This is a genomic window from Endozoicomonas sp. G2_1, assembly GCF_017744155.1.
Lineage (GTDB): Bacteria > Pseudomonadota > Gammaproteobacteria > Enterobacterales > Alteromonadaceae > JAGHQT01.
Genome location: NZ_JAGHQT010000004.1, coordinates 57672 through 173014 on the forward strand (window position 1 = coordinate 57672; position 115343 = coordinate 173014).

General features: G+C 43.0%; 96 protein-coding genes and 2 riboswitches (2 of these 98 cut by a window edge). Of the genes, 48 read left to right on the forward strand and 48 right to left on the reverse strand.

Annotated elements, in window-relative coordinates:
- From secD to J7384_RS07065, 9 genes are all read left to right on the forward strand, one after another.
- A protein-coding gene (gene secD / locus J7384_RS07025; RefSeq protein WP_209112464.1) for a protein translocase subunit SecD crosses the window boundary here: on the forward strand, positions 1 to 369 show its 3' end. It extends 1479 nt beyond the left edge of the window; 369 of the gene's 1848 nt are visible here — the last part of the coding sequence; the start codon falls outside the window, past its left edge; the stop codon is at positions 367 to 369.
- A 12-nt stretch (positions 370 to 381) separates the two neighbouring features.
- Positions 382 to 1329, forward strand: coding sequence for a protein translocase subunit SecF (secF, locus tag J7384_RS07030; RefSeq protein WP_209112466.1), 948 nt, complete (start codon positions 382 to 384; stop codon positions 1327 to 1329).
- A 401-nt stretch (positions 1330 to 1730) separates the two neighbouring features.
- Entirely contained in the window at positions 1731 to 4724 is a 2994-nt protein-coding gene (locus tag J7384_RS19655) for a YdbH domain-containing protein (RefSeq protein ID WP_209112468.1), read from the forward strand.
- A gap of 38 nt (positions 4725 to 4762) precedes the next feature.
- Positions 4763 to 4945 (forward strand): YnbE family lipoprotein, encoded by a 183-nt coding sequence (locus tag J7384_RS07040; RefSeq protein WP_209112469.1) that lies wholly within the window; start codon positions 4763 to 4765, stop codon positions 4943 to 4945.
- A 21-nt stretch (positions 4946 to 4966) separates the two neighbouring features.
- The gene (locus J7384_RS07045; protein WP_247741675.1) at positions 4967 to 5314 is read left to right on the forward strand and encodes a YdbL family protein; all 348 of its coding nucleotides are present in this window, start codon (positions 4967 to 4969) and stop codon (positions 5312 to 5314) included.
- A 480-nt stretch (positions 5315 to 5794) separates the two neighbouring features.
- Entirely contained in the window at positions 5795 to 12961 is a 7167-nt protein-coding gene (locus J7384_RS07050; protein ID WP_209112471.1) for a LamG-like jellyroll fold domain-containing protein, read from the forward strand.
- Between the two features lie 316 nt (positions 12962 to 13277).
- Positions 13278 to 14009 carry a PEP-CTERM sorting domain-containing protein gene (locus J7384_RS07055; RefSeq protein ID WP_209112473.1) on the forward strand — a complete coding sequence of 244 codons (732 nt, stop codon included), beginning with the start codon at positions 13278 to 13280 and terminating at the stop codon, positions 14007 to 14009.
- Between the two features lie 72 nt (positions 14010 to 14081).
- Positions 14082 to 14741 (forward strand): PEP-CTERM sorting domain-containing protein, encoded by a 660-nt coding sequence (locus J7384_RS07060; protein ID WP_209112475.1) that lies wholly within the window; start codon positions 14082 to 14084, stop codon positions 14739 to 14741.
- A gap of 197 nt (positions 14742 to 14938) precedes the next feature.
- Entirely contained in the window at positions 14939 to 16627 is a 1689-nt protein-coding gene (locus tag J7384_RS07065; RefSeq protein ID WP_209112477.1) for a sulfatase-like hydrolase/transferase, read from the forward strand.
- Positions 16628 to 16721: 94 nt separating this feature from the next.
- Here the strand turns inward: J7384_RS07065 and J7384_RS07070 are convergent, their stop codons facing one another.
- Together J7384_RS07070 and J7384_RS07075 are read right to left on the reverse strand one after the other, a co-directional pair.
- Positions 16722 to 18128 (reverse strand): YHYH protein, encoded by a 1407-nt coding sequence (locus tag J7384_RS07070; protein WP_209112479.1) that lies wholly within the window; start codon positions 18126 to 18128, stop codon positions 16722 to 16724.
- A gap of 103 nt (positions 18129 to 18231) precedes the next feature.
- Positions 18232 to 20358 carry an ATP-binding protein gene (locus J7384_RS07075; RefSeq protein ID WP_209112481.1) on the reverse strand — a complete coding sequence of 709 codons (2127 nt, stop codon included), beginning with the start codon at positions 20356 to 20358 and terminating at the stop codon, positions 18232 to 18234.
- 185 nt (positions 20359 to 20543) lie between these two features.
- On the opposite strand from J7384_RS07075, the gene azu reads away from it, so the two are divergent.
- The 4 genes from azu (at position 20544) to minE (ending at position 23032) form a co-directional block, all read left to right on the forward strand.
- Positions 20544 to 20981, forward strand: coding sequence for an azurin (gene azu, locus J7384_RS07080; RefSeq protein WP_209112483.1), 438 nt, complete (start codon positions 20544 to 20546; stop codon positions 20979 to 20981).
- Between the two features lie 224 nt (positions 20982 to 21205).
- A complete protein-coding gene (minC, locus tag J7384_RS07085; protein WP_209112485.1) occupies positions 21206 to 21949 on the forward strand; it encodes a septum site-determining protein MinC in 744 nt (247 codons plus the stop codon).
- A 12-nt stretch (positions 21950 to 21961) separates the two neighbouring features.
- Positions 21962 to 22768, forward strand: coding sequence for a septum site-determining protein MinD (gene minD / locus J7384_RS07090; RefSeq protein WP_209112487.1), 807 nt, complete (start codon positions 21962 to 21964; stop codon positions 22766 to 22768).
- Between the two features lie 3 nt (positions 22769 to 22771).
- The gene (gene minE, locus J7384_RS07095; protein WP_209112489.1) at positions 22772 to 23032 is read left to right on the forward strand and encodes a cell division topological specificity factor MinE; all 261 of its coding nucleotides are present in this window, start codon (positions 22772 to 22774) and stop codon (positions 23030 to 23032) included.
- Positions 23033 to 23120: 88 nt separating this feature from the next.
- Here the strand turns inward: minE and J7384_RS07100 are convergent, their stop codons facing one another.
- A complete protein-coding gene (locus J7384_RS07100; RefSeq protein ID WP_209112491.1) occupies positions 23121 to 23492 on the reverse strand; it encodes a nuclear transport factor 2 family protein in 372 nt (123 codons plus the stop codon).
- Positions 23493 to 23636: 144 nt separating this feature from the next.
- Here J7384_RS07100 and J7384_RS07105 point away from each other — a divergent pair, with 144 nt between their 5' ends.
- A complete protein-coding gene (locus J7384_RS07105) occupies positions 23637 to 24524 on the forward strand; it encodes a LysR family transcriptional regulator (RefSeq protein ID WP_247741676.1) in 888 nt (295 codons plus the stop codon).
- Between the two features lie 29 nt (positions 24525 to 24553).
- Here the strand turns inward: J7384_RS07105 and J7384_RS07110 are convergent, their stop codons facing one another.
- Positions 24554 to 25051, reverse strand: coding sequence for a hemerythrin domain-containing protein (locus J7384_RS07110; protein WP_209112493.1), 498 nt, complete (start codon positions 25049 to 25051; stop codon positions 24554 to 24556).
- Positions 25052 to 25171: 120 nt separating this feature from the next.
- On the opposite strand from J7384_RS07110, the gene modA reads away from it, so the two are divergent.
- From modA to J7384_RS07125, 3 genes are read left to right on the forward strand one after another with little or no spacing between them, the layout of a single operon-like run.
- Positions 25172 to 25969 carry a molybdate ABC transporter substrate-binding protein gene (gene modA / locus J7384_RS07115; protein WP_209112495.1) on the forward strand — a complete coding sequence of 266 codons (798 nt, stop codon included), beginning with the start codon at positions 25172 to 25174 and terminating at the stop codon, positions 25967 to 25969.
- A gap of 39 nt (positions 25970 to 26008) precedes the next feature.
- Complete coding sequence (modB, locus tag J7384_RS07120) at positions 26009 to 26689, forward strand: molybdate ABC transporter permease subunit (RefSeq protein ID WP_209112497.1); 681 nt, start codon at positions 26009 to 26011, stop codon at positions 26687 to 26689.
- Complete coding sequence (locus tag J7384_RS07125) at positions 26689 to 27852, forward strand: ATP-binding cassette domain-containing protein (RefSeq protein WP_209112499.1); 1164 nt, start codon at positions 26689 to 26691, stop codon at positions 27850 to 27852. Before modB ends, J7384_RS07125 begins: the two co-directional genes overlap by 1 nt.
- A gap of 29 nt (positions 27853 to 27881) precedes the next feature.
- Here the strand turns inward: J7384_RS07125 and moeA are convergent, their stop codons facing one another.
- The 3 genes from moeA to J7384_RS07140 are packed head-to-tail and all read right to left on the reverse strand — an operon-like array spanning position 27882 to position 30879.
- Positions 27882 to 29135 carry a molybdopterin molybdotransferase MoeA gene (gene moeA / locus J7384_RS07130; RefSeq protein ID WP_209112501.1) on the reverse strand — a complete coding sequence of 418 codons (1254 nt, stop codon included), beginning with the start codon at positions 29133 to 29135 and terminating at the stop codon, positions 27882 to 27884.
- Positions 29136 to 29165: 30 nt separating this feature from the next.
- A complete protein-coding gene (locus tag J7384_RS07135) occupies positions 29166 to 30116 on the reverse strand; it encodes an amidohydrolase family protein (RefSeq protein WP_209112503.1) in 951 nt (316 codons plus the stop codon).
- The gene (locus J7384_RS07140; RefSeq protein ID WP_209112505.1) at positions 30094 to 30879 is read right to left on the reverse strand and encodes an SDR family oxidoreductase; all 786 of its coding nucleotides are present in this window, start codon (positions 30877 to 30879) and stop codon (positions 30094 to 30096) included. Before J7384_RS07140 ends, J7384_RS07135 begins: the two co-directional genes overlap by 23 nt.
- Before the next feature lie 162 nt (positions 30880 to 31041).
- Between J7384_RS07140 and J7384_RS07145 the strand changes: the two genes are divergently transcribed.
- From J7384_RS07145 to J7384_RS07170, 6 genes are all read left to right on the forward strand, one after another.
- Positions 31042 to 32052: an META domain-containing protein gene (locus J7384_RS07145; protein ID WP_209112507.1), complete on the forward strand. Its 1011-nt coding sequence runs from the start codon at positions 31042 to 31044 to the stop codon at positions 32050 to 32052.
- A 114-nt stretch (positions 32053 to 32166) separates the two neighbouring features.
- Positions 32167 to 34968, forward strand: coding sequence for an Ig-like domain-containing protein (locus tag J7384_RS07150; RefSeq protein WP_209112509.1), 2802 nt, complete (start codon positions 32167 to 32169; stop codon positions 34966 to 34968).
- 12 nt (positions 34969 to 34980) lie between these two features.
- Positions 34981 to 37713: a TonB-dependent receptor plug domain-containing protein gene (locus J7384_RS07155; RefSeq protein WP_209112511.1), complete on the forward strand. Its 2733-nt coding sequence runs from the start codon at positions 34981 to 34983 to the stop codon at positions 37711 to 37713.
- Between the two features lie 35 nt (positions 37714 to 37748).
- Entirely contained in the window at positions 37749 to 37988 is a 240-nt protein-coding gene (locus J7384_RS07160) for a hypothetical protein (protein WP_209112513.1), read from the forward strand.
- 137 nt (positions 37989 to 38125) lie between these two features.
- The gene (locus J7384_RS07165; RefSeq protein ID WP_209112514.1) at positions 38126 to 39274 is read left to right on the forward strand and encodes a cytochrome c peroxidase; all 1149 of its coding nucleotides are present in this window, start codon (positions 38126 to 38128) and stop codon (positions 39272 to 39274) included.
- A 69-nt stretch (positions 39275 to 39343) separates the two neighbouring features.
- On the forward strand, positions 39344 to 39766 hold the full coding sequence (locus J7384_RS07170) for a DUF3010 family protein (RefSeq protein ID WP_209112516.1): 423 nt from the start codon (positions 39344 to 39346) through the stop codon (positions 39764 to 39766).
- Between the two features lie 86 nt (positions 39767 to 39852).
- On the opposite strand, the gene J7384_RS07175 is transcribed toward J7384_RS07170, so the two are convergent.
- Entirely contained in the window at positions 39853 to 41397 is a 1545-nt protein-coding gene (locus J7384_RS07175; protein WP_209112518.1) for a PAS domain-containing methyl-accepting chemotaxis protein, read from the reverse strand.
- Between the two features lie 275 nt (positions 41398 to 41672).
- Between J7384_RS07175 and J7384_RS07180 the strand changes: the two genes are divergently transcribed.
- Together J7384_RS07180 and J7384_RS07185 are read left to right on the forward strand one after the other, a co-directional pair.
- On the forward strand, positions 41673 to 42347 hold the full coding sequence (locus J7384_RS07180) for a helix-turn-helix transcriptional regulator (RefSeq protein WP_209112520.1): 675 nt from the start codon (positions 41673 to 41675) through the stop codon (positions 42345 to 42347).
- Positions 42348 to 42433: 86 nt separating this feature from the next.
- Positions 42434 to 43591: a tetratricopeptide repeat protein gene (locus tag J7384_RS07185; RefSeq protein WP_209112522.1), complete on the forward strand. Its 1158-nt coding sequence runs from the start codon at positions 42434 to 42436 to the stop codon at positions 43589 to 43591.
- Positions 43592 to 43623: 32 nt separating this feature from the next.
- Here J7384_RS07185 and J7384_RS07190 read toward each other — a convergent pair whose 3' ends face one another.
- The 3 genes from J7384_RS07190 to rpsT form a co-directional block, all read right to left on the reverse strand.
- Entirely contained in the window at positions 43624 to 45225 is a 1602-nt protein-coding gene (locus tag J7384_RS07190; RefSeq protein ID WP_209112525.1) for a choline dehydrogenase, read from the reverse strand.
- A 328-nt stretch (positions 45226 to 45553) separates the two neighbouring features.
- Positions 45554 to 47203, reverse strand: coding sequence for a Zn-dependent hydrolase (locus J7384_RS07195; RefSeq protein WP_209112527.1), 1650 nt, complete (start codon positions 47201 to 47203; stop codon positions 45554 to 45556).
- A gap of 201 nt (positions 47204 to 47404) precedes the next feature.
- Complete coding sequence (gene rpsT / locus J7384_RS07200) at positions 47405 to 47665, reverse strand: 30S ribosomal protein S20 (RefSeq protein WP_209112529.1); 261 nt, start codon at positions 47663 to 47665, stop codon at positions 47405 to 47407.
- A gap of 270 nt (positions 47666 to 47935) precedes the next feature.
- Here rpsT and murJ point away from each other — a divergent pair, with 270 nt between their 5' ends.
- The 12 genes from murJ to J7384_RS07260 all read left to right on the forward strand — a co-directional run bounded on the left by murJ (position 47936) and on the right by J7384_RS07260 (position 62270).
- Positions 47936 to 49516 carry a murein biosynthesis integral membrane protein MurJ gene (gene murJ / locus J7384_RS07205; protein WP_247741677.1) on the forward strand — a complete coding sequence of 527 codons (1581 nt, stop codon included), beginning with the start codon at positions 47936 to 47938 and terminating at the stop codon, positions 49514 to 49516.
- Positions 49517 to 49652: 136 nt separating this feature from the next.
- Positions 49653 to 50618: a bifunctional riboflavin kinase/FAD synthetase gene (ribF, locus tag J7384_RS07210; protein ID WP_209112531.1), complete on the forward strand. Its 966-nt coding sequence runs from the start codon at positions 49653 to 49655 to the stop codon at positions 50616 to 50618.
- A gap of 33 nt (positions 50619 to 50651) precedes the next feature.
- On the forward strand, positions 50652 to 53498 hold the full coding sequence (ileS, locus tag J7384_RS07215; RefSeq protein ID WP_209112533.1) for an isoleucine--tRNA ligase: 2847 nt from the start codon (positions 50652 to 50654) through the stop codon (positions 53496 to 53498).
- A gap of 146 nt (positions 53499 to 53644) precedes the next feature.
- Entirely contained in the window at positions 53645 to 54166 is a 522-nt protein-coding gene (gene lspA, locus J7384_RS07220) for a signal peptidase II (protein ID WP_209112535.1), read from the forward strand.
- 17 nt (positions 54167 to 54183) lie between these two features.
- A complete protein-coding gene (fkpB, locus tag J7384_RS07225) occupies positions 54184 to 54627 on the forward strand; it encodes an FKBP-type peptidyl-prolyl cis-trans isomerase (RefSeq protein ID WP_209112537.1) in 444 nt (147 codons plus the stop codon).
- A 10-nt stretch (positions 54628 to 54637) separates the two neighbouring features.
- On the forward strand, positions 54638 to 55567 hold the full coding sequence (ispH, locus tag J7384_RS07230) for a 4-hydroxy-3-methylbut-2-enyl diphosphate reductase (protein WP_209112538.1): 930 nt from the start codon (positions 54638 to 54640) through the stop codon (positions 55565 to 55567).
- Positions 55568 to 55872: 305 nt separating this feature from the next.
- Positions 55873 to 56415, forward strand: a complete 543-nt coding sequence (gene pilV, locus J7384_RS07235) for a type IV pilus modification protein PilV (RefSeq protein ID WP_209112540.1) — start codon at positions 55873 to 55875, stop codon at positions 56413 to 56415.
- Between the two features lies 1 nt (position 56416).
- The gene (locus tag J7384_RS07240; RefSeq protein WP_209112542.1) at positions 56417 to 57424 is read left to right on the forward strand and encodes a PilW family protein; all 1008 of its coding nucleotides are present in this window, start codon (positions 56417 to 56419) and stop codon (positions 57422 to 57424) included.
- On the forward strand, positions 57415 to 57939 hold the full coding sequence (locus J7384_RS07245) for a PilX N-terminal domain-containing pilus assembly protein (RefSeq protein WP_209112544.1): 525 nt from the start codon (positions 57415 to 57417) through the stop codon (positions 57937 to 57939). The genes J7384_RS07240 and J7384_RS07245 overlap by 10 nt, the downstream gene beginning before the upstream one ends.
- Before the next feature lie 33 nt (positions 57940 to 57972).
- Positions 57973 to 61536 carry a PilC/PilY family type IV pilus protein gene (locus tag J7384_RS07250; protein ID WP_209112546.1) on the forward strand — a complete coding sequence of 1188 codons (3564 nt, stop codon included), beginning with the start codon at positions 57973 to 57975 and terminating at the stop codon, positions 61534 to 61536.
- The gene (locus tag J7384_RS07255) at positions 61536 to 61937 is read left to right on the forward strand and encodes a type IV pilin protein (RefSeq protein WP_209112548.1); all 402 of its coding nucleotides are present in this window, start codon (positions 61536 to 61538) and stop codon (positions 61935 to 61937) included. Before J7384_RS07250 ends, J7384_RS07255 begins: the two co-directional genes overlap by 1 nt.
- A 27-nt stretch (positions 61938 to 61964) precedes the next feature.
- On the forward strand, positions 61965 to 62270 hold the full coding sequence (locus J7384_RS07260; RefSeq protein ID WP_209112550.1) for a TapY2 family type IVa secretion system protein: 306 nt from the start codon (positions 61965 to 61967) through the stop codon (positions 62268 to 62270).
- Positions 62271 to 62274: 4 nt separating this feature from the next.
- On the opposite strand, the gene J7384_RS19315 is transcribed toward J7384_RS07260, so the two are convergent.
- From J7384_RS19315 to nadE, 3 genes are all read right to left on the reverse strand, one after another.
- Positions 62275 to 62874 (reverse strand): GspH/FimT family pseudopilin, encoded by a 600-nt coding sequence (locus tag J7384_RS19315; protein WP_280636327.1) that lies wholly within the window; start codon positions 62872 to 62874, stop codon positions 62275 to 62277.
- A gap of 88 nt (positions 62875 to 62962) precedes the next feature.
- Positions 62963 to 63553: a GspH/FimT family pseudopilin gene (locus J7384_RS07270; RefSeq protein ID WP_209112552.1), complete on the reverse strand. Its 591-nt coding sequence runs from the start codon at positions 63551 to 63553 to the stop codon at positions 62963 to 62965.
- A 123-nt stretch (positions 63554 to 63676) separates the two neighbouring features.
- Positions 63677 to 64507 carry an ammonia-dependent NAD(+) synthetase gene (gene nadE / locus J7384_RS07275; RefSeq protein WP_247741678.1) on the reverse strand — a complete coding sequence of 277 codons (831 nt, stop codon included), beginning with the start codon at positions 64505 to 64507 and terminating at the stop codon, positions 63677 to 63679.
- Between the two features lie 176 nt (positions 64508 to 64683).
- Here nadE and glnB point away from each other — a divergent pair, with 176 nt between their 5' ends.
- Entirely contained in the window at positions 64684 to 65022 is a 339-nt protein-coding gene (gene glnB, locus J7384_RS07280; protein ID WP_209112554.1) for a nitrogen regulatory protein P-II, read from the forward strand.
- 85 nt (positions 65023 to 65107) lie between these two features.
- Here the strand turns inward: glnB and J7384_RS07285 are convergent, their stop codons facing one another.
- Entirely contained in the window at positions 65108 to 65869 is a 762-nt protein-coding gene (locus J7384_RS07285; protein WP_209112555.1) for an outer membrane protein assembly factor BamD, read from the reverse strand.
- A gap of 157 nt (positions 65870 to 66026) precedes the next feature.
- Between J7384_RS07285 and rluD the strand changes: the two genes are divergently transcribed.
- From rluD to clpB, 3 genes are all read left to right on the forward strand, one after another.
- Entirely contained in the window at positions 66027 to 67001 is a 975-nt protein-coding gene (gene rluD, locus J7384_RS07290) for a 23S rRNA pseudouridine(1911/1915/1917) synthase RluD (RefSeq protein ID WP_209112557.1), read from the forward strand.
- Positions 67002 to 67056: 55 nt separating this feature from the next.
- A complete protein-coding gene (gene pgeF, locus J7384_RS07295) occupies positions 67057 to 67917 on the forward strand; it encodes a peptidoglycan editing factor PgeF (RefSeq protein ID WP_209112559.1) in 861 nt (286 codons plus the stop codon).
- Between the two features lie 217 nt (positions 67918 to 68134).
- Positions 68135 to 70705 carry an ATP-dependent chaperone ClpB gene (gene clpB, locus J7384_RS07300; RefSeq protein ID WP_209112561.1) on the forward strand — a complete coding sequence of 857 codons (2571 nt, stop codon included), beginning with the start codon at positions 68135 to 68137 and terminating at the stop codon, positions 70703 to 70705.
- Positions 70706 to 70725: 20 nt separating this feature from the next.
- On the opposite strand, the gene J7384_RS07305 is transcribed toward clpB, so the two are convergent.
- The 10 genes from J7384_RS07305 to radA form a co-directional block, all read right to left on the reverse strand.
- Positions 70726 to 71352, reverse strand: a complete 627-nt coding sequence (locus J7384_RS07305) for an ABC-type transport auxiliary lipoprotein family protein (RefSeq protein ID WP_209112563.1) — start codon at positions 71350 to 71352, stop codon at positions 70726 to 70728.
- A gap of 10 nt (positions 71353 to 71362) precedes the next feature.
- Positions 71363 to 73036: an intermembrane transport protein PqiB gene (pqiB, locus tag J7384_RS07310; RefSeq protein ID WP_209112565.1), complete on the reverse strand. Its 1674-nt coding sequence runs from the start codon at positions 73034 to 73036 to the stop codon at positions 71363 to 71365.
- A gap of 13 nt (positions 73037 to 73049) precedes the next feature.
- Entirely contained in the window at positions 73050 to 74183 is a 1134-nt protein-coding gene (locus J7384_RS07315) for a paraquat-inducible protein A (protein ID WP_209112567.1), read from the reverse strand.
- A gap of 59 nt (positions 74184 to 74242) precedes the next feature.
- Positions 74243 to 74665: a hypothetical protein gene (locus tag J7384_RS07320; protein WP_209112569.1), complete on the reverse strand. Its 423-nt coding sequence runs from the start codon at positions 74663 to 74665 to the stop codon at positions 74243 to 74245.
- Positions 74637 to 74855: a hypothetical protein gene (locus J7384_RS07325; RefSeq protein WP_209112570.1), complete on the reverse strand. Its 219-nt coding sequence runs from the start codon at positions 74853 to 74855 to the stop codon at positions 74637 to 74639. Before J7384_RS07325 ends, J7384_RS07320 begins: the two co-directional genes overlap by 29 nt.
- A 16-nt stretch (positions 74856 to 74871) precedes the next feature.
- Complete coding sequence (locus tag J7384_RS07330; protein WP_209112573.1) at positions 74872 to 75114, reverse strand: hypothetical protein; 243 nt, start codon at positions 75112 to 75114, stop codon at positions 74872 to 74874.
- A gap of 592 nt (positions 75115 to 75706) precedes the next feature.
- Entirely contained in the window at positions 75707 to 76615 is a 909-nt protein-coding gene (locus J7384_RS07335) for a homocysteine S-methyltransferase family protein (RefSeq protein WP_209112574.1), read from the reverse strand.
- An 87-nt stretch (positions 76616 to 76702) separates the two neighbouring features.
- On the reverse strand, positions 76703 to 77116 hold the full coding sequence (arfB, locus tag J7384_RS07340; protein WP_209112576.1) for an alternative ribosome rescue aminoacyl-tRNA hydrolase ArfB: 414 nt from the start codon (positions 77114 to 77116) through the stop codon (positions 76703 to 76705).
- A gap of 98 nt (positions 77117 to 77214) precedes the next feature.
- Positions 77215 to 79446, reverse strand: a complete 2232-nt coding sequence (locus J7384_RS07345) for a S9 family peptidase (protein WP_209112578.1) — start codon at positions 79444 to 79446, stop codon at positions 77215 to 77217.
- A 315-nt stretch (positions 79447 to 79761) separates the two neighbouring features.
- Positions 79762 to 81123, reverse strand: a complete 1362-nt coding sequence (gene radA / locus J7384_RS07350; RefSeq protein WP_209112580.1) for a DNA repair protein RadA — start codon at positions 81121 to 81123, stop codon at positions 79762 to 79764.
- Positions 81124 to 81423: 300 nt separating this feature from the next.
- Between radA and J7384_RS07355 the strand changes: the two genes are divergently transcribed.
- Positions 81424 to 83928, forward strand: a complete 2505-nt coding sequence (locus J7384_RS07355) for a PilZ domain-containing protein (RefSeq protein ID WP_209112581.1) — start codon at positions 81424 to 81426, stop codon at positions 83926 to 83928.
- A 96-nt stretch (positions 83929 to 84024) separates the two neighbouring features.
- On the opposite strand, the gene serB is transcribed toward J7384_RS07355, so the two are convergent.
- Complete coding sequence (gene serB, locus J7384_RS19540) at positions 84025 to 85098, reverse strand: phosphoserine phosphatase SerB (RefSeq protein WP_348523852.1); 1074 nt, start codon at positions 85096 to 85098, stop codon at positions 84025 to 84027.
- A 215-nt stretch (positions 85099 to 85313) separates the two neighbouring features.
- On the opposite strand from serB, the gene J7384_RS07365 reads away from it, so the two are divergent.
- Positions 85314 to 85958: an AhpA/YtjB family protein gene (locus J7384_RS07365; protein ID WP_209112583.1), complete on the forward strand. Its 645-nt coding sequence runs from the start codon at positions 85314 to 85316 to the stop codon at positions 85956 to 85958.
- Between the two features lie 16 nt (positions 85959 to 85974).
- On the opposite strand, the gene J7384_RS07370 is transcribed toward J7384_RS07365, so the two are convergent.
- The 5 genes from J7384_RS07370 to J7384_RS07390 all read right to left on the reverse strand — a co-directional run bounded on the left by J7384_RS07370 (position 85975) and on the right by J7384_RS07390 (position 92225).
- Positions 85975 to 86790: a TatD family hydrolase gene (locus J7384_RS07370; protein WP_209112585.1), complete on the reverse strand. Its 816-nt coding sequence runs from the start codon at positions 86788 to 86790 to the stop codon at positions 85975 to 85977.
- A 115-nt stretch (positions 86791 to 86905) separates the two neighbouring features.
- Positions 86906 to 88654, reverse strand: coding sequence for an arginine--tRNA ligase (argS, locus tag J7384_RS07375; protein ID WP_209112587.1), 1749 nt, complete (start codon positions 88652 to 88654; stop codon positions 86906 to 86908).
- A gap of 182 nt (positions 88655 to 88836) precedes the next feature.
- Positions 88837 to 90417 (reverse strand): peptide chain release factor 3, encoded by a 1581-nt coding sequence (gene prfC / locus J7384_RS07380; RefSeq protein WP_209112589.1) that lies wholly within the window; start codon positions 90415 to 90417, stop codon positions 88837 to 88839.
- 436 nt (positions 90418 to 90853) lie between these two features.
- Positions 90854 to 91330: a hypothetical protein gene (locus J7384_RS07385; protein ID WP_209112591.1), complete on the reverse strand. Its 477-nt coding sequence runs from the start codon at positions 91328 to 91330 to the stop codon at positions 90854 to 90856.
- A 73-nt stretch (positions 91331 to 91403) separates the two neighbouring features.
- The gene (locus tag J7384_RS07390; protein WP_209112593.1) at positions 91404 to 92225 is read right to left on the reverse strand and encodes a DUF1194 domain-containing protein; all 822 of its coding nucleotides are present in this window, start codon (positions 92223 to 92225) and stop codon (positions 91404 to 91406) included.
- A 256-nt stretch (positions 92226 to 92481) separates the two neighbouring features.
- Between J7384_RS07390 and J7384_RS07395 the strand changes: the two genes are divergently transcribed.
- Entirely contained in the window at positions 92482 to 93429 is a 948-nt protein-coding gene (locus tag J7384_RS07395) for a hypothetical protein (protein WP_209112595.1), read from the forward strand.
- A gap of 32 nt (positions 93430 to 93461) precedes the next feature.
- On the opposite strand, the gene J7384_RS07400 is transcribed toward J7384_RS07395, so the two are convergent.
- A complete protein-coding gene (locus tag J7384_RS07400; RefSeq protein WP_209112597.1) occupies positions 93462 to 94976 on the reverse strand; it encodes an ATP-binding protein in 1515 nt (504 codons plus the stop codon).
- Entirely contained in the window at positions 94952 to 95491 is a 540-nt protein-coding gene (locus tag J7384_RS07405) for a heme NO-binding domain-containing protein (protein WP_209112599.1), read from the reverse strand. The genes J7384_RS07400 and J7384_RS07405 overlap by 25 nt, the downstream gene beginning before the upstream one ends.
- Before the next feature lie 87 nt (positions 95492 to 95578).
- Between J7384_RS07405 and J7384_RS07410 the strand changes: the two genes are divergently transcribed.
- Together J7384_RS07410 and J7384_RS07415 are read left to right on the forward strand one after the other, a co-directional pair.
- Complete coding sequence (locus tag J7384_RS07410) at positions 95579 to 96883, forward strand: HD domain-containing phosphohydrolase (RefSeq protein ID WP_209112600.1); 1305 nt, start codon at positions 95579 to 95581, stop codon at positions 96881 to 96883.
- Between the two features lie 21 nt (positions 96884 to 96904).
- Entirely contained in the window at positions 96905 to 98308 is a 1404-nt protein-coding gene (locus J7384_RS07415; RefSeq protein ID WP_209112602.1) for a sigma-54 dependent transcriptional regulator, read from the forward strand.
- A gap of 66 nt (positions 98309 to 98374) precedes the next feature.
- Here J7384_RS07415 and J7384_RS07420 read toward each other — a convergent pair whose 3' ends face one another.
- The 6 genes from J7384_RS07420 to J7384_RS07445 all read right to left on the reverse strand — a co-directional run bounded on the left by J7384_RS07420 (position 98375) and on the right by J7384_RS07445 (position 101991).
- Entirely contained in the window at positions 98375 to 98812 is a 438-nt protein-coding gene (locus tag J7384_RS07420) for a DoxX family protein (RefSeq protein ID WP_209112604.1), read from the reverse strand.
- Positions 98813 to 98896: 84 nt separating this feature from the next.
- Positions 98897 to 99814: a putative DNA-binding domain-containing protein gene (locus tag J7384_RS07425; RefSeq protein WP_209112606.1), complete on the reverse strand. Its 918-nt coding sequence runs from the start codon at positions 99812 to 99814 to the stop codon at positions 98897 to 98899.
- Position 99815: 1 nt separating this feature from the next.
- The gene (locus tag J7384_RS07430; RefSeq protein ID WP_209112608.1) at positions 99816 to 100703 is read right to left on the reverse strand and encodes a DUF692 domain-containing protein; all 888 of its coding nucleotides are present in this window, start codon (positions 100701 to 100703) and stop codon (positions 99816 to 99818) included.
- A 47-nt stretch (positions 100704 to 100750) separates the two neighbouring features.
- Positions 100751 to 101041, reverse strand: a complete 291-nt coding sequence (locus J7384_RS07435) for a DUF2282 domain-containing protein (protein ID WP_247741679.1) — start codon at positions 101039 to 101041, stop codon at positions 100751 to 100753.
- A gap of 88 nt (positions 101042 to 101129) precedes the next feature.
- Positions 101130 to 101447, reverse strand: a complete 318-nt coding sequence (gene trxA / locus J7384_RS07440; RefSeq protein ID WP_209112610.1) for a thioredoxin — start codon at positions 101445 to 101447, stop codon at positions 101130 to 101132.
- 76 nt (positions 101448 to 101523) lie between these two features.
- The gene (locus J7384_RS07445) at positions 101524 to 101991 is read right to left on the reverse strand and encodes a YHS domain-containing (seleno)protein (RefSeq protein ID WP_209112612.1); all 468 of its coding nucleotides are present in this window, start codon (positions 101989 to 101991) and stop codon (positions 101524 to 101526) included.
- A gap of 122 nt (positions 101992 to 102113) precedes the next feature.
- On the opposite strand from J7384_RS07445, the gene J7384_RS07450 reads away from it, so the two are divergent.
- A complete protein-coding gene (locus tag J7384_RS07450; RefSeq protein WP_209112614.1) occupies positions 102114 to 102944 on the forward strand; it encodes an AraC family transcriptional regulator in 831 nt (276 codons plus the stop codon).
- Between the two features lie 81 nt (positions 102945 to 103025).
- On the opposite strand, the gene ahpF is transcribed toward J7384_RS07450, so the two are convergent.
- The 9 genes from ahpF to J7384_RS07495 form a co-directional block, all read right to left on the reverse strand.
- Complete coding sequence (gene ahpF / locus J7384_RS07455) at positions 103026 to 104618, reverse strand: alkyl hydroperoxide reductase subunit F (RefSeq protein WP_209112615.1); 1593 nt, start codon at positions 104616 to 104618, stop codon at positions 103026 to 103028.
- Positions 104619 to 104826: 208 nt separating this feature from the next.
- A complete protein-coding gene (gene ahpC, locus J7384_RS07460; protein ID WP_209112617.1) occupies positions 104827 to 105396 on the reverse strand; it encodes an alkyl hydroperoxide reductase subunit C in 570 nt (189 codons plus the stop codon).
- A gap of 210 nt (positions 105397 to 105606) precedes the next feature.
- Positions 105607 to 106245 carry a hemolysin III family protein gene (locus J7384_RS07465; protein WP_209112619.1) on the reverse strand — a complete coding sequence of 213 codons (639 nt, stop codon included), beginning with the start codon at positions 106243 to 106245 and terminating at the stop codon, positions 105607 to 105609.
- A 230-nt stretch (positions 106246 to 106475) separates the two neighbouring features.
- Positions 106476 to 108290 (reverse strand): TonB-dependent receptor, encoded by a 1815-nt coding sequence (locus J7384_RS07470; protein WP_209112621.1) that lies wholly within the window; start codon positions 108288 to 108290, stop codon positions 106476 to 106478.
- A gap of 35 nt (positions 108291 to 108325) precedes the next feature.
- A riboswitch (cobalamin riboswitch) is annotated at positions 108326 to 108502 on the reverse strand.
- 59 nt (positions 108503 to 108561) lie between these two features.
- The gene (locus J7384_RS07475; RefSeq protein ID WP_209112622.1) at positions 108562 to 109446 is read right to left on the reverse strand and encodes a cobalamin-binding protein; all 885 of its coding nucleotides are present in this window, start codon (positions 109444 to 109446) and stop codon (positions 108562 to 108564) included.
- Between the two features lie 39 nt (positions 109447 to 109485).
- Positions 109486 to 110094 (reverse strand): cob(I)yrinic acid a,c-diamide adenosyltransferase, encoded by a 609-nt coding sequence (cobO, locus tag J7384_RS07480; protein ID WP_209112624.1) that lies wholly within the window; start codon positions 110092 to 110094, stop codon positions 109486 to 109488.
- A 19-nt stretch (positions 110095 to 110113) separates the two neighbouring features.
- On the reverse strand, positions 110114 to 111112 hold the full coding sequence (locus tag J7384_RS07485; protein WP_209112626.1) for an iron ABC transporter permease: 999 nt from the start codon (positions 111110 to 111112) through the stop codon (positions 110114 to 110116).
- On the reverse strand, positions 111099 to 111914 hold the full coding sequence (locus J7384_RS07490; protein WP_209112628.1) for an ABC transporter ATP-binding protein: 816 nt from the start codon (positions 111912 to 111914) through the stop codon (positions 111099 to 111101). The genes J7384_RS07485 and J7384_RS07490 overlap by 14 nt, the downstream gene beginning before the upstream one ends.
- Positions 111915 to 112132: 218 nt before the next feature.
- Positions 112133 to 112361, reverse strand: a riboswitch (cobalamin riboswitch).
- A gap of 397 nt (positions 112362 to 112758) precedes the next feature.
- Positions 112759 to 114264 (reverse strand): methyl-accepting chemotaxis protein, encoded by a 1506-nt coding sequence (locus J7384_RS07495; RefSeq protein ID WP_209112629.1) that lies wholly within the window; start codon positions 114262 to 114264, stop codon positions 112759 to 112761.
- A gap of 571 nt (positions 114265 to 114835) precedes the next feature.
- Between J7384_RS07495 and J7384_RS07500 the strand changes: the two genes are divergently transcribed.
- On the forward strand, positions 114836 to 115343 hold the 5' end (the start) of the coding sequence (locus J7384_RS07500) for a 3-deoxy-7-phosphoheptulonate synthase (RefSeq protein ID WP_209112631.1). 590 nt of this gene lie beyond the right edge of the window; the window shows 508 of its 1098 coding nt (coding positions 1-508); the start codon lies at positions 114836 to 114838; the stop codon falls past the right edge of the window.

Below are 115343 nucleotides of genomic sequence, written 5' to 3' on the forward strand. Positions count from 1 at the left end.
ATGTCATTAATTCCAGGGGCAACGTTAACCTTGCCGGGTATGGCGGGTATCGTATTAACCGTTGGTATGGCAGTAGATGCTAACGTGCTAATTTTTGAACGTATTCGCGAAGAATTGCGCAGTGGTAAAACAGTACAGCAATCAATTCATCACGGTTACGATTCAGCATTCTCAACTATTTTAGATGCCAATATTACTACTTTGATTGCGGCGTTAATTTTATTTGCTGTAGGTACTGGCCCAATTAAAGGTTTTGCCGTGACCCTATCTATCGGTATTGTCACCTCAATGTTTACCTCTATTGTTGGTACACGTGCGATTGTTAATGCAGTTTGGGGCGGTAAACGCCTTGATAAACTTCCAATATAGGTGATTGTCACTATGCAAATTTTAAAATTAAAAGAAACAGTCACTTTTATGGGCTACCGCAAGGTTGCCATGGTGTTTAGTATCTTGTTGATGCTAGCGTCAGTTGCCTCACTTGCGATTAACAAACTCAATTTTGGTTTAGACTTTACCGGTGGTGTTAAGGTTGAAGTTGGCTTTGAACAAGCGGCTGATTTAACTAAGGTGAGAGCGGTACTAGATAGCAACGGCTACGACGATGCTATTGTTCAACTATTTGGTACGAGTCGCGACGTTGTTATTCGCTTAGCACAGCGTCCAGACGTAAAAGCTGAGTTATTGGGTAACAATATTGTTGATGCCCTCAAAGACGGTATGGGCGTAAGCGTTGATATGCGTCGTATCGAGTTTGTTGGTGCTAGTGTTGGTGAAGAGCTGACCGAGCAGGGCGGCTTAGCGATGTTAACGGCGCTCATTTGTATCTTGGTATACGTTGCTTTTCGCTTTGAATGGCGTTTCGCGCTTGGTTCTGTATTCGCGTTATTCCACGACGTTTTGCTAACCCTAGGTTTGTTCTCTGTATTGGGATTAGAGTTCGACCTAACGGTTTTAGCGGCGGTACTAGCGGTAATCGGTTACTCGCTTAACGATACTATCGTGGTTTCTGACCGTATTCGTGAGAACTTCCGCAAAGTTCGCGAAGGTGGTCCGGAAGAAATCATCAATATCTCGTTAACGCAAACCTTAAGCCGTACCTTTATTACCTCAATTACTACTTTGTTAGTATTGTTGGCCTTGTTTTTTAAAGGTGGTGCTCTAATTCACGGTTTCGCAACAGCCTTGCTATTTGGTGTTTTTATCGGTACTTACTCATCAATTTACGTGGCTAGCTCAATTGCCTTAGCCTTGGGTATTTCGAAAGAAGATTTGATCCCAGAAGTGATTGAAAAAGAAGGTGCTGACCAAGAGCAAATGATGCCATAGACTATTGGTGTGAAGTTATTTGGTTACAAAAGGCTAGCGTTTTCGCTGGCCTTTTTCTTTATGGCCTTGTTATACCCAAGCTACCTCAAGATGTTTGTTCAGTTGGAATTAAAAGCGATTTAGGTAAGGCATTGATTGCAAAGAATGGTTATTCCCTTGTTAAAATCAATAACGCCGTATAAATCGCTTTTAAACCAACCCACTTTTTGTTTATAGATAGGGCGCTTCACAGGAACTTACTCTCAGCGTTGCAGCTAATTGAAAGGGAATGACCATTCCTGCTAGCTGCGCCTTGATATTAAGTCCCTGTGAAAGCGCTGAACTGTGTATTTTGAGGTAGTTTGGGTATATGATTATGCGGGTAATGGTTTCAAGCAATTAACGCTAAGGAAGTTAAGCGAGTGGCAATAGTCATTAAACGCGTAATCTATATGTTGGCTGCTGGGCTCTTGATAATGCTAGCAGTCGCACTAACTGTTTATGGTTTTAAGGAGAGGTTAGCGGTTTATCTTGTTAACCAGCAGCTCAGCGAGTTTAGTCAAGCCAACAATAGTGCTCAAAATGACTCGACAAAGTTGTCACTAGACTGCCTTAGTTTTGATATCAAGCTGTTTAAAGAATCGAATAATAACGCTGCCAAACCCAATCAGACCAGTCTTGAGATCGCGCGAATTTGTTTAACACTCAACAATGCAAGCGTTACGCTAAACAATATTGAACTGGTCTGGCAGCACAGTGATTTTTCATTAAACAAATTCGGTGATAAGCAATACTGGCTTGCCAACCTTAAACGTTTGACGGTAGAGCAGATTCAGGTAATTGGTACGCTGGTTACTGATGCTAATAGCCAACAGTCACATGTTCCGTGGACATACCAGCAATTTATTGAAAGCATAGAAACATCGGTAGCTGACATACACAGCCATGTTGAGCAACTTTCACAATTGACATTAGTCGATGTAAAGCAGGTGCGCTTTCAACCTCAACGAGATCTCGCTAAAGTCGTTTATTTGGCGGAGGTTAAATACGCTAAACAGCCGTTATCAAATAGCTCAGGGCATTCTATTAGTTCAGGACTGTCTACTAGCTCAGGGCTGTCTATTGGATCAGGGCTGCTAACAGTGAGTGTTAGTCGAGCGCACACCGAGCAAAGTGAGTTACTCTCAACTAAAATTGTGCTGTCACCAGATTTTTTAGCGGGTGACTTTACCTTGAATTTAGCCGAGCTAAAAACGGCTACAACTTCCTTGTTTCAGCAGTCTCATTGGCAACAGCTGGCTAACAACGCTGACTTAAACGGTACGTTTAGTGGTCATTTTAGCTGGCCCTTACTAAGTCAAAAGCTAAGTATTACTGACTTAACCACTAGGCTCGATTTACAAAATACTAAGCTTGAACTCGCGCCAGCGTTTTTTACTGAATTAGCTAAGTTGATGACATTTGATGCTAGTTCGATATCTGAGTTCTCCAAGACAGAATTAGCGCAAGCGTTTAGCTTGTCGGCAGATATCAGCTTAAAAGCTGTTTTGGCGGAGGATGGCGTTAGCATTGGTTTTGGCACAGGTGATTTTGTTGAGGGCAATTTTACCAATCAGATCAGGCTTGATCTGCCAGCCAGTTGGCGACAACAAAAGCCAGAATCGTCAGAGCTATTAGACCCGTCACAACCAACAGAAAAAACAAGCCTTCAAGATCTTGTCGTTTTTACTGAGGCTAACCAGATCACAAACCTATCCTTAGCATTGAACCAGGATGGTAAAATTACTTGGCAGCCAAATAGCATTATTGGCACCTTTGATACGTTTGAATTAGCCGATGTTCAGTTAGCGTTAGGGCAACAAAGCGAAAGTGTCAAAGCTAGTAGCCAAGTGCTTAGCGCCAATGTTACTGAGCTCAGCTATCAAGCCCAAACGGCTAATGCGAACAGTCAGCTTAACAGCAAGTTGACAATCAACGGTGCGGTTGTTGTGCCTAAGCTGTTAGAGCTGAGCCAAGCGCCAATTGAATTCAATTTAGTGAGCCAGTTAGCGCTAACCGAAGAGTTATTGACCTTAGATTTTAGCGAGGGCAGTAAACTAGCGCTGTTATCGCTATCTGTTCCAGAGTTGGCGACAGTACAAAGCGTCGAGCAAGCTGTTGAGGGGCAAGTTACGTTAAACTTGTCGGCACTGGCGAGTTCAACCGATTATCTTCCGGAATTAAATCTTAAACTGTTAACGTCAATAAGCGATGTTCAAATCAGCGCTAAAGCTAGTGAGAGCAAAGCATCTGATATTGGTGTTAATTTGGCTAATGCGCGGCTAGAAAGCTCTGTTAAAGTTGATTTAAACCAAGCGCTTGATGTTCAGGCTCAGTTCAGTTTAGCTGAGTTAGACTTAGCACAAGTTGAGATAACCGGTGACTATTTAACGCCAAGTTTTGTTGTTCAGCAGTCGTCGATAGCCTTGGTTGATTTGCTAGATAAGTTAAGTTTGTCATTGCCCGAGGAAGTAACGCCTGACTTGGTTGAAGGACAGTTGTCATATTACTTAACTGGTCAGGTAAAAAGCTGGCAACAATTATTGGATAGTGACATGAATGGTCATTTTGCTATTGAGCAGCTGACCGGGCGAGTGAAAAAGTACTGGTTGGAAGGCTTAGATTACCAACAAGGTTTTAGTTGGCACAATCAAGTGTTGCGAAGCGATACTTATGTCAATAAAAGCACCAATAAAACTGCCAATCAAAACGGCCTATTGTCGATTGATTTAGTTGATGTTGGTGTTGAACTAAAAGCGTTATCACTACAGCCTGACGTTGTCTTTATGTTCCAACAGCAGCGCTGGCAAGGTAAGCTGTCGGTTATTACCGGACAGGCATTTAATGGCGAATTTAGCATTGATGAGCTTGAATGGCCAATAGCACAAGAACAAACCTTAGCCCTGAGTTTTGACGGCTTTGATTTAAGTGAACTAATAGCGCTAGAAAACCAACAAGGGATTAATGTTACTGGCCAAGTATCTGGCCAAGTACCGCTTTATGTTGCCGAAAAAGAGGGCAAGCTTGAGTTAAGTATTAGCGATGGCAATTTATTCAATATTACCAATGGTTTGATCCAAATTAAGGACAATCCGGCGGTAGAGCAATTTAAATTGAATTATCAACAATTGGCGATAGCCTTTGAGGCGCTTGAAAATTTGCACTACAACCAGCTCTCGGCACAAGTTAATATGGACAGCCAGGGGCAAATGTTATTGGCAACTTCAATAAAGGGGCGAAATCCTGATCTCGATAATGAGGTCAATTTGAACTTAAATTTAGATTACGACTTACTGGGTTTACTTGAGTCGTTGCAGATTCCAGAGCAATTGGAACAGCGTATTAGCGATAGGCTGAGCAATGCCAAAGTTAATTAAGATTATTTCTTAAGATTATGTAATACAAAGGAAACGTTATGAAAAAAGTAATAATAGCAATGAGTTGTTTACTGCTATTTGCCGGCTGCTCTCACAAAATTGAAGTAGCAGCTAAAGAGCCTATTACCATCAATTTAAACTTGAAGATTGATCATGAAATTCGAGTGAAAGTTGATAAAGAGCTCGACGACATATTTAGCGAAGACAGCGATATTTTTTAACATTTAGGGTGAAAGGAACAAATGATGTTAAGTCTAATGAAAAAGTTATCAGTACAAGTATCAGCAATTATTACCGTGTTTCTGCTAGCGTTACCGGCCTATGCCGTATCGTTGCAAGATGCTAAGCAGAAAGGTTTGGTCGGTGAACAAACTAACGGTTATTTAGGTGCAGTGGTTAAACGCGCGGACGTTAGCACTTTAGTCGCTGATGTTAATGGCAAGCGCAAGCAAGCGTATGCAAGGTTAGCAAAAAAGAACAAACTCACTTTAGAGCAGGTTGCCAAACTGGCTGGTGAAAAAGCGATTAAAAAGACCCGCTCAGGTCACTTTATTCAAGATGGCAGTGGTAATTGGGTCAAGAAAAAATAATTTATCGACCAACTTGTTTAAGTCATAAATGGCTTATCTTGCCGAGTAAAAAAGCCAGCATTGCTGGCTTTTTCAATTAAATCAAACGCTTGTTTGAATTATCCGGCTACTCTATTTATGCTCAAACATCGTAAACTTATTTGATATCTATCCGTTTTTTATTCTTTCATTTAACCTCGTTTTCGATGTTAAAGCGTCTTGGCACAGTGCTCTGCTAACTTGAGTGACAAGGTAAAGTAGGCGTTATCAAGCCAAAACAAATTTTGATTCGCTGCCGCTCAATTATTCAATAAAATAAAGATTTTCCTTCCCTCAAAAACATAATTTATTGCTCGCTTTTACTATTTTAATAGTTTTATTTCCATATAAGTCAATGAAATAAAATAGTTTTTGTTTGCTTTTTGCGTCCTCACATTTGACTCACAATTGGTTGTTAGTATAACTCCGCAGGATGTATTACCGATGTGTGGAGAGTAAAATATGAACAAGAAAACTATCTTGAGCAGTATGATACTGGCCTCTGGTCTTGTACCGTATGTTGCGCTGGCGGAATCCTCCGTACCAGCACAAGTTTTCAACGTAGACGAAAACTCAAAAGTCAACACGACCATTGGCACCATTAGTTTCCTTGATGGTGTATCAGATAAAACCGTGCGTTTAGAAGTAGGTACCACTGAGATTAAAAACTGGGTAACAAACGGTGAATCGTTTGAGCCTACCACGTTTAGATCTAGTTTTAGCCAAGCGCCTATTGTCTTTGGTCAAATCCAGTCGAATAGTGATTATGCGGTTGACTATGAAGTCAGTACCTATTCGTATTCTGGTGTCACTAGCAAAAACCATAGCAACTTGTTAATGCGTTATCGCATCAACAATGTTAGCGCAACAGGTTTTGACGCGGTGCTTGAGTCTGAACTAGACAAAAAGGGCACCAGTGTTATTCAAAGCTTTCTCAGCACAGGCGAAGGTGAAACTTTAGGTTGGATCGCCTTTGCTGAACCGATTTCTGGGCTGTGGAATGACAAGCCGGTTGAGGTTTCAAGTACCGGCACATCGGTCACACATCAACCATACGGCCATGGCTTTAGAGCGCCAATCACTGACACTCCGAGCATTTTAACTTCTTTATCGTCGTACAATGGTAGTTCACAAAGTGGTGTCGCGATTGATGAGCTATCAGAGAAAAAAGTAAAAGTTCATATTGATAACCTTGATGATGACGCTCATACCGCCGAAAACGTCAACATCTTTGCATTGCAAGGGTCAGGTTTATTGTTTACTGAGAGTATGGCAGTTGTCGGTGAAACCGGGGTTATCACTGTCGCTGACGGTGGTAAAGATACGCCATTCTCTATTACTTTTTCAAAATCCTATAACAATCCGGTTGTGTTCGTTCAGGCAGTTGGTATCGACAAAACCGTCTATGATGCCGCGGTGCGTTTAAACTTTGTTGCCCCTATGATGCTTCAAGGTTATCTGCATTCAGATAACGAAAGCGTGGTGCCAAACCGATTTGGCGAATTTGAACTTCATTACCAAGTTTTTGAAGCTGGTCGTTGGGATATCCCACTTGAGCATTACCGTTATGAAATTGTTGCGGGTAACGATGCCGGTGTCTTTGCTATTGATGCGCAAAAAGGCGACATTAAAGTCGCAGACCAAACCCAATTAGACTTTGAACTTGGCAACAATCAATACGCGTTAACCGTTCGCGTGACCGATGGTGCAGGCAATCAGTACGATATGCCAGTAACCATTAACGTCAACGACATTAACGACTCACTAAACAACAACGCACAGTCGATTGACGGCTTAGCCGCAGACGATTGGGCTGGTTGGGCAGTTGCCCAAGCAGGTGATGTTAACGGAGACGGTTTTGACGATATCATTGTCGGTGCGCCTAAAGCTGATGTTTTCAATAATGACGGATCTTATAATCTGCAAGATAATGGTGCAGCTTATGTTTTATTCAGCGATGCAAGCGGCACTTTCCCAACTTTAGATATGGTCAGAAGTGGTACCCGAGGTTTCGGTATCATGGGGGCAGCATCTGGCGATAACGCAGGTTTTGCCGTTGCTGGTGGTGTTGATATTAACGGTGACGGTCTATCAGATGTCGTGGTTGGCGCACCATATGCTGGCACCAATGGTAAAAACTCAGGTTCAACCTATGTTGTATTTGGTAAAGCTGGCACTAACTATGTTCCATTGTCTGATATGAATGCTGGCGGGAGCGATTACGGTTTTGCTATCCACGGCGCCTACACTGACGATTTAGCTGGTGGCTCATTAGTGGTGGGTGATGTTAACGGTGACGGCCTTGGCGATATTGTTATCGGTGAAACCGTCACGCGTTTCTTAGCTGGCACCGGGACATTTTTGTTAAGAGATCTACTAGAAGACGCATCTCCAGATCCAAACCTTGCCTATGTGGTTTACGGTAAAACCAATACTGATATGGTGCAGTTAGCCAATGTCGCCACCGACTACAACGAACAAGGTTTTGCGGTTACTCGCCCAAACAGAAAACTATTCAGCGATTGGAACTACGGTGCGCAAGTTTTACCAACCGGTGATTTTAACAGCGATGGTTTAATTGACTTTATCGTTAGCCAAGGCTTATATGTTGATCTCTCTGGCACTAGCTATGTTGTTCACGGTCGCATTGGTGGTGAACAGGTTAAATACAACAATATTAAGTCAAATGGCAATGGTATTAAGGTCATCCCAGAAAGCAGCGGCAATTATGGTTTTGATTTTGGCAAAGCAACATTAAACGCATTGCCATCGTTCACGACTTCTCATGTCGGTGACGTAAACGCCGATGGCGTTGACGATATCGCCTTATTACTGACTGATACAGGTTGTTGTTCGGCAATTGATCATCCTCGCGCCTATATCTTGTTTGGCGGTGTCGATGTTGCCGATGAAATTAACTTAGCCGACATTGCCGATGGCAACGGCGGTTTTGTTATCCACAACGATGCTTCAAATATCGATCACAGTGATTTGCAAGTTATCTTAGGTTCAATCGGCGGTGCCGGTGACTTAAACGGTGACGGCTTTGATGACATCATCATTGGCGACCCGTTTGCCGAAGACAATAAAGGCCGGGTTTATGCTGTTTATGGCCGTGAAGGTACAGATCCCGTTTACCTAAGCGAAATCATTGAAACCAGCCAAGGTTTTTATTCTGAAGGTAATGGCGGCGAGCAGTTAGGCCAGTTTATTGCCAGTGCTGGTGACATCAACGGCGACGGTATTAAAGATATTCAATTTGGTACGCCTTCTTCAAATAAAAACAACCAAAATAACACAGGTGCCGTTTACGTATTAAACGGCGACGGTAACTTAGTGACCCTTTGGGGTACAGCTGGAGACGATACCATTACCGGCACAGCGGCGGCCGATAACATTGCCACTGGTACCGGTAACGATACCATTCGCACCAATGGTGGCACTGACGCGGTTTATGCGGGCCCTGGTCAAGACACCATTTACATTTCTGATAATACTTTCACTCGTATCGACGGTGGCGGTAATACCGATACTTTAATCTTTGACGGTTCTGGTATTAACCTAAACCTCGCTGCGGCAGCTTCTCGAGTGCGCAATGTTGAAGTATTTGATATTCGCGGTTCTGGAGCCAACTCAATTACCCTTAACAAGAGTGTCAGTGGAAATTCAAACTTACGTATTTTAGGTGACGATGATGACTATATTGGCGCCGCCAACAACCAGTGGCTTGATTCAGGTACCACTCAAGTTATCGACAACGTAACTTACAGTGTGTTTACCGCAGGTTCTGCCACTATGCTAGTGCAAAGTGGTGTCACCATTACCGTTAACAACGCGCCAACCATTGAAGATCAAGTATTCTCGGTCAGTGAATCGGCAGACAGTGGCACCGCAATTGGCACGATCACAGCCGATGCTAACGATGTTGGCGACTTTGTTACCTTCCAAATTTTAAGTGGTAACACTGACGGTGATTTAGTATTAGACCCGCAAACCGGCGTCTTGACTATTAACCCTGAAATTTCTCGCTTAGACTTTGAAAATACCGCTAGTTACTCACTAGAAGTGATTGTTTACGACCAATACAACACCACTGATGTCGCACAAATTACGGTTGACGTGTTAGACATGGACGCCATGACCATCAGCTTAGCAGGTGATGTAAGTGGTGAAGGCAGCTACTGGGGTGAAAATACGGTACTTGAGTTACTGGGGATGAGTTCACCTGATTGGGCGTCAACTGAAACTAAACACACTTGGAATGTGCCAGAAGAAAATCTACCGGATGATCCTGCGATTATCAGAATTGAATCACACGGTAAAATCCACTACGTCGGTGGACTTGATTTATTTGGTGGTTGGGTTGAAGCCGACATTCCTCTTGCGATGGATTTGCGATTCCCAGATGAAATTGCAGCAGGTCAGCCGGTTAATTTAACGGCTCAGTTTACCGTTGGCGAAAACGCAAACTTCAAGGCATCTTCTCCTGGCGTACAAGTATCAGCTGAGTTAATTTTTGAAGATTATTTAATCAAATATGAATCAGCGCTGTTTGAAAAATTAAACGGTCAAACCAAAATTGATTACGCTTCTTATGAAAAAGTCGTGGGTTCAGAATCCTTGGGTGTTTATGGTGACAACTGTGCCAATGCATTGAACCGTGCTGATTGTTACAAGTTGGACGATGGTGTAGAAGTTTACGATTTAGTTCGTGAATTATCTGATGAGAAAATCACTTCATTAATTGATAATAACTTTTACGAGTTATCAGTGGTCACGGCTGAACAGCACGCTAGAGGTGTAAGTGACAACATTACTCATGGTACCAGCACAGTTGATGGCGTTGAAATTATTGATGCTGTTTACGCTCATAAAGGCGCTGTTGATGGTATTGAAATCATCAGTACTGATGTTTCAGACCCAACCGCGACGACAATTTCGTTTATTCCAGCGAACATGTCGAATGAAAAGATCTCAACAGTTATCAAAAATTTAACCCGGGACTCGTTAGCTGAGTTACCAACCAATGCTAGAAAGGCGATTGAAAGGGCGATTAACTTAGACGTGGACAAGTTGCGTTTCTTAGCTGGTCACGACTTAACTGACTGGGTTTCTGAAGAGATCTACTGGGGTAAAAACTGGACTAAGTGGCATGCACAAGCAGGCATGGAGTCAATGGAAGGAACATCTGAGCAATGCATTGAAGGTTATTTTGCACCCGCTGGTGAAGATTTATATCGTCGTTACAAATACAGTACGCTTGATACCTTCTTAAGTGCAGCGCTTGATCTGCATCAAGACTTTGAGTTGAACGTCGAGTCAACCGCGATCTTAGTGTTAGAAGATGGCACCGAGATTTATTTTGACCCAGAACAAGACATTACCTTTACACCTGAACTTGCCCATGACGTTAACAACGACGGCATGATTGACGCGACCTTAACCGTAAATGCTGCCTCGAATTTTGTTAACAAGAGTAAGATGAATGCATTCTTTAGACTGCCATTTAAATTGCTTGAGTTTGAATACAACGTGCAAGAAGCCGTTTGTACGGCAAGCAATATCTACACTATGGGTAACCAAGGTTTGATGTTTGAAAAAGGTTCTTATGGACCATTATTAGACAGCATGAAAGAGATCAAGTTTGACACCACAGACTTTGGCGGACCAACGGAAATAACTATCGCGCAAAACTCGTTTACGACAGCGTTATCATTTGATTTATGTAGTAACAGTGCCGCCTGTGGTGAACCAGTATTGTCGTATGGTAACAATGCTCCCGTTGCATCTAATGTCACGGTAGCTGGCGAGTTTATTGGTAAATCTACAGTCTCTGCGTCATACACTTATACTGACCACGAAGGCGATATTGAAGAATCAACCCGTTACCAGTGGTATCGTTCTGCGACAGGTAGCAATGACGATGCTCAGGTCATTGATGGTGAGTCCTACCAATCACACACTTTATCTATTGAAGATATTGATAACTATGTTGCTTTCTGTGTGACACCTCACGACGGCAGCGATTTCGGTAGTCCTGAGTGCAGCCAATGGACATTTGTTGAAAGCCCATTCAGCCAAGATTTGTCTATTATGAGTGGTTTTGGTCAAGCTATTCGTTTGAATGGTACCGATCAGAATATGCTACAGTCGTTCAGTTCACGGTTCGATCCGAGCAACTCATTTACTATCGAAGCGTGGGTCAAAGTCAATAGCCTTAAAACAGATGAAAACGCTAATGTCTTAGTGTTTAGAAATGCTGATGGCTCAAGTAAAGCAGCAATTAGACTATTCCCTAGTGGTGGTCTACGCATTAAAGCGACAGATACAACGTTTAAAACAGATGAAACCATTACCTTAGGTAAGTGGCAGCACTACGCAGTAAGTTACGACAGCGTGACGGGGCAACTTTCATTTTATTTAGACGGCGAGTTGCTAATCTCTGAAACTGATACGGTGACAGCTGGCGACCTGACTTTTGTTTGGGCATCGAGCAACGACGGCACTAATAAAATGTTAGATGCGAACATTGACGAAATTCGCGTGTGGGATTATGCAAAATCGCAAGAGGCTATTGTTGGTAATCGAGCACTAGGCGCATCGTTAAGCGATTCAAATTTAGTCTCTTACTATAACTTTGACAATATGGTTGACGGTGAAGTAGAAGATTTAACAGGCGAAAGCACAATGACCTTAGTCAATGCGCCAGAGCTTGAAAAGCATAACGCTTATTTGACCTTTGATGGTAATACTGATTATGTAAACATTCCTGATGCTAGCGATGGTTCAATTGATTTTGCTGGTGAGAATTTTACCATTCAAGCTTGGATCTATTTAGCACCGGGTTCTAACGGTAGCAAACGTATGATTGCGGCTAAAAAGATTGGTAGTGCAGCAGGCTATAAAGGCTGGACTTTCAGCATTAACGGCTCTAACAGATTGGAGTATCAACACGATGCCGCCAATGATGGTAAGAAAACGTTCAGTGCAGGTACGTTCAAGACGGGTCGTTGGTATCATGTTGCGGTTGTTGCTAATTGGGGCAACAAAGTTAGGCTGTATGTCAATGGCGCTGAAGTTGGTTCAGGTAGCGGTTTAGGTAACAAACGCAATTTGAGCAACCATGTACCTATGCGTATCGGTGCTTACAGTGTCGACCAGTATGCTGGCTCAACTTATTTTGGAGGATATATAGATGATGTTGCGGTATGGACACGTGCATTGAGCGAAGATGAACTTAACGCTTGTAAAGACGAGATGGTACTGGGCTGTGAACAAGATCTATTGTTGTATTACGACTTCGAACAAGAAACTCGTAAAAACAAGGCGATGGATAAACACCATGGCTCCATCTATGGCGCAGCAACGGTAGATAACGGTATTAACTTATCGTTTACCGCAGGCCATAACGAAACCTTTGTCGGGGCGTTGCCTGCGGGTGACGGCATTGAGTTTACTGTGACGAGTATGCCTAGCCACGGTGATTTAGTGTTTAGCCCATACACCGGTGAGTTCACATACACACCAGATGGTGATACAGCAGTAATGTCTGATTCATTCACTTACATTGTCTACACCGCAGACGATGGTCATAGCGTTGAACAGGTCGTTACCATTAACCGACAGTAGTCGTTACTATTCAATAGTAAAAATTAGTCCTTGTATTAAGGCCAGTCAGTTACGCTGACTGGCCTTCTTATTTTCGTGCAAACATTCAGCATCATTTAGTTTGAAAAATAAGCGATATGGGGACTAATGTCGTCTAAAGTGTCACGAAAATTTACAAGTCAAGCCTGAAATAAGGAGAAATTGTGAAGTCGCTTCCAACCGCACGATTTTTGAAAATTGATTAGATAAACTACAACAAAAGGTCAAATAAACGCTTAAGCCAAAAGCATCATTTGATTGTTTAGTTTTATATGTTTACTTTGTGAGGAAGTTTGAGATGTCTCTGAAAAAGTTATTGTTTACCTTGTTATTACTGCCCAGTTTAGGCGCTAATGCCACATTAATTAGTAATATTGATAACTTTAACAATCGCACGTTTCTTAGTGGCTTAGGTCACGACGGTTATGTCGTTAACGGTCCTCTGGATCCGGCTCCTGGCCTGCAGTTTGTTGATGCAACTGAAACTTATGGCCAAACCTTTACTGTTGGTAATGACTCAATATTGGACAGTTTTAGCTTTTTCTTAGCTAATAATCAAAATGACGTTTTTATTGATTTTGCTGTTTATCTAATGGCTTGGGACGGTGATAAGGCTGAGGGGCCTGTGCTATTTGAATCGTCGCCGCTTTCAACCGCGAACGTTGCTGGCGCACGACAATTTGATTTGTTTTCTGTAATGACTAACTCGTTAGCGCTTGAAACTGGCCGTGAATATGTTGCTTTTTTAAGTACGTCGGCGTTCTTTGATCCTAATGTCAGTGAAGATACTGCTCCAAGAAGTGTATCGGTCGGTGGTGTCAATGGCAATTCTTACACGGAAGGTCGTGCTGTCTTTATTAATAACGATGGTGATTTCGCTTCGTTAACCTCACAAACCTGGAATGGGTTTAGTAATGATTTTGCCTTTTCACTTGAATTCAGTCCCACGGAAGTACCTGAGCCTTCTGCACTTGCCTTGTTTGGCCTAGCACTAGCGGGTATGGCCATTCGCCGCAGAAAAACCAAATAAACCTCCCTTTTATTAGTGCACTCCTGTTGGCGCACTAATGTTTTGCGTTTCGATAGAAACGGAGTATTCACTATGCGTATGATAAAAACCTTATTACTTGCATTCACAACATTCACTTTAAATGCGTATGCTGGGCTAATAGTAAACACTTCTGAATTCATTGATGATACTAACTTAACTCACTTCAATGGCTTTGAGTTGAGTACAAAGCAATTTAGAAACGGTAAGAATTTTTATGTTGAAGATGGCATTCAAGTGCGCCAAATTTTAGGTGATGGCGGTAAAGACATAAATTTGGGGTTAATTAGCCTTGAAGGTAATCGGACATGGGCACCTAATGGTGGCGACAACGGTTATACAGAAATTAGCTTAGCAAACGGTGCTGGATTTATTGATCTGGAGTTTCTTTTTGTAGCGCCTAATCTCAACAATCAAGTACTGTTTTACAACTTGTTCAACGACGGTGAAATGGTCTTGGCAGGGACACTGGATATTGGTAAGCGTGAGAGCGGAGTTTTAGGCTTTGAGGGTGGTGGCTTTGACCAAGTGTTGCTGCGCTCAGGTGGTAGAAACGCAACATTTTTTGACGGTTCCGTTAATGCACTAACCATTGACAGTATTCAAGTTGCGGGTATTGAGCCAGTAACAACATCCGTACCAGAGCCTTCAGCATTTGTGTTGTTTGTGTTGGCATTAGCGGGTATCTCGATACGACGCCGAAAGCTGACGTAGCACTTTTTTAGTGGCAAATAAGGATAAATTGTGGAGATTAAGTCAGTAGCGCGACTTGAGCTTAAGAACTGAGTAAAGTGCAAATACTTATCAGTGATAAAGTGTTGCTTTGCGTTAACCCTATGTTAGCCAGTGACGAAGCACTTTAAGCATTGATCTCGAGTAATTGTCATCGGTAAATGGTTAAGAGGGGCGTTATGACAAATTCAAACAAGTACTCATCTAAAAGTGATTATCGTCAGGCGATGATTGCACTTGTATCGTCGACATTGTTACTGCTAACAGCATGCGGTGGTGGCGGTAATACAACAAGTTCAGTAGCACCAGCACCGTCAGTCCAACCGATAAATACACCCATCAACAGTGCACCAACAGGCACGGTTAGCATTACCGGGCAGGCTGTGGTTGGCCAAACACTTGGCTTGGAGCAAAATTTAGCAGATGCCAACGGCTTGGGCGCTTTTTCGTACCAGTGGCGACGTTTAGTCAATAACAGCCATCAAATGATTTTTGGCGCAACCAATGCCACTTATCAGGTTACCAGCGATGATGTTGGTGTGAGCTTATCGGTGCAAATCAGTTATACCGATAGCGATAATTTTTCTGAAGCGGTCAGCAGTGGTGAAAGTGCAGTTGTTGTTGCAGCGCAGCCAAATAATGGCTCTGCGGGTAAGCCTAATATTTTGCTGATTATTGCTGATGATCAGGGCGTTGATGCCTCAGCACAATACAGTTTTTCTAATGACTTACCGGTAACGCCTCATATTGATGCGTTAGCTGATCAGGGCATTGTTTTTGACAATGTTTGGGCAACGCCAGCTTGTACCACAACCCGTGGCACTATTATTACCGGACAACACGGCATAAACAGCGGTGTTGATTTTGTACCAGCCGTGCTAGACAGCAGCAAAAACACCTTACAACGACAAATCAAAAGTATTGATGCCGATTATCAAACCGCGGTCATTGGCAAGTGGCACTTAGGTGGTGCTAACCCAGATTTAAACCATCCTACCGACAGTGGAGTCGACTATTATGCCGGCACTATTACCGGAACCCTTGATGATTATTATCAATGGCAGTTGACTGAAATGGGACAAACCAGCCAGCGCAGTGATTATCACACTACGGGGATTACCGATATCGCGATAGATTGGCTAGCTGAGCAAAATAGCCAAGAAAACCCGTGGTTTTTATGGTTAGCTTATGTCGCCCCGCATTCACCGTTTCACTTACCGCCGGCAGGGTTACACACTCGCAGCCATTTAAGTGGTAGCGCCAGCGATATTCAAGCGAACAGACGAGAGTATTACCTTGCTGCGATTGAAGCTATGGATACCGAGATAGGGCGCTTGCTCAATTCATTACCTGAAAGTGAACGAGACAATACCTTGATTGTTTATATTGGTGATAACGGCACGCCAGCAGGCGTCATCGACACCCGCGTATTTACCGGCAGTCACAGTAAAAATTCATTGTATGAAGGTGGCGTAAGAGTGCCTATGGTGGCGTCTGGCTTTGGTGTTGAGCGCAGCGGCGAAAGAGAAGCTGCTTTGGTTAACAGTACCGATATTTACGCCACCATTAGCCAAATGGTTGGCGGTAGCAATAGCCAATTAAGCAATAGCTATAGTTTTCAGCACTTGTTATCGCAGCAAGGTCAGGCGCTGCGAGCATTTAATTATACTGAGTTTATTCGCGATGGCGCCACGGGTTGGACGGTGAGAAATGACGATTATAAATTGCTTGCTTTAGACGGTCAGCCGCAAGCATTATATCAAGTTAGCCAAGATATTAATGAAACTCAAGATTTAGTTGACGACACGAGCTTGTCTGGCGTTTTAGCTGAGTTGAACGCAGAAGGAAGACGTATTCGCAATCAGTGATCTTGATCGCATGTTAACGGTTAGCTGAATAGCTTTTAGTGACTGAATAACCACTGTTAAATAGGCGGCCTAGGCCGCCTATTTCGTTTGATGATTAATGACTATGTTCAGCACCACCGTGACTATGGCTTCGGCGCGCTTGTTCAACTTTGTTTGAAAATGAACTGTCGATACTGCCTTTAAAACATCCTACTGCCCACGGGAATTGATCAGTAATGTAATAGCCGTATTGGCCGTCTACGGTCATACCGTTGCATTCGTCGAGATCGCCTGAATTAGCAACATATTCATAGTCGCCGCGAAATTGACCGTCGTAATTGTTAGAGGCAACCACACCAACGCCGCCCACTGGTGTTGTATAGCCGGTAACATCTTGGCGAGGACCGCCATTGTTTCTCAGAGCATAGCTCGACCTAGCTTTGCGAATATCGCCGGTTGTTGGGTCGGCGATACACGAACCGTAAATAGGAAAGCCGTCAGCAGCAAAGCCAATCACACCAGAAGGGCTGCTGCCACAGGTTGATTCAAACAAGGCGTTGGGGTTGCCGTGGTAGTGGTAGCGCCCGCCGGCTTGAGTGTGAGCGTTGTGGGTATCGGTGCCAAACGTGTTCAGCGGTGACATAGGGTCGTAACGCCATGGGTTATCAATTTGGTTGTTACCACACCCTATTTTTTCTCGCCCCAGTGGATCACTGCCAACGGCGTAGCAAGCCGCTGCCAATATGTCGATGGTTACGCCGTTGAGCAAGACACCTTCGGTGGTTGGTAAACTCAGGTTAGTGACCGATGCAGCAAAGCTTGGCGACTTTGGAAATTGATAGTCGAGCACTTGAGTAGCAACATCATTGGCAAAAGCGGCAGAGTTGTCGTTAAAGTCGTGATTGGGAATTTCATTTGATGCCACTAAACACTTGGTGGCATTGCTAGTGACGCTGATATCGCCGGAAAAATCGACGGCGCGTTTAATGTCAGTCACATTTGAAACATAACTGCCGAGGTAATCTTCACAATTACCAGAGCGATTAGTGAAAATTCTATCGGTGATATCGTTACTGGTTGTTACGGCGGCTGCTGTAACGGTGATCGTTGCTGCCGGTGAATTTGCAGTGCCGTCGTTAACCACTAACGAAACCGTATAATTACCGGCAACATCTGGTGTAAAAGAGGCTGAATCTGCTTGTGCGGTTAATCCCGCTTGGCTACCACCGGGCTGAGTGGTTAACGCCCACTGGTAAGTGAGCGAGTCACCATCGGCATCTGATGATTGGGCACCTGAAAGCGTCACTTGTTGACCAACATTAACCGATTGATTAGTACCAGCATTGGCAACAGGCGCCGTATTAGGGGCTGGCGTAGGTGTTGGTGCAGGAGCTGGCGACGGCGTTGGCGCAGGTGCAGGTGTTGTCGTGCTGCTATCGGTATTGCTCGATGTCTCACTACCACCGCCACATGCGGTAAGTAAGCACAATGATAGTGCAGATAAGGTGAATAACTTTTTCATCAATATTTCTCCGTTTTATCTTCTCGATTTTTTACTCGTCAAAATATGTAATCACATTGTTGCATGGCTAGCTCTTGTTACCTTTGTTAGTAATATTGGGAAGTTAGGCGCTAAGTGGCAGATGAATAGTTATTTTGATGCCGCCAAGCCTGCTGCGCTCAGCAATAATATTACCCTTGTGGGCTTGCACTAAATTTTGACAAATTGATAAGCCTAAACCGCTACCACCGAGCTTGCGACTCCGTGATTTGTCGGTGCGATATAGTCGGTCAAACACTTTGGCTAGCTGTTGCTCTGACAAACTTGGCGCTGAGTCTTCAATCACCAGTTCTAATGTGTCGGTTGTTATTGATACTTGAAAGTGAATAAGGCCAGGGGAATCTGTATAACGACAGGCATTAGAAAATAAGTTAACTAATACTTGTCTGATACGGGCGGGATCGAAATTAGCACGGGTATCTGTGCTTAGTAACAGGCTGGTTTCTACCACTAAATTGTGCTTACTTGCCAGTGCGGTTAAATCGGCGGCGCGAGATTCAAAAAACGGCAACAGTTCAACTGTTTCAACATTGAGTTCTAGTTCCCCTTGATCGTTTTGTGCCAAAAGAGATATGTCGTTAATCAAGTGGTTAAAGCTGTCGATGCGCTCGTGCAAGAGCTGGTAAACCGCTTTGGGATCGTCGGCAATGTCGTATTCGAGTTCTTCCATTTTTAGCTTGAATACCGTTAACGGGGTTCTCAGTTCATGGGAGATATCGGCAAAAAATTGTTTTTTATCGTTTAGTAGCTGCTGGCTCATGTTATTTTGGCGGGTCAAATTTCGGTTTCGTTGGATAAACAGCAACAAGGCCGAGATAAATAAAACAATAGCGACGACAAAGATAAACAGCCGCTGTCGGTTTTGTTTTTGTTCTAATAGCAGTGTGTTTTGTTGTAATAAACTCTGCTCTTTTAACTGTTGAACTTCTTGCTCCTTTTGGCTGACTTTATAGAGCTGGGCATACTGCGCCAACAATGAGCTTTTGTTTTCTTCAGTTTGTTTTTTATAAAGTGTGAGAGACTCCTGTAGGATTGAATTTGCTTCTTCTAACTTGCCGAGTTCTGATTTGATTTTAATCGCTAAATCAAGCGATTCTTGTAAGCTGTAATAGCGGGATTCAAAGACGTTGTTATTAATAATTATATCAATGTTGTTTTCGGCCTGTTGCCACAGTTTTTGTTCGGCTTGGTATAAGGCGCGAATGTAATAGAGGTTATCTTTTAAGTTATTGGTTAAATTCGGTGTGACTAGTGTCTCGATTTTAGCCATCAACTCATCTTGTAAACCACGGTTTTTGAGCTCAATAGCTAAACCGATTTGTCCGTAATAATTTACTAGTAACTTGCCGTGATAGTTGTGTTTGATAGCTACTTGTTCTGATGTTCTGAAATGTTCTAGCGATTTAGCATACTGCCCCATTTTATTGTATAACCGAGCTAAACTGATATGGGCCTCTAGAAAACTGATTGGATAAGAGGCTTGGTCAATTTCTGCAAGGCCAAGTAAGTAGTTAGCTTCTGATTGTTGATAATCTTCTAAATGATAAAAAACTCGGCCGATATTCATCAATATATTGGCGTAATTACCTCGATTTGGGCTTTTTTCAGTTAATGGTAAGGCTTTTTGAAAACTGTCAAAGGCTGCCTTGAGGTCGCCTAATTTGAAATAATTAGTACCAATATTGTTATAGACGCTACCCAAGGCTAGGGTATTACCTACTTTTTGATATGCAGTGGCTAAGTCTTGATAACTATTGAGCGCCAGTACTAATTTATCCTGCAAGCCATAAGCGTGCGCTTTGTTAAACAAGTTAAGGGTTAGCGCTCGCTCGTTGCCAGCCTGTTTTGCCGCCTTAATTCCTCGAACGGTAAGTTTTTCTGCGGTTATTAGATCTCGACGGTCAAGGTAAACTCGGGTTAAAAACCCGATCAACTGTGCTTCTTGGTCTGGTGCGTCGTTATTGTCATGAAGCTTCAATGCTTGTTGACCATAATCGGCTGCCAGTTCCGAGTTATTGCGCCACGTTGCTTTCACTATTTCCGTATATATCGGTAGTTTTTCACTATCAGTTTCTACTGTTGCTAATTGTGCAAGCAGTTCGTCAAGGCTTGGTTGTTTATCTGCCGAAACGGCATTAAAGGCTATGGAAAAATTAATAAAAAGAGCCAGAAAAAAAGCGAAGTAGCGCATAGATATAACCGTTTAAACAAAGAGGCTTTTACACGTTACCGCAATATTGTGAGGAAATTGTGAGCATTCACATTAACGAATAGTTTTTTTAAATTCAGGCGCTTTCACTAAAACTTTAAATTGCATCGATACTTGAATTGAATGATAATGGTTATCATTCAATTTGATTTTTATGTGAGGAAAGTATGAAGAAAATTATCGCGCTTTGTGCACTACTAGCGTCAGGTCAAGCTCTGGCAAACAACTGTGAGTTAACTGTTGAAGCGACAGACACTATGCAATTCAACGCGAAAGAGCTGACTGTGCCAGCGAGCTGTAAAGAAGTTAAGCTAACGCTTAAGCATGTCGGCACCTTGCCGGTAAATGTGATGGGACATAACTGGGTGCTCACCAAAACCGCTGATGTTAGCGGTGTCGCCAATGCAGGTATTGCTCAAGGCTTAGACAAAAACTACTTACCTGCCAATGACGATCGTATTTTAGCGGCGACTAAAGTTGTTGGTGGCGGCGCTAGTACGTCGATTAGTTTTGATGTTTCGGCATTAAAGGGGCAAGATTTGACTTTCTTTTGCTCGTTCCCGGGCCACTCTGCGATTATGAAAGGCAAGTTTGTCGTTAGTTAATCACTACAAATGCCACTTTAACTACTTTAAAGGCGATTGCTCACCCCCGATTGAGCTATTTAGTCGATAAACCTTATATCACTGAGTTATGATCGCCTTTAATCTTTTGCCAATCTCGTAATTTTACTTGCCTTCAAAGATCGCTATCTATAACATTTCAACTCTATTTACGGGGTGTTCTCTGCTTCGGGGCAGTATAGTAATTTTTTGGAGTGTTGTAATTTATGTCTCAAGCTGAGTTTGAGCTCAAAGGTAGTTTGTTCACATTATCTGCCTTGCAAATGTCTGAATACGATCTCAATAAGCTGTCAAATTGGCTAAGAGCCAAAGTTGAACAAGCACCAGGCTTTTTTTATCGCGCTCCTCTCATTGTCAATATTGATGCTTTGGCTGATGTCGCTATCGACTTTACAGCGATCAAAGCTGTGGTTGAACGTCATGATTTCATTTTTGTCGGTATCAGTGGTGGCACCAATAAGCAAAAACAAGACGCTAAAGCGGCAGGGTTAGCGGTGATTGCCAACAGCCAAGCTAAAGTGCAAAAACAAGCACCTAATGCGACACCAGAACAAGCCCCCAAAGTCGTGGAAAAAATCGTTGAAAAGACCGTAGAAAAGGTTGTTGAAAAAGCGGTATTCCAACCGGCAAAAGTGCTCGAACAAACCATTCGTTCTGGCCAACAAATATACGCTAAAAATACCGATTTAATTATTAAAGGTGCGGTCAGTGCTGGCGCGGAAGTGATTGCCGATGGCAATATTCACATTTATGGTACTTTGCGCGGCCGAGCTATTGCTGGCGCTCAAGGCGATACTAGCGCGCGTATTTACTGTAGCAATATGCAAGCAGAGCTTGTTTCTATTAACGGTAATTATTGGTTGAGTGATTCATTGCAGGACAAAGCTTGGGCACAAGCAGCCTGCGTTAAGTTAATTGACGAACAATTAACAGTAGAAGATTTAGGATAAAGGAACAGCTTTATGGCGAAGATTATTGTAGTTACCTCAGGTAAAGGTGGCGTTGGTAAAACAACTTCGAGCGCGGCAATCGGCACTGGTTTAGCGCTCAAGGGCAAAAAAACCGTTATTTTGGATTTTGATATTGGCTTGCGTAACTTAGACTTAATCATGGGCGTCGAGCGCCGCGTGGTTTACGACTTTGTTAATGTTATCAATGGCGAAGCAAACTTAAATCAAGCCTTGATCAAAGACAAGCGTGTTGATGGCTTGTACATTTTACCGGCTTCGCAAACCCGTGATAAAGACGCCTTAACTAAAGAAGGTGTTGAAAAGGTACTCGCAGATTTAGGCGAAGAATTTGATTTTATTATCTGTGACTCGCCAGCCGGTATTGAAGCTGGCGCGCAAATGGCGCTTTATTTTGCCGACGAAGCGATTGTTGTGACTAACCCTGAAGTATCGTCAGTACGCGATTCAGACCGTATTTTAGGCATTTTGCAGAGTAAATCTCGCCGCGCTGAACAGGGCAAAGTGATCAAAGAGCATTTGTTGTTAACTCGCTACAACCCAGAGCGCGTTGATAAAGGTGAAATGCTTAGCGTAGAAGACGTCAAAGAGATCCTAGCGATTGAACTTGTTGGTGTTATTCCTGAGTCAAAAGCGGTACTGAGCGCATCAAATGCCGGACAACCAGTGATACTTGATCAAGAAAGCGATGCTGGCCAAGCCTATATTGATGCGGTAGAGCGTTTGTTGGGGGAATCAATCGATTTTCGCTTTTTAGCTGCCAAGAAAAAAGGCATTTTAAATCGTATTTTTGGAGGTTAAGTTATGGCGTTATTGGACTATTTTCGCTCTTCTAAAAAGAGTTCGGCGTCGCTAGCCAAAGAGCGTTTACAAATTATTGTCGCTCATGAGCGCAATGCTCGTTCTGGCCCTGAATACTTGCCGCAAATGAAGCGCGATATTATTGAAGTGATCAGTCGCTACGTGCCTAGCATCAATGCTGAACAAGTGTCTGTTCAACTAGAGCAAAAAGACGATGACTTAGCGGTATTAGAATTGAACGTAACTTTACCGGAAAAAAGCTAAGTAATTGGTTAATATTAAAAAAGCCTCTAAATTTGAGGCTTTTTTTGTGCTTGTTGCTAGCTAGTACTATTGCTTGAGAAGCGGCTGCTTAGCGCTCACCTTGAATTTCAAAATCATCTTCTTTTAGCTTGGCACTACCGTCGGGTTGTAACACCCATAGTTCGCGATGGACGACACCGTAGGCTTTATTCATGGTCCATTTTGAGGTCAAAATATAGCTGTTGTCATCAACTTTTTGCCACTCAACGTCGGTATAGTCGACGTCACAGTAACCACCGTCTATGATCTGCTGCCAAAACGCTTGAATCTGTGCCCGACCTTTAAATGTCCCCATAGGGCGCGCTTCCATAATGGCATCTTCTTGATACTGAGTGGCGCAGCCGGCTGCGTCTTGACGATTAAACGCTTGTTGCCAAGCACCAATGGCGGCTTTACATGCTTTTAATGTTGATTGAGTCATAGTTTTTATCCGTTGAATAATGGTTGTCTGTCAGTTTAGCGAGTTATTGGTAAAGAAAAACAAACATTATTAAAAATACTGTTTGTAAAAACTAAACAATGATTGGATGATTACTTATTATTGTAGCGATTATATTGAGGCATCATGATCAAAGCCCCGCATCAACTCAGACAAATGTCAGTGTTTGCACGAGTCGTCGAAGCTGGCTCTATTAGTAAAGCCGCCGAGCAATTGGCATTGTCGAAATCAGTTGTCAGTCAGCACCTCAAACGTCTAGAGCAAGAAATGGGTGCAACGTTACTGAAAAGAACAACCCGCCGTCAGCAATTAACCGCCGTGGGTCAAGAGTTTTACACTTATTGCCAGCAGCTTAATGACTTTGCCGAACAAGCTTGGCGCAGTGTTCAAGAGCGCCAGTCGGTGCCTCAGGGCGATATTGTTATTACTGCGCCGCACGCGTTAATGTCTAGCGTTGTCGTTCCGGCGGTAGGTCAGTTAATCAAGCAATATCAAGGTATCCGCCCCAAGTTTATTGTGAGCGATAAAGCGCTCGACTTGATGGGCGATAACATCGACTTGGCGATTCGGGTTGGTGCTTCAAGTGATAGTAATTACAAGCAACGTCGGATTGGGCAGTTTCGCGATGTCTTAGTTGCTAATGAGCACTATCTGGTTAACTCAAAACTGCCACTGGAGCAGATGTTTTACATAGCGAATCATTGGCAAGGGCGTGAAATTCATCACCAGTTTACCAGTAAAATAAACCCTGATAAGAGTAAGAGCTTAACCGTTAATGCAAACTGCGCGGTCGATAGCTTTCCATCAGCAATTGCTTTGATTGAACAAGGTGTTGGTATTGGCCTAGTGCCTGAGTTGGCATTGGCGCAAGCGCGGTCAAGGTTGGTTGAAGTACTGCCTGATTATCAATTGGCGCAAAATACCATTTATGCGCTTCACCCATACCGGCAGCTGCCTTTGGTGGTCAGTACCTGCTTAACGTCGATAGAACAAATGTTGTCGAAACAGGACTAGTTATCCATGCGTTAGTGTTATTAAGTGCTTTAGTAGTTGTCGGCAACGAGTGTCAATACTGGCTCGTTTTTGGTTGTTTCAAATGTAGATTGCTCAATTGATGCGATAATTGCTTTCGCTTCTTTCTCTGTTAACAAGCTATCTAATTTAGGGTAGAGAATTTGCTCTTCTTTAAGGTTGTGATCCAGCAACAAGCGCTCTAAACGAAAAATATGTAAGTTTTCGTCAAATTCTTTTTCGCCAGTGTAGTCGGCTATTTGCTGCTCAATATCGACAAGCGCTTGCCTGATCTCATTGTGATCGTTGCGCATGGTGTGAATTGGCCCGTGGATCAAGGCCAAATAAGCCTTAAAGTGTGGGAATAAAATCTTCTCTTCCCAGATCATATGCTGCTCAAGCTCTTGCTTATAGTCGACAAAGCACTTTTTTGCTTGGTCAAAATCAGTCGTCAAATAGTCTAAAAAGTCATTGAGCAGGACATTTAAACGATCGTGGTCAGCGTGAAGATAATCAGTAATTGGCGACATAATGATTGAGCAGTGGAAAAAAGAGAGGGTAATTATCGCAGTGCCCGCGCGCCATTACTTTGTTTTAGATCAAAGTCTATAGTGATAGTATGATCACAATTGCTACATTGGAATAATCTATTGTTTTATAAGCGTATTTTTATTTTCATTGGTTTGCTGTTTTGCCTCAGTGCTAAGGCAGTTGAACCCGTTAAGTTGAAGGTCGCGGTTGCCAGTAACTTTCACTGGGTCTTGGCGGAGTTAAGCGATGATTTTCAACAAAAAACAGGTATTGAGCTGAGCTTATCAAGCGGCGCCAGTGGCATTTTATACGGTCAAATTCGCCAAGGTGCGCCGTTTGATGTTTTCCTATCTGCCGATGAAACATTGCCAGTGCTGCTTGTTAATCAAGAACTTGCCGTGAGTTCGAGTTTGTCGACTTATGCTTTAGGTCGATTGGTGCTGTGGCAACCTAATCGCGATGTTAGTCCCCGTGAACACTGGTATAACAGCCTTGAGAGCTTGAGCGAGCAAGATCGCATTGCTATTGCTAACCCGCGCTTTGCACCTTATGGTCAAGCAGCCCAAACAGCACTTAAACCACTAGCTAATTACGATCAAATAACCGATAAACTGGTGAAAGCGGCCAACGTCAACCAAGCATTTCAGTTTGTCGATACTGGTCATGCTCAGCTCGGGTTTGTGCCGCTGTCATTGTTGAAGCGAGCTAGCGTGAAGTTTTCACAACAAGTATCGCGTTATCAAGGTTACTGGTTATTGCCGCAATCTGCACATCAAGCCATCGAACAAAAAGCAGTGGTTGTTAAACGCAGTAAAAAGCAGGCAGCAGGGCAGGTGTTAATTGATTATTTGCTGAGTCCTGAAGTTCAAGGAAAACTAGCGCAAATGGGCTATTCACCAGTAAAATTAGCGGAATAAAACCGCAAAGCGAAATGATAAATAGGTTAAGTAAACTCGATGATTTCTAGTCTGGATTGGCAAGCGCTTTGGCTGACTGTCAAATTGGCATTGTTAACAACCGCAATCTTACTGGTGATTGGTTTGCCCAGTGCTTGGTGGTTAGCCCGTTACCAAGGTCGTTTTAAAGCCTTTATTGAAGCCTTAATTGCCTTGCCATTGGTGTTGCCGCCGACAGTTTTGGGCTTTTATTTATTAATGGCTTTTTCACCCAATAATTGGCTTGGCAATACGTGGCAGTCGCTGACCGGGCAATCGTTGGCGTTTAGTTTTAGTGGTATTTTACTCGGTTCAGTGATTTACTCGTTGCCATTTGTGCTACAGCCGTTACACAGTGGTTTTAGCCAACTCGGGCTCAAGTATAGCCAAGCGGCAGCTGGCCTCGGGATGCCAGCAAGGCAACGATTTTTCCATTTGCTGCTGCCGCTAATGAAGCCGAGTATTATCAGTGCGGCGACGCTTGGTTTCGCCCATACCTTAGGTGAGTTTGGGTTAGTGTTGATGATAGGCGGCAATTTACCCGGAGAAACCCAAGTGTTATCAATTGCCTTGTACAACCATGTTGAAGCGCTTGACTATCAGCAAGCCCACAGTTTGGCCGCCGTGTTAATTGTCTTTTCGGTACTGGCGTTAACCGTACTTTATCGCTTTAATCGCAGTTTTAGATTGGGAAGTGTTTGATGTTAAGCATGCAATGTCAGCTGGACTTTGGTAGCAACGACAAAAACTGGCCAGCTAAAGCCTTCAAGCTTGACCTAGATTGTGAAATTCCGCTGACAATTACTGGTGTATTTGGCCATTCAGGCAGCGGTAAGTCGAGCTTACTAAAGTGGCTAGCAGGTCTGGAACAGCAAGGGATTGCCAGTAAAAGTGAGCTTAATATTATTGAACGTGCTAGTAGCGACGATGAGCAACGACGACAGCGTTTAACTGACCTTAAAACCGAGCAGCGTCCCTTTGCATGGCAACAGCAACAAGCCTTGTTGTTTCCGCATTTGACGGTCAGCGAGAATCTCGCCCTGATTGATAAACACAGTGTTACCAGTCGAACTCGGCCATACTCGGTCGATCAAGTTATTGAATGGACTGGCATTGGCCCGTTACTGTCACAACCAGTGACAAGTTTGTCTGGCGGTGAAGCGCAACGGGTGAGTTTTGCCCGTACGCTAATTACTGGTAAGCGCATCATTCTGTTAGATGAGCCTTTTACGGCCTTAGATTGGTCAACTAGAGTGGCGATGTTGGCGCTTATTCGCCAGCTTCACCAAGTGTATCAGCTGGCGTTTATTATCGTCAGTCACTCATTGGCTGAATTATCGTATTGTTGCCAACACATTATTCATCTCGTGCAAGGACAACTTGTGCAACAGGGCAGTTCTGAGCAGGTGTTGCCGAAATTGAGTGAAACCAGCACTGAACAAACGTTTTCGCTACTCGACTTTGTTGAGCCAAGCGATACTCACGGCCAACAATATGGTTTGATGGCCTGCGGCCTTAAAGGTTGCGAACAAAAACTATGGCTCACCCAGCAGAGTTATACTAACGCTGGTAGTAGAGTTCGAGTAGCCGCCAACAAAGTGAGTTTAGCCCGAGCACAGCAAAGTCAGTCGAGCATGTTGAATTGTTTATCTGGAGAAATTGTCGCGATTGACTCAATGGCTGTGCAAAAAAGTGATCAGCAACTGAGACAACATAAGTCAACGCAACACCAGTCAAATCAAAGCGTATTAGTGACTGTATTAATTGGGCAACAGCTGCTCAGAGCCGAAATATCGAGTTACTCTTGTCAGCAGCTGTCACTTGCTAAAGGGCAAAAAGTATATGCCCAGTTTAAAGCGCTCTAGCCTTACTCAATTGGCTAACACAGTGGTGATTAATTGAGTAGTGAACCAAACATTAATACTTTCACTTGTTCGCCAGCACTAACACCGGCGTTGTCTTGTGCCAACACTAGATAACAGTTGGCTTGACTCAGCGAAGATAATACCCCTGAGCCTTGGCGTGATAACGGGGTTACGGTTAACTGGCCGTTGTCATCGATACTAGCTACAGCTCTTTGATAATCTGCGCGTCCCGGACGTTTTCGAATGTTGCGCGTGGTTATCGCATTTAACAATAATTGCTGACGCGGATTGACCGAGGTCCCTGCGATTTTATTGAGGGCTGGCAACACAAGCTGATCAAAGGTCACGGTGGCAGAAACTGGGTTACCGGGTAAGCCGAAAAAGTAGCTGTCACTGAGTTTGCCAAAAGCAAACGGTTTACCGGGTTTAATGGCGACTTTCCAAAATTCGATAGTGCCGAGCTGTGCCAATACCTCTTTAACATAATCGGCATCACCGACTGAAACACCGCCTGAACTAATCACGATATCGGCTTGCTGGTTAGCGTCGATAAAGGCTTGTTTTATTGTTGCCTGGTCATCGGCAATGATGCCAAAGTCAATGACATCTACCGCTAACTTGGCCAACATCGCCTTTAATACGGTGCGATTGGTTTCGTAAATATCACCGTCGTTGAGGCTTTGTCCCGGTTGTTTTAATTCGTCGCCAGTTGCCATAACCGCAATTTTAACTTTGCGATAAACATTAATGTCCTCTATGCCGAGCGAGGCAATTAAGCCAACATCGACGGTTTTTAGCTGATGGCCAGCAGGGAAGACTTCTTGTTGCTGGCTAATATCCTCACCGGCTAAACGAATGTTTTGACCAATTTTATAGTCACCATTAATGGTCACTTGTTGATCTGACACTTGCGTGTTTTCTTGCATCACCACAGCGGTTGCCGCACTTGGGACTTTTGCGCCAGTCATAATTCGAATGCACTGACCGGGACTCAGTTCACCCAAATAAGGTTGACCTGCTAGCGCACTGCCAACTAGCGCAAACTGTTTCGGCAAATCAGCAGTGTCAAGGTTGTCTGCTAAGCAAAGTGCGTAACCGTCCATTGCTGAATTGTTAAAATTGGGTACATCAATCGGTGATTTAACGGCACTCGCTAAGGTGCGACCGCTGCCTTGATGATATTTGATGCATTCAGTGTCTGTGACTTGGCTGACCTGAGTAACTAGTTGTTCAATGGCTTGGTCAATAGGCATTAAGCCGGGTGTGTTATCACAGGTTTGCATCGAAAAATTCCTCGGTAAATATTAAGAGTATTAGCGGTTAGTGCGTTCAGGGTGAGCATTTGCAGACGGAATACTATAACACTGCTGGCTATTTTTATAGGCGAGTTTCGTTACTAGTGTTTGCGGATAACGGTGCGATAACTCAGTGAGTAATTGTTGCCAGTATTCAGGATAGCTTTTACTAAACAAAGTCAGTGGAAAATTACTGGCGAGTAAGACCCTATTTTCGCCAAAAAGCGCTAGACACAAGTCAATGACCTCGATTGGCCATTGGATGTCGTAAGTTCGGTTAGCCATCTCCCAACCAGAGCACTTAACAAAGGTGTTGGGCAACTGACTTATGAGTTTTAACCCTTGATACCAACTTGATGCCAGCATTGACCCGCGCTCAGCAATTGGTGGGAAGCCGGCGTGATTAATTTGTATTTGTAGCTTGGGACAAAGGGCCAATAGTTCGACAAAGGCTGTCACCTCCAAGCGCTGCTCGAATGACATTTGTAACTCAAAACTAAGCGCAGCTTGTTCAAGTAGTTTGAACTTTTCTGCGATATCACTGATGGCTAAAATACTCGCTGCGCGCTCATCAAAAATATCTCGAACCCCGTGCACGCTATGATAGCTTTTTAGTTTATTGAGCTGAGCGCGAAATTCTGGCAGCGGCAATGTTAAATCGAGATAAGCAATTGCCCGAAAGGGCAGCTGGCAGCACTGCTCAAGCCACTCAATTTCACGCCATGGCTGGTGGTTGTCAAAACCGGCTTCAATATGAACAAAACCAGCGAGTTGATAGCCGCTTTCAAGTGCTAAATCAGACTCTGAAAAACTGCGAAAAATTTTGTCTTTGTCGGGCCAGTGTGGCGGGTTGCTCGGCTGTAACCATTGATAATTGCCGCGTGCCAAATCGAACAAATGAAGGTGACTATCAATAATCTTCATATTTTGTGTCACTATTGCCATTTTATTGAGCGGTATAGCCGCCATCAATTACCTGTAAGCTACCCGTAATAAATCGGGATTTGTCAGAGGCAAGAAATAGTGCCAGTTCGGCGACTTCTTCAGGTTGTCCCAAACGATTGAGCGGTTGCAGTGCAGCTTCTTCTGCGTGAATTTGATGCTTGTCAGCCCCAGACTTTTGGCAGTAGTTGTCAATTGCTTGATGGTAAAGCGGCGTTTCGATAGTGCCCGGGCAAATGGCATTGGCGCGAATGCCGTATTCGGCGTAATCGAGCGCTGTCGTTTTCGCCATTGATGCCAATGCCGCTTTACTCAAGTTATAGACAAATGAATTGCGCTTGGCGACCAATGCTTGGTCTGAGGCAATGATAATAATTGAACCAGCTTGCTGTGCTTTCATTGATGGTAGCACTGACTTTACTGCCGCAAAGGCACCTTTAACGTTGAGATCAAAGACGCGATCAAAATCTTGCTCTGAGGTTTGTTCGATATTGGCGGAGAAGTGCATACCTGCATTTGACACCAAACAGTCAACTGGGCTTTGCTGGCAGATATCGGCAATCACTTGCTCCACTTCAGCAAAGTTTGTTAAGTCACATGGGTGAAACTCACCATACTCGCCTGGCTTGATATCTAGATTAAAAACCCGATAACCGCTTTCACTAAAAAGCTTTGCTATTGCTAAGCCAATACCTGAGCTAGCACCAGTGACAATACAACGTCTAGTTTTTGGGCTAGCAATATTTTGCTCAGGATTCGTAGTTGATTTGACTGAATGAGAGAGGGTCATAGATATTTTCTGTTTTCAATATTTTCGACAATAATAAAACAAAGATATGGCGCGCGACCATGTTTATTTTTGTTTCATTTAGTGACAGATATTATTGATTTACAGACTGAAGTCTTATTATTGCGCGATTTAAAATTAAGCGAGCAAAAAGGCGATTGCTTTATGAATATCTACCTTATTGGGGTGTTATCTGTTTTAGTTATGATTAGTGGCTGCAGTCATTCAACAAGAACCACTGAACTAAGTGATGTTAATCGTTGCCAGCAAGCAGGAAACTGGCTAGAAAGTGAGGTAAGTTGTACTGAAAATGCATCGGTTGTTTATGAGCACACTGAACTTACAAAACAGATAGACAGTGTCAGTTGGCAGTTTGTTGGTTTGAAACAACAGCGTCAATGGCTACACAAAGTTAAAACTCATACTGACGACAAGCCAATAACAATTCAATTTAAACAACAGCGATTTTCCGGCCAAGCGCAGTGTAATGGCTTTTTTGGCCGTTACAAAACCTTAGACACTAACAAACCCATTTCCATTGCCATAAAGGATATTGCCACCACTCGGATGTTGTGTGCACCTGAGAAAATGGAAGAGGAGATTGCGCTCTTAATGTGGTTAAAAAAGGCGAAGTCGCTTGATGTTATCAATAACCAATTGATTATTATGTTAAACAAGGATAAGTCTTTGGTTTTTGAACAAGAAAACAATATCGTGGAATCGGTTAAAAGCACTTACCAAATTTGTGCTGAATCTCAAGAGGCACTGTTACTCGGAGTAAGTGATAACCAATGTGTAGCCAATGGCGTTGTTTATTTTGCCGACCACAGGCCAAGTATTTCTTTACAGTATTGCAGTCATTATTTTGATGGCTGTAATAACCATATCGTGAGCAATGGACAATTAGGTGCGTCAACCTTGATGGCATGTCCGCAAGAATTCGAGCCACCTGCGTGTTATATCGACCAACGAGTTTATCAAAAATCGACTGGTCGAGTGTTGAAAATAAATTCAAACAGTATTGATATTGTTTTTGATGATATTGTTGAAGTCTTTCAAATTGAAAATAAAAGCTATTTAAAACAGCTGGTTGTTGGCAATGAAGTGACTGTTGAATACGGTCAAGGCCACGATTATCAAGATAAGATTCTGCTGAATATCTGGTCAGTCCAGTAGTCCATCAATTTTCTTTCATTTTCATTTATAATTTGAAGTTATATTTAATAAATAAAGTTGCAAATAATAATAATTATCATTAAGATCCGCTCCGCATTTTACATTGGGATCAAAATGATGAAAAAAAATTGGTTGTTACTCACCACATCCGTGGTTGTCTTATCTGCCTGCGGAGGCAGTTCTGAGTCAAATTCCGCACCGAAATTTGATCAAGCGAATTACAGTCTAGCGTTAAAGGAAGACGCTAGTGCCAAAATAACCGTTAGCGCTAAAGATGATAATGGTGACAAGCTTACCTATTCACTGAGCAATGCCCCCGCCAATGCCACTGCAACAATTGATGCGAATAGTGGTGAAGTAAGTTACGTACCAACAGCTAACTTTAATGGTGATGATAAATTTACCGTCGCGGTATCTGATGGCACCGCGGTGACTAACGTTGAAGTGACTGTCACTATTGAAGCGGTCAACGATGCTCCTGAATTGGCACTCGACAAGCTCTTGGTAAGTGGTGGTGAAGTTAAAAAGGGCACGTTAGCGGCAACGGATATTGACGGTGATAGTTTAAAGTACGAACTCACCAAAGCACCTAAAGTCGGTGCTATGGTTATTGCAGCAGATAGCGGTGAAGTAACCTATACCATTAAAGATATCGTTAGCATTGATGATGCTTTTACCGTAAAAATTAGTGATGGTAATGGCGGTGAAATCACTAAGCAATTATCGCTTGGCACCAGCTTAGCGACTAATGCCGATCGCGCGTATTATTATTACGCTTGGGATAAATCTCACCTTAAACAAGCGCAAAAAATTAGCGATGGGCTAAAAGATGATGTTGTCAATTCAAGTGTCTACTCATCGCTAGTATCTGGCTACAGCAATGCTGGGTTCAGCGATATCACTGAAAGCATTTTGACCGGAGATGCTATCACGAATCAAATCACTCGCGCTTCTGCCTATTTATCAGCGGCAAATGCCAATATTCGTCTCGGTAACAAGAATAAGGCGACTGATTACTTAGTAAAGGCACAACAGCTTTATTCAGAACAGTTAGCGACCAATGGTATTGCTACCTTAGACGCTGGGTTTTTCCCAAGTTTAGCGACAGCTTATCGAGCGATGGGGGATGACAATGGTGCAACTCAAGCCTATAGCGTCATGGATTTAGTGATGAACTCTATTGGTGAAGGCACAGAAGCAAGGCGTCTCTTCTTTCGATTTAATTTTTATGTTGATGATTTAGTTGCTGATTATGAGGAAACTAAAGCTGAACAAGACCGATTGGCAGCGTTAGAGCAAACTGAACGCTTGTTGCGTTTTACCCCTAGAATTGGTTATAGCACTAACTTTGCCGATCAAAAATATTCGTCAGTAACTCTTGTTGCTTACGACTACGTGATTGAGAAATTTATCACCCTTAATGAGCCGGAACGGGCTAAACAAGCACTAGCACAAGCACTGGCGCTTTATGGCTATGTCGATTACGACAGCAACTACTCGGTAGCTGCTGACCCATATGCCGATACCACCAAAAACGATTATGTTTTCACTGTACCTGACTTTGCTGCTCACATGGTGACTTTATATCCATCGGTTGATATTAGTTCGTTAACTGAAATTGCAAAGGGCTCTATTTTCTTTGATTTTGTTAAAGACTCTATCATCGGTGACGCAGAAGAGGCATTGACCTTTGCTCGCGTGCGCGCCAGTACATCAGATCAGCAAGCGGTTGACATTGTTGTTGCCAACAAAAAGTCAGATGATTTACGCCAGCACTTTACCGAGTTAGTTGCGTTTAACATCCGCACTAAAGGCGCTGCCATTTATATGATTGATCAAGGCCGATATAGCGCTGCCGATGCTTTGGCGCAAGAAGCATTAACCCTTATTCAAAGTGATGAGTACTTAGCAGAAAACCGCAGCAGCTTTTCCTTTATTAGCGGCGAGTCAGGATGTGGCCGCTTGGTGCGGGTTTATGAGCAGTTAGAGCGTTTAAGCGCTGGCAATGGTTATAGTGAAAAAGCAAAAAGCACCGCAAAAGTGTGTGGTGATCTAATGTTGGCTCACTTTAACGAGCGCAAAACCGATAGCAAAGGTAACCTGTTAGTCAGTACCAAAGAAGCTGTTCAAGCGGCGGCGATTGTTGCTAAGTATCTGACTAGGCATGGTCATACTGAAACCCTTAATGCTGTTTTAGCAAGTGCCAATAGCAATATAGAGTTGTTGAAAAACGACATTAGCGACAGCGAAAATCTCACCAAAGAAAAAGCCGATCGCTATGCCAATTTAGCGGTAGAACTTGCCCGAGGTGGTTTCTTCAGTCAGGCACAAAGCTTTTACGACAGTGCTTTGGCCGAAGCGGTTAAAATTGAAGAAACTACTAGTGCTGCCAGTGTTGGTAACTTTACCCGCGACCTATTCAACGGTCGTCGTCGCGCTGATTCGTCGTATCTTCAATGGATAGAAGCGATAAATGCCAATGAAAACGCTGCACAGAGAGTGCAAAACCGCCAACAAGCTGCAACGATTTTAGCTAAGCATTTAGATAAGGTAATACCATTTATTGCCACTAAATCTGATCTCATTAAAAACGAAGAGTACGTGCCATTTGCCGCAATTTACACTTATCTTGGCGATACTGATAGAGCCTTAACCATTGCTCAAGACGAAGCCTTAGGCGAGCTTGAAAAAGCGAGTATTGAAGCTAATGTCGCCCGCAACTTGGCCAGTGCTGACGCGTTTCCAAGTTCTATTGTTGCCAGTGTTGATACCGATAACGATGGCAAGCCAAACTTCTTCGCCCCGTTTGCTACGGACGAAATGATTAGTGACTCGGGTTTGGTATTAGACGAAGACAGTGATAATGACGGAATTAAGGACGAAGAAGATCCGTCACCGTTAGTAAAAAATAACTAGCCGTTATTGTTTATGAAATTATCACTTTCAATAATTGCCTTAGCAAGCTTAGCGCTTGCTAAGGCAGCATCGGCACAAAATGCGCAAATAGCTTCGCTGCAAAAGCGAGAAAAAGCTTTGCTTGAGGCTTGCCAATCAGAATCGAGTAGGGAAACTGAGTCTGATTGTCAGAGCGATGACGCTAAAGATGTCGAGCGCATTACTGTGTTGGGCTACAAGTTAAACCCAATAAATACTGGTAGTGAGGGTAGCTATACCATCGATAAAAAAATTATCGATGACTACCGATTCGGCAACGGTAATCTCAATGATATTTTAGCGATTCTACCTGGGGTGCAATACAGCGACCAAACCCGAGCAGAAGATCAATTGACCTCAATCGTACCAGACGAAGTGTCGATATCTGGCGCCCAAGGCCATCATTCTGGTTACAACATTGATGGCATTAGTAATAATTCACGCTTGAGTACCGGCAATGCTCAGGTTGATGAAAACTTGCGACAGGATATTAACACTCATAGCCAAGCCAGTTTTATCAACTTGTCACTGGTTGATACGATAGAAGTATATGACAGTAATATTCCAGCGAAATACGGCCAGTTTTCAGGAGGCTTGGTTAATGTCACCACTAAAAAACCAAGTGTTGAGCCGAGTTTTGGTATTGGTTATCGCACCACTGGCGATAGTTTTAGCAGGCAAATTCACATCGCCGGACCTGAAAATGAAGCGTCGTCACGACTTTATCGGCCATCTTTTGACAAAGTAGAGGCGGATATTTATTACTCTGGGCCAATTACTGACCACAGTGGTATTGTGCTGCAAGCGCAATTTTTAGAGTCGACAGAGTATCTTGATCAACTTGGTCAAATCAAGGCTCAACAGCAGAAAAATACTAATGTATTGGTTAAGTACCATCACGATTTTACGCTCAATGATAGCTTAACGGTTACTGCATTATACGCACCGTTCAACGGCGACTACTTTGAGAAGTTCCAACGCAATAGTGACTATTCAACCTCTGGTGGTGGTATTAGTACCAGTATTGCTTACGGTCACGACGGCCGTTGGGGCACAGTCAATAGCCAAGTGAGTTACAGTGACAACCGTTACGAAAAACGAGCACCTAATTATTGGTTGGCGTGGCGTAATATTCGCGGTCGCAGCTGGGCTGACTATTATGGTGGTGAAAGCAGTATTGAAGGCGGCTTTGGCGACATCGACAAAAACGAACGTCGGATCAGTGCCGATATTGATACTGTACTAGCACCATGGCAGTGGCTGAACGCTGAGGTCGAGTTAACGGCGGGGCTAAATTTTCAGCATCAAATCCAAGAATTCAATCGTTTGACCGACAACGTCATTTACAACGGAGTTGTGACTAATTCAAATATTGATTGTGGCGCCTATACCATTGACTGCGTTGAAACCGAGTTAAAGCTTTCGCTAGCAGAGCTTGAACAGCAGCTCGGTCGACCGATCGATTTAACCAACGCCAGTGATATTTTGCTTTACCAAAATAATGTGGTTACTGCCGGGCAGTATTTTCAAAACCGCCAAGTAGCCCAAGCAAAAGACACCTCGGTAGCGGTAAATTATTTAGCTTTTTACAGTGAGTTGAGCGTTGACTGGCGCAATCACCAAGCAACACTGGGAGGTCGTTACGAATACAATGACTTTTTCAAAGAGCACAATATAGCACCGCGTTTTAGGTGGCGTTGGGATTTGTTTGCCGATCAGCAGCATCTGATTAGCTTTGGAGCTAATCGTTATTACCAAGCAAACTTAACCCAATACAAACTCAATCAGTCTATCACGCCTGCGTTTAACGAATATCGCCGCAGTTTTGGCAATCAGTTGCAAAACTGGGTAGTCGCCCGTACTGGACAAGGTCATTTGTATGTCTTTACCGATACTGAAACCCCTTATGCTGATGAGCTCAGTCTCGATTATCAATATCAGTTGTTTGGTGGCACTTTGCAACTCAAGTGGTTGAGTCGTCAGAGTAAAAAGCAAATCACACGCACTGAGGGCTTTAATGAAATTGGTCAAGCGGTGCTCTATGGTACTAATCGCGGCGCCAATGACTACCACCGTTATACACTTGCTTGGATGGCCAATTACGAGAATTTTCACGTCCAGTTTAATATCTCAAAGGCGTCAAATAAGGTTGATAAGGCGACTTTTGATGGCGAGTTTGACGGGGCCAATGGGACCTTTTTTGGCACTAGCAATTTTCACGACCAAGAGTTGGTTATTTTGCGTCAAGTGGTTGAAGAAAGGTTTGCGGGCACGGACCAAGTTAGGCTAAAGACCACAGAGTCGTTGATTACTGAACATGATTTGGGCTACCAACGCACTGACTTTAACCGACCGGTTATTGCCAATTTGAGCTTTGGCACCGATTGGCACAATTGGCAACTGGCCAGCCACTTCCGTTACAGCGCATCACAAGACGCTATTTATGCCACCGGTGAAACTGACTCTGTAACGCTAGAAACCAACGTCTGTGAGGGCTGTGTTATCACTCGCAAAGACTTTCCGGTATATCGCAAGTACCGACGCGCTAGCTATTGGTTGGCCGACGCTAGCATTAAGTACCACGTGCCAATGTTTGGTTTCGGTAGCTTAACGCTCAGTGCTGACTTTAAAAATATTTTTAACCGCCGTACCTATCAAATTGGCCCGTTGGCGACAGGTACCGAATTGGGTCGTAGCTTTTGGTTGGGAATTCGTTACCAACACTAATTGTTTTATTAAGTTTATTATTTGGAGATTTTATTATGAGTTTATCTATCGTTAGCGCAGCGCTTGTTAGTCAGTTGTGTTACTTCCCCGCCCATGACTTAGGCGATGGCTATTGGTTAAAAAAAGCGAATTTACTTGAGCCTGAATTGATGGCAGCGGTCAAGAGTCAATCTGACACCTGCATTGAGCTCACTAAACAAAGCGAGCTTGATGAGGCCGCGCATTTGGTCAAATTAGACCCGACTAAAAAAACGATTGTTTTATCAAAAAAGTAGTCGCAAACAATACTATTGCCGCTATGCGGCAATAGTGCCAAAACCTCAAATAACGTTGTCGTAGCCCTTTTAAGTTTACTCCTTCACTTCCCCTCGATATGAATTTTATATTTTTTAGTACAATACCTTTAAACGCAATGTTATTACTGCTTTTAACAATAAGCTGTTCAGCCTTTGCAGATACTCATACGGATATTAGTAGTGATCTCACTTTGTTGCGAACGACTTATTTGAAAGCGCCAGAATTTTGGCCAAAGCCACTATTAGACTCTGGTATAGAGCACAACGAGCTGGGCTTGTTACCATTGCCGGTTTTTCCGAAGACTAACCCTTTTAGTCGTGCGAAAGTTGAATTAGGTCAACGACTGTTTAACGACCCGCTATTGTCTGGTTCTGGGCAAATCGCATGTGCTAGCTGTCACGACAAAGATTTGGGCTGGGCTGATGGTAGACAAACATCTTTTGGTCACAACCGGTTACGAGGCACACGAAACGCACCAAGTATTGAAAATGCAGCCTACTTTACTGAGTTTTTTTGGGACGGTCGGGCTGACTCTTTAGAAGCACAGGCATTGCAACCCATTATCAATCCAATTGAAATGAATACGTCAATTGAACAGGTGCTGATTAAATTAAAGCGAGATCCGAGTTACGTTGAGGCTTTTAATCAAGTATTTTACAATACTGGTATTACCGCGGCAAACCTTGCCAAAGCAATCGCCACTTTTGAGCGTACGATTATTTCAAGATACTCTGCTTTTGACCGCTTTTTAGTGGCGCGTCATTATCAAGGCAGGCAGCATCAACTGCTAAGTGCTCAACTTAGCGACCAAGCATTATTGGGCTTACATTTATTTCGGACAAAGGCACGCTGTTTAAATTGTCACAGCGGGCCGGCGATGACGGATAATAAATTTCACAATTTGGGACTAACTTATTACGGTCGAGAACTGGAGGATTTAGGCCTTTATCTTACCACAGGCAAAGCGCAAGACGTTGGCAAGTTCAAAACGCCAAGCTTACGGGGTGTAATGAATACCAAACCTTGGATGCACAATGGCTTATTTTTTAGCATGCGAGGAGTATTAAATATTTATAATCGCGGCGGCGTACCAACGGTAGTTGATGAGCAAGACCCTTTGTCTCCAGTCACCTCAAAACACCTGCAAAAGCTCAATTTAACCTTATCTGAAATTGAAGCGCTGGAAGCGTTTTTAGAGGCAATAACAGGATTTCCCGCCAATGGGCCATCGGTTCGAGTGATGAGCGAATTAGAACAGCAGTAATAATACTTTTGGTATCGAGCGTATATCACATACAATATAGTCATCTTGTATTTATTCTTTGGAATTTTGATGAAAATTTGTGGTGTAGAGCTAAAAGGCAACGATGCGATTATCTGTGTGATGTCTCGCGATATGGGCTTGTATGATATTCCTCGTGTCCGGGTGCCGAAACTGAGTATAGACAATGCCGGCAATGCTGAAGAAATGCAAAAATTTCAGTTCGACTTTGCTAAATTAATGGCTGATTACCAAGTAGAAAAAGTAGTAATTAAAGGGCGTGCTTTGAAAGGAAAGTTTGCTGGCGGTCCGGTTGGTTTCAAACTAGAAGCAGCCATTCAACTGATTGCTGACTTAGACGTTGAGATTGTTTCTTCGACTATGATCAAAAACAGTCTTGCGAAAAGCCAAGTCAATATTGATTTTCGCGATACTGGCTTGAAGAAGTTTCAAGAGCAGGCATTTAATACCGTGTTTGGGTATTTTGAGCAATAGTTTTTAGTAATTGTTGTTCGAACGTGAAAGGGGTCTAAATTTGATTTAGCCCCCTTTTTTGTCATTAAGTGAGTTTATCCAAAGTTTTAGTTTCTAAACTGATTAATCAAGCTTTGTTGTTCGTTAAGCTCAGTCAACAATTCGTTGCTTAGTTCAGTGGCTTTACGCCCGTGTTGCTCACTCTCTGAAGACATATCGGAGATGGCGATAACGTTTTGATTGACCTCTTCAGCAACCACTGATTGTTCGCCAATGGCGGTGGCAATTTGTTCACTTATTTGCGCTAAACTACTCACTTCAAAATGAACTTGCTCTAAAGACTCTCCCGTTTGTTGAGAAAGGTCAACACAAGTTTTAGACAACTGGTTACCTTGAGTCATCGCGTCAATGGCAAACTCAGATTCACTGAGTAACTGGGTCAGTAATTTATTAATTTCTTCTGTTGATTGTTGCGTACGCATGGCAAGCGCCCGTACTTCTTCGGCAACAACGGCAAAGCCGCGGCCTTGTTCGCCAGCACGGGCGGCTTCAATGGCGGCGTTAAGGGCGAGCAAGTTAGTTTGGTCAGCAATACTGCTGATCTCGCTCAATACAGTTTCAATCGATTGGCAGCCCGATGTTAGATTATTAATTGCTTGGTCAACTTGTGTGAGTTGCTCTGACAATTGATTAATCGCTAGGGTTGTACTGTCTACTTGCTGTTTACCCTCGATACTAATGTCTAGGCCTTGTTGGCTGGCAACGGCTGCTTGAGCAACGGTATGGGTAATTTCTTGCACTGTTGAAGACATTTGATTAGCTGCAGCGGCAACTTGCTCGGTCTCGCGGCGTTGCTCGCTTAAAATGCTTGCTACATTGTCGCCACTTTGAGACGACTGCTCAGCTGTACTGGTAATATTTTGTGAAATATCACTGACGCGACCGACAATGGCATTGAGTTCAGCTTGGCGTTTTTTTAAGGCTAATTCTATGGCACCAATTTTGTCATTGTTACCCGAATACAAATACGTCATTAACGGGTTGTCAAAAATTTGCTTAGCTTGTTGAACCACGTTTTGATATTTAGTACGCCATTGAAAAAATAAGGCGGAAGCAACTACTGATAGTGCGGTTAAGGGGATAGAAGTGAAGTAGTTGTCTGAGGTGATGAGGTTGATAGTGGATAATATGGCGAGAGTGAAGAAAAAATATTGGAACCAGCTGCTTTGGTCGGTTTCAGAAGCTATTTTCTTGGGCTGTTTACCTTGATTTAGCTCGGGGTAAACTTCGTTGGTTCTTCTTATCAAGTCATCATCCGGGCAAGTTCTTACTGACTGATATTCTTTGATTTGACCGTTGCTGTCTTTTATCGGTGTAACGAAAGCGTTTACCCAATAATAATCGCCATTTTTACAGCGATTCTTTACCGGCCCCATCCAAGATTTACCTGCACGAATGAACTGCCAAAGGTTTTCAAAGGCCGCTTTTGGCATATCTGGATGACGTACCATATTGTGTGGATTGCCTTTCATTTCGTCTAAGCTGTAACCTGCAATGTCGCAGAAGCTCTGATTGGCATATTTGATACGGCTGTCTAAATCTGTAGTGGAAAGAAGAATTTCTGATTTGGAAAATTTTTGTTCTCGGCTCATATAAGGCTCATTTATTATTAATAACAACAGAGGATTAATCTAATGCAGTCCTTAGCCACCAAACTGGGTGTGTGATATTTTGTTTCTAACGTTAATAGGCTGTAACAAAATATTTCAGGATAATCTATCGGGTTATTGACCGTATGTATAGTAATAACCTTACATTTTTTAATGAATTTTAAATCAAACTTAATCAACTAAGTTAATTTAGATCAAGTTATCGAGCTGTTAACAGGGCTAGAATATCGCTGTAGAGTTTAATGGTGAGAAAAGGTATGTCCGATAGTTTTGCTGGTCGATTGCAAGCCCTGTTAGAACAAAGAGAAGTCTCAATTCACGCGTTGGCAAAGGCGATTGGAGTTAGTCGTCAGTCGATATACAACTGGCTAGCGTCAGACCATATTAGTACTCGTTCAGTAAACAAAATCGCTCATTACTTTGCCGTTAGTCCGGACTGGCTTAAATTTGGTAATTCTCAGGGACAAGAAAGATTTTCACCTTGGTCGGGGGAGCTGTCGGCAGTGGTGGATGATAACCTGGCAATAACTAAGCAGCATTTGACCGAACTTGGTATTTGCCTTGGCCGTTATTATTTTGATCAGATTCGACTTGAATGGATCATTGGCGAGCAAGCACCGTTGGCAAAGCAGATTGCACTACCTATAGACGTCATCGAAATACGCCGCTATTTGACTAATTTGCAATGGCTTAGGTTGAAAAAAGCTTACATCAAGCTCTGTCGTTCAGGCAAAGGCCAAACCATGTTGTTAACCTTAGTACAGCACAATATCTCAGTAGCGGTTATTTTATTGCCACTGATTAATCAAGCTGGTGACTTAGTTGGCTTAACCTTTAATTTGAGCCAAACTGAGCTGGCGAGCAACACCGAAACATCACCTCATTTATTTGTTGACCAACAAACCACTAGAAACTGTGAACTGAGTTATTAATCCTCACTAAACTTGTGTCAATTAATACAAAGATGTATTAATGAACTAAAGCAAACCTATATTTCAAGTAATCGAGGTAAGTTTTAGTGGTATTTAAACGTTTTTGCGTTGGCATTATTGGGCTTTGGTTGACGGGGTGTAGTGTTCTACCAATTGACCAAGTAAAGGTTATAAAACCATTCTCGCTGCCAATTAACTACGAATTGATAGACCATCAAACTGTTGATGTTATTGATGAAGAAGAGCTATTTGCACTAAGTGATGGGCAGCAACAAGCCTTTCTCAACCAGTATCAACATTACGTGTCACATGGGTATGCGCCTCATAAAGCAATATTTCAAATACTAAAATCTGATTTAACCGACTTTACTTATTACGGCGAAACTAATACTGCTCAGCAAACGGCCAGCTTAGCTCGTGGTAATTGCATGAGTTTAGCTGTGCTAACGACTGCATATGCCAAGCTTGCCAATGTTGACTTCGATTATCGCAAGGTGAACACCTTGCCGATTTTCGAAAAACAAGGCAACGTTATTTTATCTTCTTCCCATGTTCAAACTTACTTATATAAACCAAACTTTAAACCTGAGATTGATACATATTATCTCAGGCCGCCAGGAATTGTTGTTGATTACTTTCCCAGTACGACAAATATGCCCGGCAGGTTGTTTAGCAAGCATCAGTTTATCGCAATGTATTACCGAAACATTGCGGCGGACTATTTGATTGATAATGAATTAGAAGCCGCATTTGCGTATGCGTTAGCAAGTCATCAGTATGATCAGCACAGTCCTGAAAATATTAATTTACTGGCTGTTTTACATCGGCGTTTGGGTGATGTCGAAGGGGCTGAGGCTATTTATCAAGCGGCCTTAGCACACGACTTAAACAATGTTGCGATGTTGAGCAACTACGCGACGTTGTTAAAATCACAACAGCGTTACCAAGAAGCGGAAATACTCGATAATAAAATTGCCGGTTTAGAGGATTTAAACCCTTATCAATGGCTTGAGCAAGCCTATGTTGAGCACCGGCAAGGGCGGGTTGCTGCGGCTAAACGTTATTATTACAAAGTGATTGAACAAGCCCCCTATGTGCATCAAGCATACTTGGGGCTTTATCAAATATATGCCAAGCAGCACCAGCTTAATAAAGCCAGGGAAATGTTAAAGAAAGCATTGACTTGGAGTTACGAATTAGATGATCGCAAGCTGTACAAAGCTAAGCTCTACAGCTTGTGGTAGTTCGTTGACAAAATTTCTAAAGTGAACTGATATTAACTGTGATCCGCTAGTATCATATCAGCCGCTTTACAGCCGATCATGATCGCGGGCGCGTTGGTATTACCACTAATCAAGGTTGGCATTATTGACGCGTCGGCAACCCGAAGATTGGCGATACCGCGCACTTTTAATTGGTCGTCAACAACCGCCATGTCATCTTGCCCCATTTTACAGGTACCGACTGGGTGATAAATGGTATTGGCCTTAGCACGAACAAATTCGAGAATTTCTTGATCTGATTGAACATCATTTCCGGGAAAAAACTCACTGCTAGTATCTGATTTTAATGGCTCTTGGGCAAAAATGTTTCTCGCCAGTTTTACCGCGTCAATCATTACTTGTTGGTCTTCGGGCTCGGTGAGTGCACTATTGAGGATTTTCGGGTGAGAGCTTGGTTTGTTGTTGTATAAACTAATACTTCCACGACTTTTCGGTCTCAACAAACATGCGTGAATGGCAACGCCGTAGTTGAGTAACATTTTGTTGTTGCGGCCGTGATCATCTAAGGCACAGGCGGAAAAATGCAACTGCACGTCTGGCCGAGATAATTCAGGTCTCGATTTCACAAAACCGCCACTTTCAGAGGTTGTTGTGGTTAATATGCCTTTGCGTTTAGTCATAAAGTTAAACAGGTGCTTTACGCCGTGTAATAGCACTGTTGGTCTAAAGGCGAGGATATCGGTCTTGTGATACTTTTTAATCACTAAAGTATCAATGTGTTCTTGCAAATTCTTGCCAACACCCGGCAAGTGTTGTTTAAGTTCAATATTGTGCTGTGCTAGCTCTTCTTGATCGCCGATACCCGACAACATCAATAGCTGAGGGGAATTGAAGGCACCTGCACTGACGATAACTTCGCGTTTAGCACTTAGCTCTTTGCGCTGCCCTTTTTGGCTAATGACAACGCCAGTTGCTTGTCCGTCTTCAATGACCACTTTTTCCACTAACACTTCAGTGAGTACCGTTAAGTTGCTACGAGCGAGGTTAGGTGTGACAAAAGCATCAGCAGCGCTGCAGCGCAATCCGTCTTTTTGAGTTACTTGATACTGACCAACACCTTCTTGGCTAGCGCCGTTAAAGTCTTTATTCTCGGGAAAGCCAGCTAACTTTGCCGCTTCAACGAAGTCTTGAAAGGCGTCGAGATTACTACTTGGTTCAGCGACATTCAACGGGCCACCGGTGCCGTGAAATTCACTGTCGCCACGCTCTTGGTGTTGCACTGCTTTGAAATATGGCAACACCTCGTCATAGCTCCAACCTTTGTTGCCAAGCTCGGCCCAGTGGTCGTAATCTTCTCGTTGACCACGGATATACAGCATTGCGTTGACTGAGCTACTGCCACCTAAGACTTTGCCTCTTGGATGGAAAATAGAGCGGTTATTTTGGCTGGGTTCCGGTGCTGAGTTGTATTGCCAGTTCAAGACCTTGTGCTTCATTAGCTCGACGATACCCAAAGGAATTTTGATCAACCAATTAGTATCTTTTGGTCCTGCTTCTAACAAACAGACTTGAAATTTGCCGTTGGCGCTTAGTTTATCCGCTAGCGCACAGCCAGCAGAGCCGCCACCGACGATAATAAAATCGTAATGTTCCATTCTTGCTTCCCCGTTATCTAGTGCCACTCAGCGTTATTTTGTACAACCGCTTTGTCTTTCTTATCTATGCGGATGGTATTACTACTGATTTGCCTATCTTATTATTATTGTTAGCTTTTATGATTAGCTAATATGGTGAGGCGAAACAAGTAGATCACTGAGTGATGATAATATTTGCGAATAGTGGTTATAACCAATCAAGCATTAATTTGGAAGTGTTAAATCGCTTATAAAGGTCATCATTGAAATAAATGCCAAAACAATGCAGAACGCGTTGTTTTGGCATTTTTGAGCCATACCGAGTGTGCAGTGGCGAGACCTACTTAAGTTATAGGCCTAACACTTTTTTACCTTGAACAAAGGTGATATCAACAGGGATATTAGCTTCTTCTAAACGAGCTAAGTCGCTGGCTAAGTCAGTTTTAATAATACCGCTGTCTTTCACTAATTGATCAACGCCTTGATAGTCGCCATTGCCTTGTAAGGTTAAAATTAGCTTAGATAATGAGTCTATTGCTTTGGTCATCTTGTCGATATTGACGCTATACAGACCGTCTTGGCTGCGACTAAATGCCCCTTGCTCTTGGAAATAGTTAAAGCGCACCATGTTCGCTTTGCCGTGCGCAGAGCTGGCGCCAAAACGCACCGAGCGGAAAATGCCTGCCATAAAGGTCACGTAGTAATCTTCTAGCTGGCCTTCAGTAATGGCGCCTTTCTCTAGCAATTGGCGAATCATATACAAACCTAAGATATCGGCTTTGCCTTCTTCAAGGGCTGAGGCGTGCTCTTTAAGCGCCTGACGAACGGTACCCTTGTCGTTAATGGTGTTTTTAATACCCAAACCATGAGCAACTTCGTGGAACATGGTATTGGCAAAAAACGCGGTAAAGGTAACGTTTTGACGTTGCTCTGGTGCAATTAACGTTGCGGCAATCGGTTGCATAATATGATCGAATTTGGCTTGCATCGCATTTTTTAATTGCAGACGACGCGTACCTTTGGCCAATTGCACTTGTTCATCGTTCGGTAAGTTGATGGCGATAGTTTTGCCACCAGCATTTGAGTGCCCAGCGTAGTAGATTACGTCGTAAGCGTTCAAATCGGCATCTGATCCTGGTGTTTCTGCTTTGTATTTTCGGCTGACAGGTAAACCTTTTTGCAGTTCGGGTAAGTACGCTGCGTATTTCGCCAGTTTTTCACTCCACGCCATGTCTTTGACTAGCACGTATGACTCAAAACCCGCGCGGTAACCGTAAAGCTGATCTTCATAGGTTTCAATGGGACCGATAACAACGTCGATAGGGTTGTTTTTCATATCCATCCAAGCAAAGTCAGACGCTTGATATTCATCTGTTCTCAATGCTTGTGCGCGCATTGTTAAGTAGTTTGCAAATTCTTGATCTTCTGCGTACTGAGCGGCTTGTTCTAAAATTGCCGCCATGCGATTAATTTCATCGCTGTAGGCCTCTGAGTAGGCGATTGTGCTAAGCTTGCCGTTTTGGTCGCGGCGAACTAATGAATACAAGCCTTCTTTGTCGTTGAAATTTGCTTGTTCAAATTCGGCTTTTGTGATGTCTTGAGGGTAAAACTGGGCGCCAGCTTGCTTTTCAGGTGTGTTGGCTAAAAATGCTTTATCGCCGTTGAGTCGGTCCCATGGGCCGTAGTTAATCTCGGCAAACTTGCGAACTTTTTCATCTTTAATCGCACTGAGAAACTCAGCTTTGTTGTCGCCAAACGCTTGTTGCCAAAACAAGTCATCAGCAATGTCAGAAGCTTCGATCAGTAAGCTTAGCATTTGCTTTTGGTTGTCGGACAAATGACTGAGATCTGCGGTCAGTTCAACGGTTTGGTAAATGTCTAAACGATTTTGGTATTCTGGTAATAATTGTGCTGATTTCAGTTCAGCTTCTTGTTGGCTACAGCCGATCAACGCCGTTGCACTAAAAATGATTGCGGCGGCAATTTTGGTGTATTTCATGATGGTTTCCAAGGATTTTTTCGACGGAAAAAGAGTAGGTAAAAACGCTTACTAGAGCAAGTGTTATTCTGATTATTATTTTGGTTAATTAAAGAGAAGCAGATATAAAAAAACCGGCTAATGCCGGTTTTTTCTTTAGGTTGCTGATGTCTATTGATTAACAATACTAACAACAGCAGAAATTTGTCTATCGAACAAAAATTATAACGCTTTGATTGCAGCGCTTAAACGGCTCTTACTACGAGCAGCTTTGTTTTTGTGAATAAGACCTTTGCTTGCGTAACGATCTAAAATCGGTGTAGCAGCTGCAAATTCTTTACTTGCAGTTTCTTTGTCACCGGCTTCGATGGCAGCGATAACTTTTTTTACTAAAGTGCGCATCATTGAACGACGGCTTGCATTGTGTTGACGGCGCTTTTCTGATTGTACCGCACGTTTCTTAGCTTGCTTTGAGTTAGCCAAGGTGAACTCCTAAAAGTGAAATTATATAGCTTAAATTTAAGGCGACGAAATATGCCTGTTTTTTGCCGAATTGTCAAACCTTTTCAAGATAAAAATGTTAGCTTTGTTGAAATATTGTCCCGCAGTGAAGTTGGCCAGATAAAATTGCCGGTTAATTGCCTTTCACGCTTGTTGCCGTTGCCTGAATACCGTCATAATGGTGCGCATTTATTTCAGTAGACCTTTTTCGGTATAGGTCATCGCTATTGTCAGATCTCATTGGGGGAGAACTTGAGCAAAAAACTGGTTAAGTCGGGACTCATTGTTAGTTTTATGACCTTGGTATCGCGCGTTTTAGGATTGGTGCGCGATGGTGTTATCGCTTACGTAATGGGGATTAATGCCGCGACAGATGTTTTCTTTTTTGCCAACAAAATTCCCAATTTTTTTCGCCGGTTATTTGCCGAAGGAGCCTTTGCTCAAGCATTTGTGCCGGTATTAAGCGAATACCAAGCGCTTGATGAAAAAGAGGGCACGGGGCAACAGCAAACGAGGCAGTTAATTGCTCAAGCTTCGGGTACGCTTGGCGTGTTACTAACTCTAGTGACTTTGTTTGGCATGCTGGCATCGCCTTTATTTGTGATGCTGTTTGGTTTTGGTTGGTTTACCGATTGGCTGAGCGACGGCCCGTCAGCACCTAAGTTTGAACTTGCCAGCGCCTTGCTCAAGATCACTTTTCCGTATTTGTGGTTTATTAGTTTAACCGCTTTAGCTGGCTCAATACTTAATACTTTGGGTAAGTTTGCGGTCTCCTCTTTTACACCTGTGCTACTCAATGTTTGTATTATCTCAACGGCGATATGGGGTTCACCATATTTTGAAAACCCCGCTTATGCCTTGGCTTGGGGCGTGTTTTTAGGTGGCTTGGTTCAGTTTTTATTTCAATTGCCGTTTTTATGGCAAGCACAGGCCTTGCCTAAGCCGAAGTGGGCATGGTCTGCGCCGGGTGTGGTGAAAATAAGAACGCTGATTATTCCCGCTTTATTTGGCGTATCGGTTACCCAGATCAATTTATTGCTCGATACCCTGATTGCCAGCTTTTTGGTAACGGGTTCAATTAGTTGGCTTTATTTTGCCGATCGCTTGTTAGAATTTCCTTTGGGGCTATTTGGCATTGGTATTGCCACGGTGATTTTACCGCGCTTGTCTGGTCTTCACGCGCGAGAAAATGGTGGTGAGTTTGGTCAAACCATTAGTTGGTCACTGAAAGTCGTGACCTTGATGGGGTTACCTGCATTAGCTGGCTTAATGGTTTTAGCGCAACCCATTATTATGGTTTTATTTATGCGCGGTGAATTTGATCAAGCTGATGTGTTGCAAGTGTCCTATGCACTATTCGCCTATTTATCGGGCTTGATGAGCTTTATGTTTATTAAAGTACTCGCACCTGGTTACTACGCGAGGCAAGATACTAAAACGCCAGTGCGCATAGGCATTAAAGCCATGGTTGCCAATATGGTGTTTAATCTGGTGTTAGCGCCAGTATTTGGTTATGTTGGGCTTGCGATCGCAACCGTATTGTCAGCGACCTTAAATGCCTCGCTTTTATACATGGGCTTGCGAAAACAAGGTGTTTTCAGTATTGATAAGAAGTTGTTGACATTCTTTGTCCGAGCTTTGATATCGGCATTGGTGATGGCAGCCTTAGTCCATGCGTTATCGCCGGAGTTTTCAGTCTGGTTAACCATGAGTTTACCAAGCCAAATCGCTTGGCTTAGCGCTTATATTGCCATAGGTGTTAGCTGTTATTTTGCAACGATTATTGCATTGGGTGTTCGGTTAAAAGATTTTAAAGTAGAAAACAGAGAATAATTTGCCGGTTGACCCTGTATTTTAGCTGAGCAGCTGTATATAATTCGTCGGTTTTATCGGCTCGTTGCACCAGTTTTGAGTGCCTTTTAAGCGAAAACGTGCAACGAGATCTACATTTTGAGGTTGTTGTTAGTCAATGCAGTTAATACGCGGAATATATAATATAAAGCCTGAAGACCACGGCTGCGTATTGACGATTGGCAATTTTGACGGTGTTCATTTAGGCCATCAAGCAGTGATTAAAGCCTTAGTTGCTAAAGCTAAAGCGCTAAATTCGATTGCTGCGGTAATGGTTTTTGAACCTCAGCCTCAAGAGTTGTTTGCCAAAGAGCGAGCGCCAGCGCGCTTGGCGAGATTGCGTGATAAGTATCACTTATTGGCTAAACTCGGGGTTGAGCGGTTAATTTGCGTCAACTTTAACCAAGCCTTTGCCGAGCAAAGTGCTGAGTATTTTGTTGAACACTTATTGGTCGCAAAGCTCGGTATTAAGCATTTAATTATCGGCGATGATTTTAGATTTGGTCGCGGGCGAAGCGGGAATTTTGAGATGCTTTGTCAATACGGTCAACAACTCGGTTTCGGTGTTACGGATACTGCGAGCTATAAATTAGCCGAATGTCGCATTAGCAGCACTGAAATTCGCCACGCGCTGTTAAAAGATGATTTGAACAGTGCCGCCAATATGCTGGGAAGAGCATATTCATTGTCTGGCCGTGTTGTCCACGGTGAGAAAAACGGTCGAAAATTTGGTTTCCCGACCGCTAACGTCTTGTTGAAGCGCCGAGTGTCGCCAATTGCTGGTGTCTATGTCGTTAAAGTGATTATGGATGGATTAGCCGCTCAACAAACAACTTATTTTGGTGTTGCCAATGTTGGCACTAGACCAACACTTAATGGCGTAAGGCAGCAACTTGAAGTACATATTTTCGATTTCGACGGTAACTTGTACGGTCGACACATCGAAGTACAAGTACTTGAAAAGCTTCGTCAAGAGCAGCGCTTTGACTCGTTAGCAGCGCTGACTGAACAGATTGCAAAAGATAGCGAACAAGCTCGGACACTAGTACAGACAAACTATGCCAGTGTTAGTGCCAGCAAATAGCATTAGTATTAATTTAACGGATATTTGAATCAAATGAGCGATTACAAACATACCTTGAACTTGCCAGATACTGCGTTTCCAATGCGTGGCAATATGGCAAATCGTGAACCTAACATGCTAAAAGAATGGGCCAGTAAAGATTTATACGGTCAAATTCGCGCGGCAAAAAAAGGTAAGAAATCGTTTATTTTGCACGATGGCCCGCCATACGCAAATGGCAACATTCACTTAGGCCATGCGGTTAACAAGATTCTTAAAGACGTTATTGTTAAAGCTAAAACACTATCTGATTTCGATGCACCATACGTACCAGGATGGGATTGTCACGGCTTGCCAATTGAATTGATGGTTGAAAAGAAGGTTGGTAAACCAGGCCATAAAGTTTCTGCTGCAGAATTTAGACAAAAATGTCGCGACTACGCTGCTAAGCAAGTTGATGGGCAGCGAGAAGACTTTAAACGCCTTGGCGTATTTGGCGATTGGGATAAGCCATACTTGACCATGAACTTTGACACCGAAGCTAATATTATCCGCGCTTTGGGTAAAATTGCTGACAATGGTCACTTACAGCAAGGTTTTAAGCCTGTGCATTGGTGTACTGACTGTGGCTCAGCACTCGCTGAAGCGGAAGTTGAATACAAAGACAAGCAGTCCCCAGCAATCGATGTCGCGTTTAAAATTGTTCACGCCGACATCGCTGAAAAGTTTTCACACCCTGAAGGCCATGCTGGCGAAGGTGATGTTTCAGTTGTTATCTGGACGACAACGCCTTGGACGTTACCGGCTAATCGCGCCGTTGCTGTGCACCCTGAAGTGGAATACAGTTTAGTACAATGTGAAAACGAGCAAGGTAAATTCCGCCTTATTCTCGCTTCTGATTTAGTTAGCGACTGTATGGACCGCTTTGGTATTAGCAAATATCACGCGCTTGGCTTCTGTAAAGGTCAAGAGCTTGAGCTAGTACAAGCCGAGCACCCGTTTAACAATGTTAACGTTCCGGTTATTTGCGGTGACCACGTTACGACCGACTCAGGTACTGGCTGTGTTCACACGGCGCCAGGCCACGGTGTTGAAGATTTTGAGGTAGGTAAAAAATACAACTTAGAAGTTGCTAACCCAGTTGGTGCTAATGGTGTTTACCTTGAAAGCACGGAATTATTTGCTGGTCAGCACGTCTTTAAAGCGAACGACTCTATTGTTGAATTATTAAAAGAGCGCGGTGCCTTATTACACCACCACGCTTACGAGCACTCTTATCCGCATTGCTGGCGCCACAAAACGCCCATTATTTTCCGTGCCACTCCACAGTGGTTTATCAGCATGGATCAAAAGCAATTGCGTCAAGATTCATTAGCTGAAATTGAGAAAACACAATGGATCCCTGATTGGGGCCAAAGTCGCATTGAGTCAATGGTTGAAGGTCGACCAGATTGGTGTATTTCGCGTCAACGGACGTGGGGCGTGCCTATTGCCTTGTTTATCGACAAAGATACTGGAGCATTGCACCCGCGCAGTATCGAGCTTGTTGAAGAAGTAGCAAAACGCGTTGAGCAGAAAGGCATTCAAGCGTGGTTTGATCTAGAAGCGCAAGAGTTAATTGGCGATGATGCCGAGCAGTACATCAAAGTGCCTGACACCTTAGATGTTTGGTTTGACTCAGGTGTCACCCATTACTCGGTTGTTGATGCTCGTCCTGAGTTTGACGGTCGCGCCGATTTGTACTTAGAAGGTTCGGATCAACATCGTGGTTGGTTTATGTCTTCGATGATGTCATCGGTGGCAATGAACGGTCAAGCACCATACAAGCAAGTGCTTACTCATGGTTTTACCGTTGATGTTAATGGTCATAAGATGTCTAAATCATTGGGTAACGTTATTACGCCATCTGAAATTACCAATAAGCTTGGCGCTGATATTCTGCGTTTATGGGTGGCATCGGTAAACTATACTCAAGAAATTACCGTATCTAACGAAATCTTTAATCGTCAAGCTGACGCTTATCGCCGTATTCGCAATACCTCACGTTTCTTATTGGCCAACATCAATGGCTTTGAGCCAGCGCAGCACACCGTCGCCTTTGATGATATGGTTGCGCTAGACCGTTGGGTTGTTGGTCGTGCCGCACAGTTGCAGCAAGAAATTATCACCGCATACGACGATTACGAATTCCACTTAGTGGTGCACAAAATAATGAATTTCTGTACTACTGAACTTGGTGGCTTCTATCTTGATATTATCAAAGATAGACAATATACCGCTAAAGACAGCAGTGTTGCCCGTCGTTCTTGTCAAACGGCGATGTATTTGATCGCTGAAGCAATGACGCGTTGGATGGCGCCAATTTTGTCGTTTACGGCACAAGAAATTTGGCAAGCCTTGCCAGCCCCAGCTGCGGGTGAGCGCGGTGAATTTGTTTTCACTAATGTTTGGTTTGACGGCTTAGTTGAAATCGAACAAGACGCAGTCCTTAACAATGAGTTTTGGGCGCAATTGTTAGAAGTTCGCGCTGAAGTGAATCGCGCACTTGAAGTTGCTCGCAACGAGAAAAAAGTAGGTAAAGCACTTGAAGCGCAAGTAACCTTGTACGCAACCGCTGAGCTTGCCGACAATCTCCATAAGTTGGCTGATGAACTGCGTTTTGTCTTAATTACGTCGGCAGCACATGTCGAAGTTGTTGACCAAGCACCAGCGTCTGAGACCGGGGCAACAGCGACTGAATTAGCTGGTTTATGGGTTGCGGTGACAAAAGCTGAAGGTGAGAAGTGTGATCGCTGTTGGCACGTGACCACAGATGTTGGCACTAATACTGAACATCCTAGCCTTTGTGGCCGTTGTGTTACCAATGTTGATGGCGATGGTGAACAACGTCAGTTTGCTTAAGTTTCAGTATAAGCAAGCGAGCACCTGTTACCTTAGGTAACACAATTTAAGTGGGCATTTTATGGCCCACTTGTTATTTTAGGATTTTAAAAACCATAACCAGAGTATGTGTTTAATCTGGTTTTCATTATAGTAGTAGATAGACGATGAAATTAGAGAGTAAAGAGTCGGGCCTACGTGAGTCAGGATTGGTTTGGTTGTGGCTAACGGCAGTGGCACTGATTTTAGATCAAGCGACCAAACACTGGGTTGCTGGTACTATGGAATTGTATCAGTCAATTGAAGTGCTGCCGTTTTTTAGTATTACTTATGTTCACAATTTGGGCGCTGCGTTCAGCTTTCTCGCTGACCAGGGCGGCTGGCAGCGTTGGTTTTTCACTGCTATTGCAGCTATAGCCAGCGTGATTTTTTTGGTCTGGTTAAGCAAAACACCAAAACAGAATAAATGGCTCTCGATTGCTTTTGCTTTGTTACTCAGTGGCGCAGTCGGTAACTTAATCGACCGCGTACTGTTTGGTTATGTTATCGATTTTCTTGATTTCTATTGGCAAGGCAACCATTGGCCAGCGTTTAATATCGCTGACAGCGCAATTTTTATTGGCGCAGCCATGATGATAATCGACAGCTTTAGACAAGAACAGAAGACTAAACCAGCTCAAGATAGTTAATCTTAACAGGTAAGAAAATGACAGAGACAACAAAAACGGTTAACAGCGATTCACAGTTAATCACCCACATCACCATGAAGTTAAGTGATGGCTCAGCGGCAGACAGCACTAAGGTTCACAACAAACCAGCTAAAATTATTATGGGTGATGCCAGTATTTCTCCAGCGTTTGAACAGCAGCTATTAGGCATGGCAGCGGGTCAGTCAAAAGAGTTTACGTTGAAAGCTGCTGACGCTTTTGGTGAAGTTAATCCCGATAATATTCATTACTTGGACGCGACCAAGTTTAGCAGTGATGCGCCAGCAGAAGTGGGCAATATTATCACCTTTACTCAACCTGGTGGTGTTGAACTGCCCGGTATGATTAAAGAAGTGTCTGGTTCATCGGTAACCGTTGATTTTAATCACCCGCTTGCCGGCCAAGACGTTACTTTTGTTATTGATTTAGTAGAGATTCTATAAAGAGGTTGGCATGGAAATTATTCTAGCGAATCCTAGGGGCTTTTGCGCCGGTGTTGACCGAGCGATTAGCATTGTCGACCGCGCATTAGACTTATTTGACGCGCCAATTTACGTCCGTCATGAGGTGGTACACAATAAATTTGTCGTCAATGGCTTAAAAGATCGCGGCGCCGTGTTTGTCGATGAACTCGATGAAGTGCCAGACGACAGCACCGTAATTTTTAGTGCACATGGTGTCTCTAAAGCGGTTCGCAATCAGGCTAAAGACAGAGGCTTAAAGGTATTTGATGCAACTTGCCCTTTGGTCACTAAAGTTCATATGGAAGTATCGCGAGCTAGCCGTCAAGGTGTCGAAATGGTCTTGATTGGTCATGCCGGTCATCCTGAAGTTGAAGGTACTATGGGCCAGTATGAAAACCAAGAAGGTGGTATCTACTTGGTTGAATCACCAGAAGACGTAGGTAAACTAGAAGTTAAAAACTCGCAAGCTTTGCACTTTTGCAGTCAAACGACCTTATCTGTTGATGATACCAGTGATGTCATCGATGCGTTGCAGAAAAAGTTTCCTGCTATTGAAGGACCGCGTAAAGACGATATTTGTTATGCCACTCAAAATCGCCAAGACGCTGTACGCTCAATTGCAGCACAAGTTGATTTACTGTTAGTGGTTGGCGCAAAAAACAGTTCAAATTCAAATCGTTTGCGTGAGCTCGCTGAAAAAATGGGTACCAAAGCACATTTAATTGATGACGCAGCAAGTATCGAGCAAAGTTGGCTGCAAGGCATTGAGCGTGTTGGTGTAACCGCGGGGGCTTCAGCACCTGAGGTATTGGTAAAAGATGTTATCGATTATCTAAAATCTCAGGGTGGTCAAGAAGTTGTTGAACATCCAGGCAGAGAAGAAAATATTGTGTTTGCAGTACCTGCTGAATTGAGATAGTCTTTGATTAATTGTTGTAAAATTAATCAACCGAGTTGAGCTTTCATCGTCTGTCATCAAAAAATGGTTATCAAATTTTGATGAAATTATTTGTTGGGAGCTTCACTCTAATATGTTGTTAGTGGTTAATAGGAACTCAATAACATATTTAAAGGAAGGGTTGGCATGATGTTGTTCACGAATGTGATTTTTACCAGCTACAAAAACAAATTCTACCTTTCAAGCACAGCCTCTTGGTTGGGCTTTTCACCTCTTATTGTCTATTCTTTACTATATTTCAAACGTAATTGCGCTGGAGCGATGCAATGAAAAACTCTGCCGGCTTTAGCTTTATTGAAGTACTTGTCGCTTTAGTTATTTTAGCTTCAGGAATTCTTGGTGCAGTGGCAATGCAAACAACAGCTAAAAAAGGTAGCTTTGATGCCATGCAGCGCTCGATGGCCTCCGCACTAGCTCAAGATATTATTGAACGCATGCGCAATAATGATATTGATCAATTAGCAAATTACGCGGGCACGTACGGAGCAGGTAATTTCGCGCAGGGTAATAATTGCGATACACCTGCTAATCTTTGTAGTCCGGTAAATATTAGAATAAGAGATCAGTACGAGTGGGAACAAAAATTAATAGGTTCCGATACTAAGTCGGGCAATGTTAATGCCGGTGGTTTAAGCAGTGCTTCGGGCTGTATTAACCATAATAATAATGCAGTCACTGTTGTAGTCAGTTGGGAAGGCAGAACAGAAGTAGCTGACGGTGCAGATGCGGGGATTGGTGCAGTATCGAGTAACTGTGGCACGGCTAGTGGAACTCGTCGACAAGTAATTATTCAGGCGTTTATTTTTTAATATGAACAAGCAACGCGGTTTTAGTATTTTAGAAATTTTTATAGGGCTGGCTTTAGGCTCTGTGCTCGTTGCGGGCGTGTTAAGCGTTTTTGTTGGTATGCGTACTACTACCGAAGAAACGAGCAGTATTGGTGAGTTACAAGAAAATGCTCGCTTTGCATTAAATGTGTTAACGGATGATTTATTGCGTCAAGGCTTCTGGGGCGATTTACCCGGGGGATTATCAACGAGTACTCTTCAAGCTTTCCCTAATGGGCCTGCTGGCACTGAGTGTAGAGGGGCGGGCACAAACAATGGTACTTTTCCTGCAGCGGCTGCTGGGCCATTTAGAGCTCTTTGGGGAGCGACAGTTGCTGGTAATTCAACGATGTCATGTGCAAGTGTTAATGACGCAAAACGCGGTTCAGATTTAATCCAGATAAAGCGGGCTGTAACGTTTCCTCAACCCCAAAACCAAGACGGTTCACTAGTCAACGCTTTAGACTCGGATCGCTATTATTTATACGCCAACACTAGTGATGGTGCTGTTTTTAGGGGCAATGAAGCAACGCCACCCGATGTCGAAAATGGTCGTTATTGGCAATACCAACATCACGTTTATTATGTAAGAGATGAAGTTCAAGGTGGGCAAACAATACCTGTTTTGATGCAAGGGCGTTTGACAACGGGAATGACTTTTGGTCCGTTAGTTGAGGGGATTGAGCGTATACGTTTTATGTATGGCGTCGACTCTGATGGCGATGGTGCAGTGAATGCATTTATTTCTGCCGATAATATGACACCTCAATATTGGGATAACCAAGGTAACATCCGGATCTTAGCGGTAAAAATTTATGTCTTAGCACGCAGTATTTTTCCAGATGCGGATTATGAAAATACACAAACCTATCAAATGGGTGATCTCAACGTGAGCTTTGTTAATGGTAATGGTACGGGTGATAACTATCGTCGTTTGTTACTCAGCTCAACGGTTACGTTATTTAATGCGAGGGTCGATACATGGCAATAACAAGAAGGCGCACACAACAAGGGGTTGTGCTCGTTGTGTCTTTGGTATTTCTTGTCGCATTGACTGGGGTCGCTGTTGCCCTAATGCAAAACACAACGTTAGATATTAAAATGTCTGGTGCCAGTGAAGAAAAGTCTGTCGCTACTCAAGAAGCTATTAGCGCGGTGGACCAGGTGATTTTTCGTCAAATGAGAAAGCAGGGTACTCAGGGTGGGAATGACTTTGCATTACCTGTGGTGAGATTTAAGCAGTCTGATGATGAAAATCCAGGTCAATTTGCTTCTCGCCCAATTGATCAAACAGGTGTTCTCACGTATAGCGACACTACCGCAGAACTCACGCTAACAAATCCTAATTTTCTTGAAACGGACTGTCCTCATTCATCAAGGGGATCGTCAGTTCAAGTATTTACCTGCAATTCTTTGAACGTGCGTGTTGTCCGGACTTTTGGCCGAAATGATACCAACCGAGTTGTGGTAAATTCGGGAATTGCTCAAGAGCTATTAAAAAACTAGTGCACCATTAAGTTGTAGGTGTAAGGATAAATTATGAAAAAGTCATTGTTAGTCGCATTACTGGTTTTTACCTCCTGTTACGTTACTGGTGAGGATATTGAACTTTATCTTGGTGATGGCACCGCACAAACTAATTTCCCTCCGCAAGTGCTGATTATTTTTGACAATTCGGGCAGTATGAACGGCTTACTAGAAGATGTTCGTGCTGCATATGACCCAAATATCGTATATGACTCAATAGGATCCGACAACTCAGCCAGAGGTACTTTCACATATTATGTAAAAGGCGCAGTAACAAACGAGGGTATTCCAGTTCCCAATGGAAATGAAAATCGCCGCTTTAATGCTCAGATTAATAGTTGTAATACGGCAGTACAATCCCTCAGACAATTTGGTTTTTATACTGGTTATGTGCGCGAATATGAGTTTGCAGGTAACTCTGGTAGCTGGGAAGAAATACCAGATACTGATGGCACCAGTATTCAGGTTTTAGATTGTCTCGAAGATGTCCAGAACAATGATGCAACTAACCATTCTTTGCTTGAATCAAATGGTACATTAACGAGTTTGGTCAACGGTTTTCCTGTAGATAATCGAGGCACGAGAAGTTCGCCACAATACCACACCTCAAATAGAGCAGATTCTAATGTCGATTGGTCAGGACAGATCGTAACATTATACACCGATAATTACCTGCGCTGGTTACATGATCCAACGCCTGTTACACAAGATTCGACAAAGCTTAGAGAGGCTCAGCTTGCTATAACTAGCCTTTTAGGCACAACCGGTTTTGCCGATTTCGCACTGCAAGTATTTAATGTTAATGCCTTTAATGAAAATGAAAGAGATGGAGGCCGAGTTGTTTTTGGCTTTAAAGGTGCTTCAGCTGCCAATAGGAACTCAGTTGTAAATATAGTTAATAATCAGATTGATGGTGAAACTAATACACCTCTTTGTGAGACATTATATGAAGCATCTCGGTACCTAAGAGGACAAAGTGTTGATTATGGTGATAATGATTCTAGCATTTTTGGACGAAACTTTACTTATATTGCCAACACACCACCTAGAGACACTTCTGTAGAGGCTAACGGTTCATATGTATCGCCTTATCGCTGTAATGATGATATTCATGTAATTATTATTACTGATGGTGCACCAACCGTAGATAATGCCGCTGATGATGAAATAGCCGCTTTACCAGGAATTGGCTCACCATTCATATTTGCAAATGGTACACGCAATTATTTACCTGCTTTAGCGAAATGGATAAACACTAATGATTTAAACCCTAATATTGACGGTCGTCAGCGTGCGATTGTTCACACTGTTGGGTTTGGTCAAGATTTTAGTGATGAAGCGGTTCAGTTACTGAGTCAAACGGCAGCCAGTTCGCAAGAAGGTACGTTTATACAGGTTGACGCCAGTCAGTCTTCGTTAATTGCGGCTCTGCGTGAAACCCTTGCAGATATTGCCGAACAGAGTGGTACTTTAACGTCAGCTTCTGTTGCTGCAAATAACTTTGACCGAACAGAAACACTTGATTCTGTATACTACGCAATGTTTCAACCCGAAAACGCACCTCGTTGGCAAGGGAATTTAAAGAAATACCGAATTGTTGGCAGTGAACAACGAGACGTTAATAATCGCCAAGTGATCGACGAAAATGGCAACTTTGTTAGTGGTGCTCAGAGCTTTTGGTCTTCTAGCCCTGATGGTAATGATCCAACGGCAGGCGGTGTTGCTGAAATGCTCAGAAATAAGGCCAATCGCAAAATTGTCACTAACTTTAGCAATGCTTTACCAGAGCTAACGCTACAGTCGGCGAAAGCTTTTTATCAAACTGATGCAGCACTTGCAGCTGAACTCGATGTAACCGAGAGTGAGATTGATAATACAATAAATTGGGCGCTTGGCTTTGATGTTGATAACGATAATGACTCAAACGATAACTTCTTTTTGCGCGAAGATGTATTTGGTGATCCACTGCATTCAAGACCCTTGGTTGTCAACTACGGTGGTAGCAGCGAAAGTAATCAAGATGTTCGTATAATTATCGGGACAAACGCTGGCGCTTTGCATATGTTTGATGATGCGGGTTCAACGGTTGATGAAAGCTGGGCATTTATGCCAAAAGAGTTTTTTAAAAATATAAAAGCCTTGCGCAATAACTTTAGTGTCACTCCAAAAGTTTATGGCTTAGATGGTGCTATTACATCATACGTCAATGATCTTGATGGCGACGGGGTTATTGAGTCTGATTCTGGTGACCAAGTTTGGATATTTTTTGGCGCTCGTCGCGGTGGACGAATTTATTACGGGCTTGATATTTCGGTACCCGATAGTCCTAGGTTACTCTGGCAAATAGATTCTTCTGATGCTGGTTTTAGCGGCTTGGGACAATCATGGGCGCAACCAAGGGTTGGTTTTTCAAAGCTCAATGTTGCAGGTGGAATTCCTAAGCCAACCTTATTCATCAGTGGTGGCTATGATACTAATAAAGACAGTGGTGGTGTGGGTACTGACGATAGCATCGGAGTTGGCGCTTACATGCTCGACGCTGAAACAGGTGCGTTACTCTGGCAGTTAGGTGCAGGTGCTGCTAGCGCGACTAACACTCCGTTTTCGGGGAAAGATAGTATCCCTGGTGAAGTAGGTATTTTGGATAGTGATTCCGACGGTTTTATTGACCGGTTATATCTAGCAGATACTGGGGGGCATGTATGGCGAGTCGATATGCCGGGAGAAACGCCAAATGCCTCTGGGTCAGCATGGAAAGCAACGGAATTAGCATCGCTTGGAAGTCGCTCTGACATTGCGCAAGATAGAAGATTTTTCTATGAACCAGCCATTGTTCGCACCTTTATTAGTGAAACGGTGCGTGTTCGTCACACCGATGCAAGTGGTACTGAAGTTGAAACAATCACTCGTCAAGAAATACCATATGAGGCAATTTTAGTTAGCAGCGGTGATAGAACCAGGCCATTAACACAATTGACCCAAGATCGTCTTTATATGATTAAAGATGAAAACATTCGAACTCAAACGTTTGGTGAGAGAAATAATGAGCCAGTTCCGACAGTTATCAATAATGGTGACCTTTATGACTTTACTGGTAACCCATTCAGTGGCAACTTAACGAGCCAAGAACGACAAACACTAGAATTAGCGGTTAGCGCTAGCTCCGGTTGGTTTGTTAATTTAACTGAGACTGGAGAAAAGGGAACATCGGCAGCGATTGCTATAGATGGAACCGCGTTTTATACCTCTTACACACCGCCTGATAGTACAGAAGTTGATTTGACTAATTGCCGTATTATTGTCAATGGTGGTGGGGTACTCTATGCAATTGATTTAGCCTTAGGTACTGAAGTGTTCAACTTTACTAATGAAGCCAATGATGGTGACGCTGATGCTCGTGGTATTCGAGTAGGCAGTCAATTTGTTGGTTCACCAACGTTAATTGTGACGCCAGCTCCTGGACAAAAAGAAACTGAGAGCAGCACTGGTAACTTAATTACAGGCAGAACAATTGTACCTGTTGGCTTTAAACTAAGAACATCCCGTATTTCCCTATCTGTTGAAGAGAAAGAATAATGAATTCAATGTTACGATCTAATCGAGGCTTTACCTTAGTAGAAGTACTTATCGCTGTTGCGATCGTTGGTATTTTAGCGTCAATTGCCTATCCGTCATATACCGATTATGTTGCACGATCAAATCGTGCAGAAGCAACAGCTGAATTGTTGCGTTATGCCAATATGCAAGAACAGTATTTTGTCGACAGCCGCAGTTATGCCAACACTATGAAGTTGCTTGGTTCTTCGACGGATGACGTAGATACAGAGTCAAAAAACTACAAAATAACGGTTAGAACTACTAATAATGGTTACCGCTTAACTGCGACTGCGCAAAGTAGTCAGGCCGCTAATGATGCTAGCTGTAAAGTGCTGACAATTACTGAAGCTGGCGTTAAGTCACCGACTAGTTGTTGGTAAAACCTTAGATAAGGTTTAGGAGGGGTTATGAAAAAGTTGATGTTTACGATAAGTTTATTGGCTTTTACAACAATGAGCCATGCTGGAATTAGTGACAGTCGCGTTGAATTTAAGTGTTATGTTGAGTTGGCTGATGGCGCTAATACCATCTATTATGCACAAATGAAGTCAAAACAAAAAGCAGCTGTTAGAGCCAAATTAGTTGGGCGTAAAATTAACGCAAGTAACGGTATCAAAGGAGCTGTTGTCAGTAAAGTTTTAGAGTGTGTTGAAGCAGACAAAGAGTTTGCGTTAAGTGCAGCTAAGCAAATGGAACTTGTAACTTTTAGATAATTTACTAAGTACAGGTTATTTCTGAACCATTTCTCAATTCATCTTTACCATCGTTATCAGTGTCTGAACTTCGATAGAATCGGCCTGATAGCGATATTTCGATGGCTCTTGATAAGTCGTTGTAGCCGTTAGGACAATAATTGATATCACCAGAATTGTTGATTACCCGACCTGTTGGCGTGTAAGTAATACGATTTCCTGCAAACTGAATGGTATCTTGTGTTTCTAGTCTGGTCTTTATTGTCACCAATCTCTCACTAGTAATTGTACCGCCAGGATTGTTTGGATCTGCTACTCTAGGAGTAAACACACCATCGTTGTCGGCGTCGACAAACACTGTTATGCGGTTATTCCAATTAGTGGTGCAAGCGCTGGTTCTTGTTACTGAACGACTCGCCAATGGACAAACGACAACGTTTTGCTCACTAGTAATTGCAGTATTCCTTGCGGTTAGTAGCAGCCGGTTTAGCTCTGAGATCTGACTGTCTACTCTTAATCTCACTAAAAATTCGTTGAGATTAGGTAAGGCAATGGCAGACACTATCGCAAGAATTGCTATAGTCACCATAAGTTCAATTAGGGTAAACCCTTTAAGCTTGTTCATAATACCACCAAACTAGCACGCTATTTACTGATAGTATGGCGAATACCGCTAAGGATCAATAAACTTTCGATAAAAACCAATCGTTGCTTCAGTTACACGCTATTTCTTGGTTATCTCGGGTTTCGTCTTTGCCGTCAGCATCAAGATCTGTACTTAGGTATAAGCGTCCCGAAGTCGCCACCCTAATAGCTCTGGCTTTGTCATGATGGTTATCAGGGCAATATCGAAAGGTACCATTGCCAGCAAAGTTGGTAATTCGTCCTGTTGCGGCATAAACAATACGAGAAGAAAGCTTGTGATAGTGCAGTTGTCGCTGTTTGGGTATTTCAGCTTTGCTGGCAATTAATCGCTCATTGTTATCGAGTACTTGATTGTTATTGCGATCATCAAATACGGCTAATCGAAGTCGCCAATCACGCTGACATTTATTGTTACTATTAAGCGGGCATAAGGTGATGTCTCGTTCCGAATTAATCGCACTGTTTCTCGCTGTGAGTAATAGTCGATGTAACTCTGACAGTTCCGCATCAACTTCCATGCGAATAACAAAGTCGTTTAAGTTAGGGAGCGTTATAGCAGCGGTTATTGAGACTATACTCACTGCGGTCATTAACTCAATGAGAGTGATACCTAATTGCTGATAATAGGGTGCATTAACCCTACGAAGTTGGTTTCGCATAAATCATCCTTGTGCTCTAGTGAGCGTGTTTAGCTGTCCTTAGCTAAAGCCTAGCAGGTAATCTTGAACTTGCCAGCAGCAACCATGTTGGCAGCCGCTTTGCAAATCAGGAGGCTATTGTTATTAGTCGTAAATAGTTGGAATTGGTTGACGTTTGTGTTGTGTTTTCAGATAGATACTGACAATTCGTTCACTCACTTCAGGGCTAACAACTTTACCTTCTAAAAAGTCATCGAGTTGGTCGTAACTCAAGCCCAAAGCATCTTCATCTTTTTTACCTGGGTCTAGTTCTTCTAAATCTGCAGTTGGTGCTTTTTCAATAAGTTTAGCAGGAGCACCTAGCGCTTTAGCGAGCTGACGCACTTGACGTTTTGACAAGCCAAATAACGGCACTAAGTCACAGGCGCCATCACCCCACTTGGTGTAAAAGCCTGTAATATTCTCTGCTGAGTGATCGGTTCCGAGCACTAAACCACCGAGAATGCCGGCGATATGGTATTGCATTACCATACGGGTGCGCGCTTTCACATTACCCTTAGAAAAGTCAATTTGGCCCTCGCTAGCACTCAATAGGTCTGCATCGTTTAACGCATCTAATGCTATTTGGTGAATCCCGTTCGCACCATTAGCAACGTTAGTGGTTAACATTTTGCTAGGCTCGATAAAGTCGACTGCCATTTGCGCGTCGGCTTCATCTGCTTGCACGTCAAACGGTAAGCGCATTGCAATAAATTGATAACCACCGTTGTGCTCGTCATTGAGTTCATTAACGGCTAGCTGTGCCAAACGTCCACAAGTAGAGGAGTCTACTCCGCCGCTAATGCCAAGAATTAAGTTTTTTAAACCCGATTGTGTCAGTTGCTTTTTAATAAAGTCGACACGGCGTTTTATTTCGTGTTCGGCGTCAATCTCAGGTAATACTTTCATTTCGGCGATAATAGCTTTTGGATCCATGATTGTCCTTTTAAAGCGGATGAGTGAAATTTGTTTGCTTAGTTTAACTGGTGTCGAGTATGCCGACAAATGCATTTTTTTCAATTGTTGTATGGTTATCAAGGATTAGTGGTTCAATTTTCAGTGTTATTTTTATATCCTTAAGTACAAATATTATCGGGGTTAAGTAGGCAGTAATGAAGAAAATCGAAGCAATTATTAAACCGTTCAAAATGGACGATGTTCGCGAAGCACTCAGTGAAATTGGTGTCACCGGCATGACAGTTTCAGAAGTGAAAGGATTTGGCCGTCAAAAGGGGCATACCGAGTTATATCGCGGAGCTGAGTACATGGTCGACTTTTTACCAAAAGTGAAATTGGAGATTGTCGTTGCTAGCAGTGATGTTGAGCGCTGTGTAGATGTTATTGTTGAAACCGCGCAAACCGGTAAAATTGGCGATGGTAAGATTTTTGTTACTGATGTTGAGCGAGTTATCCGTATTCGCACCGGTGAAGAAGACGAAGCGGCAATTTAGTGTTTATCCCTGAACGCTTGAGTTTAAATAAGGCAAATAAAAACAGCAGCCATTGGCTGCTGTTTTTATTTGTTTAGGCCAGAACCTATTGAATTAAAGGGTTGTCTGGGTAGTTGGCGGCAAGCACTTGCTTAGCGTTGCGCTTTAAGTCTTCCAAACCAAGTTGGTCATAACTCTCAACCATGATTTCTAGCGCTTGCTCAACTTCGTCACTTGGTGAAAAGTATTCAACAACATAACGGCCTCTGTTAGCTGCTGATGCCCATGCTTCGCGTTTGAGGTAGAATTTGGCAACGGCAATTTCGTATTTAGCAAGGCGTGATTTAATCGCAACTAAACGCTTGCGAGCATCTGCCGCATATTTACTGTCAGGGTGGTCGGTTAAGATTTTCTTCAAGTCTTTAAAGGCTTCGCGTGACGCCGTTGGGTCGCGGTCTGAACGGTCGATACCGGCTAAATCTTGGAACAAGTTCTCTTCAGTGGTTAAATTGATTAACGCTTTCATGTAATAAACGTAATCAATATTTGGGTGGTCTGGGTTTAAACGCAAAAATCGGTCTGCAAGCGCAATACCTTCAGCCGAGTCACCGCTTTTGTAGTAAGCAAAAATAAGATCTAGTTGAACTTGGTGTGAAATTGGGCCGAATGGGAATCGAGAGTCAATCGCCGATAAAATTTGAATCGCCTTTTGATACAAACCGTTATCTAGCGCTTCACGGGCATCAACAAATAATGCTTGCGCAGACTTGTCTGGTACCTTATCAACTTCGGTTTCATCAGATGATGAACAAGCCGTTAACAACATCACTAGCGTTAACAAAAAGACTTTAATAGATAGTTTTTCCATAGAGTTTAAATCACTACTTTTAGCTAGGTTCAAAAACATCAGCCTTGAACTAAAATAAAATAATTATGAAAGCCCCTGATAAAAGGGGTAAAATAACGGTTTACGGCATTCTAACCTAGTAAACTGTTATTGCACAGTGCTAATTCACGAGAGATTAATGGCTGAGATTATTCAACACACAGATTTAGTTCCCGCTTCTTGCTTAGGCAAACGCTTTGACCAAACTTTAGCGGAAATGTTTCCAGATTATTCGCGATCTAAGCTAAAAGATTGGATTTTAGCTGGCAAAGTCAGTGTTGACGGTGAAGTAAAAACCAAACCAAGAGACAAAATGTTTGGTGGGGAAACGATTAAAATTGATGCCGAAATTGAAACACAAGTCACTTATCAAGCGCAGGATATCGCACTTAACATCGTCCATGAAGACGACGATATTTTGGTGATCAATAAGCCTGCCGATCTCGTGGTTCACCCCGGTGCTGGTAACCCAGATGGTACAGTATTAAATGCCTTACTCAATCATTGTCCTTCGTTGGAGTTGCTGCCGCGTGCTGGTATTGTTCATCGCCTTGATAAAGACACTACCGGCTTAATGGTGGTGGCTAAAACTATTGCCGCGCAAACTAACTTAGTCGATGCCTTGCAACGACGTGAAATCACCCGTGAATACGAAGCGGTCGCTAACGGCATTATGACGGCTGGTGGTACGGTCGATGAACCGATCGGGCGTCACCCAAACAAACGCACCCATATGGCGGTGACTTTTTCTGGAAGACCATCGGTTACTCATTATCGAGTGATGGAAAAATACCGTTTGCACACTCGTTTGCGTTTGCGCTTAGAAACAGGCCGTACTCACCAAATTCGCGTTCACATGGCACATATCACTCACCCGTTAGTTGGCGATCCAGTTTACGGCGGTCGTCCGCGCCCACCTAAAAATGCGACACCAGAGTTACTTGGATTTTTGCGTCAATTTAAACGACAAGCTTTACACGCGGCGATGTTAGGGCTTTATCACCCAGTATCGGGCGAGTTGATGAGTTGGCAAGCCGACATTCCAGAAGACTTTAAACAGCTGGTGAGTTTGCTTCAGCAAGACAATGAATTAAATGCTGTTGACGAGTATTAGAAAGTACTAAATAACGATTTCGTTTTTCTTACTTGACGAGGTTAGAGATATCACATTGAACAAAAGCCATACCGATAAAATTGAAACAGTAAAGCTGTCAAATGCAACTCCTGCGTTAAAGTCGGTTGACTGGCCAGTATTGCCGATTAAGCCGGTAGTGGCGTTCAATACGACTCGGTTGCCGATACCAGCTGATATCGACGACAGCGCCATTGAAGTTTGCCAATCACCAGAACTCAAAGGCTATCAAGGCTTTAATCTTGGCCTTCACGTTGGCGATAGCCGTGAGCAAGTACTTGAAAATCGCCATCAACTTGTTAGCTTTTTGTCTAGACAGTCATCGGGCTGCAATAAAATTCAGTGGCTAGATCAGGTTCACGGCAATCATGTTCAAATTATTGATAGTGATTCCTACAGCGAGCTGCCATACACTGCTGATGGCGCATACACCAGTCAAGCCAATATTGCCTTGGCAGTCATGACGGCTGATTGTTTGCCCATTTTATTAACCACTACCGATGGCGATGAAATTGCTGCTGTACACGGTGGCTGGCGTTCATTGGAAAGCCAGATTTTAACTAATGCCATTGACTGCTTTAAACAAGCTCCAACCAATATTATTGCCTGGTTGGGACCTTGTATTGGTTCACAAGCGTTTGAAGTAGGCAGTGAAGTGATGCAAAAATTTCTCAGCCATAGTCAGCAATTTGCCGTGGCGTTTAAAGCTGTTGAAGGCAACGCCGACAAATATCTCGCCGATTTACATCAAATCGCCACTATTCAATTACAGCAACTTGGCGTTACCGCGATCAGCCAGTTAGCTGAGTGTACCTTTAACAAGCAAGACACTTATTATTCCTATCGCAGAGAACAAACCACCGGCCGCATGGCGACTGTTATTTGCCTTACTGAATGATTACCTCATTAACCTAAAACGGTTGGTATTAATAGAGAGCTGAGCGCATCGTTTTTGCCGAAAACTTATGCTGGATCAAACGTGCCTGTGATGGTTAGTTGAAAAACTCCCAATTAAGCCTTATTTAATAATCTGAACTCAGGTTACATAATCAGAATCAGGTGGTTATCACCATTATTAATGTTTGTCGCACTTTTTCAGTTGAAGGAGATAAGTTATGCGTTTAGATCGTTTTACCCAAGCCTTTCAAACGGCGATCGCCGATGCTCAATCGCTTGCCTTAGGTAAAGATCATCAGTTTATTGAGCCTGTGCACTTAATGTTGGCCTTGCTCAATCAAAACGCAAGTTCTGTTATTCCCTTATTGAAAAGTGCAGGCGTTGATGTTTTTTCATTGCGTCAGCAGCTCGACCAAGCCATTTCAACCTTGGCACAAGTGGAAGGCACAGGTGGAGAAGTACAATTATCGGCTGGGCTTGGTAACTTACTCAACCTCTGTGACAAGTACGCACAAAAGCAAGGTGATAAGTTTATTTCGTCTGAAGTATTTGTTTTAGCGGCATTGGAAGACAAAGGTGCCTTGGGGAAAATATTGACCTCTCTCGGCGCCAATAAACAGCGGCTTAATGATGCCATTAATCACATTCGCGGTGGCCAGAAAGTCGATGATGCCAACGCAGAAGAAACTCGCCAAGCGCTTGATAAATATACGGTCAATCTCACCGAAAGGGCGGAGGAGGGCAAACTTGATCCTGTGATTGGTCGCGACGATGAAATTAGGCGCACGATTCAGGTTTTACAGCGTCGCACTAAAAACAACCCAGTTTTGATTGGTCACCCCGGCGTTGGTAAAACTGCGATTGCTGAGGGTTTAGCGCAGCGTATTATCGATAAAGAGGTGCCGGAAGGCTTAAAGAACAAGCAAGTACTGTCTTTGGATATGGGGGCGCTCGTGGCTGGTGCTAAGTATCGCGGCGAATTTGAAGAGCGCTTAAAAGCAGTACTCAATGAGCTTGCTCAGCTCGAAGGGCAAGTTATCTTATTCATTGACGAATTACACACCATGGTGGGCGCGGGCAAAAGCGATGGCGCCATGGATGCGGGTAATATGCTTAAACCGGCACTGGCACGTGGTGATTTACATTGCGTTGGTGCAACCACGCTCGATGAATATCGCCAGTATATTGAAAAAGATGCTGCCCTTGAGCGCCGTTTTCAAAAAGTCCTGATTGACGAACCAAGCGTTGAAGATACCATCGCCATTTTACGCGGATTAAAAGAGCGTTATGAGCTTCATCACTCCGTTGAAATTACCGACCCGGCAATTGTCGCTGCGGCAACTATGTCACATCGTTATATCAGTGATCGTCAGTTGCCCGACAAAGCAATTGATTTAATTGATGAAGCGGCTTCAAGTATTCGCTTGCAGATGGACTCTAAGCCCGAAAATCTCGACAAGCTTGAACGCAAAATAGTCCAGTTAAAATTAGAGCAAAAAGCACTAGAGAAAGAGGACGATACTGACTCGCGCGAGCGGTTGGCAAAAATTTCTGATCGCATTGTCGGCTTACAAGCGGAATATGACGAGTTAGATGAAGTTTGGACCACTGAAAAGGCTGCTTTACACGGCACGCAAACGATCAAAGCTGAACTTGAACAGGCCCGTATTGATCTTGATGCAGCCCGTCGCAATGGCGATTTAAACAAGATGTCTGAATTGCAATACGGTCGTATTCCAGAACTTGAGAAACAGCTCGATTTGGCGGCCCAAGCCGAAATGCAAGAGATGACATTACTGCGCAATAAAGTCACCGATGTTGAAATTGCTGACGTCCTTAGCCGTGCCACAGGTATTCCAGTCGCGAAAATGCTAGAACAAGAGCGCGATAAATTATTGCGCATGGAAGACGAACTCCATCAACGGGTGATTGGCCAATCAGAAGCCGTCACTGCTGTCTCTCACGCAATTCGACGTTCACGTGCTGGGCTTTCTGACCCGCAACAGCCAATCGGCTCGTTTATGTTTTTAGGGCCAACAGGGGTTGGTAAAACCGAATTGACCAAGGCCTTGGCATCGTTTTTATTCGACAGCGAAGATGCTTTGATTCGCATCGATATGTCGGAATTTATGGAGAAACACTCAGTCGCTCGTTTAGTTGGCGCCCCTCCGGGTTACGTTGGCTATGAAGAAGGCGGTTATTTAACCGAGGCGGTTCGCCGTAAACCTTATTCTGTGGTGTTGTTGGATGAAGTTGAAAAAGCACATCCGGATGTCTTTAATATTTTATTACAGGTGCTCGATGATGGTCGTCTTACTGACGGTCAAGGCCGCACTATCGATTTCAAAAATACTGTCATCATTATGACCTCGAATATTGGCTCTCACATTATTCAAGAAATGGCCGGTGATGAGCACTACGATTTGATGAAAGCACAAGTGATGAATGAAGTGGGTAATCATTTCAAACCTGAATTTATTAATCGCATCGATGAAACCGTTGTCTTCCACCCTTTAATTGCAGAACAAATTCAGCAGATCGCAGCTATTCAAATTGACAGTTTGGCGCAGCGACTAGCTAGTCGTGGCTTAACGCTTAACATTAGTGATAAGGCCTTGGCTCATATTGCGTCGGCTGGTTTCGATCCTGTCTTTGGCGCACGGCCGTTAAAACGAGCAGTGCAGCACGAGATTGAAAATCCGCTGGCACAAAAAATCCTCGCTGGCGAGTTTACTGAGCGCCAAGACATTGAGATTGAATACGATTGCGAGCAGCTCAGCTTTAACTAACGCTGAGCTATTAAGCGAAATTAGCGTTCGGTGAGTGCGCTGGAAAGGCGATTTGCCAACTGCTTGAGTAGTTGCCTTTGTTGTTTAACTGAGTGACTAAAGCCGTTTTCGCTAAGATCTTTACTGAAATAAAAAGGTGAACTAGCAACGAGTTCGCCTTTTTTATTCTCTTGATGGTCAATTAGCCAAAATTTGCCCGCTAAAATCACCTCTGAGTCGTCTGTAGCAACGAAGTGATCGAGTTGTAACTGCAATTGGTATCGGCTGTCATGACTCGTGGGCTCATTATTCAATACTAAATGGTAGTCGTTTGAAGCGGTGTTAAAATCGTTCACTAAGGCGCGAGCAATGGCGTGTTTTAGTTGCTCAGACCATACGTGCTGGCTGGTGTAATAGAGCTGGTGGTTAGTCTGTAAAATAGTCAGTTGAGATTGCTCTAAATACTTGGCAAGGCGCACTTGGCTGAGGACTATCTGTTTGTCGGCGTTGTGCTTAGCTACGCTAGATGCCTGTTGATAGGCTGCTAATTCATGATCCAAAATATAGTAGTTTACCGATAGTGGCGCTTGTGAGCTACAGGCAGCCAATCCAAGACACATTGCAATGCTAATCAAGCTGTTACGAGCGCAAGCTGGGATAAATTTCATGATTGTCATCCTATTGTGATTTAGCTTTCGGCTCTTTGGCCTGAGTGGGTTCTGCACTGAAAATAATGCTACTTGGTTGCTGGTTAAGTTGCAGCAACAGGGGTTGTAGCTCGCTCATGCGTTGATTGAGGGTGCTAATGGTATCAATAAGTTCGTCGTGGCCTTGTGAGCCGGTACTATAACTTTGCGCTAGTTGTTCGAAACTCGCCATGGTTTTATTGACCTGTTCGAGTACTTGCTTTTCTTCGAGATTAATCAACAGTTCATCCATGCCAGCACTTGCCGCTTTAAACTCAGCGGCGGTTTCGCGAAAGTCTTGCGCCATGACAGTGAGTTCTGACATTAAGTCTTCAACTGGCAAGCGATTGAGTTTGTCGAGCACGTCGCTCGCTTTTTGAGTAAGTTGGCTAAAATCGTCTAATGTCGTTGGAATCACCGGATACTCTAAGAATCGGGTCATCGCTAACTCGGGGAGGTCGGGATAGTGTTGCAACTCAACAAAGAGTTGACCAGTGAGCAAGTTACCGGTTTGTAATCTTGCCCGAAGGCCTTGATTGACCCAAATTTCATTTTGTGCCATCACTTGTTCCAGACCTTGCTGATTATCGGGCAAGCCAACTTTGCCGGGTTCAATAGAAATAAGTACGGGTATTTTGTAATCGTTTTCTAGCAAACTGCTGGTTTCAGTTGCTTGAACATTGATCGCTAACACTTCACCTATTTCAAGGCCTCTGTATTCAACCGGTGCACCGACTTTTAATCCGCGTACAGTATCGCTAACCAAAATCACGTACTTGGCACTGTGTTTGTAGTTTGGTGTGACGGCGTCTTCGTAGTTGGGGTAAATATCGAAGTAAGCGCGGTCGGTAACGACTTCACCGGGAATTTCACCGTCGGGAATACCAAAGGTAATACCGTTCGTGAGTAAGGTTTCCAAGTTACCCGTTTGCAGGCTAATACCTTCAGAAGTTAAATCAACTTTAACACCGCTGGCATTCCAAAAGCGCGTATTGGCGGTAATTAGCTTGTGATAAGGATCTTTGATAAAGGCGTTGTAATAGACAACACGTTCGTAAAAGTTAAAAAAGATATCTTCAACACGGCCAACCGTTAGGCCTTTATAGATAATAGGATCACCTGCCTTATAGGCAAATTCGGCGTTGCTGTTAAGAGTAATATGTAAACCAGGAGTACCGTATGGTGTTACCGGTGGTTCGTCTAAGCCCTCAAAATTATATTGTTCTTGTTCCGATTGCCCAGGAGACATCTCAATATATGCGCCCGAAAGTAGGGTATTTAGACCAGAAATACCGGCGTGGGTAACTTTAGGTGAAACAACCCAAAATTTGCTGTCTTGGTTGAGTAAGTTTCGGGCTTCTTTATTGACGCGAACGCTAATATTGACCCCTTCAGAGTCTTGCAACAAACTAATTGCGGTAACTTCACCTATGGTGACTTCACGGGTTTTTAATTTGGTTTTTTTGATTTCGATGCCAGCGGCGGAATTAAAGGTAATGTTGATCAGCGGCCCTTGGTTCGCCCATTGCTGGTAAACCATCCACAAACCAATAGCTAAAGCTATCAAAGGAACCAGCCAAATTACCGACAGCGATTTGCTCGCTTTTATCTTAGCTTCTGGTTCAGGCGCTGGTGCTGTCGATGTATTTTCTGCAGAGTTGTCCATTAAAATACCAATATTATTGTTGTTTGTTGTGGCTATTTGACCAAATGAGTGTTGAATCAAAAGTGTTTGCCGCGAGCATCGTAGTAATTACAACACCTGAAAACGCCAGTGCAGCGGGGCCGGGGTAAATACTCATGGTATTACCAAGCTGAATTAAGCTTACTAAAATTGCGACGACAAAAACATCAATCATTGACCATCGACCGATAAATTCGGTAATTCTATACAGCACAATGCGTTCTTTGTGCAGCGTGTCGTGGCCTTTTTGTACCGTGATATTCAGCCAAATGAGAATCGCTAGTTTGGCGATAGGAATAAAAACGCTGGCAATAAATATTACCATGGCAATTGGGTAGTCACCGTGTTGCCAGAGCGTAACGACACCACCCATAATAGTATTGGGATCGTCTTGGCCAAGCAGACGAGTGTTCATAATCGGTAAAAAGCTCGCAGGAATGTACAAAATCAACGCGGTAATCAGCAATGCCCAAGTATGTTGAATACTATGCTGGCTCGGTGGCTTGGCTTTAGTGTTTAAGCCAAGCGCTTGTTTGAGTTGATGATTGTCGACATAGGCCAGGGTGATGGTCATAAATAGCGCAAAAAGCACGTAAGCATAAAATGATATTCCAAATTGAATATCGGCCATTGCCGTTAGTTTAACTAAACTGACCAAGGTACCAATTAAGAATATTTCTGCCATGCTCCACGGGATCAAGGCGTTGACTACATTGAACACTTTGGCGCTTGCTGCAGGCGGCTTGTTAAATAATTTTAGTGGTAACAATAAATAGAGTAAGCCTAATAAAACAATTAATGGAATGGCAAAAATTGCCAATAATTGTAAGAGTGCAAGTAAGAAAAAGTCGTGCTCTATTAAGGTAGAAACACTGAGCAATAAATCCATCGATTGTTCTTGGCCTCGGGCGTTAAAACCCAGAAAGTTGAATGGGATTGCGGCCGCTAAAAAAATCAATGCGGTTAATGCGCAGGCAATAATGATATCAATAGCGTACTGGTGGTAACTGGTCAGCTTTAAATCACAGCGCGGGCAGTGGGCTTTTTGCTTGTGGGCTAGTGGCGTTAAAGTAACCGTTTGAGCGCATTCATGACAGTGTAGCTTTTGATCTGCTAATACTTTATTCATGCTCAAACTAACCCTACTAAAGCTATGTTACTGGAAGATATTTTATCTTATCACACTCTTTAACGAAACAGATTGGTTAGTTTTGCCAGTATGCCTGTCGACTCAGGTAAGATATCACTACTTTGATAATCACAGTTAAGCGAGACTAGTCGTAGTGATATTGTCCCGCCATGGCCCCACGGCCACCAATAGGCAGCAATAACGGGGTCGTCATTTTGATTGGGAATAGTATAAATACGCTGATTTTTGTTGAGCTTGGCATGGGCCAATAATGCGTTTTTTAGTGCTGGCGGTGCTTGCTTAATATTTTTTACGTGCCATTGATGCGGGAATAACTCGACTAAGCGATGGGCAATATTCTCGCCTCTGTTTTGAGCAAATTCACTCAACTGACCTGCAAATTTATCATCATAACGCCAATTTAAGTCGTTACCTATTGCTTCGATAATGTTCTCAATATGTGCTTCGATGGTCATCGACATCGCAGATATATTCCTTGTAATTACTAACGCCAAAATAACGGACAGATTTTTTATGAGTGACTTTTTTGGCAATTAAGTGTTCGTTGGCAAAAATTTTTACAATTTGTTTATCCCCATTTCTGTCGGCTTGATAACTGTGGTTGGGGTTGAGGCGCAAGTTGTCGAACTCGCTGCGCATAATTAACTTCATCTTAGCGTCGCAATGGTTAAATATTATTGATTTCTTTTTGCACTGAATAGCCTTCATCAGTGACAATTTTTTCAAGTATTTGGACGCGCTCTTTTAACGCGGCAAGTTCTTGGCTTAATTTAGCGTCTTCGGCATTCTTGCTGTTTTGGTGTTTTAACATTTTTTCTTTAAAGGCTAGGTGTTTGTAATACATGCTCGCGATGGCACTAAAGCCAACGGAAATGAAAACAATGATAGCCACCATAGTTGTGCCGCTCATGTAGACCTCAATAGTTTTTGTTTAGTGTTAAGTCAGTATATCTAAATTTTTTCTCGGTCGACTACTGACAATAGTCACTTTTTTAAGTTGTTGTTAGTCATAGACAAAATTAGGGCAAAAAAAAGCGCACCGTTAAGATGCGCGAATGGGTAAAAACATGAAACACTAGGAAGTAAATTACTTATTAAGTGAGAGTATCGATCAGCGGTAAAGTTCAAAAAAAGTTTAAAAAATTTAGCACGATAGAATTTTCGATTGAAAAACAGACAAAAAAAAGCGCATTGTAAAAATGCGCTGAATAAAAACATGAAAATACTCAAGGTTTCAAAGCCTCTCATCTAGTAAGAACACTTCAAACAGGATTAGTTCAACTTTTCTTGTTTTTTTCTTGAGTACGTGAAATGGCAAGATTAAGAGTAGGTATTGAAGCAGATTAGAAGCAAAAAAAAGCACCTAACTATTGAATAACTAAGTGCTGAATAGGGTATACATGAAACATGAATAGTAATTCAATTACTGATTAGTAAGAGTCGCGGTAATAGATAAAGTTCCACATAAATATAAATATTTTTAAAAAAGTTAATTTTTTTATCTATTGGTCAATTTTATGTGTGCATTTTATGCCGTTTTTATTCAATAAATTATAAGTAGCATTGATATGTTTTGGTCCAATTGCACAACAACCACCAATAATTCGAAAGCCTTGGCCTACCCAGTCTAGACAGTGCTTGGCGTATTTTTCAGGAGAGATGTCTCGTCGCTCTTCCAGGCAGTCAACACTGCCGCCGGGTTTTAGCGGTGCAATATCGACAAAGGCATTAGCATAGGCACCAACAACAGGAAAACACGCGATAAGTTCGGCGGCGTGTTGATTAATTGTTTCGATGGAACTGCAATTGATAAGCACTGCATCTACATTGAGCTCAGCAATGGCCGTTATCGCTTGTGCTAGCGTTTCACCTGAGAGTAGTTTAGCTTCGCCGTCTTTGAGAACAAAACTCACCCATATCGGTTTATTGGTTGGTTTTGCTGCGTTAATTGCGGCCCTAGCTTCGTCGATACTCGACATGGTTTCGCAAATAAATAGATCAGCAGCGTCATTCTGTAATTCGACCAATTGCTGATAGTCGCTAAGCGAGTCTTGATAATTGAGGGCTGCTTCAGGAGTAAAACTAGCCAAGAGTGGTGGTAGGCAGGCGGCGATGCGAACATCACTTTGCTTTGACTGTGCTATGGCATCTTTAGCTGCCTTTTTTGCCGCTTGGTGCAGTGGTGCTAGCATCTTGATACTTGCGTCTCTAGCAAGCCTGCGCGGTGTCGACGTATATGTGTTAAGCGTAACTACTTTAGCGCCTGCTTTGATAAAGTCGAGGTGCAAATCTCTCACTAAATGCGGTTGCTCGTGCATCACTTGTGCTGACCAAAGTGGTGTCGGTTTAACGCCTGCGCGTTTGATAAGCTCCTGGCCCATACCGCCATCGAGTAAAATAATTGAAGTCATAGCTGCCAATGAAATAAGCCTGAAAATGGCGTTAGCCTAACTGAGCTCAGTGGGAATAACAATTGGTTTTATCGTGAATCTATAGCATTAAACGCGAATTTTTCCGCGCAGAGATTTTGTCTGAGCCCGTTGGTTTTTTTGCTCGAGTCGCTTTTTGACTGCAGACTTTTTCGGTTTAGTGGCGCGTCTGACTTTCTCGACATAACTCACGCTTTTAATTAACGCTTGCAGGCGCTCTAGTGCGTCAGCTCGATTTTTTTCTTGGGTGCGAAATTGTTGTGCTTTAATAATGATGACGCCGTCTTTAGTTAGGCGTTTGTCTTTGAGGTTGAGTAAGCGCTGCTGGTAAAACTCAGGTAGAGAAGAGTTTTTGATATCAAAGCGCAAGTGGATAGCTGACGAGACTTTATTGACATTCTGACCACCAGCGCCTTGTGCTCTGATGGCACTGATTTCTATTTCGTCTAAGGGAATTTTGACTGTGTTGCTGATGATTAACATGATGATTGATGGTCGAAATTAAAACAGCGAGTGCAGCAGCTTGGTTATTCTGACTGCACTCGCTTAGTTCTCTAAAACGCCAGTAATTAATGACGCACTTATTCTGGCGCTAGATTAAATTGGCGATTGAAAAAGTCGATAATAGTATTGTTCAAATGCACTTTAACTTTTTTTCCACGCATACTGTGCTTGCTACCCGGGTAGGTCATTAATTCAAAGCGTTTGTTTTGATCTTGTAGCGCTTTAATCAGTTTGGTGGTATTGGTAAACAATACGTTGTCGTCTGCCATACCGTGATATACCATTAACGGGCCATCTAAACCTTCGATGTAAGGAAAAACACTGCTGTCTTGATAACCTTTAGCATTGGCTTGTGGATGATTTAGATAGCGTTCAGTGTAGTGGGTATCATATAACAGCCAGTCGGTTACCGGTGCTCCAGAAACTCCCGCTTTGAAATACTCTCCGGCTTTGAACATAGTCATTAGCGCCATGTAGCCACCGTATGAGTGCCCGTAAATACCAATGCGGTCAGCGTCAACGTATGGCAAGGTTCGCAAAAATTTAACCCCTTCAATTTGGTCGGCAACTTCTACTTCACCTAAGTGCTGATAGATATCGAATTCAAAATCGGTACCTCGGTAGTTAGAGCCGCGATTGTCGAGCTGAAAAACAATGTAGCCTTGCTGCACCATGTATTGAAACATATCAACGCCATGCCACTTATTAGTGACTCGTTGAGCGTGAGGGCCGCCGTAGACTTTAACAATAACTGGGTACTTTTTACCTGGCTTAAGAGTCTTAGGCTTAAACAGTTTATAGAATAGCTGAGTTTTACCATCGGCGGCTTTAATCGAGCCAAACTCGGGTTTGACCATATCGGATAGATAATTAAAGCTAGGGTGGTCTTGATTGAGTTCATTTTGTGACAACCATGTCATCATGCTGCCGTCTAGGTTATGCAGGCTGACTTGCGGTGCGGTCTCAATGTTGGAGAAGCTGTCGATGTAGCTCTGCTGGTCGCCAGCAAAGGTAACTGAGTGAAAGCCTTTGCGTTTACTGATGCGAACAACGTGATCTGGTGCTTTGCCATCAAGCGGTACTTTGTATAAATGGCGCTCAAGAGGCGTATCTGCGCGGCCAGTAAAGTATATCCAGCCCGCTTTTTCATCAATTGCTTTAACACTGTCAACAACCCACTCGCCTTGAGTCAGTTGATTGATTAAATTGCCTTTAATGTCATAGTGGTACAAGTGCTTGTAACCGTCTCGCTCAGACGCCCAAACAAAGCTTTTGCTATCACTGATAAAATAAAGATCATCGTGCAAGTTGATCCAATGGTCCGACTCTTCCGTGAGCAAAGTACGCTGTTTACGGGTTTTAGTGTTGTAAACCTTGAGTTTTAGCGTTTGTTGATCGCGACTTTGCCATTGATATGATACTTCGACACTGTTTGGCAACCACTGAACACGTGGTAAATAAATATCGGTTTCTTCACCGGTGTCAATAAAACGCGTTCGCTTATTACTCAGTTTTACTACGGCCAATTGGATATTGACGTTGTTAGTACCGGTTGCTGGGTAGCGCTGTTCAACCAACTTAATGTCTTGCGCGTATATTTCATTGCGGATAGCAACTTGAACTGGGCTTTCATCGACTCTTAAAAAAGCAATTTGCTTTTCATCTGGTGACCACCAGTAGCCTGTCATTCGTCCCATCTCTTCTTGTGCGACAAATTCAGACATACCATTTTTGATGATGCCGCCACCATCTTTGGTGAGTTGTAGCTCTTTGCCGGTGTCGATATTGATGGCGTAAATATTTTGCTCGCGAATAAACGAAACATAGTTGCCTTTAGGTGAAAATCTAGCGTCAGTTTCAAACTCAGCTGTTTCAGTTAGCCGCTTGGCTTTTTTATCCGCTAAGTTGTAGTAGTAGATATCGCCATTTAGCGGGAACAGTAGGGCATTGCCGTCGTTGGCGAAAGTATATTCAATAATGCCAAAACCATAGACTCGTTGGCGTTCTCGACGCGCTTTTTCTTCATCTGATAGGGTTTCTGTACCACTGAATAAGGCCGCCGAATCAACTAACAAACGGTGCTCTTTGCTTGCTAGGTTGTATTCCCATAAATCGTATCGGTTTTTGTCTGATGCTTTGCCTTGTAAGTAGGTAACACGGCTACCGTCAGGAGAAAACTTTAATGACTTTGGCGTTGTGCCATTGAGTGCTGGTGAGCTAAAAATGCGATCAATGCTAATTTTTTCCGCTTGTGCACTGCCAACGATCAGGCCAATGCTAAGCAGTAGTAGGCTTTTTATTTTTTTCATTTATTTATCCAATAACGTGCTGCCTGTTAGTGTTTTGTCTGTTGTTATCCAGCGCGAGGATGGTCGCCAACAGGTTTAATACCAATTTCAATAAATATGTGATCATTCTAGCTGGTTAAAATCGTCATTAACTGCGTTATTATTTTTGAAATTAGAACAACTAATTACGAAAAATAATGCCTTGTTATTGAACAATTTTTCCTGCGCCATAATTGCTCACCTAATTGATTCAATTGGTATAATTTGGTGATGTTGACAGCGATTGTTGCGATGGTAGCAAATTTATTCTGTTCAAGCAGTAAAGAAGTTGTAACCTTATATGGCTTCTAGCGCTTCACTGATTTTCTTGACGCCAATCACTTCCATATCGTCAATTTTTTGTTTGGGCAAGTTGCCATAGGGCACAATAGCACGAGTAAAACCGTGTTTCGCAGCCTCGTTGATACGTTCTTGACCGCTGGGCACGGGCCTGATTTCACCAGATAAACCAACTTCACCAAAAACGACAAGATTATGGGGCAAGGCACTGTCGCGAAAACTTGAGACTAACGCCAGTAATAAGGCTAGGTCGATACTGGTTTCACTGACTTTAACGCCACCAACGACATTGACAAAGACATCTTGGTCGTTCATTTGCAAACCGCCGTGTCGGTGCAGTACTGCCAGTAACATCGCTAAACGGTTTTGCTCAGCACCAACGGCAATACGCCTTGGGTTGCCAAGCGCAGAATGATCAACAAGTGCTTGGATTTCAACGAGTAAAGGCCGAGTGCCTTCCCAAAGCACCATGACAATACTGCCGGGAGTTTGTTCATCACTGCGGCTGAGGAAAATAGCAGAAGGGTTAGTCACCTCTTTTAAGCCCTTGCCAGTCATGGCAAAAACGCCAAGCTCATTTACCGCGCCAAAGCGGTTTTTGTGGCCGCGCAGCGTTCTAAATCGCGAGTCGGTTGAACCTTCAAGCATGATCGAACAATCGATACAGTGCTCTAGTACTTTTGGGCCCGCCAAATTACCGTCTTTGGTGACATGGCCGACAATAATCATGGCAACGTGATGCTGTTTAGCAAAGCGGGTCAGATAGGCTGCGGCTTCTCTTACTTGCGAAACACTGCCGGGTGCCGATTGAATGTCGGCCATGTGCATCACTTGGATTGAGTCAACCACCATGATTTTGGGCTGTTCTTTAGCGGCAATATGACAAATGTTTTCAACACTCGTTTCCGACAACAATTTCAGTTTATCGGTTGCCAAGTCAAGTCGCTTTGCTCGCATTGCCACTTGTTGCAGTGACTCTTCACCAGTGACGTAAAGCGTCGGCATATTGGCGGCCAAGGCGCACATGGTTTGCAGTAATAAAGTACTTTTACCAGCGCCGGGTTCACCGCCAATTAAGATCGCACTACCTGGCACAATACCACCGCCAAGCACGCGATCAAATTCACTAAAGCCCGATGAAAAGCGCGGTAAATCCGTTAAATCAATACTGTCTAGGGTTTGAACTTTTGCCTCTGTTTGGCCGGCAAAGCCAGAAAAGTTACCACTGCGAGGGGAGGCTTTTGGTGCTCTGAACTCTGAAATAGTATTCCAAGCTTTGCATTCGTTACATTGCCCCAACCAGCGGGCGTATTCAGCACCACAATCGGTACAAACATAAGCAGTTTTATTTTTTGCCATAGTTTTCCTATCAAGGCATTATTATTGCATTATACTTTTTGAAGATTAGTGACTTACTATTAATCTGCTTGATTGATTTGAAACAAGTTTAATCGGACAAAAAGTGGATGTATTAGAGTATTTACTTTATTCTTGTTGGTTGAATACTAATACTCTTTTGCTTGTTGCTTGCACCTCAGTGAAATAACTCTTTATAATCGAGTGACAAAGGGAACAGCAAGCTCAGCCAGAAGGCTTTTTACTAGCGCTTAAGAGTAATTCACTACATTAGGTTTTGCTTAGTTGTTGTAGCGGAAATTCATGAATCAAGATTTTATCAAGTATCGCAAAATTATAGAACAGTTTCGAGGTCAGGTTAATAAAAGTGACTTCGAGGCTAAGTTTGTTGCGGCGACGAAAAATTTAGCCAAAACAGATAAATTTCTACTCAAAATGGAATTGAAACGTTTGGCGACGCCCTGTAATCGCTTGATTGATTTACGCGGTTTAGTTGACGGCGAGTGTAAAACTTATGAACACGATAAGCGACCACACTTTCTTGACGATATTGCAATTAGAGCGTTTGAAGAAAATATAGCGCATTACGGCAGCTATACCTTTGGCGTTTACGAAGCGGTAAAAAATACCGAAAACAACTTTCGCGTCATTTATCAAAAAGAAAAGTCTCAATTAGATCTGGCCGAAGTTCCAGATAACAATCAAAAGGTCTTTGATAAAACTCAGTACTCGGCAAACTTACTGAGTTTTGGTCCCTACTACAATCGCCGCGAAGAGCGGATGAACTTTGCGATACCGGTTTTAGTGTATATTGGTGAGCAAGAACTCGAGTGCACCAGTTCTGATCTGAGCATCAGTGGTATCAAGTTGCGAGTGCCTCTATCCCATACCGTCAAAATCGGCCAAACAGTCGAGTTGAGATTTAGCGGTTTAGAGCAAGAGTTTAAGTTTGGCCAACAAAACATGTTTGCCTACAATGTTTGTAACATTCAGGTACTAGACAACATTCAGCTGGTTGGCTTCGCCAGAGAGTACAATGCCGATAATGAAAAAGATGGCTTCAGTCAGTTTTTAAAAGGTTTTATTCAAGGCAACAAGCGCCGCTATAAAGTTAACCTCGACAATACCATTAGCGCGCTTCAGGCGCGCAGTATTGAACAGTACCTATTGCCTAAAGTCAGCGAGTTGCCAATATTTTTGCAAAAGCAGGGAGAGCAGTTACTGCCTCGCTACGCGATATCATCACCGAATAATCAGCAACTTATTCAGTACTGGCAAGACGAATCGGGCAAAACCACATTACATAACTTAGCTACCGAAGAACGCATTAAATTTTTGTTGAACTCTTCTCGTTTGAGTAAAACGTTACGGGTTTATAGTTTTGTTCACCAAAATAAAGGTAAAAGCTACTTCTATTCAATGGACGAGCGACAGTTGCAAGCTGACAAAAGCTTTGCTCACCAGTTTTTAGCATTTGCAAGCAGTAAAAGCAGTTTCGCAATATCTGAGTTAAGCTTGCTCGACAATGATAGTCGCTTTGCCCATTCGCCACTGACGATTAGGCATTTACTTGCTAAAAAAGATCAATACCTAGACAAGCCGTTGTCTGAAGAAGTAAAAAAAATCATTAGTACTTTACCATATGCGTTAGTGGTAACGGATGTTAGCGATCAACACAGTCGCCTCGATTATCAAACATTGACTTATCAAGAGCTCAATACTCAGAAGTTGCGCCATTTTGGTCACAAGCGTTTAGCGACACCGCCGATGATTGATATTGTCGGCATCAATTATCGCAATCAGCGTCAAGAACCGCGCTTTAAATATATTACTGATGCTTTGGTTCAGCACGATACAGAGCAGTTTGTTGGTCAGTCGTGTGATTTTTCTATTTCAGGATTAAAAATAGAATTAACTGAAAGCACTGAGCTTAAAAAAGGTAACATTGTTTACTTGAGTTTCCCTAAGTTACAAAAAATTACCTCGGCATTCGACTTAAAAGCCTTGCCGTATGAAGTGATGGGAGTCAACAAAAAGAAAACGACGATCAACTTGCGGGTTCACGTTGAAAATCATCAACACATTGGTCGAGCTTTCTTTAAGCTATTAATCGACAAGAATAGAGACAAGCTCACCACTGATGAATACGTGATGATGATTCCTGGTCTCGCTAAGAGTTTACGTAACATGTACGCTCAACGCTTTACTATTCCAGGTTTAGTGATTCAGACCAGTGGTAGTCGCTATAAAATAGAAACCCTTTGTTGTAGCGGAGAATATGGCAAATTGCTTCCTCACATGAGTCAGTTAAGCGATCGCAGCGGTTATTACAATTTGTACCCGTTACTTAGCAACCTTGCGGCAATGAACGTGTTAACGGCGAGCTTGAAAAAGATGCAGGCTAATGATGTTGCAGAGCACTTGCTCTTGTATATCGCGATTAACAACAGTGACCAGCTGATTGAAAACGCGGTGACAACTAAACTTGATAGCGAATTAGAAACACCAGAGCTGAAGCAAATGTTTATTCGCAACGCGCTCAAGCAAGGGCAATTTTATTGCGTCAAATTAGTCTTTTCTCGAGTAGAAAGCCCAGATATGAATTATTTGAACCCCGAGCTAAGCTATATTGGCTCTTATGCTATTCATCGGGGTAAGCAAATCGAGCACGACATTTGGAGCGTCGCTGGCGTTGGTCAAATTATTGATATTACAGAAGAGGTTTTGTTTAGACACAAAATCTGTTCGAGTAATGCTAGCACTAGCAATAGTGTGGCATTGGAGCAAAGCGCAGAGCAAGCATCGTAACTTTTACTGCGTTTCAAATGCTAATTACCTTCAGTGAACCCTGTTTGATAGCACGTTGACTTTGTCAACTCAGCTCGCTATGGGTTTACCTGCGGCCTATCTCAACCAATGTAATAAACAGCTTAAATCGGCATTGCTAACACTGGTGTCGGCTTTTTGTTTGACGATGGGTTTGGCGTGAAATGCTGCGCCTAAGCCCGCCACTGACATCATCACTAAATCATTGGCACCGTCACCCATAGCAACAGTTTGCTTTTTTGGAATGTCGTATTGCAGCGCTAAGCGCTGTAAACAATCGGCTTTTGCCTGTGCATCAACAACATCTCCCAAAACTTTACCCGTTAACTTACCGTCTACAATGTCGAGTTGATTAGCAAAGGCAGCGTCCAGCCCTAAGGTTTCTTTCAAATAGTCGGCAAAGTAGGTAAAACCGCCAGAAGCAATAGCCACTCGCCAGTTGTGTTTTTTCAACTCGGTGACCAATAATTCAAGGCCAGGCATTAATGGCAAGGTACTGATTACCTGTTGTAAAATAGCTTCTGAACTATCGGTTAGTGTAGCGACACGTTGATGCAAGCTTTGGCTAAAGTCGAGTTTGCCCTGCATGGCGAGTTCAGTGACGGCGGCAACTTGCTCTCCGGTACCCGCTAATTTTGCAATCTCATCGATACACTCAATTTCAATCGCGGTTGAATCCATGTCCATCACCAATAAACCCGGCTCTGCTAGTACTGGCGCACCGTCGATAATGGCCGATTCAATGCCATGGGTGGTGTTAAAGTCGACCAATAGGGCGCGTGCATGTGTTAAATTTTCGCAGCTGATGGCAAAGCGGTAACTGGTTAAACTCACTCTGCTGTTTATTTGGTTTAATGCCAATAATTCGAGCTGGCATTGGTTAACGAGATTCACTAAGCGGCCAATAGGCAAGTCAGAAAATACCACTAGTTCAATAGAGCTGCTCGGGGTTGTCAGCGCTTGTTCTGATTCAGTGGCAAATTGAGTTATTTGGTTCGTCAGCGGGGCATTGGTGGCTAGAACGTTGTTATCTAATTCGCCCTTTTCTAAGTAAAAAGTTGCAGGCATTGATAAGCGAGCGTTGTTAAAGCATTGACCTATCGATAGGGTACTGATTTCACTGAGATTGAGAATATGGACGGCGGCTGACACTGAAACCCCTTAAACTAAACTTGTTAATTGCGTGTGTTAATTGCGTGTATTAATTGGATGCGTTTATTGATAACCTAGTTTCATAGTGATTATGCCAGTAGCTGTATTTTTTCGACGATACTACTAGATGCTACTAATAGTATCGACATAGTTAATGGTATCGACAATATTATCGAGCGCTAGTTTGAAAACAGCACGATTGCAGTGGTTAATTTATGAAACAAAACTCTGTGCCTTTATACCCTAAAATTTCGTCGATTTATAATAAAATTCTGCAATTAGCTATAGCGGTTATTTTAGTGGTATTGCTACTTAATTTGGCTATCTTTAATAACAGTGAAAACAGCGCGACACTAGAGCAACACTTTGACCAACTTGGTCATGAGTTTTTAACTCAAAACAAGGCGAGTGTTGAGCTACTGTTACAACAGAAAGACCGAGCCCAGTTGCGCGATTATATAGAGCAGCAAGTAACTAATGAGCTTGTTGCTAGCGCCCATTTGTACAGCCATACTGGTCAGCTTATAGCGAGCAGTAACGAACAGTCAATTAACCAGTTATACCGTGTTGGTAATGAGCAAGACCGCGCTCAACAAAACGCCATGAAACATTTAGTGCCTTTTGTTTTAGCGCTTGGCAAGCAAGGTGAACTGGGTTATTTGAGGTTTAACATCAACAAAGAAAAACTGCTGGCGGCGCTTGAACAGCGCCAGCAACACAATCAACAATTGTTACATTTACTGATTTTACTGGCAGGCTTTATTGGTTTTCTGTTGACCCGAGGCTTCGCTCGTTTTAGCCGTCAAGGTTTGAGGGTTCAAGGGCACAGTAATGGCGGACACAGTAAAGCGCACAATTAAGTACGCAGCTAAATGGTTAACGGCTGGTTGAATCAAAGAACAGTTGGTCGATATTATGCTCTAGTTGCTCGGCGACCATTTCTGAGGGCAATTGTTTTGTCTGGCAAAGATGGCTGAATACGTCAATCAACCGAATTGGCGAATTGGCTTGCCCTTGATAGCCAGCCAGTGGCATTGAAGGCGCATCTGTTTCTAACACTAAACAGTCGAGTGGTAATTTTTTTACTGTTTTTATCGTTTTTTGTGCTCGCTCGTAACTAATGGTGCCGCCAATACCCAATTTAAAGCCTAAATCTAGGTACTGTTTTGCCTGTTGGTAACTCCCTGAAAACGCATGAATAACACCGCCACGCGCTAAATGGGCAATTTTTAATGCAGGCGCTAACCACTGATGTGATTGTCTGTGATGAACCACTATTGGTAAATCGTGCTGTTTGGCAAGCATCAGTTGATATTCAAAAAATACTTGTTGCTTAGTTAGATTGCCTTGTTGTTTGGCGATGGCGCCATCAATACCTGCTTCACCAACAGCAATGATCTCGTTTTTATGTTGGCTAATTAGTTGATTGAGCTGTTCAAGCACTGATTCTGATAAATCGTTTAAAAACCAAGGGTGAATTCCGAGGCAAGGAAAAAGCGTTGGCGAACTTGGTTGCTTGTTTTCTTGATTGTCTGGTGTTGCTAGCGCTAACACTTGCTGCCAGTTACTAGGAGCAATGCTGGGGATAACAATACGACGGATATTTTGCTGATAGCACTGGTTTAATAACTGCGTTCGGTTTTGATCAAATTCGGCAAAATCTAAGTGGCAGTGGCTATCGGTAAAGCGCATTTATCAATCCAGTGTAAACATATTTTAGGACGAGACATTCTTAAAAACAAAAAAGCCAGTTTAGGTTAACTGGCTTTTTAAGTTGATGTAAAGTGCTAATCTTTATTGAGACGCTTTACATGCGTTCCATCACTTCGATACCTAAAATATCTAAGCCTTGTTTCAGGCAATTGCCAATGAGCTGACAAAGGGCTAGGCGCGAAGCTTTAACATCTTCAGCAACGCCTTCTTTTAAGATAGGACACGCTTCGTAGAAACTCATGTATAGGCTCGCGAGTTCATACAAGTAGTTACAAAGCAAGTTTGGCGTGCCGTCGTTAATGACGGCATCCAATACTTCTTCCAATTGTAAGAGTTTTAGCGCTAGCGCTTTTTCTTGTGGTTCGGCAACCACTAAGCTGTTGGCATCTGGGTTGGCGACGCCAGCTTTACTGAAAATACTTTGAATACGCGAGTATGCGTATTGTAAGTATGGCGCCGTCGCACCTTCAAAGCTGAGCATAGTTTGCCAGTTAAAGATGTAGTCACTGGTGCGGTTTTTTGATAAATCGGCGAATTTCACCGCGCCAATACCAACTTTTTCTGCAATTTCGGCTAATTGTTCGACGCTGTAGTCTGGATTTTTCTCTTTAATAACCTCAGTGGCGCGGCTAACCGCTTCATCTAACAGCTCGGCAAGCTTTACTGTGCCACCAGTACGGGTTTTAAACGGTTTGCCGTCATCACCCATCATCATGCCAAATGGACAGTGATCGTAGCGGACGTTTTCAGGTAAGAAACCAGCTTTGCGGGCAACTAGCTCTACTTGTTTAAAGTGCAAGGCTTGGCGAGCATCGGTAAAGATTATAATGCGATCGGCGTTGAGCTCACCGCTGCGGTAGCGACAAGCCGACAAATCTGTGGTCGCGTACAAGTAACCACCACCAGATTTTTGCACGATAAAGACCGAAGGTTCGCCGTCTTTGTTCGCCATTTCGTCGATGAATACCACTTTTGCACCTTGATCTTCAACCGCGATATTTTGGCTGATTAGCTCGTCAATGACTTTTGGCAAATCTGGGTTGTAAGCACTTTCACCCATAATATCGCCACGGCTCAGTGTCACGTTGAGCTTGTTGTAAATTTCTTCACTGTGGGCAATTGAAATGTCGATAAACTGTTGCCACAAGGCTAAACAGTTTTCATCGCCGCCTTGTAGCTTGACCACGTAATCGCGAGCGCGATCGGCAAAGCCATCTTCGTTATCAAAACGCACTTTAGCTTCGCGGTAAAAGTTCTCCAAATCGGCAAGTGCTGTTTCGGCAACTTCATTGCTGGCTAGCTTGTCGCTTAAATGAGCGAGTAGCATACCAAATTGCGTGCCCCAGTCGCCCATGTGATTTTGGCGAATAACCTTGTCACCGCGAAATTCAAGCGCGCGAACAACCGCGTCACCAATAATAGTTGAGCGCAAGTGACCCACGTGCATTTCTTTGGCGAGGTTTGGCGCTGAATAGTCAACCACCACTGTTTCTGGGGTTGAGCGTTGGCTAACACCTAATTTACTATCGCTGCTAATACCAATTAGCTGCTCGCTCAACCACGTTTTGTTAAGGTGAATATTGATAAAGCCTGGGCCAGCAAGCTCGATTTTTTCGGCAATGCCTGAATCAACTAATTCAGGGCTAAGGGCATCAACCACTTTAGTGGCTAATTCCCTTGGGTTAGTTTTAAGCTTTTTGGCCGCGCCCATTACGCCATTGGCTTGATAGTCGCCAAATTGTGGTTTGGTCGATTGGCTGACCGCTGGGTTGGTATCTTCAGGTAAACCAGCAGCAACCATAGCTGCTAATACTTTTTCTGATAATATCTGTTTAATATTCATGTCGTTATCGCTTTCTCATTGTTATTTCGCCCAATTTCTTTATCAATCATGCTCACATACATTCGTATGCTGCGCGTGCTTTCTGTGAACTTGAACGAACTAACTGCGAGAAAGTGACAACTCGCAGTTAGAGAGTTAATTTTTTTACTTACATCTGACAGCTGGTAACTATCAACTTTCGCTTAGTGTTCACGGGTTTTGTGGAACACAATATCCGGATGACGCTCTTCAGCTAAGCTCAAGTTAACCATAGTAGGCGCGATATACGTTAAGTTATCACCGCCGTCTAAGGCTAGGTTATCTGAGGCTTTCTTTCTAAATTGGTCAAGAGTGCGTTCGTCGTCACAGGTACACCAACGGGCAGTGGCAACGCTGATTGGCTCGTAAATAGCATCGACGTTGTACTCGGTTTTTAAGCGTTGTACGACCACTTCAAATTGCAGGACACCAACGGCGCCTACAATCATATCGTTTGAAGTCAGTGGTCTAAATACCTGCACCGCACCTTCTTCCGATAATTGAATGAGGCCTTTTTGCAACTGTTTGGCTTTAAGTGGATCGCGCAAGCGAATGCGGCGGAACATTTCTGGCGCGAAGTTCGGAATACCGCTAAATTTCATGCTTTCACCAGAGGTGAAGGTATCACCAATTTGAATGCTGCCGTGGTTGTGTAAACCGATAATGTCGCCAGCGAAAGCTTGTTCAACATTGGCGCGATCACCCGCCATAAAGGTTACCGCATCGGCAATTTTTACGTCTTTGCCAATCCGTACTTGGCGCATTTTCATGCCTTTTTCGTACTTGCCTGAAACGATGCGCATAAACGCAATGCGGTCGCGGTGTTTTGGATCCATATTGGCTTGGATTTTAAAGACGAAGCCTGAAAATTTTTCTTCAGTCGCACTGACATCGCGAGTATCAGTTTTACGTGGCAACGGCTTAGGTGCCCATTGCGTAAGACCATCAAGCATATGGTCGACGCCAAAGTTGCCAAGTGCAGTACCAAAAAATACTGGTGTTAGTTTACCCGTTAAAAACTCTTCTAAATCGAACTCGTGAGACGCGCCAACCACTAGTTCAAGCTCTTCGCGCAAATCTTCGGCGTAATTGCCAATTTCCGCGTCTAACTCTGGGTTGTCTAACCCTTTAATGACGCGCTTTTCCTGAATAGTGTGGCCTTGGCCAGTGGCGTACAAAATGGTTTCATCAGTTAAGATGTTGTAGACACCTTTAAACTCTTTACCCATGCCGATAGGCCAAGTAATCGGCGCACATTTTATTTTCAAAATGTCTTCGACTTCGTCCATCACTTCCATTGGGTCGCGCACATCGCGGTCCATTTTGTTCATGAAGGTAATAATTGGCGTGTCGCGCAAACGAGTAACTTCCATGAGTTTGATGGTTCTATCTTCAACACCTTTAGCGGTATCAATCACCATTAAACACGAGTCAACTGCGGTTAGGGTGCGGTAAGTATCTTCCGAGAAGTCTTCGTGACCAGGAGTATCGAGTAGGTTGACCAAACAATCGGCGTAGGGGAATTGCATCACCGAGGTAGTGATTGAAATACCGCGATCTTTTTCCATTTCCATCCAGTCAGATTTTGCGTGCTGACCAGATTTCTTGCCCTTAACTGTACCTGCTTTTTGAAGTGCTTGACCGAATAAAAGGACTTTTTCGGTAATAGTGGTTTTACCCGCATCCGGGTGCGAGATGATCGCAAAGGTACGACGTTTGTCGACTTCCTGCAGTTGTACAGACATGCTGATTTACCTAGTTGAATCTTTATTAACCTGAGTTTTGGTTAATAAATGAGTTAAGTAATTGGTTTTAAATAAACCTAATACTTTAGTTCTTTACAGTTAGAGATTTTCTTTGATAACAAGGCAAATTTACGAGTCAATAGCTTGTCTATTGCAAGTGAATTTAACGCTGTTAGCGATGAAAATAGCTACCGTAAAGCCATTTATTATCCTGAACTCAGGTTTATCAAATAATTGACGAAAATTAAAGCGCGACATTATAGCCAAAATAGCATCAGAGGGCAGCAATTATTTGTTGTAGCACTAATAAAAATAACGGCATTTTCTCGGTTGGTTTGCCATTTCAGTGACAGAGCTTGCCACTATAAAAATGAAAAGAGGCGTTAATCAACGCCTCGGGCTTTTGTAGTGTTTTGGGGGCAGTAACAATTAACTATTATTCTGTGATATTAGCCGCCATTTCATTACTCGTGAGTTGATAATCAATGGTTTTTAATAGCACGTTGTCGATGTATATCTCCATTTGGTAACTACCCGGTTGGTCGTGATAATCAGTGCGCATAAAGATAGCGCCTCTCTTTTTAATCAACATAGCTTTACCCATAATTTTTGGATTGTTACGCTGTTCTTCACTTTTGGGCAGCACATGGACTGAGCTCAAGGTAAATTGTTCTTCGGTCAAGCCTGTAACAACAAGGCCGTACATTGATGTTTGCCCAGCTTTAGTGATAGGAATTTCTTCCGTGGTCATAAAGCCAACAGGTTCACCTGAGTCATTGTGTAAGACCAGACCAAAATTGAATTCAAAATTTTCCATTTTTTCTGCCAATAAGTCCTCGTTTTCTTTTATTGAGCTGGCAAAAGCCGGTTGTAACAACAAGGTGGCGATAACTGCTGCAAATAACTTAGTCATAATAGACTCCCTTTCGATGTCGTATTCGATAAACCTAACGAGTTCGTAATAGATTGATGTTCAAAATGTTTTGCTACTTTAACTGTGGCACTAACTGCGTCTTTAATTGAACTTTTAGTTGCCTAAAGCTATCTGGTCGTCTGGTTAGCAGTAACGTCGTTAGTCCAATTAACAGCAATATGATTGAACTGGGTTCAGGAATAGAGACCACTCCGACAGGCTGTGTACCTGCTATTTCAGCTGCGATCTTGTTTTCAACAGACGTTTGAAATGCAGCAAAATCAGCAGGAGCAAGTAAAAATGGACTGTCACCAGCAATAACATCATCCGCGTATTGATCGATGACTCGCTGGCTGGTCGTGATAACAATGCCATTTATGGTATCTACACCTGCAGCTATCGCGCTATTAGCCGCAGTATCAGGTGAGATACCTTGATTATTTGTGCCATCGCCAGAAATATCTATAACTTGTGCAGTACCATCAAAGCCGTTGTTGTCAAACAGCGGATATGAATACTCAATGGCACTACCTATTGCTGTCCAACCTGCAAATGGTCGAGCTAGCGAAGCCAAATCGTCGGCGAAATCATTAGCTGATTGGGCGGAATCGATTAGCGTCCAGTCGACCATTACTTGCTGCTGGCTACTGCCAGACCACATGATCATCTGCACAGCGATTTGACCCAAAGTGCCGTTGATAATTGCATTTTGCACAGTGTCGCTTTGAAACGCTCCTTGATAACCCTGCAGCTGTAAGTCGTACTCACGACTGTCAATACTGCCGGAGATATCAACGAGTAACTGAAGTTCAACATCAACTGGCGTAATCGCTTTCAACGGTAGTGCGGTTGTAAAAGCAATTAGTCCAGTCAAAGCGAATATTAAGTTACGCATAATATTGCTCCCTTTGACTCAAAAATTTCGCCGCTTCACACGGCGCCCAAGCTTGTCATTGCATAAAGTCGGCCATCGTTTAAGTTTATGAATTTTATCGTTTTTTACTTTTTTTATTGGTAGTTAGATGCAAAATGCGGGTGTTTATTTGCATTTTGCAAAGCACAGTGCGAAACCTTGTTCGACTGAATTGTTATAGACTCTTTAAATTGTTGATTTATATGTTTTTTTCTTTTTTAATGAGTTGGAAAGGTTTTTGCAAACTCAGTTGTCGAGAAGACAAACAGATAAATTGTCCCCAGCCAATATTACGGGGTTAAAACATCGCGATGGTCGCGATAGCGAGGTAGTTATGAGTTATTCATATCACAGAGAGAGAAGTTACAGTAGTCGTTCTGGTAGCAGATCAAGCAGCAGACGTCGCTTTAAGGAAAGCCTGATTATTATCACTATCGTCCTTGCTATTATTATTGCGTTAATGTTTGTCTGCTTGAAACTTTGGCAAGGCAAAAATGAATTGCAAAACTCGTTGGTTGAAAAATCAGTTATTGTTAAAACTTACGAGCAAGAGCTTTCTATACTGCGCACATTAAATCCATACCATGTCGGTAGCAGTGAGGTACTGCAAGAAGCGGTAAATAATATTGACCTATTTCCCGGTTGGATAACACGCGTTTATCCACTGCCAGAAAATCACGAAAAAGCTATGTACATGATGGATTTAGGTTCTTTTGTGATGAATGAAACGCGCTTTTCACTATCAAGCCATCAACGCTACGGTATTCCTAAACCTAATAAAAGTATGTATCGCATGAACGGTTTAATGCCGAGCCACGTTAAAGGTCGCCATCAGATTGGTATCGAGTTTTATATCAACGACAGAAAGCTAGTTGTAGCCAAAGACAAGTCGGGTATTGGTTCTTGTTACGCTCGTGTTGACGTTAACCAAAAGCGCGTAATTGATAAGCATCTGCGTATTTTTACACGCTACAACACTGAGCAAATGTTGACTGGTGAAGTTGAGCTTAACAAAGGGTTATTTCCAATTAGTGCAGTATTTTACTGTGATAAGCGTTCAGATTTTAATGGTGCAGATGTTGAAGTCGCAATATCGTTTAGACAGCCAAACCAATCTAGCTTGTCGGTAGAGCGCAACTCAATTTTCCATATCTACAACCCACAAGGCGTTACCGCTAAGCTTTAATTATGAAGCTTAGCGAGTTTCGTTGCTACAAGCTATTGTACCTCAGATGATTCTAACGGGAATCTAATGGTGAATACACTACCGTGATTGAGCTCAGAGTTAACACTAATTATTGCATTATGCTGCTCAATGATGGCGTAAGAAACTGAAAGGCCAAGACCCGTACCTTCATTTTCGGCTTTTGTTGTGTAGAAGGGCTCAAATAGTTGTTTGAGTGTGGTTTCACTCATACCACAACCGGTATCGCTAACACTGACTTCTACTTCGTTACCCGCTAACCTGCTCTCAACCGTTAAGGTACCTTTCTCGAACATGGCATTTTCAGCGTTGACAAATAAATTGATAAAAACCTGCTGCAGTTGACCAAAGTTGCCGACAATGTCTGGTACTGGCTCTGCCAGTTTTTTTACCACTTGATGTTGATATTTAAGCTTGTTCCAAACAACCTTAAGTGCACTTTCAATCACTTCGTTAATATTAACTGCGACAAACTCGCTGTGATCTTTGCGAGAAAACGTTTTCAAGCCGTTAACAATATCAGTCACTCGGGTAATTCCTTCGAGGCACGCATCAATTAGTGGGATAACATCTTCTTGCGCAAAATTGAGCTGCCTGAGGTCTACAGTATTGCTGAGTTGTTCTTGGTCAACTGCCGCTAAGCCACTATTAAATAGTGCGATATAGTCCTTTAGTGTATCGAGATTACTATTGATATAGCCAATTGGGTTATTGATTTCATGGGCGACTCCAGCCGCAAGTTGGCCAAGTGATGCCATCTTTTCATTGTGAACCAGCTGTTGCTGAGTGTCTTTTAGTTCGGTTAGTGTGGATGTTAGCGTCTGGTAATTATAAGCGAGCTCAATCTCTGTATAGCGGCGTTTGATTGCAGATCTGAACTGCTGACCAGCGATGTGAAGTGTTTGCTTAAAGTCTTCATTGTAACAGTAGTGGTTGACATCAAGCACTATGATACGTTGCTCTTCATTACTTATTGGAACGGTTAAATGCAACAATGTGGTGTGATCAAGCAATGCAGATAAACAAGTTAAATAGGTGTCTTGTTCGTGCTCAATCCGTTGCCATAGGTGGTTACTTTCTTTATTGCTTAAATATTCTATCGTACCGCTAAATTGAGATTGCCACGGAATGGTTTGCCATTCATTGGTATTTGGTGGCTTTTTAAGCACCTCGTAGTTCTGATTGGAGGGCATTACCAGTTGCAATGCTCCGCAGTTTTCTAGCATTTGACTCAAATGGACAATAAAGTCACTAAACATTTCGTCTATGCTGTGATCTGATAGCATGTCTTTGGTTAAAAACGCCAAAAACTGCAATTGAACCTGTCGTTTGTTCGCTTGGTCAAAGGCGTCTAACATTTCTTTGTTAGCGAGAAATGACGCCTGCGCTTGCTGATCTAGTTTAGCCTCCAGTTGCTTTTTTTGATTGCGTTCCCGTTGCAGCGCTTTTTCTAGGAGGCTTATGGTTTGTTGAGCAGATAACTCGCGATGAGCGGGAGCTTGATTTAGCTGGTCACTCGAATTAGACAATGCTCATCTCCTTGGCATACACATTCAGTTTGGCTAATTGCCACGGTTTGATTGAAGTGTTTGGCTGCGCCTAAAATTAATCCCTCAGCGAAAAAACACATTTTTCTACGTGAAACGTATCGAATCACTAAGGTCGTAGGTTGGGGCTGATCGTAGAGCAGAGTTGGCGTGTAGGCCATTGGATCGGCCTTTTTAACCTCAACGTGAATGACTTCGTCAACCGCGCGTAAAAAATCGAACAGATTATCTATGTGTTTAACTTGTTGCTGCACTAGGCTGAACAATGTTGGAAAAAAGAAAACACCGAACTTGCGTTGAATCTCTGGATTATTTTGGCCAGTAATTCGCTCTAACGTCGACATTAGCTGGTTGAATTCATCGTCTTCGTACAGCTCTGTTGCTAGATATTCCCCATTTGACTCGAGCTGACTCTGTTCAATGGTCTCTTGCCAAACGGCTAAACCATACTCTTGTTCAATAAACTCGGCAAAGCCACTAAAGACGGCACCTTTCATTTTTATTATCCATTTTCTTTCGAGTGCATTATAAAAACTATAATGCTAACATGGCTTTAATAGCAAACTATTTTAAATGGATCTTTAATGTTGCCAGCGATACTTTTGCTTGATGATGAACCTCAAATACTTCAGGCGTTAACTCGATTGTTGCGAGACAGTTATCAAGTTAATGCTTTCACTGATGCTCGCGAAGCATTGGCGTTTTTTCAACAAACGCCTACTCCTATCGTCATCACAGATATTAGAATGCCAGAAGTCGATGGCATTAGTTTTCTCAAAGCTATCGTTGAAATTAATCCCAGATGTCGCCGCGTAGTGCTAACTGGCTACTTAGATGCTGAAGTGGCTCAGCAAGCGATCAATCAGGGACAAATCTCGTGCTATCTTACCAAACCTTGGGACAATCAAGAGTTAAAGAGTCTCCTTAAGCAGCAACTGCAAGCACTTGCTTTAGAAAGCAAAAAAAACAAAACCCTCAAACAATTAAAAATTAATAATCAACAATTGTCTGCCAAACACAAGGCAATGACTCAGGCGATTGGCAATATTCAGTCAAAACAAACCAATACTAACGATAAGCTTGAGCAGTTAGCACTTGCTAACGAACAGTTGATTAAATTTAGTGCTGATTTAATAGCCTTGCAATCAGAAGATCACACAGGCCACAGTGTTAGAGTTGCCCACCAAGCCAAAGCACTAGCGCGGCGCTTTGATTTAGATGATGAATTGGTCAGTCAGATTTATTTGGCGGGGCTGTTGTATCGCGTTGGCATTACCAGCTTACCCGCTGAAATACTGCCGCTGAACGTCGAACAATTGACTACAGCGCAAGCCCACGAATGGCAGAAATTTCCTCAAGTTAGTGCGACAATTTTGTCAGAAACAGAGTTGTTTAAGCCTTGTGCCGAGTTGGTTAAACACTTATTTGAGCACATAGACGGCAGTGGTAATCCTGACCATTTAGCCAAACGAGCGATTCCCTTTGGTGCGAGAATTTTGGCATTAGTCATTCATTACGACATGTTGATCCAGGGCACAATTAATGGCCGCGTGCTACCACCGAGTGAAGCACAAGTGTTAATTGAACCGTTAATAGGTAAAACCTTTCAACGAGAGGTTTACCAGCAATTTTTAACCATGCTAGAAAAGCCAAGCGAGCACGAGGATTTTGAAGTGCCGGTTGCGGTTAATCAACTCAGTCCCAATATGGTGTTGGCGCAAGATATTCAAACCCATTACCAAAAGAAGTTATTAGCTGAAGGCTGCACACTTCAAACTAGCCAAATTGAGACGCTGCAAAACTATCAACAGCGTCTGAACAAGTCTTTAGTCGCCTACGTTCGCAGTGAAAGTTTGGCTAATGCCGAAAACGTCGCTCAGGTTAAATAATAAGAATTAAGTGGTATTAATATGATAACAAACAGTGAGCTGCCATTAGTCGTTGTTGTCGATGATGAAAGTGAGATTTTAGCCGCGATTAAACGGAGTTTGATGCGCGTAGATGTTTGTGTTGAAACGTTTAATTCACCTCGGTTAGCGATTGAATTTATCACTAGTAATGAGCCTATTGTGGTTATTTCTGATCAGCGAATGCCGGATATCACTGGTCAAGAAGTATTGACCAAAGTTAAAGATATATGGCCAAATTGTCGGCGTATTATGCTCAGTGCTTATCGAGATTTTGACGAAATTGCCGACGGCTTTAACCAAGCGGTGATTGAAAAGTTTATCGCCAAACCTTGGAAAAATGCTGAACTTATTTTTATTGTCGAAGACGCAATAAAACAAACCCAAGAAATCGAAAAGCCGGAGCGACAATTCAATGAAATTGTTGGTCAGTGCCCACCAATGCAAACTTTGTTTTCAGATATAAGTAATGCTGCAGGGGCTAATGTGCCGATTTTTATCCACGGAGAAACTGGTACAGGTAAAGAGCTAGTCGCGCGTGCTTGTCATCAATATAGCCATCGTGCTGATAACGAATTTATTGCGGTTAACTGTGCTAATTTTTCTGAGACCTTAATAGAGTCACAGCTATTCGGTCACAAAAAAGGGGCTTTTACCGGAGCCACCAGTGACCAAGCGGGTATTTTAAAGCAGTGTCAGGGCGGTACCTTATTTCTGGATGAGGTCACTACCTTACCCATGCCATTGCAGGCGAAACTCTTGAGGGTGCTTCAAGAGCGCGAATTCACGCCCATTGGTGAAACCAAAACCTACAGTTTTGATGCCCAAATTGTTTCGGCCTCGTCAGTGAGGCTAGTTGATGCGGTTCGACAAGGGGAATTTCGACAGGATTTGTACTATCGTCTGAACGTGATTCCACTACAGATTCCAGCGTTGCGTGAACGGGGGCATGATGTTTTGTTAATTGCACAAAAGTACCTAGCACAATACAGTCAAGAGCAAAATAAATCGTTTGTTGATTTTGATGATAACGCCAAGCAATTTTTACTCAACTATTCATGGCCGGGTAATGTTAGACAGCTTGAAAACTTAATTCACAGCGTTGTTATTATGAATCAAGGGCAATACATCAATGTCGATATGTTGTCGCGTTTAGTTGAGCAAGAAATGCTAGGCGAGTTGCCTGCTCAAACCCAGGCACCAAGTGTTTCGGCGATTCTTGAACCCGTGTCTGCGCCCAATGGGGCCGTTAATAGTGACACAAGTGGTGAAGTTAAACCGCTGGCGGAAATAGAAAAACAAGCCATTTTGGCGGCAATAGAAAGTTGCCAAGGCAACATTAGTCAAGCGGCGGCACTTTTGGACGTTAACCCTTCTACTATCTACCGCAAAATGCAAAAGTGGTAAAAAAAATGGCAATAACTGCCCCCAGTTATTGCCATTGATAATTAGTTGTTATTGAGAACTAATTGACTAGCTAATTTTTAGTTTGTAGTCTGCTGCCAGCTTACCACCACCAAATACAACAACCGCTAACATTAACGTACCCCATAAAATATGGTCAGTATGTGCTGCTGGGCTAATGTCAACTAAGCTGATTACTGCGACGTAGTTAACAATAAACAAGCCAATAGCTGAAATACGGCTAAACAAACCTAAAACAAGTAATACAGGTAATACTAATTCGCCAAAAGTACCTGACCACGCGGCAAATTCTGGTGAGAAAAATGGCACTTCGTACTCGTATTCGAATAACAACAAGGTTGATTCCCAATCGCGAATTTTAGTTAAGCCCGATTTGAAGAATATTGAAGCAACGTATAAACGCACTAATAACAAGCTCGGTGAGCGCAAGTAATCTAGTAAATCAAAAATTTTGTTGTGCAATTGCCTAGCTGCTGCAAACGCCATAGTAAAATCCTCTAATAATTTGTTAATGGTAATTGTTAGTTGTTTGAGTTGGTTAAAAATATGCTCAAATAAATACTTGTATCATCAATTGAGCTTTTTAATACTCGTTAGTTGTTCTTGTTGAATGGCTTTTGGTAACCATTCAAGCAAGGAGAAATCGTTGCGCTCTAGCGCTATTAACTCATCTAGTGCTGCCCCAATAGATTGCTGTTGGAGCTGTTTTTGTAACCATAAATACTGTGATTGCGTAATGGTTTCAAAATGCGCTTTAAACATCGGACGCCAGATAAAAACATATTGGCTTTGGTCTACTAAGTCTGATTCCATTGCCTTGTCAGTTAACGGCTGCAATAATGATTTGTCGCTTAGTTGTTGCAGGTTTTCCAACATTGTCTGCTGGTGTAAATCAACACCTTGGCTCGTTATGTTATCAAGCTGTTGTGCTAAACCAACAATGTCATATTGACATTGAAATAATCGGCTGCCACTTGCTAGTGATATAGTTAGCTGATAAGCGTCGACTTGCTCAAGTAAAGCCAGCGTAGTCAAATCAGGTTCTATATCGATTGCCCGCGTTGCTTGATGTAAGTTCAAATCAAATCGCGCGAGTTCAGCAACAAGTGCGGTGGTTAGCTCGTGCTCAGTTGATGACAACTCAGTATTTTGCTCAATAAATTCGGGGAAGTCTTTGCCGTATTCGCCCCAGTCGTATTGTGTTTTCAAGCTGTTGGTCAAGTACAAGTCTGCTAGCTGATTAAAATTGCTCAAACCCAATAGTTTACTGGTGTAGGCAAAGGTAATACTCAGTGCTCTGCGACCATTGGCTAGCATGTTATTTTGGTAAATGGCCAAACCAGCTTGCTGTTGAGCACTACCACTGAGTTCAAGGCTATTTCCTGGCTCAAGGCTGCTTTCTAGCTCAAGGCTGTTTTGCAGGGAAAAAATCGCTTCTACCAGATCGTTTTGGCTTTTACTCAGCGTTGAGGTACTAGGTTGTGTCATTTTAAGCGTCACCTAATACCTCCTGAGCAATTGTTCGGGCTTTGTCGGCCTCAGCAATAAGTGTTGCCCAGGTAGGCAAGCTCAAATCCCATTCAACTAGCGTTGGCACCGGCCCAAATTTTTGCAGTGCATAGCGGTACAGTTGCCATACTTGCGATGACACTGGCTGACTGTGATCGTCAATCATAATGTCAGTCTCTGCCACCGGTGTACAACCCGCTAAGTGAAATTCACCAACCAACTGTGACGGAATTTGCTCTAACCATTGTTGTGCTTGCAAGACCGGATCCGAAACTTTCTGGTTAATCGCGTTAACCATTAAGTTGTTTAAATCGACTAATAACTTGCAACCAGTTTGCTGACAAAGCTTAGTTAAAAATTCAGCTTCGCTATAAGTTGAACCGGGTAGTTCAATATAGGCGGATAAATTTTCAACTAAAATTTGTCGTCCTAAGTGCTGTTGTGCGCGTTCAACATTCGCTGACATCACCTCTAAACTTTCATCGTTAAACGGTACAGGTAATAAATCACCGGAATGAACAGGGGTGTCGCTGATATTTGCCCAACTAAAACAAGCGTGATCTGATACCAATAGCGCATCGTTTTGCTGACATAGTTGGTGCAATTGTTCAATTTGCTCACTTGGCGCTGGTTCAACAGAACCCAAACCTAAAGAGGTGGCGTGAATGCTAATTGCGTAGTGCTGTTTAACATCAGCTAATAGTGAGTGGCTGATACCACCACGAGCAAAAAAGTTTTCTGCGTGTACTTCTATAAAGTCGATGTTTGCTGGAGACGTTAAGGCATCATCGTAATGTTCATGCCTTAAACCAACACCAATCAAAGGTAAGTTCGAGTTGGTGTTTGACTTTGTGCTATAGGAAAACATATACATCAATCTCCAGAAACATCAAAACACGTACAAGCAATTAAGGCTTAACCTTTTTGAGTTTTATACCACTCTTTAGCTTCTTTACGAGTTAATCCGCCAAGAGTCTTACAAGTGCCCTTGTTAACTAAACGCCATTCACCTTTGTCATTGTCAACAGTAGATTGACCTGCACAAGAGTGAGTGCCTGCTAAGTTAGCACAGTCGTTTTGACCCGCTGGAGATACACCGTAACACTTTTCTTTCTTTGCTTTACCTGCGGCTTCAACGTCGCCGGCTACACCCATAGAAACTGCTGCAGCTAGTGCTGCTGATAAGACTAAGTTATGTTTCATCATTAAACTCCTAAATAATAAAATGATATAGTAACGATAGAAAAAGACCTTGGTTAGATATAAAAACTTTCTATCGAAATACGATTATTTGTTAATGTTGATCTAACCAGGCGACAATTTCTTGTTTTGGCGCTGCGCCAACATGTTCACCGGTTACCATGTTCTTGTTTAGCATAAGTAAAGCCGGAATACTACGTATACCATATTTTTGCGCGAGACTTGGCAAGTCATCAACGTTGGCTTTGACCGCTTTGAATTGTTCGGTTCTCTCGGCGGCTAATTGCTCAAATGTTGGTGTCATCGCTTTACAAGGGCCACACCACGGTGCCCAAAAATCAATAAGCACTTTAGGGTTATCTGCGATGATTTGCTCAAAGTGCTGTTCACTTCTAATTTCTTCTACAACCATGATGCATTCCTCAATCAGCGTTGAATGAAACGCTTAACTTTATGGCTAAGCGTTTTTGACTGCTATTGTTAACGGCTTATAAATCGTCAGCAGCAGTGTTTTTGATAGAACCCCAGTTCTCATCTGCATCGGCAACTAAACCAGGTACGTCACTTAACCAACGCTTTTGTACCGCTGCGTTAAGGTTCAAGTAAAGTTTGCCATCAACGATTTTCCACGCTGTTGGATCTGTATCGAATTTCTTCTCTTTAGAAACACCGAATGCACAGTAGCCACCGTATTGAGGCGCAAATTTAGCTGGGTTAGCTTTGAACTTGTCGCGGTTTTTTTCACTGCTAAAGCGGTAAATTGCACCTTTGTAAGTTGCTGTGTAATCAGCTGTACCCATTTTTGGCATACCGGCAGTGAAGTAAGCAACTGGGTCGTAACCTTTAATTGCTAGGTCGTTAGCATCGGCGTTCATGTCGATGTCTGCTGCAAAAGATAAGCTGCTAAGGGCAAGTAAAGAAGTTGCTGCAATAGTTTTTAAAGTTGACTTAATCATAATATCTCCTAAAAGAAAGTAATGTTTTGTTAGTTCGTTTAAGTTGTGAAAATAATAGTGTGTAAAAACATGGCTGTGGGATACAATCGTCCAAACTTTGAATCAAATCGTCCAAAAGGGTTATGGATCAACTTTCTCAGGTAATTGATCGCTTTGCGCTGCAAGCAGGTGTTTTCTATTCAGGCAAACTTTGTGGTTTATCTAGCTTTAATCAGGGCTCACTAATTGAAGGTCATTTGCATTTGTTGCGCCGAGGTAGTTTGTCTGTTATCGGGTTAGAGAAAGAAAAAATACGCCTTGATAAAGCGACCATTATCTTTGTGCCACGACCGCTTAAGCACAGTTTACTGGCGGATGAATCAGACGATGCCGAGTTGATTTGCGCCAATATCAAATACGGCACTGGTAGCTCAAACTTACTCGCCAACGCCTTGCCTGATGTACTGATTTTACCGGTTGAACAATTACCGTTTTTGCAAACCAATGTTGATTGGCTATTAGATGAGGCGGATAAGCAGTTACAAGGCCGTCAAGCGATTATGAACCGTTTGATGGAAGTGTTTATCATTAATATGCTGCGCTCATTGATTGATAACGGCAAGCTCGGCAGCAGCATGTTGGCAGGTTTAGTTCACCCTCAGCTTAAAAATGTCCTTCACCATATTCACAACGCGCCAGAGCAAGCTTGGTCGTTAGAAAAAATGGCTGAAATCGCGTTAATGTCCCGGTCTAAATTTGCCGAAGTGTTTAAAGAGGTGATAGGGCAAACACCGAACGACTATTTATTAGAGTGGCGAGTAAGTGTTGCTCAATCACTGCTACTAAAAGGTAAGAGTGTCAGTTTAGTGGCTAATAGCGTCGGTTATGAAACTGCTTCCGCGCTATCGAGAGTGTTTCGCAAAAAGCTCGAGTTATCACCTAAAGAGTGGTTAGAGCTACAAGAACAAGGTTAGCAATGGCTAAAAGTTAAAAAGCCCGATAATCTCTCGATTATCGGGCTTTTTACACTATAGCTTGTTGATTTTTACTATCAGCTACGCCGCTTGTTCTTGTTTAGCATCAGCAATTTCGTCAACTTGGCGAATTAAGTAATCGAATGCACCTAAACTTGCCGTTGCCCCTGCGCCCATCGCAATAATGATTTGTTTGTAAGCACTATCGGTAACATCTCCAGCGGCAAAGACACCAGGCATTGAGGTTTCACCGCGCTTGTTGGTAATAATCTCACCGCGATTGGTTAAATCAATAACGCCGTCAACCCATTCGCTGTTTGGCACTAGGCCGATTTGTACAAAGATACCTGCAAGCGCTAATGATTTAGTTTCATCAGTAGTGCGGTCGGTGTAAGTTAAACCAGTCACTTTGCTGCCGTCGCCAACCACTTCTGTGGTTGCTGCATTTTTAATAATGGTGATATTACCCATAGAGTTAGCTTTATCTTGTAACACTTGGTCAGCGCGTAGCTTGCTGTCAAATTCAAGTACGGTGACGTGTTCGACAATACCTGCTAAGTCAATAGCGGCTTCAATACCTGAGTTACCACCACCAATGACCGCAACTTTTTTACCTTTAAACAACGGGCCGTCACAGTGCGGGCAGTAAGCAACACCTGCGCCTTTGTATTGGTCTTCACCCGGCACATTCATTTGTCTCCAACGGGCACCAGTTGCCAAAATAACACTTTTACTTTGCAAGTTAGCACCGCTGTCTAGTTCAACGTTAACCAGACCTTGTTTGTCTAGTTTCACCGCCGTTTGGCTGGTAATGATATCGACATCGTAATCGCGAACGTGCTCTTCAAGACTGGCGACTAGTTTCGGGCCTTCAGTTGCTTTAACTGAAATAAAGTTTTCAATACCAACAGTATCGAGTACTTGGCCACCAAAGCGGTCGGCTACTAAACCGGTGCGGATGCCTTTACGGGCTGAGTAAATCGCTGCCGCTGCGCCTGCTGGGCCACCACCCACGATCAATACTTCATAAGGATCTTTTTCGTTAAGCGCCTGTACTTTTTGCTCGCTGGCTTGGCTGCCAGTTAGCTTGTCTAGTTTGGCTAAAATGTCGGTTAAGGTGACGCGGCCTTGGCTAAAGTTTTCACCGTTAAGGTAAGTACTTGGCACTGACATAATGTTGCGCTCTTTCACTTCTGCGTCAAATAGTGCACCGTCGATCATGGTGTGCTTAATATTTGGGTTGATTGCCGACATAATATTGAGCGCTTGAACCACGGTTGGGCAGCTTTGGCAGCTCAATGAAATATAGGTTTCAAACTCAAAGTTACCTTCAATAGCGGCAATTTGTGCGCGTTCTTCGTCAGAAACCTTAATTGGGTGGCCGCCGCTGTGCAAAAGTGCAAGCACTAGCGAAGTGAACTCGTGACCCAGCGGAATACCAGCGAAGACAATTTCGGTATTGTTAACAGAGCGCACGCTAAGTGAAGGGATGCGAGCATTTGCATCTGAATTAGTAGTAACTTTTACCAATGGCGAAAGGCCGGCAATTTGTTCCACTAAATGAGTTAATTCTTTTGATTTTGCGCTGTCATCTGCGGCTACCGCTAAGGTAATTTCAGAGCTGATGTTAGCCAAATAAGTTTTGAGTTGAGATAATAATTGTTCGTTTAACATAAGAAATTCCTAATAGCCGAGATTAATGTTTAATAAAAAAGTTTGATGGAAAATGGTTTGACCCAGACCCAGTACTAAAAAGTACGAGGTAAACAGGAGAAGATAAGGGCCAAACCACAAACTTTTACTTGTTTTACCTTGAGGTAAGGCGCGGATGATAGGCTGAGGACACTATCAACTCGCGACCTTGAACCAATCTAGCCTCGGCTTAGATTTTACCTACTAGGTCTAATGAAGGAGCTAATGTCTCTTCACCTGGTGTCCATGCTGCTGGACATACTTCACCGTCGTGGTCTGCAACGTATTGAGCAGCTTGGATTTTGCGAAGTAATTCAGCAGCTGAGCGGCCAATACCTAAGTCGTGTACTTCAGCAACTTTGATTTCACCTTCAGGGTTGATAACGAAAGTGCCGCGAAGTGCTACGCCTTCTTCTTCAATCATCACACCGAAGTTGCGAGAAATACGGCCTGTTGGGTCGCCAATCATAGGGAATTGGATTTTGCCAATAGTGTCAGACGTATCGTGCCATGCTTTGTGAGTGAAGTGCTTGTCAGTTGATACTGAGTAAACTTCAACGCCCATTTCTTGCAATTTAGCGTAGTGGTCAGCCATGTCGCCTAATTCAGTAGGACAAACAAACGTGAAGTCAGCTGGGTAGAAAAATACAACAGACCACTTGCCTAGTAAGTCTTGATCAGTTACGTCGATGAAATCGCCGTTGTGGAATGCAGTTGCTTTGAACTCTTGTAACTTAGTGTTGATTAAAGATGTAGTCATTTTATTTCTCCAATTTAAAATAATGTTTTCAGCTGTCTCAAATGACGTTGAAAAGTTGTTTTCTTGTTTACGGGAGAAATAATAGGTGATTTATTTGTATTGTTAAAATGGGATAAATCGATGGTTGTAATCTAAAAAATAGATTCAAAATTTTTGCTGTAGGTCTTTCAATTGAACACTACCAGTTTTACTACTGACAGCTATAAGCCATTAAACATGATACCAAATCATAAAGAAGTGACAGGCAGCACCCGCTAAGACAAATAAGTGCCAAATTGCGTGGCTAAACGGCACTTTTTTCTGTATATAAAAGATTACCCCGAGGGCGTAAATTGCGCCGCCAACGGCCAGTAACGTTAAGCCCGCTGTCGATAAATTGATATATAGCTGTTGAATAACCGCAATTGATAAAAAGCCCATACCCAAATAAGTGCTAACCGAAATAATTGGATATTTGCTGCCACACTTTATTTTAAAGGTGATACCAGCAATAGCGATTAACCAAATAACTGATAGCATAATATAGCCGACGGTACCTTCTAAGGTAATTAACATTAATGGTGTGTAAGTACCTGCTATCAATAAATATATTGCACAGTGGTCAAGTAACTTAAACAGTTGCTTCACTTTTTGGTTGACGATAGCGTGATAGAGCGTTGAAGCGAGAAACAGTAACACCAAACTCGCACCATAAATGGCAAAGCTTGTAATGCGCACCAAATCTTGGCTGGCAATCGCCAAGCCGAGCAAGCAAATCAAACCTACCACACTTAAAATAGCACCAATGCCGTGACTGATGGCGTTAGCAAGTTCTTCGGCAGGGCTATATGCTGGTATTGTTGCACTCATAAGTTATTCAATAGTTATTTCAGTAAACACCTGTACGCTGAAATATAACAGAGCTGATATTGGAATGATAGTGGTTAGACCACAAAGCCAAGACTATTCACGAAAATGTCATCTGCCTGTGAACTTTCTGTGAAGTTTGAAGGTGGTGTTTAGCCACTGTTTAATCATCAAAAAAATAGCCCGCTTAACGGCGGGCTATAAGTCTTGTTTTATTGATGAACTCGATAAGCTTAGAAACGGTAATCTACACCAAGTCTAAAGCCGCGACCATCGCTATTAAAGTTAGCATTTGATTGGTAGTTTTTATCACCTAAGTTACTGACCTTAGCATTAACACGCAAATCATCATTGACTTGGTAACTAGCGGTTAAGTTAAATAGGGTGTAAGCGCTTAAATCAGTTCTAAAGAAACCACTGGCGTTGCCGCCTTTGTGCTGAATGTCAGCGCCAAGGTTTAAACGATCAAAGCTGAAGTTAATTGCGTAGTTGGCGGTAAAATAAGGGCGATTGGTCAACTGCTGTTGGTTACTTTGGTCTTGGGCATCTACATGGCTCAAGGTTAAGCGGTGGTCTGCACCAAACAATTGCGCTTCTGCCGTTAGCTCAATACCTTGAATTTCAACTTCGTTGATATTTACTGTGGTCGAAGTGCCATCGGCTGTGCTGCCTGAACCAATCAAATTGGTAAAATCAGTATTGTATAAGGTTACTTCAACACTGTAGTTTTGGCTGTTATAGCGAGTCAGTAATTCAGTATTTCTGGCGTGCTCAGAGACTAAATTAGGGTTGCCAATAAAGCCAAACTGAAGCGGAAAATAAAGTTCGTTAAACGATGGCGCTTTAAATGCTGTGCCGTGATTTAGCGCAACTAACCATTGTTGTGACAATTGGTAGCCAGCTGATAAATTAAAAGTAGTCTCACTGTCAATATCAACGATTTCGTCGTGACGTACTGAGGCTTCTAACTTAACCTTGCCAAGCTGATGACGACCGGTGGCAAAGGCGGCGTATGTTTCACGCGTACTCTCTTGAAACTCAGTCGTGCTATTGACTCGCTCACTTAAAAAATCAACGCCAAGCAGTAATTCGGTATCTTGGCTAACGGCAAGTTGAGTTAACGCGTTAATTTGTTCACGCTTAGTTTCGAACAATGTTGGTGTTGCATTGTTGCCAAAGGTTTCGCCGTTATCGCGAGAATTAGCGTAGTTAATATCGAGTTGACCGTTTTCTAGTGAAAATTGGTTATTAAACAACAAACTGTGGTTGTTGTGATCACTTTCGTTGCCGCCAAATGAACTGTCGAACTGAGTATTACCGGTTTCAAACTGGCCACTGATGTTAAGTTGGTATGTTTCTGACAATTTGCTGCCACCCGCTAAGCTAATGCCTCGGTGGTTGTAGCCATCGGCATCGGTTTCGCTGCCAGGTTGGACATCAAAGCCGTTAGCGCGTTCACTAGAAACAGTAAGCGTGTAATTGTGACTTTCGTTACCTAAACCGACTGTGGCATAAGCCTGTTGAAAGTTATCATGGCCAAGGGTCGCGCCAATTTGCGCTTCGCCATGACCTAACTGACGAGTGAATATTTGAATGACACCGCCAATGGCGTCGGCGCCCCATAAAGCAGCGCGCGGACCTTTGACTATTTCTACGCGATCAATCAGGTTAAGTGCAATCGCACTGAGATCTTTAGTGCCCAATGTTGCCGAACCAACGCGAACACCATTGACCAAAATTAATAGGTGATCGCTGTTACCACCACGGACAAAAAGTGAGGTTTGGTTGGCTCTACCACCTGAAACCGTGGTGCTAATGCCAGCAACACGGCTTAATAAGTCAGCGACAGACTCCGGCTGTATACGTTCAATATCAGCGCGGTCAAATACGTCAACCGAGGCTAAGACATCAAATTTTTCTTGAGTGGTTCTGCTGGCGGTAACGACAATGACATCGTCGACCTGTGTGTTTACACCGGTCGCTTCAGCGGCCGCGCCGAGTGAGAATAAGCTACTTGCCACAGCAAGAGAAAGAGCAGTTTTTTTCATGTTTAATCCAAATTGGTAAAGCACCCACCGTACTTTAGAGCAAGTTAATATCAGGCTGGTCTCCGGACTTTAAAGAGATCATGGTTATTGACCTCTATACTACCGTTGCGGGGGCAGTATCAGCTTTGCTCTGAAAAGAACGCACTGATTTCCCTTTTAATTAGCACAAATTACTGAAAATGCGTGCTAACACCTGATACTCAAAATATGTCAGTAATGTTTACTGACGGTTATTTAATGGCTTGATAGTTTTGTGTTTATATCAAAAGTATTAGCCATCGTTTTTTAGTGCTTGATAAAACCGACGACTGGCGTCGATTTGTTCACATAAATTTTCCAACGCAATTAAACTGCGCAAAGTCATGCGATGCATAGCATCGGCATTGGGCTGAATAATCTGTTGCTGACTAACCGCGGGAATCAGTTGCCAATGTTGCCAATCAAAGGCTTGACGGTCGCTTTGATTGGCGGATAAAGGTTGAATAATCACCTTTACATCGCGATTGAGTACTTGTTCAATATCGATTTGCGGATAGGGACTAGCCGATTCAAAAAAGACATTGTTGGCTCGGCAAGTGGCTAAGTGCTGTTGCGGCCAACTATTCTTAGCTGCGGTGGTCAGTGGTCTTGACCACAATTCGTAAAACGCATTGATTAATGGCTTATCTTGATATTGTTTTTTTATGGCGGCGAGCTTTTGCTCAAAGCGCTTGGCTTGTTCAATAGCTTGCTGTTGGTTGCCAGTGAGTTTACCAAAACGGCGCATATCGTCAGCGATATCGGCAAAACTTGCTGGCTGAGAATATACAATAGTAAAGCCGAGCGCTTTTAAACGAGCCAAGTCGTCACTGGGGTTGCCACTTTGCCAAGCAATGATTAAATCTGGCTGTAGGGCAATCACTTGTTCGAGCTTAATTCGTGCGTAGTTGCCAACTCGCGGAATATCTTTGGCTGAGGCAGGGTAGTCGGCGTGATCTAGGGTGCCAATAATTTGCTCGCCAGCGCCAATGTCATATAGGGTTTCAACAATATGTGGAGCCAACGCGAGAATCTTGGGCTTAGGCGCCGAAAGAGCCGAGAGTGCCAATAGGGTTAAGCTCAAGGCTAACAATAGTTTGGTGATTGAGGGCTGGTTAAATAGTCTTGCTTTGATCATTTTATTGCCATTCATTTTGCTGGTGCTAGTGGCTATTACTTACCAGTCGATGCCTTGCTGCGCTTTAATACCATTGTCAAAAGCGTGTTTGATTGACTGTACTTCACTGACCGTATCAGCTAATTCAATCAAGGCGCGATGTGCCCCTCGACCTGTAACAACAACGTGTTGGTGAGCAGGGCGATTTTTAATCGCGGCCAATACTTCGTCGAGATCTAAATATTTGTACGAGAGCATATAAGTGAGTTCGTCGAGTAACACTAGATCAATATTTTCGTCGCTAAGCAATGATTTACAGTGTTGCCAAACACTCTCGGCAGCGGCGATGTCTTGGCTGCGATCTTGGGTGTTCCAAGTAAAGCCGGTCGCCATGACGTGAAACTGGACACCAGCATTTTCCAACAAGTTGCGTTCGCCACAGGCCCAAGTACCTTTGATAAACTGAGCTACCGCCGCGTTTAAACCATGGCCCACCGCACGGGCAACCGTGCCAAAGCCCGAAGTTGATTTGCCTTTACCATTGCCGGTAATCACCAAAAGTAGGCCGCGCTCTTCGGTCGCAGCATCAATGCGAGCGTCAACTTTCTCTTTGACTTTTTGCATTCGAGTCTTGTGTTTTTGTTCTTTGTTGTCGTCTTTATCTGTCATCGTTATTTATCTCTTTTATTTATTGGCGATTGCGCAGCATGACATACAAGAAAAAAATGCTGCCAATAGCGGAAGTAATTATACCCAAGGGAATTTCAACATCTCTAAGGAGTGAGCGAGCGGCAACATCAACCCAAATGAGAAAGCTACCGCCAATCAGTGCTGAGCCAAATATTAGCGGTAGCGTAGTGACGCCAACGAGTTGTCTGGCAATGTGGGGAATCATTAATCCGACAAAGCCGACACCGCCGCAGTAGGCGACAATCGTTGCGGTTAAACCAGCACAGCTAGTTAGTAGTAGCAGCCTTAGTTTAGCGACATTGACGCCAAGGCTGGTGGCACTTTCATCACCGAGTAATAGGGCATCAATTTGTCGGTGTAATGCTACGATAATAATAATAACCGTTAGCAGCACGGCGCTAATGACATAAAAATTAGTCATGGTCACTCGCCCTAAGCTACCCATAAGCCAGAACATAACGCGATTGGTAGCAAAGGGCTCACCAAGATATAAAAGAAACTGGCTGACCGATGACAGCATAAAGGAAACCGCAACTCCGGTAAGTAATAGCTGTTCAACTCGGTTTAGCAGTTTGGCGATGGTCATAACTAAGGTTATTGCCAACATTGCACCTAAAAATGCCGCCATTGGTAGCGCGAGCGCTTGATTGAGGCCAAAAGTGTCTAAACTGGCAATAGTGGCGCCAAGACCGGCTCCGGAGACAATACCAAATAAGTAAGGATCAGCGAGTGGGTTACGAGTGGTATTTTGTAAAATAGCGCCGGCGATCGCTAAACCAATACCTGCGACTAAACCAACAAGTACTCTAGGCAGGCGAACTTGCCAAATGACGGTATCATTGAGCTGGTTAGCACAGGCGCTCGTCAGACATTGAACCAACTCTGACGGGCTGATATCAACTGCGCCAATAGTCAAGGCAAGTGCCACAGATGCGAGGGCAAGGGCAAGTAATAGTGTCCACTTAGAGGCAGAGGTTTGGAACTTAGCGACTGACATCACTGCCCTCTGTATTTGTATTATGTTGTTGCTCGTCAACTGGCAGAGAGAATAACAATTGCGGCGCTGATGAGCTTGTTTCGATGACTTGCGCATTCAGTTTAAATACCGATTTAATTAACGCTGACGTTAATACTTGCGTTGGCGTGTTATCGGCAACTACTCGGCCCTTGTCGAGCGCGATAATACGTTGGCAGTATTGCGCGGCGAGGTTCAAATCGTGTACCGTCATGATCACAGTAACACCAAGTTGACTGACTTGTTGTAAAATTTGGTGCTGATAATAAATATCTAAGTGATTAGTTGGTTCATCGAGTATGAGAATCTGCGCCCGTTGCACCAAGGCTCTTGCCAGCAATATTCGCTGTTGCTCACCGCCTGACAAGGTATTAAAGCTGTGTTTTAGCAGGTGCTGTAAATCAAATTTCTTTAGCGCTATTGTAACTTGGTTGCGATCGTGGTCGCTGTCGAGACTAAACAGGTTTTTATGGGGCAGTAAGCCCATTTTCACCACGTCGAAAACAGTTAAATTGAAGCTGCTATCAGTTTTTTGGGCGACTAAGGCAAAGTGCTTAGCGAGTGCTTTAGTACTGTATTGGTCAATTGGCTTTTGTTTGAGTTTAATACTGCCAGAACTAACGTTGAGATGACCGAGTAGGCATTTTAGTAGGGTGGTTTTACCCGCACCATTGGGGCCGATAATACCAACAATTTCACCTTGACCTACGGCAAATGAGATCTGATCTAAGATCTGCAATTGATTAATTTGATACGAAACCTTGTCAGCCACCAGTAATGGCATAGTGTTTTCCCGTCACGATCAATGGTTGTTAAATTAAGGAAAACGGATTGGCAAATACAAGCAAAGAGCTAGGAGGTAGACACAAGAGTTCGCTTGTAAGTTTCTTAGCTCAGTGTTTAGTAATGAAAATTTGCCTTTATTGCGTTTTCCCGCGCATAAACCAATATTCTGGTTAATAAAGTTGTTGGCGATAAAAGCGTTTAGTATTAAAACCGCGTTTATAACGCTTGTACACTGGCAGGTCTCCTGACTTGCAAAGATATCCCAACAACACCCTTCCCAATTTTACATCAGTAATAAATCAGTGGTTTGTGTTGTCAGCTTTGCTTACAGTTGCGGGTACAGTTGAGGATTTGCTCATTAACACAGAAATAACGCGTTAACTATGCGCACCTCATTCCCTTTTAAGAGTTTTGGTATAGCAATACCAATCCGTATAAATAATTGTTCACTCAACGAGAATTTAAAGGCTTAGAGGCAAGGCATTGATTACAAAGAATGGTTAATCCCTTGTTAAAATCAATAACGCAGCATATAAGCCTTTAAAACTCGCCCAAAGGGAGCGCATGGCGCACCATAATAACTTCACAAAATGAGTTCAATGTAGAACGACTATATTTTCTCTCATTTTGTTTGTTCTAATGTCGCCCACGGCACTCTGAGCGGTCAATTATTCATGCGGAGTGGTATTAAAACTCACCATGGCACAAAACAATAGAGCAAGTGTACAGAGGGCAATGACGAGATGCAAGTTTTAGATGTTTAGATGGCTAAAGTTGAGTTCTGATTGGCTCAGAACTCAACTTTACAACAGTAAATGAATGGTTTCGTTAACTCGTGAATTTTACTTTTTCAGCGTAAATTTACTGACTTGTTGATTGAGGTTGTAGGCAAGCTCAAGTAAATGTTCACTGATTTCCTTACCACGAGTAACATCTTCACTAGATTGCTCAGCAATATCTTTGATATTAACAACGTGAACATTGATCTCGTCGGCCGCCATATTTTGCTGCTTGGCCGCGCTGGCAATTTGCACATTCATTTCGTCGAGTTCTTTAATTTCTTTACTGATATCAATTAATAGTCCTGAGACTTTTTCAACGTCAGCGGCCTTTTCTTCCGCTTGACTACTGACTTCGTTCATTGATTTCACCGCATTGCTGGCGTCCGTTTGTAAGCCCGAAATGGTACTTTGGATTTCGGCAATGGAGTCTTGCGTGCGCTGGGCGAGTGAACGAACCTCGTCAGCAACTACCGCGAAACCTCGGCCTTGTTCTCCGGCGCGAGCGGCTTCAATCGCTGCGTTTAACGCCAGTAAGTTGGTTTGCTCGGCAATGGCGATAATCATATTGAGGACATCGTCGATGTTCTTGGTTTTTTCATTGAGCTGGTTGATCATTTCTCGATTGGTCAGCACTTGATCTTTAAATTGATTGATACCGTTTTTAGTTTGTTCGGCTAGTACTTGGCCTTGGCTTGCTTTCTCATCAGCAAGGTCTGATTTATCGGCAGCAGATTTTGAGTTGAGTTCAATTTCTGAAGCAGAAGCGTCAAGCTCATTAATTGCGGCGGCAACAGAGTCGGTGCCGGCTTTTTGAGTCATTACCGCTTCTTTACTGATGTTAGAAATATCGTCAACTTCTTGTGCTGAGGTAATCATTTTGTCAGTTGCTTCACTGACGGTAAGCAAGCTATCGCGGAAATTCAACATCATGCCGTTAAAGGCTTTGCTAACCGCACTGAGTTCATCATTGTGATGCACTTTTATCTCTTCGCTGACATCAAGGTTGTCGGCAACGCGATTAATGTTGTTGCGCAAACGCTTCAAGCGGAAAATCACTAAGCGATAAAAAATAAGCGCTAAGGTACTAAAACCTATGATGGTAATAATCAATTGAATCAGAGTTGCGTGCATGACCGAACGGTGGATACGGCTGTCGACTTTGCTTAAATCGTAGCTAATTTTTACCGCACCTAATATGTCATTTTCTTGTGCTTGGTGGCAGCCCAAGCAATTAGTACCGCGATAATCAGCGCTCGCGCGCACCGGCATGATAAATTCCATTACCCGGGTGTTATCTTTTTTACTGACTCTAAACTGTTTGGTGCCGCTTAAACCTTGTTGCTCAAAGTTATCCGTTGGCGCTTGGTCGGCATTGCCATTACCGTAAATTTTAACGGTTTGTGGCCCGCGAATAATGCGCGCCTCAATAATACCGTCTTGTTGTAATAGCTTTTGCTGCACTATCGAACGATTAGCGATAGTGCCGGTTAGCATCATGGTATTGACGGAGTCAAAATAATTTTGAGCTGTGCTTTCAACATTGCTGGCAATCAATTGTTCAGCCATTTTTTTCTCGTCTTGAGAAACGAATAAAAGCGTGGCTAACAAGGTAATAAGCCCTGTAACAACGAGCGCGCTGTAGATTTTTTTCGCAATCGAAATATTGTTGAGCATAGGGTTTAAACAAACAGTTAGAAAGAGTAGGTTAATCGCATTATAGTCGCTCTTATTTAAAAAGAAATGAGCTAGATCAAACAAACATTTGAAATGTCAATAACTGTCTAATTTCCCTTTTTTTAGTATGTTTGCTATACGTCATAGCTTTTTTTTATAACGACATTGTATTTAATCCTTGCCTAAAGCAGCCTGTTCTTGATAAAAATAGCGCAAAGGCGATATTTGCATCTAGCAAGTACTATTTTTTAATATTCGATTTTTTTGGGCTAAATGAGACCAACTTACTTTTCTTATTATCGATATTACCGCTATACCTACTTTATGTAAGGGTAGGCGCTTGCCCATCCGCTCTTCATAAGGTTTCTGTTTAGACTACACTTGAACAACTAAACCCGAAACCACTCAACACTTTCTAGTTAACTTTTACTGACAATTTTTACGATAATTGGGGGCTCAAACCATGCAAGCTACGACCACGCCGCGCAATGCGCACTTAAACGATATTCACGTTAATTCAGAACAGGTATTAATTACCCCTGAACAGCTCAGAGCTGAATTACCTTTGTCTGAAAATGGTCGTCAATACGTACTGCAAGCACGTCAAGTGATCTCAGATATTATTCACAAAAGAGATCCGCGTTTATTAGTGATCAGCGGCCCGTGTTCTATTCACGACATTGAAGCGGCGAAAGAATATGCCCGCTTTTTAAAAGGTCTACACGATAAATACCAAGATAGCTTGTACATTGTAATGCGTGTTTACTTTGAAAAGCCAAGAACAACAGTAGGCTGGAAAGGTTTGATTAACGATCCGCACATGGATGGTTCATTTGATGTTGAAACAGGCCTTAGAAAAGCGCGTGAATTACTGATTTACTTAACGGAACTTGGTTTGCCATTGGCGACTGAAGCACTCGATCCAATTAGCCCTCAGTACTTAGCTGAATTATTTAGTTGGTCAGCGATTG

What these genes read in the sequence shown, in the direction of transcription:
- nadE (WP_247741678.1), bottom strand. Translation starts at nt 64,507, where the DNA reads ATGGATCCAAAAGCTATTATCGCCGAAATGAAAGTATTACCTGAGATT.
- J7384_RS07420 (WP_209112604.1), bottom strand. Translation starts at nt 98,812, where the DNA reads ATGGCGTTTGCAGCAGCTAGGCAATTGCACAACAAAATTTTTGATTTA.
- J7384_RS07055 (WP_209112473.1), top strand. Translation starts at nt 13,278, where the DNA reads ATGTCTCTGAAAAAGTTATTGTTTACCTTGTTATTACTGCCCAGTTTA.
- J7384_RS07370 (WP_209112585.1), bottom strand. Translation starts at nt 86,790, where the DNA reads ATGCGCTTTACCGATAGCCACTGCCACTTAGATTTTGCCGAATTTGAT.
- J7384_RS07305 (WP_209112563.1), bottom strand. Translation starts at nt 71,352, where the DNA reads ATGAAATTTATCCCAGCTTGCGCTCGTAACAGCTTGATTAGCATTGCA.
- pilV (WP_209112540.1), top strand. Translation starts at nt 55,873, where the DNA reads ATGAAAAACTCTGCCGGCTTTAGCTTTATTGAAGTACTTGTCGCTTTA.
- J7384_RS07390 (WP_209112593.1), bottom strand. Translation starts at nt 92,225, where the DNA reads ATGCGTAACTTAATATTCGCTTTGACTGGACTAATTGCTTTTACAACC.
- secF (WP_209112466.1), top strand. Translation starts at nt 382, where the DNA reads ATGCAAATTTTAAAATTAAAAGAAACAGTCACTTTTATGGGCTACCGC.
- minE (WP_209112489.1), top strand. Translation starts at nt 22,772, where the DNA reads ATGGCGTTATTGGACTATTTTCGCTCTTCTAAAAAGAGTTCGGCGTCG.
- J7384_RS07250 (WP_209112546.1), top strand. Translation starts at nt 57,973, where the DNA reads ATGAAAAAGTCATTGTTAGTCGCATTACTGGTTTTTACCTCCTGTTAC.
- J7384_RS07135 (WP_209112503.1), bottom strand. Translation starts at nt 30,116, where the DNA reads ATGGCGGCTATACCGCTCAATAAAATGGCAATAGTGACACAAAATATG.
- J7384_RS07430 (WP_209112608.1), bottom strand. Translation starts at nt 100,703, where the DNA reads ATGTTTTCCTATAGCACAAAGTCAAACACCAACTCGAACTTACCTTTG.
- J7384_RS07060 (WP_209112475.1), top strand. Translation starts at nt 14,082, where the DNA reads ATGCGTATGATAAAAACCTTATTACTTGCATTCACAACATTCACTTTA.
- J7384_RS07465 (WP_209112619.1), bottom strand. Translation starts at nt 106,245, where the DNA reads ATGAGTGCAACAATACCAGCATATAGCCCTGCCGAAGAACTTGCTAAC.
- J7384_RS07450 (WP_209112614.1), top strand. Translation starts at nt 102,114, where the DNA reads ATGGATCAACTTTCTCAGGTAATTGATCGCTTTGCGCTGCAAGCAGGT.
- J7384_RS07405 (WP_209112599.1), bottom strand. Translation starts at nt 95,491, where the DNA reads ATGAAAGGTGCCGTCTTTAGTGGCTTTGCCGAGTTTATTGAACAAGAG.
- J7384_RS07255 (WP_209112548.1), top strand. Translation starts at nt 61,536, where the DNA reads ATGAATTCAATGTTACGATCTAATCGAGGCTTTACCTTAGTAGAAGTA.
- J7384_RS07125 (WP_209112499.1), top strand. Translation starts at nt 26,689, where the DNA reads ATGTTAAGCATGCAATGTCAGCTGGACTTTGGTAGCAACGACAAAAAC.
- J7384_RS07410 (WP_209112600.1), top strand. Translation starts at nt 95,579, where the DNA reads ATGTTGCCAGCGATACTTTTGCTTGATGATGAACCTCAAATACTTCAG.
- J7384_RS19315 (WP_280636327.1), bottom strand. Translation starts at nt 62,874, where the DNA reads ATGAACAAGCTTAAAGGGTTTACCCTAATTGAACTTATGGTGACTATA.
- J7384_RS07285 (WP_209112555.1), bottom strand. Translation starts at nt 65,869, where the DNA reads ATGGAAAAACTATCTATTAAAGTCTTTTTGTTAACGCTAGTGATGTTG.
- J7384_RS07315 (WP_209112567.1), bottom strand. Translation starts at nt 74,183, where the DNA reads ATGAATAAAGTATTAGCAGATCAAAAGCTACACTGTCATGAATGCGCT.
- J7384_RS07365 (WP_209112583.1), top strand. Translation starts at nt 85,314, where the DNA reads ATGAAACAAAACTCTGTGCCTTTATACCCTAAAATTTCGTCGATTTAT.
- lspA (WP_209112535.1), top strand. Translation starts at nt 53,645, where the DNA reads ATGAAATTAGAGAGTAAAGAGTCGGGCCTACGTGAGTCAGGATTGGTT.
- J7384_RS07190 (WP_209112525.1), bottom strand. Translation starts at nt 45,225, where the DNA reads ATGGAACATTACGATTTTATTATCGTCGGTGGCGGCTCTGCTGGCTGT.
- J7384_RS07490 (WP_209112628.1), bottom strand. Translation starts at nt 111,914, where the DNA reads ATGCCATTACTGGTGGCTGACAAGGTTTCGTATCAAATTAATCAATTG.
- J7384_RS07170 (WP_209112516.1), top strand. Translation starts at nt 39,344, where the DNA reads ATGAAAATTTGTGGTGTAGAGCTAAAAGGCAACGATGCGATTATCTGT.
- arfB (WP_209112576.1), bottom strand. Translation starts at nt 77,116, where the DNA reads ATGTTAATCATCAGCAACACAGTCAAAATTCCCTTAGACGAAATAGAA.
- rluD (WP_209112557.1), top strand. Translation starts at nt 66,027, where the DNA reads ATGGCTGAGATTATTCAACACACAGATTTAGTTCCCGCTTCTTGCTTA.
- J7384_RS07345 (WP_209112578.1), bottom strand. Translation starts at nt 79,446, where the DNA reads ATGAAAAAAATAAAAAGCCTACTACTGCTTAGCATTGGCCTGATCGTT.
- minD (WP_209112487.1), top strand. Translation starts at nt 21,962, where the DNA reads ATGGCGAAGATTATTGTAGTTACCTCAGGTAAAGGTGGCGTTGGTAAA.
- azu (WP_209112483.1), top strand. Translation starts at nt 20,544, where the DNA reads ATGAAGAAAATTATCGCGCTTTGTGCACTACTAGCGTCAGGTCAAGCT.
- trxA (WP_209112610.1), bottom strand. Translation starts at nt 101,447, where the DNA reads ATGGTTGTAGAAGAAATTAGAAGTGAACAGCACTTTGAGCAAATCATC.
- argS (WP_209112587.1), bottom strand. Translation starts at nt 88,654, where the DNA reads ATGAATATTAAACAGATATTATCAGAAAAAGTATTAGCAGCTATGGTT.
- radA (WP_209112580.1), bottom strand. Translation starts at nt 81,123, where the DNA reads ATGGCAAAAAATAAAACTGCTTATGTTTGTACCGATTGTGGTGCTGAA.
- J7384_RS07470 (WP_209112621.1), bottom strand. Translation starts at nt 108,290, where the DNA reads ATGAAAAAAACTGCTCTTTCTCTTGCTGTGGCAAGTAGCTTATTCTCA.
- modB (WP_209112497.1), top strand. Translation starts at nt 26,009, where the DNA reads ATGATTTCTAGTCTGGATTGGCAAGCGCTTTGGCTGACTGTCAAATTG.
- J7384_RS07245 (WP_209112544.1), top strand. Translation starts at nt 57,415, where the DNA reads ATGGCAATAACAAGAAGGCGCACACAACAAGGGGTTGTGCTCGTTGTG.
- ahpC (WP_209112617.1), bottom strand. Translation starts at nt 105,396, where the DNA reads ATGACTACATCTTTAATCAACACTAAGTTACAAGAGTTCAAAGCAACT.
- J7384_RS07140 (WP_209112505.1), bottom strand. Translation starts at nt 30,879, where the DNA reads ATGACCCTCTCTCATTCAGTCAAATCAACTACGAATCCTGAGCAAAAT.
- J7384_RS07180 (WP_209112520.1), top strand. Translation starts at nt 41,673, where the DNA reads ATGTCCGATAGTTTTGCTGGTCGATTGCAAGCCCTGTTAGAACAAAGA.
- prfC (WP_209112589.1), bottom strand. Translation starts at nt 90,417, where the DNA reads ATGTCTGTACAACTGCAGGAAGTCGACAAACGTCGTACCTTTGCGATC.
- J7384_RS07330 (WP_209112573.1), bottom strand. Translation starts at nt 75,114, where the DNA reads ATGAGCGGCACAACTATGGTGGCTATCATTGTTTTCATTTCCGTTGGC.
- ahpF (WP_209112615.1), bottom strand. Translation starts at nt 104,618, where the DNA reads ATGTTAAACGAACAATTATTATCTCAACTCAAAACTTATTTGGCTAAC.
- J7384_RS07165 (WP_209112514.1), top strand. Translation starts at nt 38,126, where the DNA reads ATGTTATTACTGCTTTTAACAATAAGCTGTTCAGCCTTTGCAGATACT.
- pqiB (WP_209112565.1), bottom strand. Translation starts at nt 73,036, where the DNA reads ATGGACAACTCTGCAGAAAATACATCGACAGCACCAGCGCCTGAACCA.
- fkpB (WP_209112537.1), top strand. Translation starts at nt 54,184, where the DNA reads ATGACAGAGACAACAAAAACGGTTAACAGCGATTCACAGTTAATCACC.
- moeA (WP_209112501.1), bottom strand. Translation starts at nt 29,135, where the DNA reads ATGCAAACCTGTGATAACACACCCGGCTTAATGCCTATTGACCAAGCC.
- J7384_RS07475 (WP_209112622.1), bottom strand. Translation starts at nt 109,446, where the DNA reads ATGATCAAAGCAAGACTATTTAACCAGCCCTCAATCACCAAACTATTG.
- ribF (WP_209112531.1), top strand. Translation starts at nt 49,653, where the DNA reads ATGCAGTTAATACGCGGAATATATAATATAAAGCCTGAAGACCACGGC.
- J7384_RS07150 (WP_209112509.1), top strand. Translation starts at nt 32,167, where the DNA reads ATGATGAAAAAAAATTGGTTGTTACTCACCACATCCGTGGTTGTCTTA.
- J7384_RS07195 (WP_209112527.1), bottom strand. Translation starts at nt 47,203, where the DNA reads ATGAAATACACCAAAATTGCCGCCGCAATCATTTTTAGTGCAACGGCG.
- J7384_RS07325 (WP_209112570.1), bottom strand. Translation starts at nt 74,855, where the DNA reads ATGAAGTTAATTATGCGCAGCGAGTTCGACAACTTGCGCCTCAACCCC.
- J7384_RS07105 (WP_247741676.1), top strand. Translation starts at nt 23,637, where the DNA reads ATGATCAAAGCCCCGCATCAACTCAGACAAATGTCAGTGTTTGCACGA.
- J7384_RS07435 (WP_247741679.1), bottom strand. Translation starts at nt 101,041, where the DNA reads ATGATGAAACATAACTTAGTCTTATCAGCAGCACTAGCTGCAGCAGTT.
- J7384_RS07355 (WP_209112581.1), top strand. Translation starts at nt 81,424, where the DNA reads ATGAATCAAGATTTTATCAAGTATCGCAAAATTATAGAACAGTTTCGA.
- J7384_RS07335 (WP_209112574.1), bottom strand. Translation starts at nt 76,615, where the DNA reads ATGACTTCAATTATTTTACTCGATGGCGGTATGGGCCAGGAGCTTATC.
- J7384_RS07270 (WP_209112552.1), bottom strand. Translation starts at nt 63,553, where the DNA reads ATGCGAAACCAACTTCGTAGGGTTAATGCACCCTATTATCAGCAATTA.
- J7384_RS07425 (WP_209112606.1), bottom strand. Translation starts at nt 99,814, where the DNA reads ATGACACAACCTAGTACCTCAACGCTGAGTAAAAGCCAAAACGATCTG.
- ileS (WP_209112533.1), top strand. Translation starts at nt 50,652, where the DNA reads ATGAGCGATTACAAACATACCTTGAACTTGCCAGATACTGCGTTTCCA.
- minC (WP_209112485.1), top strand. Translation starts at nt 21,206, where the DNA reads ATGTCTCAAGCTGAGTTTGAGCTCAAAGGTAGTTTGTTCACATTATCT.
- cobO (WP_209112624.1), bottom strand. Translation starts at nt 110,094, where the DNA reads ATGACAGATAAAGACGACAACAAAGAACAAAAACACAAGACTCGAATG.
- J7384_RS07485 (WP_209112626.1), bottom strand. Translation starts at nt 111,112, where the DNA reads ATGTCAGTCGCTAAGTTCCAAACCTCTGCCTCTAAGTGGACACTATTA.
- J7384_RS07160 (WP_209112513.1), top strand. Translation starts at nt 37,749, where the DNA reads ATGAGTTTATCTATCGTTAGCGCAGCGCTTGTTAGTCAGTTGTGTTAC.
- J7384_RS07050 (WP_209112471.1), top strand. Translation starts at nt 5,795, where the DNA reads ATGAACAAGAAAACTATCTTGAGCAGTATGATACTGGCCTCTGGTCTT.
- J7384_RS07040 (WP_209112469.1), top strand. Translation starts at nt 4,763, where the DNA reads ATGAAAAAAGTAATAATAGCAATGAGTTGTTTACTGCTATTTGCCGGC.
- J7384_RS07260 (WP_209112550.1), top strand. Translation starts at nt 61,965, where the DNA reads ATGAAAAAGTTGATGTTTACGATAAGTTTATTGGCTTTTACAACAATG.
- J7384_RS07145 (WP_209112507.1), top strand. Translation starts at nt 31,042, where the DNA reads ATGAATATCTACCTTATTGGGGTGTTATCTGTTTTAGTTATGATTAGT.
- J7384_RS07320 (WP_209112569.1), bottom strand. Translation starts at nt 74,665, where the DNA reads ATGTCGATGACCATCGAAGCACATATTGAGAACATTATCGAAGCAATA.
- clpB (WP_209112561.1), top strand. Translation starts at nt 68,135, where the DNA reads ATGCGTTTAGATCGTTTTACCCAAGCCTTTCAAACGGCGATCGCCGAT.
- J7384_RS07110 (WP_209112493.1), bottom strand. Translation starts at nt 25,051, where the DNA reads ATGTCGCCAATTACTGATTATCTTCACGCTGACCACGATCGTTTAAAT.
- ispH (WP_209112538.1), top strand. Translation starts at nt 54,638, where the DNA reads ATGGAAATTATTCTAGCGAATCCTAGGGGCTTTTGCGCCGGTGTTGAC.
- J7384_RS07495 (WP_209112629.1), bottom strand. Translation starts at nt 114,264, where the DNA reads ATGGCTGAACAATTGATTGCCAGCAATGTTGAAAGCACAGCTCAAAAT.
- J7384_RS07445 (WP_209112612.1), bottom strand. Translation starts at nt 101,991, where the DNA reads ATGATTAAGTCAACTTTAAAAACTATTGCAGCAACTTCTTTACTTGCC.
- J7384_RS07075 (WP_209112481.1), bottom strand. Translation starts at nt 20,358, where the DNA reads ATGCGCTACTTCGCTTTTTTTCTGGCTCTTTTTATTAATTTTTCCATA.
- glnB (WP_209112554.1), top strand. Translation starts at nt 64,684, where the DNA reads ATGAAGAAAATCGAAGCAATTATTAAACCGTTCAAAATGGACGATGTT.
- J7384_RS07175 (WP_209112518.1), bottom strand. Translation starts at nt 41,397, where the DNA reads ATGAGCCGAGAACAAAAATTTTCCAAATCAGAAATTCTTCTTTCCACT.
- J7384_RS07415 (WP_209112602.1), top strand. Translation starts at nt 96,905, where the DNA reads ATGATAACAAACAGTGAGCTGCCATTAGTCGTTGTTGTCGATGATGAA.
- J7384_RS07155 (WP_209112511.1), top strand. Translation starts at nt 34,981, where the DNA reads ATGAAATTATCACTTTCAATAATTGCCTTAGCAAGCTTAGCGCTTGCT.
- J7384_RS07070 (WP_209112479.1), bottom strand. Translation starts at nt 18,128, where the DNA reads ATGAAAAAGTTATTCACCTTATCTGCACTATCATTGTGCTTACTTACC.
- J7384_RS07065 (WP_209112477.1), top strand. Translation starts at nt 14,939, where the DNA reads ATGACAAATTCAAACAAGTACTCATCTAAAAGTGATTATCGTCAGGCG.
- J7384_RS07100 (WP_209112491.1), bottom strand. Translation starts at nt 23,492, where the DNA reads ATGACTCAATCAACATTAAAAGCATGTAAAGCCGCCATTGGTGCTTGG.
- J7384_RS07385 (WP_209112591.1), bottom strand. Translation starts at nt 91,330, where the DNA reads ATGACTAAGTTATTTGCAGCAGTTATCGCCACCTTGTTGTTACAACCG.
- J7384_RS07045 (WP_247741675.1), top strand. Translation starts at nt 4,967, where the DNA reads ATGATGTTAAGTCTAATGAAAAAGTTATCAGTACAAGTATCAGCAATT.
- J7384_RS07240 (WP_209112542.1), top strand. Translation starts at nt 56,417, where the DNA reads ATGAACAAGCAACGCGGTTTTAGTATTTTAGAAATTTTTATAGGGCTG.